We start from the raw sequence: 109,894 nt of genomic DNA, 5'->3' as shown, positions 1-109,894 counted from the left end.
ACCCTAAAGGGCGCCAGCTACCGGCTACGCAACCGAGGAATCGACACCCTGCCCAGCATCAGAACCCAAGACCCGGCAGACTAGAACCGACAAACCGGTGGCCTCGTTTTCGACCGTCGGAACGGCCTCGTTTTCGAGCGGCGTCGACATCTGGCGCGCCGGCGATTCCTTTTTCTCACCGATCAGAGGTACGCCATGAACAAGAACCGATGGCTAGCGACAGTTGGTGCCGTGGCCGTGGCAGCAGGTTCGCTGCTGACCTTGGGGCCGACCGTCAGCTCCGCCCAACCCTTTGGATTCCAGAGTCTCAACTCCGTCCAGAAGAGGCATGTGTCTGGCCTGCTGTCCTCGGAGCTCGATGTCAGCACTGCGGCGCGCTCGCGCGGCGCCGCGCCCGTGCGCGCCACCCCCAGAGTGCCCCAGCAGTCGGGACCGAACGGCTGCAAGGCCACGCGCGGCTCGAACATCAAGGTCAACGCCAACTGCCTGAACCTCACCGACGCCGATCTGTCCGGGCGCGGCCAGGCCCAGAATGAGACCTGGATCGCCGTCGACCCCAACGACTCGTCCCGGATCGTGGCCAGCTACAACGACTACCGCCGGGGGGACGGAACCTGCGGAGTCTCCTACTCCAACAACGCCGGACGCACCTGGGCTGACAGCACGACACCCAACGGCTTCGTCCGCGGAGACTTCGTCGGCAGTGCCAGGGAGTACTGGCAGGCAGGCGGAGACACCAGTGTCGCGTGGGATACCAAGGGCAACGTGTACTTGTCCTGCCAGGCGTTCAACCGGGGCATCCCGGTGTCGCCCAACCCGGACCAGTCGAGTGCCTTCTACGTCTTCCGCTCCACGGGCACCGGAGGCGCATCGTTCAACTTCACCGGCCGATCCGTGGCGACGCACGACGACACCGCCGGCGCCGGAGACTTCCTCCTCGACAAGCAGCTTCTGACCGTGGACAACCACGCGAGAAGCCGGTTCGCCGACAGGGTGTATGTCACGTGGACCACGTTCGCCGCAGACGGCACCGGCTATATCTACGAGGCCTACTCCAAGGACTACGGCGAGTCGTTCTCGGCTCCGGTGCTCGTCAGCAGCAACAGCAGCCATTGCGGCAACACCTTCGGTATACCCACCCCTCGTGGCAACTGCAACGAGAACCAGGACTCGCAGCCGTTCACTGGACCTGACGGCACCTTGTACGTCGTCTACAACAACTTCAACAACGTCGTGACCGGTGCCGACAACCGCAGCCAGGTGCTGCTGGCCAGGTCGACGGACGGTGGCGCGAGCTTCACGGCGCCCGTGAAGGTGTCCGACTACTACGAGCTGCCCGACTGCGACACCTACCAGGGCGCCGGTTCGGACCCAGGCCGGTCCTGCGTCGTCGAGAAGGGCGCGAGCCACAACTCGATCTTCCGGGCGAGCAACTACCCGATCGGCGGCGTGGACCCGACCGACTCCCACCGGGTCGTCGTGACCTTCGGCTCGTACATCAACCGCAGCTCGAACGAGTCCCGAGGCTGCACCCCTGACGGATTCGCCGCCGACGGCATCAACACCTACATCGGCGTCAAAGCCGGCGGGTGCAACAACGACATCGTCTACAGCACCTCCACGGATCGTGGAGCCCACTTCTCCGGGGGATCCATCGACCCGCGCCTGCTGCCGGTCGTCACCGACGCCAGGCGGCAGAACAGAACCGACCAGTTCTGGCAGGGTGCGGCATTCACCCCTCGTGGGGTTCTCGTCGCGAGCTACTACGACCGCTCGTACGGTTCCGACAACTTCACCGGCTACTCGGACATCACGTTGTCCGCATCCCACGACCGGGTCGGCTTCGCGCACCGACGGGTGACCTCGTCGTCCATGCCCCCACCGACCCAGTTCGGAGGGGTGTTCATCGGCGACTACGCGGGCGTCGCCGTGACCCGCAGCACGGCATACCCGCTCTGGGCTGACACCCGGACCGTCGACGAGTTCCTCTGCCCCGGCACAGGGACCCCGACGACGCCTCCGACCGTCTGCACCGGTTCGGCGCCGAACGCACCGATCGCGAACGACCAGGACATCTACGTGGCACCGATACGCATCCCGTAGACGATCCGGTGGCCGCCCTCGGGTGCCCGCCGTCCGTGACGGGGCGCTCCTGGGAAGACCTACAGGAACGGAGGAACCGCGGGTCAAGGCTCTTGACCCGCGGTTCCGGGCGCTGTCCAAGGGCGGGGTCGACCCGTCAAGCCTCCGACTTCAGCCCTGAGTCGGGGACGCTGCGCACTCCGCCGCGTCCGCTTCGCCGCGCCGCTCCGAGCGAGATCAGCCGCGAAGACGATGAATCGTTCTCCGGTCCGCTCACCAGTCAGACAGTCACCACGGATCCGGTATGCGGTCTCCACAGTTCGCCCATCAGTGACGCGATGTCCGCGCATCCTCTGTGTCGTTTCAACTGTCTCCGCCGTCAGTCCGCTTGCAGCGTCACACCGTCGCCTGCCGGACGACCCGACGGGCACCGGTGTGAGCGCACGTGACCGTACCGATCTACTGTTGCTGGATGCTCACGAACCGGTCGGCGCCGCATGCGCGGGTGACACCCGTTCTGACCGTGGCCGACGTTCGCGCGGCGGTGGGGTGGTACGCCGATGTCTTCGGGTTCGTCGAACACGTCCGCATCGGCCAAGGGCACCGCTCACAGCTCGGGCTGCCGGACGGGCCGCCGGCCGAGCTCGTGGTGGCCGAGGTTCGGCCCGGGCGGCGGACGCCCCAGAGTGGGCGTTCTCACCAGGTCATGCTCAAGGTCGACGACGTCGCGCGCGTGGTCGAGACGGCGACGGCTCGAGGCGCCGTCCTCGTCGACCCACCGCACGACTGGGAGTACGGCGAGCGGCAGGCCACGATCGATGACCCGTTCGGGCACCAGTGGGTCCTCAACCAGACGATCGACGACGTCGTGCCCGAGAAGTGGGGCGGTCAGACCGTATCCCCGCGCCCGGTTTCCCAGTAGCGGCGTGTGGTGATCCTTGCGTATGCCGTGTCGTACCCCCGGCGGCCAGCGGGCTCTTCGCCGCCGGCCATCCCAGCCGCATGCCACCCCCGCAGACCTCGGCCCGTACGCAGCCCTGGTCGACGATCCCGATGGCAACGTCGTCCTTCTGACGTCCGACGCGGCGGCGCGGGTCGACAAGAACGACGCGTAGCGTCCCACTGCGAGCGGGGAGTCTCCGATCGTGTCGAGATACTGCTGGGGTACGCCTCGATCCACTGTCTCGAGCTCTGCGGCTGGCCCGCAGCAGGGCGGGTACCTACTTCCACCTGAAGTGGACGAAGACGCGGCCGAAGTTGTCGGAGTCCTTTTCGACCCGGTGGTAAAGGCCCTTGATGTCCTTGCGGTCCAGGAAGCGCAGCACCCGCTTCTTGAGCTGACCCGAGCCCTTCCCCGGGATGATCTCAACCAGGGGCGCCTTCTTCTCGATCGCCTCGTCGATGACCGATCGGAGCGCTCGCTCGATCTCATCGCCCCTGTTGTAGATGTCGTGCAAGTCGAGCTTGAGCTTCACAACACGATCCTCCAGCCCCCGCACGGACAGCGCCAGGTGCACGGCGCCTCTCTCTTCGTTCCCCAGCCGTGAAGCCCGTATGCAGCACCGGCATCGTTGAGCCCATTCCCCGCCGGGTCTGCGGCCCGGCCGTCGACGTGCGTCACACCACCGCCAGTCGACCGCCGCGGTGGGCCCAAGGGATAGCGCTGGCTGCAGCGAAGTCGGTCAAGGTGGCGGACCGGGTCCGCATCTGGGGTGGTGTGCGCCCCTCGCGCGAAGGCCGGATGAACCCCGAGCCCCGGGAGCTCGGGTTTACGGGCGACTGGGTGGCAGCTCAGGGTTGGTTCGGGATCGACGTCAGGGTCATGCCGGATGTGGAGCGGTGGCGGGGAGGCGCATTCTGCGGAACATGCACGATGTCGACCGAACGTTGAAGCGCATGGCCGTCCCGCCTGACGGTAGGTCCCCGTCAGCAGCGAGGGCCGCGCCACCTCAGTACAGCCTGCGCCAGGTGCTGGGCGTGTGGGCGTTGGCGGCACTGCCGATGGCGGTGCTGGCTTGGCTGGTCACCCCGGCGTTGGCGGATCGGCTGAGTGGTCCTGCCGCTTGGCCGAAAGCACTGCTGGCATGTCTGACGGTGGGCCTGATGTGGCAAGGCGTCGTGGTCCTGGTCCTGCTGCGACGCGAGATCGGTCCCCTTCACTGGGGCGCCGTCAAGGACGCACTGTGGTTGCGTCCGCCACGTAGCCCGGGCACCGGCCGCATTGGTGGACAGCTGTGGTGGGTGCTGGTCCCGGCGATTCTCGTCGTCGGCATCGAGCAGCTCCTCCCCTCGCTGCCGGTCCCGGCCGGTCGAGACCTCGGGGTTCTCCTCCGGTCCTCGGAGGGGCACGACTTCCTGTCGGGGAACTGGCCGTGGTTCGCGGCGATCGTTGTGATGGCCGTCTTCAACACGATCCTCGGAGAGGAGCTGCTCTTCCGCGGGCTCCTGCTGCCCAGGATGCACGGCGTCTTCGGCCGCGCCGACTGGCTGGCCAACGGGGTCCTGTTCGCGGCCTATCACCTGCACATGCCGTGGGCCATCCCCAAGATCCTGCTGGACAGTCTGGCGCTGGCCTATCCGGCCCGCCGGTACACCAGTGCCTGGCTGGCCATCATCGTGCACAGTCTGCAGTCGGTGCTCATCGTGGCGGCGTCACTCGCGCTCGTTCTTCATTGACCGCATGGTTCACCTCATGGCCGACCAAGCGGCTAGACAACCGTGCCCTTCCGCCGCGAAGCGGCCGTGTCCTTCCGCCGCCCGTGCAGCGACGCGCACCTCACCCCGGCAGCGACCACTCTTGCGCCGCACCGTCCGAGGTCCCTTGTCATTGGGGCGACCATCGTGACCCCACACGGCCGTTCGGGCTGCAAGGACCGCAGGAGGACGAGATGACGATTCCTGCGGAGCGGGCCCTCTACGCGATCCGCAGGCCATGGCACTACTCAGCATGAGCCGCTCCGTGATCTACGAGCAGATTCGGGCTGGCCGGCGCGAGGTCGTGCATCAGGGGCGACGCTGCTACGTCACGGCAGGCGCTCGAGCGCTATGTGGCCCTGCTCGAGAGTCAGGCGCTGATCGAGCGGCGGATCATCCCCGGACTGGGGCGCCGCCGCTTGCGGGGGCTAACAGCCGACGATGTCGACGTCTGGCTCGCCCACGAAGCCAAGACCGCGAGCTCCTCGACCCTCAGCAAGCTGATGTCGATCCTGAGACGATCCATCGATCGCCAGATGGCGCGGGACAGGGTCAAGCGCAAGGTCATCCTGCTCTGCTAGGTGCCCTCAGGACGGCCGGGCCGGCCGTCGAAGGCACTCACCCTCGCTCAGGCAGCGGCGCTCTTGGCCGCGCCGAGACGTCCGACTTGAACACGTACGTCTGCGTGTCGCTCCTCACCGGCGCGCACACCGAAGAGCTCCGCGCACTGACATGGAGCCACGTCGACCTCACGGGGGTGCCGGATGCCACTCCCCCAGTCCCACCGACGGTCCAGCTCTGGCGGTCGGTGCGTGCGCACGGCGACACCAAGACGAAGCTGTCTCGGAGGACGCTCCGACTTCCCTCGCGGTGCGTCGTGGCGCTCGAGGCGCATTTGCGCGCACAAGCACATCAGCGAGAGCTCGCCCGCACCAGCTGGATCGACCTGGACCTGGTCTTCTGCACACGCACCGGCGCTCCCCTAACCCCGGCCACGTCCGGCGGGCTTTTCGGACCGTCGCCGAATGTGCCGGTCTGGAGGCTGCCGCTTGGACCCCACGCGAGCTCCGACACAGTTTCGTGAGCCGTCGCGTCAGCCGCGGGTGTCTCCATCGAGGAGATCACCCGCCTCCTCGGCCATCGCGACACAGTGGTCACGGAGGCGGTCTATCGCAAGCAGCTCCGACCGGTCATCACAGAGGGCTCCGAGACCATGGACCGCATCATCGGCCAGGAGCCGTGACCGACGGCTCGCATCGCCGAGGCCACGATCTGGATCGATGGTCACTCACTCAGTCACTCAGTCCGAGATCTGCCCGCCCGAACCCACACAACACGACAGCCCCTGACCGCCGTTTCCGCTGGTCAGGGGCTGCTTCGTGCTGGTGGGCGATACTGGGTTTGAACCAGTGACCTCTTCCGTGTCAAGGAAGCGCGCTACCGCTGCGCCAATCGCCCTTGGGTGTTGCTGGTACTGCGTGGTGTCTCACCGAGGTGGAGACGGGATTTGAACCCGTGTACGCGGCTTTGCAGGCCGCTGCCTCGCCTCTCGGCCACTCCACCGTGGAAGGCAAGTGGATCTTTGCCTCCGAGCGGACGACCGGGCTCGAACCGGCGACCTCAACCTTGGCAAGGTTGCGCTCTACCAACTGAGCTACGTCCGCGGGAACACCAGCGGTGTAACTTCCCCGCTCGGTGCTTGGTAGACATTAGCCGATCGATCCACGAGATACAAAACCGGCCGTCGTCGGCACGATGCCAGCACCTCAGCCTCGTCTCGCGGCCTGATCGGAGGCCTGATCCGGAGCCTCGTCCGAGCCCTGAGCGGCGGCCCCGGTCGCCGTGCCGACGGCGTCCCTCGCCCCCTCCCCCACGCCGCGCTGGATGGCCGTCTTGATGGGTCCGTGGTCGCTGCTCACGTACTGCTGGTCACGTCCTCGGCGCCCGTGCGCTCCGACGTCGTCGGCCGGCACGTCGACGCCGTCGAACGTCGCGGGAGGGTCGGCATCCGCCGTCGGTCCATCGCCACCCGCCTCCGGGTCCGGGCGAGAGATCAGCCCTCCCGCGCCCTCCATCGCCCAGTTGACCAGCCGGACGTCCGCACCCTCATGCAGGTCGACGGGCCACAGGACGCGGACCGCAGCGTTGAGGCCCGCGCCGATGAGGATCGCCACGGCCAGCGCGTACAGCCAGATGAGCAGCACGATGGGCGTGCTCAGCGGCCCGTAGATCGACGATCCGCCCATCGACGCCTCGACCGAGATCCGGACGACGTACGAGGCGCCGACCCAGATCGCCATGGCGAGCAGGGCGCCGGGCACGTTGCGCCGCCACGGGCTCCGTCGAGGCGTCGACACGTGGTACATCGACGCGAGCAGCAGCACGCTGAAGACGATGAGCGTCGGCCAGTAGAGCGCCTTGGTCACGGTCGCCGCCGCGTCCGGCAGCCACGAGGCGAGCAGCCCCGGCCCGAGCAACATGAGGGGCAGCACGAGGATGGCGGCGAGGATGCCGAGCGTGTAGAGCAGCAGGCTGAAGGCGCGCATGTGCACGATGCCGCGAGCGTCCTTCTGCCCGTACATGATCGAGACGGTGTCGACGAAGACGTTGAGGGCCCGCGACCCCGACCACAGCGAGAGGATGAAGCCGACCGAGATGATGTCGACGCGCCCACCCTTGAGCACGTCGTTGATGGTCGGCAGGAGCAGCTCGTTGATGCTCGACTCGGACAGGAAGCGCGAGGCGTAGACCTCGATGGCCGACACGACACTGTTGATCGTGTCGGCACCGATCCAGCCGCCGACGAAGCCGAGGCCACCGAAGAGCCCGAGGACGAGCGGCGGCAGGCTGAGCAGCATGAAGAAGGCGCCCTCCGCCGCGAGCCCGGTGACGCGGTAGCGCAGGCACACCCGGATCGTCTCCAGGGTCAGTCGCGCGAGCGGGACGCCCAACGGCACTCGCTCCAGCACTGCCCGCATCCTCGTCCGCACGCTCATCGTCTCCGAGGCTAACGGCGCAGCGACCACGCGTCGCACGCGTGACCGGCGCGACACGCGCCCGGCGGCTCGCGCCGGCCGGTCGGGCCTAGTCTCGGCGGGGTGAGCACACACGAGGTGACCAACCAGGTGCCCCCCTTCGTCGGCGGTGACTTCCTCTCCGACGACGTCGCGCTGCGGGAGGCGGTGGAGCGCTGGGCCGGCCCCGCGGCCATCTCGGACCTCGTCCCCCTCGGGGCCCTCGCAGGCACCCCGGAGGCACAGGAGCACGGGCGGCTCGCCGACACCAACCCACCGGTCCTGCGCACGCACGACACGCGCGGCAACCGCATCGACGAGGTCGACTTCCACCCGTCGTGGCACTGGCTCATGACCCAGTCCGTCGGCGCCGGCCTCACGGCCGAGCCGTGGACGTCGCCCGCCGGCTCCGGCGCCCACGTGCGTCGCGCGGCCGGTTTCGTCCTCTGGTCACGTGTCGAGGCGGGACACGGCTGCCCCGTCTCGATGACGTATGCCGCCGGGTCGGCCCTGCGGCACGACGCCACCCTGGGTGCCCGCTGGCTCCCGGCCCTCGCGAGCCGCGACTACGACTTCGGGATCCGGCCCGTGTCGCAGAAGGCCGGGGCGATCTCGGGCATGGGCATGACGGAGAAGCAGGGCGGCTCGGACGTGCGCGCCAACACGACCCGAGCGGTCGCCACCCCGGGTGGGGCGCTGCCGGGCGAGACCTACCGGCTCACGGGCCACAAGTGGTTCTGCTCGGCCCCGATGAGCGACGTCTTCCTCGTGCTCGCCCAGGCGCCGGGCGGCCTCACCTGTTTCGTCGTGCCGCGCGCCCTCGACGACGGCACGCGCAACCCCTTCGCCCTCCAACGCCTCAAGGACAAGCTCGGCAACCACTCCAACGCCTCGAGCGAGGTCGAGCTGGAGGGCACGTGGGGCAGCCGACTCGGCGACGAGGGCCGCGGGGTGCGCACCATCATCGACATGGTCGGTGCCACCCGCCTCGACTGCATCCTCGGCTCGACGGCGACGATGCGTGATGCGGTGGCCCGGGCCGTGCACCACGCGCGGCACCGGCGAGCATTCGGCGCGCTGCTCGTCGACCAACCCCTGATGCGCAACGTGCTGACCGATCTTGCCCTCGAGGCGGAGGCCGCGACCGTCCTCGGCCTCCGCCTCGCCCACGCCGTCGACACCGGTGAGACCGAGCTCGCCCGGCTGGGCGTGGCGCTCGGCAAGTTCTGGGTGTGCAAGCGAACGGCGCCCATGGTCGCCGAGGCGCTCGAGTGTCTGGGCGGCAACGGCTACGTCGAGGAGAACGGTCTCGCGCGCCTCTACCGCGAGGCACCCCTCAACTCGATCTGGGAGGGCTCGGGCAACGTCAACGCCCTCGACGTCATGCGTGCCGTGACACGTGAACCGACGACGCTCGAGGCCTTGACGAAGGAGCTGCACGAGGTCCGCGGGCAGAGCGCAGAGCTCGACGCCCACGTGGAGTCGTCTCTCGCGCAAGCTCGCTCACTCGATCCCACGTCGCCGGAGGCGTCGTTCGGTGCACGCGTCGTCGTCGAGCGCCTCGCCCTCGGCCTCCAGGCGAGCCTGCTCGTCCGACACTCCCCCGGCCCCGTCGCCGACGCCTTCATCGCCAGCCGGATCGCGGGTCGACGCGGACACTCGTTCGGATCGCTCGACGTCGACCTCGCCGACGCGGCGACGGCCGTCATCGAACGAGCCGGCTGACGAGGCAGGCGCTCACGCGAAACCCGTTGGGCGGCATACGTCCTCGGGTCCGGCGCTCGTCGCGTGCCGGGTGCGTCAGCTCGCCGACAGGCGCTTCTTCTCCGCCTCGACGTCGAAGTCGGCCTGCGGCCACTGGAGGTTCATCCCGCGCAGGGCCTCGAGGATCAGCTGCTGCACCGCGAGGCGCGCGTACCACTTGCGGTCCGACGGCACGACGTGCCAGGGCGCGCCGACCGTCGAGGTCTTGTCGAGGACGGCTTGGTACGCCTCCATGTAGTCGCCCCAGTGGCCGCGCTCGTCGACGTCGCCCGGGTTGTACTTGTAGTACTTGTCCGGACGGTCGAGGCGCTCCATGAGCCGCGCCTTCTGCTCCTCCTTGGAGATGTGCGTCATCACCTTGATGACGGTCGTGCCCGCGGCAATCACCTTGCGCTCGAAGGCGTTGATCTGCGCGTAGCGTTTGGACCACACGGCCTCGGGCACGATGTCGTGGACTCGCACGATGAGGACGTCCTCGTAGTGTGAGCGGTCGAAGACCCCGAGCTGGCCTGCGCCGGGCAGGGCCTTCTCGATGCGCCAGAGGAAGTCGTGCGCCAGCTCCTCCTTCGTCGGCGCCTTGAAGCCGGTCGCCTTGACGCCCTGCGGGTTGACGGAGATGACGTGGCGCATGATGCCGCCCTTGCCCGAGGTGTCCATGCCCTGCACGACGAGCAGGAGTGACCGCTTCGAGCCCGTCGTGGACTCCGCGAAGAGCCGCTCGAGCAGGTCGGACAGCTCGGCCTCGCAGGCCTTGAGCGCCGCCTTGCCCTCGAGCTTCTTCCCGGTGAAGCCGGGAGTCGCCGACGTGTCGACGTCGGCGAGGACGAAACCCTTGCCGACGCGCAGCGCGTTGGCGACGTCCTGGATCTCCTCGACGGCCGCCTCCTCGTGCGCCGCGATGACCTCGTCCTCGGCGGCCTGGGCCTCGAGCTTGGCCGCCTTCTTGCTCGAGACCTTGCCGCCCCCCTTGCCCGACGACTTCACGGACTTCTTGCTCTTGCCCTTCGCGCCCTTGCCCATGCCGTCATCCTGCCCGACCGGAGACCGGCGCGACGGGATGTGAGGTCACCGATCCGCGCGGCGTGACAGACCGTCGCCGATACTGACCCCATGCGCCTGCTCGTGCCCGGTCACTCCGGACGTCCCGCCCTCTCCGATCTCGATGCGGCGGGGCTCTTCGGCGCCTATGCCGCACCGCAGGACCGCTGGGTGCGCTGCAACATGGTGACGAGCCTCGACGGGGCTGCGACGGGCGCGGACGGACGTTCGGGCTCGATCAACAACGACGCCGACCACGTCGTCTTCGAGGTGCTCCGTGCCCTGAGCCACGTCGTCGTGGTCGGGGCCGGGACGATCCGCGCCGAGGGCTATCCGCCACTGTCCGTGGACGACTCACTCGTCGAGTTGCGCCGTCACCAGGGGCTCCCCGACGCGCTGCCCCTCGTCGCCGTGAGCAACCGCGGGCACGTGCCCCCGACGCTGAACGGCTGTCGGGACGGGCGGGCGCTCATGGCCGTTCCGGCCTCGGCGCCCGGACTCGACTCGGCGCGCCGTGACCTCGGCGAGGACAACGTCCTCGTCTGTGGAGACGAGGCGGTCGACGTCGCTATCCTCGTGGAGGCGTTGCACCGCCGGGGCTGGGACCACGTGCTCACCGAGGGCGGGCCGAGCCTCCTCGGCTCCTTCCTCGCGGCCGGCCGCCTCGACGAGCTGTGCTTCACCATCGCCCCGCACGTCGTCGGCGGCGAGCACCCGCGGCCGGTCGGCCCCGAGGGCATTCCGGCTCACCTCGACCTCGAGGTGCTCGTCGAGCAGGACGCGACGCTGATGGGCCGCTGGTACGTCCGACGCTGACGACGGGGACGACGGTGGCTCAGCGACGCTCGTCGAACCCGTGGACGAAGTCCCGCAGCACGCGCTCCCAGCGGTCCGGGTCGTAGTTCCACTCCCGGCAGTGCCGAGCGGTGTCCCACCGCTCGAGGCGCACGAGGTCGGGCCGGCGACCCGCCAGGGCCACCGCGGGACCGATCGGCACGAAGTCGTCGCCGTCCGAGGCGATGACGAGCATCGGGGAACGGAGCTCGCCCGCGCGTGCGACCCAGTCGGTGCGGGCCACGTCGATCGGCTCGTGGACCCCGACGAGCCGGCGCGTGCGGCGTGAGCCCATGAGGTCGGTCGCGACCCGCACGAGCGGGCTCGGCACCCGGTGCAACCGGCCGTGGTGACGCAGCACGACGCCCCAGTCGATGACCGGGGAGTCGAGCGCCACGCCGACGACGTAGTCGGACAGCGGTGACCGGTCGAGCGCCTGGAGCACGATGGCGCCGCCCATCGACCACCCGAGAAGGAGGATGCGTCGGGCACCGTGCGACACGGCATACCCCATGGCCGCCTCGACGTCGCGCCACTCGGACAGGCCGAGGTTGTAGCGCCCGTCCGGGCCTCGCGGCGCGTCGCGGTCGTTGCGGTACGCCGTGACGAGGCTGGTCCACCCGGCCTCGCGCAGCACCGGCACGGCCCGGAGCGTCTCCTCCTTGCGTGCGCCGCGTCCGTGCACGAGCACGGCCCAGTCGGACCCGGTCGAGCCGTCCTCCCGACGAACCACCCAGCCCGGCAGCGGACCGACGTCGGACAGGATGGCCACGTCCTCGTCAGGCAGACCCAGGCTCACCGACGGCCGGTCCCAGAAGTAGTACTGGTTCCAGCGGGCGGGCCCGGTCTCGATCGCGCCCCGGTCGACGGCCACGAGTCGGCGCGTCACCGACTCCGGGTCCGCGTCGACGATCCCACCGACCCGCGCGTGCCCCGCTCCCCCGTCGAGCCAGACGCCGTAGCGGCCGGGCACGACCGTCTCGGGAGTGACGGCGAAGGTGACGGTCTCGGCGTCGTGCCGCAGGATCTCGACGTCGTCGGGCTGCAGCTCGTCGGGCGTGATGACGCGGCGGGCGAAGTAGGCGGCAGCAGCCACCGAGCCTCCGGCGGCGCCGAGCACCGAACCCGTGCCGGCGGCCGCGGCCACGAGCACCGGACGCGAGACGAGACGGCGCACCTGCACGGGCCCATCGTCGCAAACGACCCGCCCACGTCGTGGGAGGGCGTGCCGCCGCAGGGACGGTATGCGGACCAGACGTATCAAACAGGACGTTCGGGGCACCGTCCTTCGGGAGCCTCGGGGACCACGGGCGGCGAGCCGCACACCCCGATCGTTCCCCGGCCCGCCCGTCGGGCCGGTCGCGGTCGAGAGGTGCCGTTCGGGGTCACGGTCACCACCTGCCCGCCTCGGGGTGCGAGGACCTGCTCCGCGCGCCGCTTCTCACCGTCTCGTCCCACGAAAGGGGACACCCGTGTTCAGCACCATGCGCCGCGGCGCACTCAGCATCGCGGCAGCCGGGGCGCTCGTCGCCACGCCCGCCCTCGCGATGGGGGCCGGCGTCAGCCCGGCCACCTACGACGCGTCCGTCAACCCGGGCGAGACCGTCCACGTCACCAAGACCGTCAGCACGCCGGAGATCCCGCCGAAGCCCGACATCGTCCTCGTCGTCGACGAGACCGGCAGCATGGGTCCGGCGATCGCCAACGTGAAGTCCGAGATGGGCTCGATCGTCTCCACGGTCCAGGGAGCCCAGCCACAGGCCCAGTTCGCCATCGCGTCGTACAAGGACGTGGGCGACGGGGCGGAGTTCTTCCAGGTGGAGACCGGCCTGACGGGCAGCCAGGCCACGGCCCAGACCGCGATCGACAGCCTGTCGGCGTCCGGCGGCGGCGACACGCCCGAGGGCCAGATCAACGCCCTGTGGGAGGTCGGGTCCGGCGGCGACGCCATCGCGTTCCGTCCCGACTCCTCACGCATCGTCGTCTGGTTCGGTGACGCGAGCGGGCACGACCCGAGCGGCGGGCACAGCGAGGCCGACGCCACGGCGTCCCTCACGGGCGTCGGCGCCCAGGTCATCGCCATCAACGTCGAGTCCGGAGGCGCCGACGGCCTCAACGCCACCGGTCAGGCGCAGCGCATCGCCGCCGCCACCTCGGGGACGTTCTTCCCGAGCGTGACCCCGGGCGATGTCGCGAGCACGATCCTCGCCGGGTTGGGCAACCTGCCGGCCGAGGTCACGGCGAACGTCTCGTGCGCCACGGGCCTGTCGATCGCGTTCACGCCGTCGCTGCCCCAGACCGTCACGAGCGGCAGCGACGTCGTCCTCGACGAGGCGATCACCGTCGCCGCGGACGCCCCCCAGGGCTCGACGCTGACCTGCACGACGACCTTCCTCGTCAACGGCGCCGAGGCCGGGCCGGAGTTCGTCCAGACCGTCACGATCAAGGTCAACGACGTCACCCCGCCGACCGTCTCGTGCGGTCCCGGTGTCAACCCGGCGGGCCACACGCCCGGTGGGTGGCGCAACGCCGGCTTCTTCCAGATGGTCGCCGCCGACAACCTCCCGGGCGTCTCCGTCACGATCTCCGACACGGGGACGGGCACGACCTTCGGGCCGTACGCCCCCGGCACCTATTTCAAGCTGACCCAGGCACCTGGCACGTCGGCCTCCACCGTCGTCCCGTTCCAGGGAGCCGTCGACTGGCACTTCACCTTCAAGGGTGATGCCACGCTGACGGCCACGGATGCGGCCGGCAACACGACGACCGCGTCCTGCAGCGTCCCGCCGAAGCAGAAGTGACGTCGCTCCGACGATGAGGAGCCTGCCCGGCCCGGACCACCCCGGCCCGAGCAGCACGAGGGCCCCGGCCACCCGCCGGGGCCCTCGTGGCACGCGCTCGCCCGGTCCGTAAGACCTCGTAAGGACCACGTCGCCGCCGGGCGGGCACAAACCCGGGTGACGTGGCGTTGGTCTGGACATGAGCCACCACAACACCTCCGACAAGCCGTATGCCGTCAAGCGCACCGACGAGGAGTGGCGCGCTGCCCTGACGCCGGCCGAGTACAAGGTCCTGCGACAGGCCGGCACCGAGCCGGCCTTCCGGGGTGAGTACACCGACACCAAGACGCAGGGCGTCTACTCGTGCCGAGCCTGCGGCAGCGAGCTCTTCCGCAGCGACACGAAGTTCGAGTCGCACTGCGGTTGGCCGTCCTTCTACTCCCCGCTCGCCGGGGACACGGTCGAGTACATCGAGGACCGCGCCTTCGGCATGAAGCGCGTCGAGGTCCGGTGTGCCAACTGCGGCTCGCACCTCGGGCACGTCTTCGAGGGCGAGGGCTACGACACCCCGACCGACCAGCGCTACTGCATCAACTCGATCTCCCTGCGCCTCCAGCCGGACGAGGGACCGTCGCAGTCCTGAGCGCCTAGATTTGTCCCATGGTCGACGACGGCGACATCCGCATCGGCAGCGCCGAACGCGACGAGGCGCTGGCGGCGCTCGCCGAGCACCACGCCGCGGGCCGGCTCGACGCGAACGAGTACGAGGACCGGCGAGGCCGGGCCACCGACGCCGTCGTGCGCCGGGACCTGACCTCGCTCTTCGTCGACCTCCCCGAGCCCCGTCCGCGGCTCACGCCGGCGCGTCGGGGTGGCGTGTCCCGCCCGTCGGCGCCCCACCAGGGGCCACGCGGCACGGTGGCACGCGTCCTGCTGAGCCTCGCCCCCTTCATCGCGCTCGCCGCGTTCCTGCGCACCGAGTCGTGGCTGGTGTTCCTGCTCATCCCGGTCATCGCGGCGATCGCCAAGGCGATCGACGACTGAGCCCCCCGTCTGCACGTGCAGGCGGGGGCTCAGTGGTGTGCGCGGGCGTCGCCGGGGTCAGCGCAGGTTGGCGACGAGCTGGGCCGGCTCGACCTTGGGCCCGGTGAAGAACGGGATCTCCTCGCGCACGTGCATCCGGGCGCGCGACGCGCGCAGCTCGCGCATGAGGTCGACGATCCGGTGCAGCTCGTCGGCCTCGAAGGCGAGCAGCCACTCGTAGTCGCCGAGGGCGAACGAGGCGATGGTGTTGGCCCGCACGTCCGGGAAGTCGCGTGCCATCTGACCGTGCTCGCGCAGCAGGTCGCGACGCTCGGCATCCTCCAGGAGGTACCACTCGTAGGAGCGGACGAACGGGTAGACGCAGACGTACTTGCGGGCGACCTCGTCGGCCATGAAAGCGGGGACGTGGCTCTTGTTGAACTCGGCCGGGCGGTGCAGCGCGGCGTTGCTCCAGACCGGCTCGAGGTGCGAGCCGAGCTCGGTGCGCAGCAGGCGGTGGTAGGCCGACTGGAGCTGCTCGATCGTCTCGGCGTGCCACCACACCATGAAGTCGGCGTCGCCACGCAGCCCCGCGACGTCGTAGAGGCCCCGGACCACGACCCCCTCGCCGGCGATCTCGTCGAGGAAGGCCTCGAGGTCCGCCGTGACCGCATCGCGGTCGTCGCCGACCGGAGTGACGGTGCTGAACACCGACCACATGCAGTAGCGGATGGTGTCGTTGATCTCCCGCATCTCGGCCGGGGTCAGGCGCTCGCTCATGGCCCCATCATCCCAAGCGGCTCGGACCCCGACGTCAGCGGGTCAGGACCGACCGGATCGACCGTGCGGCGGCGCGGCCGGACGCGATGCAGGCCGGCATGCCGACGCCGTCGTATGCCGCCCCGCACAGCGCGAGCCCTGGCGGCAGCTCGCGTGTGGGTGCGAGACGCGAACGGTGCCCGACGGCATACTGCGGCAGTCCCCCACCCCAGCGCTGCACGTGCGCGTCGACGGGGTCGGGCACGCCGGGGCCGAGCACCGTCCGGAGGTCGGCGAGGGCCACGGCCACGAGCTCGTCGTCCGAGCGCTGGAGTGCGACCTCCTCGCGGTGACGGCCGACGGACGCGCGCAGGAACGTTCGCTCGGGGTGTGCGGCGGCGAGCCAGGGCCACTTGACCGAGCTGAACGTCGACGCCTTGATCGTCAACGGCTCCGTGGGCGGGACGAGGAAGCCGCTGCCGTCGAGGGCGGCCGGTGCGGCACCCTCGAGGGCGAACGTCACGATGGCCATCGACGCGTACTCGACGGTCGCGAGCGCCGCTGCGGCCTCGGGCGCAACCTCACGCAGGAGGCGCGAGGCGGGCGCTGCGGGGGCGGCGAGCACGACGGCGTCGAAGCGCTCCTCGACGACGTCGGTCGTGGGACCTGTCGACACGACCCACCCGTCGCCGTCGCGGCGCAGCCCGCGGGCCACCGCGCCACGGCGCACGCGGACACCCGCGGCGACGAGCTCGCGCTCGAGCACCTCGGGCAGCGTCCCGAGGCCGCCGACGAGAGAGGCGAAGACGGGGCGACCGGCCATCGGTCCGCTCGCCGCCACCTCGACCGCGGCTCGGGCCACGTCGAGCAGTGGTCGACCCTCGTGCGCGGCGGCCGCGAGGACCGGGACGGCCTGCTCGGCGGAGATCTCGCGGGCGTGCCCGGCGTACACACCGGCCAGGAGGGGCTCGACGAGGCGGTCCGTCACGGCGCGGCCCAGGCGGGCGTCGACGAGGTCGCCCACCGAGACGTCACCGACGACGGGGCCGTCGACCTGCTCGTGCGCCAGGCGCTGCACCTCGTCGTCGCTGAGCAGCCCCCGCACCGACTCCGGGTCGGCCGGCACGCCCATCACCGTGCCGCGGGGCATCGGCCAACGCCGGCCCCTCGACACGATCGACGCGCCCACGGGGCCGGGATGCGTGGTCAGGTCGGCGACGCCGAGCTCCTCGATGAGGGTGAGGGCCTCGGGGCGACGAGCCAGCACCGACTCGGCGCCGACGTCGATGCGCGCCCCGCCGACGTCCTCGAGGCGCAGCTTCCCACCGAGCCGGTCTGAGCCCTCGAGGACCGTGACGGAGACGTCGGTGCCCGGGCGACTGAGCTCCCAGGCGGCCGCCAGCCCGCTGATCCCACCGCCGATGACCGCGACCGTCCTGCCCATGGCGACACTCTCCCATCCCGGCTGCGGCGGTTGGGCCGGGGCCCGACCGATGACGAAATGTTGGGCGCATGAGCACGCCCGCGCTGGCGCCGTGCGCCTGCCGCTCGCGCGGTTCACGGTCTTCACCGCCGCGGGCAGCGCCCTGTGGACGGCCTGCTCATCGGACTCGGCTGGGCGCTCGGGCTCGCGCCACGAGCTCGTCGACCGCCACTCGTCCGTCCTCGACTGGGTCGGGCGGCGCAACGATCGGGTCCGGCCGCGTGTCTCTGGTGACAAGGGACGTCGCCACGCACACCGTGCGCACCACAGCACCACCACCGGCTGCGGCACGGGAGGCGACCCGTCGAAAGGCTCGCCATGACCGCCACCCCACACCTGCCGCGTCTCTCTCAGCTCCCACCTGCCCGTCGGCGCCTCCTCGCCATGGTCCTGGTGGCCGTCGCCGTGCTCGCCCTGGCGATACCTCTGGGCCTCAAGGCTCTTCAGGGCGCCTCGTCCTCATCCTCCTCGTCCGCGGCCTCAGCCGGGGAGGCGAGTCGTGGTGCCGTGACGGGCAGCGGCGTGGTCGGGCCGGAGCTCGCGCCGCAGGCCGACGCCTCGGCCGGAGCCAAGGCGCCCGCCGCCGACACGGGCACGCTCGGGGCCGGCGTCGCCGGCTCGGTCGCGGTCATCGAGCCGAAGATCGCGCGCTCCGCGTGGCTCGGGATCAAGGTGACCGACCTCACCGGGTCGGCGGCTCGGGCCCGCGTCATCGCCACGGACGCCGGAGGCCAGGTGACCTCCGAGAACGTCGTCACCTCGGTCGACCCCACGGGTGGTCCGACCGGCCCGGGTGGGATCGACCCTCGCCTCGAGTCGGGCTCGTCCCTGCCGACCGTCGGCGTCGACGAGGCCCGGATGGTGCTCAGCGTCCCCGCCAAGACCCTCGACGACGTCCTGACGCAGCTGTCGAGGATCGGTTCGGTGTCGTACCGCTCGTCCCAGTCCCAGGACGTCACCGACACCTACGTCGACACCAAGGCGCGCATCGAGCCGATGCAGGACGGGATCACCCGCGTGCGCGCCCTGCTCACCAAGACGACGGACCTCCAGCAGGTCATCCTTCTCGAGAGCGAGCTGACCCGCCGTCAGGCCGAGCTCGACTCGCTGACCCAGCGTCTGGCGCAGCTCGACGCGATGACGACGACGAGCGACGTCACCGTGACGCTCTGGACCGACGCGACGACCCCCGTGCAGACCGAGAGCGGACTCGGCGGTGGGCTGCGCACCGCGTGGGAGAGCTTCCTCGGCTCGCTCACCGTCATCCTCACCGGGCTCGCGGCGCTCCTGCCGTGGCTCGTCCTCCTCGTGCCGCTCACCCTGCTGGCCCTGCGGCTGTGGCGTCGCCGCGTCGCAGGTACGCCGGCAGCGGCCTCCGCCGTGAACGCCGCCCCCGCCGCAGGCCACTCCCCGCAGCCCGCGGGAGCCCCGGCCTCGGCGCCCGCCTCCACGACGGACGACTGACACCCCCGGAGCGGAGAGCAGTGAAGGAGCCGTCGGCGGCTCGGGTCAGCGACCGAGCCGCTGGCGGACCATGTCGCCGACCTGCCGCACCTCACGCACGTGCATGGCGTGGGCGATCCCGAGGTAGATGACGAAGAAGACGAGACCGACGAGACCGATCTCCAGCGCGCTGGCGAACATCCGCTTGAGGGCCGAGGTCGACCCCTCGACCGCGGACCTCGTGATCGGGTCGAGCACCTGGGTGGCGCCCCAGGCGACGACGCCGGCGACGGCGGCCGCGACGCCGACCCGCGAGGCCGTGACGAGACCGGCGCCCAGCCCGAGCGTCCCGATGCGCCGGCGCAGCAGGTAGAGGCCGACCATGGAGCTGACGACGTTGCCGACGGTCTGCCCCATCGCCATGACACCGATGGCCCAGACCGGGTTGATGAAGAGCGTGACGACGCCGGCAAGAGCGCTGATGCCGGTCAGGAGCACCTGCATGATGACGGTGGGCTTGCCGTCCTCGAGGGCGAAGAACATGCGGTAGCAGAGAAGGTCGAGCCCGAAGGGCACGAGCCCGAGGATCATGATGATGAGCACGCTGGCGGAGACCTCGACCGAGCGCGGTTCGATGCCGGGGTTGAGCAGTGCGACGATCGGGTTGGCGAGCACGATGACCGCGACCATGATCGGCACGTTGGCCACGAGTGGCATCGTCAGGCCGGTGCGGAAGTCCCGGCGCAGGCTCGCCTTGTCGTCGGACGCCGCGGCGGCGGAGAAGCGCGGGAAGAGCGCGGTGATGATCGAGACCGTGATGAACGCGTGCGGCAGCATGAAGAGCGTGAACGCGATGGCGTATGCCGCCGGGCCGCGTACCGCGTCCTCGAGACCGAGCGTCGTGGCGGAGGCGGTCGCGTTGTTGAGGACGCCCTGGCTGATGAAGAAGCCGATCTGTGACACCGCCAGGCCTCCGAACGCCCAGAGGGCGAGGCGGCTGACGCCCCCGAGCCCGACGCCGCGCAGGCCCCAGCGGGGGCGGTAGTGGAACCCGGTCCGCCGCAGGGCGGGGACGAGGGAGAGTGCCTGGACGATCACGGACAACGTGGCCGAGCCGGCGAAGAGCCAGATCATCGGCCCGGTCCACTCGGACGGGTCCCGCGGTTGGTCGCGCCCGGGGGCTCCAAGGGGTGCATCCTTCGGGAATACGAAGAGGAAGAGCACCAGCCCGGTGACGGCCACGACGTTGGCGATGAAGGGTGCCCACGCGAAGGCGCCGAACTGCCCGCGCGCGTTGAGGATCTGCCCGAGCAGGGCGAAGAGCCCGTAGAAGAAGATCTGCGGCAGGCAGATGAGCGAGAAGGCGAGCGCGAGGTCCTTGAAGTCCGGCGACGAGTTGCGGGCGAGGAGCCAGACGAACCCTCCGGCGGCTGCCATGACGACGACCGTGATGACCGCCATCGCCGTGAGGGCCACCGTGATGACGCGGTCGGTGAACTCCTGCCCGCCGTCCTCGAGCTTCATCGCCCGCGCGAGCGACGGGATGAGCACCGCGTTGAGGATGCCCCCCGCGGCAAGGACGTAGAGCACGTTGGGCAGCGTGTTGGCCAGGGAGAAGGCGTCACCGGCGAGCTTGGCGCCGATGATCGCGGTGATGAGGCCGTTGCGCACGACCCCGAGCACGCGCGATGCGACCGACCCACCGAGCATCGTGAGGCTGGATCGAGCGACTGACGGTGCCGCCGTCGTCATCGGCGGCTCGAGCACTCGTGGACGAGCTCGGTCACCCGGGTCAGCACGTCGGGGTCCACGGTGGGCAGCACGCCGTGGCCGAGGTTGAAGATGTGGCCCGGCGCACGGCGCCCCTCCTCGACGATCTCCCGCACGCGGCGCTCGAGGGCGTCCCACGGCGCGAAGAGCAGGGCGGGGTCGAGGTTGCCCTGGACGGCATACGTCGGCCCGAGGCGGTCCACGGCGTCGGTGAGCGACACGCGGTAGTCGACGCCGACCACCTCGGCACCCGCGTCCCCCATGAGAGCGAGCAGCTCGCCCGTGCCGACGCCGAAGTGGATGCGAGGCACGTCGAGGTCCGCGACCGCTGCGAGAGCGACCGACGAGTGCGGCATGGCGCGCGCGGCGTAGTCGGCCTTCGACAGCGCACCGGCCCACGAGTCGAACAGCTGCACGGCGCTGGCGCCGGCCTGAGCCTGCACGCGGAGGAACTCGCCGGAGATCTGGGCGAGCCTGGCGCAGAGGGCGTCCCACAGCTCGGGGTCGCCGTGCATGAGCGCCTTGGTCTTCTCGTGGTTCTTGGAGGGCCCACCCTCGACGAGGTAGGACGCGAGGGTGAAGGGGGCTCCGGCGAAGCCGATGAGCGGGATGTCACCGAGCTCGCGGACGAGCTGGCCCACGGCCTCGGTGATGAAGGGGACGTGCTCGGGGCTCAGGGGCACGAGCTGGTCGAGGTCAGCGGCCGTGCGGATCGGGTGGGCCACGACGGGCCCCACACCCGGGACGATGTCGAGGTCGACGCCGATGGCCTTGAGCGGGACGACGATGTCGCTGAAGAAGATGGCCGCGTCGACGCCGTGGCGGCGCACGGGCTGGAGCGTGATCTCGGTGACGAGGTCGGGCCGCATGCACGACTCGAGCATCGGGATGCCCTCGCGGACGGCGCGGTACTCCGGCAGCGAACGACCGGCCTGACGCATGAACCACACCGGCGTCCGGGTCACCGACTCGCGGCGCGCAGCGCGGACGAGATCGCTCTGGCGGGTGTCTGGCGGGGCTGTGGTCGGCACCGGTCAATCCTGCCACGGCAAGCGTGTGCCCCCGCGCCACGCGCGTCCGGCGCGCCCTGAGGACAGATCGCCCGACTCCGGCATACCCTCGTCTGGTGCACACGCGAACGTTGCCGGGCAACCACGGCGCGGTCTTCGCCAGGACGCTCAGCGCCCTGCGAGACGTCCGTCTGCGCTCCGAGGTGCGGTTGACCGAGGTGCCGGCGCCGACGCGCATCGCCCCGTATGCCGCAGCCCTGACCGCCGACGTCATCGACGTCGCCGACCCCGACGACGACCTCGCGACCGGACGCTTCGTGCTGCTGCACGACCCGGCAGCCCCTGAGACGTGGGACGGCCAGTGGCGCATCGTGACCTTCGCGCGGGCCGAGCTCGAGCCCGAGCTCGCCGGCGACCCCATGCTCGGGGCGGTCGGGTGGTCGTGGCTGACCGACTCGCTGACCAACCGCAACCTCGGGTGGACCGCCGAGGCCGGCACGGTGACCCGCGTGGTCAGCGAGAGCTTCGCGGGGCTCGCCGACCGCGAGGCGAGCGTCGAGATGGAGATCCGCGCCTCGTGGACCCCGGTCGGCGGCGACGCCACGGACCACCTGCGCGCCTGGGCCGACATGCTCTGCACCATCGCCGGCATCCCGCCCCTGCCCGACGGCGTCGTCCCCCTCCCGGGGCAGCGACGGTGACGGCAGAGCCGAACGAGCCCGCCGACGACCTCGACGACGACCAGGCCGCCGACCTCGCACCCGACGTCGTCCCCGAGCTCGTCCCACTGACCCACCCACGCGACGGGGTGCCCGACGTCGTCGTCGACGAGCGCACCCTGATGCGCGCCGCCGAGGCCATCCGCAGCGGCACCGGGCCCGTCGGCATCGACGCCGAGCGGGCGTCGGGCTACCGCTACGGACAGCGCGCCTATCTCGTCCAGATCCGGCGCGAGGGGTCCGGGTCCTGGCTCATCGACCCCATCGCCTGCCCTGACCTCTCCCCCGTCGGCGAGGCCATCGGCGACGCCGAGTGGATCCTGCACGCGGCCACCCAGGACCTCCCGTGCCTCGCCGAGGTCGGGCTGCACCCGCAGTCGCTCTTCGACACCGAGCTCGGCGGCCGACTGGCCGGACTGCCCCGGGTCGGGCTCGGCGCCATGGTCGAGCACTACCTCGGACTCCAGCTCGCCAAGGAGCACTCGGCCGTCGACTGGTCGGTGCGCCCCCTTCCCGAGCCGTGGCTGCGGTATGCCGCCCTCGACGTCGAGGTGCTCGTCGACCTCCGTGACGCGGTGGCCGCCGAGCTCGCGTCGCAGGGCAAGGCGGCCTGGGCCGCCGAGGAGTTCGATCACCTGCTCGACTTCACCGGCCCCGAGCCGCGCGTCGACCCGTGGCGGCGCACGTCGGGCATGCACAAGGTGCGCGGCCGTCGTGGCCTGGCCATCGTGCGCGAGCTCTGGCTCTGGCGCGACGCCGCGGCCCAGCAGCGCGACACCTCCCCCGGACGGGTCCTCCCCGATGCGGCGATCAGCGAGATCGCCATCGCCAACCAGCGGGCGACGAAGCCGCCACGCACCGTGGGCTCCGCCGAGCCCCGGCTGGCACGCTCGGTGCGCCGGCACCAGGAGGCGATCATCGAGGTCGTCGCGCGCGCTCTCGCGCTGCCCGACGAGGACCTGCCCGTCCTGGCCCTCCCGCCGAGCGGCCCGCCGCCGCCCAAGGCGTGGGTCGACCGCGACCCCGTCGCCGCGGCCCGCCTGTCCCGCGCCCGGGAGCTCCTCGGAGCGATCTCCGAGGAGCTCGCCGTGCCGGTCGAGAACCTCCTGACCCCTGACCTGCTGCGCCGCTTCCTGTGGGAGGGTCCCGCTTCGCCGTCGACCGCCGAGGTCGCCGATGCGCTCACGACCATGGGGGCACGTCGCTGGCAGACGACGATCACCGCGCCGCTCATCTCCCTCGCCTGCACCGAGAACCCTCCCGCCTGAGGCGTGCGCCCTCGCTCGCCGGGCCGTCGTGAGGATGGTCACCCGGAGGCCCGTTGGCCGAGAAGTTACCGAGAAGTAGTATCGAGGAGGTCGCGCGCTGTCGCGGCCCGACGCCGGTGTCCGAGCCGGCCCGTCGACCCCTGATCCATCGCGATCACCCTCGATCCACTGGGAGGCACCGTGCCCCGCGCACTCAATGAGGTCGTCTTCGTCGACGGCGTCCGGACGCCGTTCGGCAAGGCCGGAGACAAGGGCATGTACGCCCAGACCCGCGCCGACGACCTCGTCATCCGGTGCATCCGCGAGCTGCTGCACCGCAACCCCAACCTGCCCAAGGACAAGGTCGAGGAGGTCGCCATCGCCGCGACCACGCAGATCGGCGACCAGGGCCTCACCCTCGGCCGCACGGCGGCGCTGCTCTCGGGCCTGCCGAACACGACGCCCGGCTACTCCGTCGACCGGATGTGCGCCGGCGCGATGACGGCCGTGACGAACACCGCGAGCTCGATCGCCTTCGGTGCCTACGACATCGCCATCGCCGGCGGCGTCGAGCACATGGGCCGCCACCCCATGGGCGAGGGCGTCGACCCCAACCCGCGCATCGTGTCCGAGAAGATCGTCGACCCCGACGCCCTTGTCATGGGCAAGACCGCCGAGAACCTCCACGACCGCTTCCCGCAGCTGACGAAGCAGCGCTCCGACGCCTTCGCCGTGGGCAGCCAGGACAAGCTCGCCCGGGCGTACGCCGACGGCAAGATCCAGCGCGACCTCGTCACCGTCGCGACGCGACACGCCGAGCAGGGCTGGGGCCTGGCCACCGCCGACGAGCCGCCGCGTCCCGGCACGACCGTCGAGGACCTCGGCCAGCTCAAGACGCCGTTCCGTGCGCACGGCAACGTCACCGCGGGCAACGCGGCCGGGCTCAACGACGGTGCGACCGCGTGCCTCCTCGCCTCCGAGGCGGCCGCCGCCGAGCTCGGTCTGCCGGTCCGGATGCGCCTCGTGTCCTTCTCGTTCGTCGGCGTCGAGCCCGAGGTCATGGGCGTCGGTCCGGTCCCGGCGACCGAGAAGGCCCTCGCCAAGGCGGGCCTGACGATCGGCGACATCGGCCTCTTCGAGCTCAACGAGGCGTTCGCCGTCCAGGTGCTCGCCTTCCTCGACCACTTCGGCATCGCCGACGACGACCCGCGCGTCAACGAGTACGGCGGCGCCATCGCCACGGGTCATCCGCTGGCCAGCTCCGGCGTGCGCCTCATGACCCAGCTCGCGCGGCAGTTCGAGGAGCACCCCGAGGTCCGCTACGGCCTGACCGCGATGTGCATCGGCATCGGCATGGGCGGCGCCGTCATCTGGGAGAACCCGCACCACGAGGACTACGAGTCCTCGACGACGAGCATGACCGACGAGGAGATCGCCCAGTGAGCGCCACCACGACCGACCAGCCCACGGCCGCAGCCGACTTCGCGTCCGAGGTCGTGACCCGCACCCCGGTGCACGACGTCGCCCTCCCGGGGGGCGCCGGGACCCTGGCGCTCGTCACCCTCGACAACGGCTTCGACCACACCAAGCCCAACACCTTCGGCCCGCAGTCGATCGTTGGCCTCGCCGCCACCGTCGAGCGCCTGCGCGAGCGCGCCGAGGCGGGCGAGATCGTCGCCGTGGCCGTCACCGGCAAGCCGTTCATCTTCGCCGTCGGCGCCGACCTCACCGGCGTGCCGTTCATCGGGTCGCGCGACCAGGCGCTCGAGATCGCCCGGGCCGGCCACGCGGCATACGCCGCCTTCTCCGACCTGCCGGTCCCGACGTTCGCGTTCGTCAACGGCGCGGCCATGGGCGGTGGCGTCGAGCTGGCGCTGTCGGCGACCTACCGGACGATGAGCGCAGGAGTGCCCGCCGTCGCCCTCCCGGAGGTCTTCCTCGGCCTCGTCCCCGGCTGGGGCGGCTGCTGGATGCTGCCCAACCTCATCGGTGTCGAGAAGGCCATCACCGTCGTCATCGACAACCCGCTGAGCCAGAACCGCATGCTCAAGGGAGTCGACGCGTACCGGCTCGGCATGGCCGACGCGCTCTTCGAGCCGGCCGACTTCCTCGAGGAGTCGATCGCCTGGGCCGCCCGCGTCCTCGCCGGTGAGGTCACCGTCGAGCGCCCCGAGGTCGACCGCGACGAGACGGTGTGGAACGCCGCCATCGCCAAGGCCAAGGGTCTCGCCGACGTCAAGACCGGCCGACAGGCCAGGAGCCCGTATGCCGCCCTCGACCTGCTCGCGGCGGCTCGCACCGCGACCCGCGAGGAGGGCTTCGCCGCCGAGGACGAGGTGCTCGCCGACCTGCTCATGAGCGACGAGCTCCGTGCCGGCCTCTACGCCTTCGAGCTCGTGCAGAAGCGCGCCAAGCGGCCTGCTGGGGCTCCCGACAAGCAGCTCGCCCGGAAGGTCACGAAGGTGGGCATCGTCGGCGCCGGGCTCATGGCGAGCCAGCTCGCGCTGCTCTTCATCCAGCGCCTCCAGGTGCCCGTCGTTCTCACCGACATCGACGACGACCGCGTCGCCAAGGGGGTCGGCTACGTCCACGCCGAGCTGGACAAGCTCGCGGGCAAGGGACGCCTCAACGCCGACAAGCTGAACCGTTACAAGGCCCTCGTGACCGGGTCGACGAGCAAGGACGGCTTCGCCGATGCCGACTTCGTCATCGAGGCCGTCTTCGAGGAGATGTCGGTCAAGCAGCAGGTCTTCGCCGAGGTGGAGGCCGTCGTGTCGACCGAGTGCGTGCTCGCGACCAACACGTCGAGCCTGTCGATCGCCGAGATGGCATCGACGCTCGAGCACCCGGAGCGCGTCGTCGGCTTCCACTTCTTCAACCCGGTGGCCGTCATGCCGCTGCTCGAGATCATCCCGGGCGAGCACACCGACGACCCCACTCTCGCAACGGCTTTCGCCGTCGGGAAGGCGCTGAAGAAGACGTGCATCCGCGCCGCGGACCAGCCGTCGTTCATCGTCAACCGACTCCTCGGCCGCTTCATGGGCGAGGCCGCGAAGATCCTCGACGAGGGCACGCCGATCGAGGTCGTCGACCGCGCCTTCGCCGGTCTGGCGCCGATGCCGCCCTTCGTCCTCATCGGGCTCGTCGGGCCGGCCATCGCGCTGCACAACGGCGAGACGCTCGTCCGGGCCTTCCCCGACCGCTTCTACGCCTCGCCGACGCTCCAGCGGATCGTCGCGGCCGGCAAGCGCGGCTTCTACGACCTCAGCTCCGGCCGTCCGGTGCTCGACCCCGAGGTCGCCGAGCTCGTCGAGAAGCCGGCCGAGCCGATCGTGCTCGACCTCGGCCAGGTGCGCCAGCGTGTCCTCACGGTCCTGGCCGACGAGGCACGGCGGATGCTCGACGAGGGTGTCGCCCAGGCGCCGATGGACATCGACCTCGCGATGATCACCGGCGCCGGCTTCCAGTTCTGGAACGGCGGCATCACTCCGCTCCTGGACCGGACCGGCGTGGCCGAGGCCGTCACGGGCTCGCGGTTCCTCCCCGTCGGGGTCGCCAACGCCCGGACCTCTGCCTGACCGATCCACCCCACCGTCGAACGGCCACGAACCGGGCTCAGGCGGGCGCTGCCGTCGGGCGGCGCTCCCGGTTCGTGGCCGTTCGGCGTGGCGAGATTTGCCGTAACTCATATATGAGTTAGCCTCTTCGACGTGCCTCAGACCTACCTGACCCGGATCGGCGGACTCATCCGCGACGCGCGACGCCACAAGGGGATGACGCAGTCGGACCTCGCGGAGCTCCTCGCGACCTCCCAGGGCGCCGTCACCCGCATCGAGCAGGGCAAGCAGAACCTCAGCCTCGACATGCTCGCCAAGATCGGAGACGCGCTCGACTCCGAGTTCGTCTCGCTCGGCCACTCCGGCCCCCAGCACCTGCGCATCGTCGGCGGCCAGAAGCTCACCGGCTCCATCGACGTCAAGACCTCGAAGAACGCCGCGGTGGCACTGCTCTGCGCAGCTCTGCTCAACCGAGGTCGCACCACGCTGCGCAACCTGGCCCGCATCGAGGAGGTCAACCGCATCCTCGAGGTGCTGGCCTCGATCGGCGTCAAGACGCGCTGGCTGCCCGACAGCAGCGACCTCGAGATCATCCCGCCGGCCGTGCTCAACCTCGACGACATCGACGTCGCGGCCGCCCGTCGCACGCGCACCGTGATCATGTTCCTCGGGCCCCTGCTCCACGAGCACGAGGCCTTCCAGCTGCCGTACGCCGGTGGCTGCGACCTCGGTACCCGCACCGTCGAGCCCCACATGGCGGCGTTGCGGTCCTTCGGTCTCGAGGTCACCGCCACCCACGGCTTCTACGAGGCGCGTTCCGACCGGTCCGTCGGCCCGGATCGAGCCATCGTGCTCACCGAGCGCGGCGACACCGTCACCGAGAACGTCCTCATGGCCGCGGCCCGCCACGCCGGCACCACCATCATCCGCAACGCGAGCCCCAACTACATGGTCCAGGACCTGTGCTTCTTCCTCGAGAAGCTCGGGGTCCGGATCGACGGGATCGGGACCACGACGCTGACAGTGCACGGTGTGGCCCAGATCGACGTGGACGTCGAGTACGCCCCCAGCGAGGACCCGATCGAGGCCATGAGCCTCATCGCCGCCGCTGTCGTCACCGACAGCGCCATCACGATCCGACGCGTGCCGATCGAGTTCATCGAGATCGAGCTCGCGACGCTCGACGGCATGGGGATGAAGTACGACCTCACGCCGGAGTACACGTCGGCCAACGGGAAGACGCGCCTCGTCGACCTCACGACCATCCCGGGTCCGCTCCACGCCCCGATCGACAAGATCCACCCGATGCCGTTCCCGGGCCTCAACATCGACAACCTGCCGTTCTTCGCCCTCATCGGCGCCGTCGCCGAGGGCAGCACGATGATCCACGACTGGGTCTACGAGAACCGCGCGATCTACCTCACCGAGCTGACGAAGGTCGGGGCCAAGGTGCAGCTGCTCGACCCGCACCGGGTCATCGTCGAGGGGCCGACCCGCTGGCGTGCGGCCGAGGTCGTGTGCCCGCCGGCGCTGCGTCCCGGGGTCGTCGTGCTGCTCGCCATGCTTGCCGCGCCCGGCACGTCGGTGCTGCGCAACGTCTACGTCATCAACCGCGGCTACGAGGACCTCGCCGAGCGCCTCAACGCCCTCGGCGCGACGATCGAGGTCTTCCGCGACATCTGAGTGGGACCTCGCGGGATCGTCGGCGTCCGGCCGTGTCGCGCGCTGGCCGTGGAGCGGCCGCGGTTCGGCCAGCGCCGTCATCGAGGGCGGCTGCCGTCTCGACGAGCTCGCGGAGCGTGTCGACGAAGCGGGCCGCCGGCGCTCCGTCGACGACCGCGTGGTCGAAGGTCAGCGTGAGGGGCAGTCGCGGCCGCGCGACGACGGCCCCCGACTCCACCATGGGTCGTTCGGTGACGCTGCCCACGGTGACGATCACGGTCAGCGGGGCCAGCGGGATCGCCCAGCCCCAGGTGTGTGCGAACATGCCCAGGGACGTCACGCCGATCGCAGGACCGAAGCGCGCCGAGGCTCCTGGTCGAGCCCCTGCGGCGCGGATGGCCGCCCGTCGCAGTGGTCCCGGCAGTCGCAGCATCGCGGCCATCGGGCGGGTGACCTCGTGCGGCGGAGCCTGCCCGACCTTGGCCTCGTGGAGCAGCGCCGTGATCTCGGCGCACGTGAGCCGGTCTGCTGCCGGGACGACGACGACATCGAGGGCAGGGCGGTCAGGCGTGCCGCGCTCGACCGTGGCACCGATGTCGACGCGGTCGAAGCAGACCAGCCGACCACCGGCCCGGCGGGCGTTCAGCTCAGGGTGCAACGACACGGCCCGCGCGACCGAGGCGATGACGAACGCGGTCCACGAGACGCCTTCCTCCGGGTCCGCCCGCATCCGCTCCGCGGCCCTCGTGACGTCGAGCTCGACGAGCGCGTGCACCTGGAACCGACGGCTCGCCCCGGCAAGCCGGTCGAGGACGGGCTGGCGTCCCGTCGGCATCCGACGGACGACGTAGCCCACTGGAAGGGTGTGGTCCCCGCTCACCGCAGGCCCTCCCAGAACGCCCGCTCCCAGACACGAGGGTCGTCGACCACGGCGCTGGTGGTGTCGAAGCGCATCGTCCTGCGGTGGTCCGTGTCGTATGCCGCCCAACCCGGGTCTCCGCACGACGCGAAGGCCACCCAGGCGGCGTGCATCGTCCGTGCGAGCTCCTGGGGCGGGTCCGTTCCGAGCAGCGGCCCGAAGAGTGGCGTGTCGCTCCTCGCCGTGTCGAAGACGAAGGGGACCTCGAGGGCGTGCACCGCGCCGAGTCCCGGCGCACCCCAGGCGAACTCGTACATGTAGGTCCCGGTCTGAGCTCCCGGGGAAGGCGCGGGTGAGCGGGCGTACGCGTGTGCCTCGGCGAGTCGGATGGCGGGGATCCGCATCCACCAGTCCGTCTGCACCGCAGCCAACAGGTCACCGGGCACCGCTTGCGGGTAGTGCGCCCGGTAGGCGTGCAGCGCGACCTGCGGGTCGAGGCCGTAGGCCTCGAGACACTGGTGGCCATGGGTGCTGACCGGCCCGCACAGGATGTCGTCGGTGATCCCGGCGAACGCTCCACTCACCATGAGCCACAGCCGCCAGTCCTCGGTGTTGGTACCGATGAGCACGTCGACGTCGGCGGCCGAGCCCGCGGCGATCCGGTCGATCGGTCGCCCCGGAAGCACCGTCCCGTCGACGACGGGCTGCCAGGGCATCGTGCTCGTCACCACCGCTGGGCCCCAGCGCTCCGGGTCCGGGTCGGCGAGCAGGTCACGCTTCAGGTCGGCCTGGGCCGTCAGCAGCCGCGCGACCCCGGTGCCTGCGATGGCCTCGCGCGTCGGCGGGACGCCGAGGCGGTGGGCGAGGTCGTGGGCGATGCTCAGGGCGTGCTCGGGCTCGCTCACGTGGTGCGCCGCACCGCTCTGCAGCACGGCTCGGCGGAAGAGTCCCGCAGCCTCTGGCATCGCCAGCAGGCAGCCGATGCTCATCGCCCCGGCCGACTCCCCGAAGACGGTCACGCGGCCCGGGTCGCCGCCGAACTCCGCGATGTTGTCGCGCACCCAGGCCAGGGCTGCGACCTGGTCGAGCAGACCGAGGTCGGCGACGCCGTCGTCGAGGTACAGGAAGCCCTGTGCGCCGGGGCGCCAGTTGATGACGACGCACACGACCCCGTCACGTGCGAACCGTCGTCCGTCGTACGCCGCCGTCGAGCTGAGCTCGAACATGCCGCCCTGGATCCAGACCATCACCGGCAGACCGCTCGGACCGGGCTCGGGCGTCCAGATGTTGAGGTTGAGGAAGTCCGAGGACGGGGCAGCGCGTCGCACCTGCTCGAAGGCGCTGGTGACGTCGTCCCAGCTCTCCCCCGATCCGGCCGGCGGCCCACCGGACGACGGTGGCGCCACCTGGGGTGGCTCCGCACCCGGCCTCGTCGCGTCGCGGACGCCCTGCCACGGGTTTGGGGGCCGGGGTGGCCGGAGCCGAGCGGCTCCGACGGGCGGTGCGGCATAGGGGATGCCGAGGAACGTGTGCACCCCGTCGTCCACGAAGCCCTGCACCGTCCCACACCTCGTCCTCACGACGGTCTCCACCCCTTCATCGTCGAGCGGACGGCGCGGCACGGGCCAGAGGCGAAGGTCCCGGTGCGGCGGCAGGTCCGCGACGGCCGCCGGGGCCCCTTGGCACGCGGTGAGCGGAGGTGAGCGGGACCCACATGGGTTGCCCGGTTTTGTGTCAGGTCACCACACAGGTGGCTCCGGATCGCCTACCTAGTCTTCCCGCATGGCCGACGCCCGCAACGACGCACGCGACGACGCCACGGACCGCCAGCAGCGCGGCTCCCTGGCGGTCAACGACCCCATCGACCTCACCGGGCGCACGGCGCTCGTCACCGGCGCTGCGAGCGGCATCGGGGCAAGTGTCGCGCGGGCCCTCGCGACCGCCGGCGCCAAGGTGCACGCCGTCGATCGGGACGAGGAGGGCCTCGCACTCCTTGCCGAGGGGTCGGGCGTCGCCACGATCACGGCGGACCTCGCCGACCTCGATGCCTTGGCCGACCTGCCCACCGAGGTCGACATCCTCGTCAACAACGCCGGCATCCAGCACGTGAGCCCCATCGAGGACTTCCCGCTCGACCGCTTCGACTTCATCCTCGACCTCATGCTCACCTCGCCGTTCCGGCTGATCCGGCAGAGCCTCCCGCACATGTACGACCGCGGGTGGGGTCGCGTCGTCAACATCTCCAGCGTCCACGGCCTGCGAGCCAGCGCCTTCAAGTCGGCCTACGTCACCGCCAAGCACGGGCTCGAAGGACTCTCGAAGGTCGTCGCGCTCGAGGGGGCCCCGCACGGCGTCACCTCGACCTGCATCAACCCCGCCTACGTGCGGACGCCCTTGGTGGAGAGGCAGATCGCCGACCAGGCGCGCACCCACGGCATCCCCGAGTCCGAGGTCGTCGAGAAGGTCATGCTGGCGCCCGTCGCGGTCAAGCGCCTCGTCGAGCCCGACGAGGTCGCGGCGCTCACGCTCTTCCTGTGCGGACCGGCATCGGGCTCGATGAGCGGCACGTCGTTCTCGATGGACGGCGGCTGGACGGCCCACTGAAGGGGGCCCAGCCCGCCGTCGCCCCGTTCCCCCCGACCCACCCGAGACCCGACCCGCCTAGGATCTGCCCGTGGCCACCCGCAGCGAGACGCAGCCGCCCGCCGAGCACGTGGGCACCGAGCAGGCCGACGAGGTCATCGCCCTGCTCGAGCTGCTCGCCACCGACGCCACGGTCGCCGAGATCGCCGCCGCTGACGCCCCGGCGGAGGCCCGGGACCTGGCCCTGCGCATCACGAGCGCCCGCGAGGTCCACCAGCACCGCGAGGCCGGCCTCGCGGCCCTGCTCGACACGGCCCGTGAGCTCGCGACCGAGAGCGACCCGGGCTCCGTGCTCGATGCGATCGTCCGTCGGGCCCGCCGCCTCGTCGGCACCGACCTCGCCTACCTCACGCTCTACGACCCCGAGGCCGGCGACACCTTCATGCGGGCCACCGACGGCTCCGTCTCGGCAGCGTTCCAGTCCGTGCGTCTGGCGCTCGGGGCCGGTCTCGGCGGTCTCGTCGCCTCGACGCACAAGCCCTACTGGACCGCTGACTACTGGGCCGACGAGCGGTTCCGCCACACCAATGCCATCGACGGAGCCGTGGGCGAGGAGGGCATCATCGCGATCTGCGGCACGCCCCTCATCGTCGAGAAGCATTTCGTCGGTGTGCTCTTCGCAGCCAACCGGTCCTCGCGCCCGTTCACGCGGGAGGAGGTCGGGCTCCTCGGCAACCTCGCCACCCTGGCCGCGGTGACCCTCGTGCAGACACGCGCCCTCGCCGACGCCGAGAACGCGCTGGCCGCCCTCTCGGACGCCCACGAGACCGTGCGGCAGTATGCCGAGGGCGTCGAGAAGGCTGCTGCCGCCCACGACCGCTTCGCGTCCCTCGTGCTCGGCGGCGGCGGCGTCGACGACATCACGCATGCCCTCGCCGAGCTGCTCGGCGGGTGGGCCGTCCTCGTCGACGAGAACGGTCATCGCCACAGCTCGTCCGGTCCGGCGCCCGAGCACGACCCTGCCGGTGGCGACCCGTTCGCGGCACTCAACGCGCTCCCCGGCCTGGCCGCCGGTCGCCTCGTCGAACGGGATGGCGTCTATGCCGTCGCCGTCACCGCAGCCCGCGAACGGCTCGGCACGATCTACGTCGGCGGCCCGACCCTCAGCGACTCGGACCAGCGCACCGTCGAGCGCGCCGGGGTCGTCACCGCCCTCGTCCTGCTCTTCGAGCGTCAGGCGGCCGACGCCAGGCAGTCCGCTCGCAACCGACTCGTCAGCGACCTCGTCAGCGCGCGCGGATCGCGCGAGGAGCGCCTCGCGCTCTCCCGGGCCGTCGGCTTCGACCCCCAGCGACCCTTCTGCCTGCTCGTGCTCCGCGGCGACGAGCCGACCGGACACCGGGCCCTGCTCATCTCCGCCAGCGCCGCCACCGGCGAGGCCTCGCTCGTCGGCTCCCACGACGGCGACGTCATCGCCCTCGTGCCCGGCACCGAGCCCGACGGCCTGGCCCGCTCGGTGGCCGCCCGGATCGGCAAGCGCACGTGCGTCACGGTGGCCGGCGTCGGTCCGGTCACCGACGTCGACGGGATCACCGAGGCCCACGAGGAGGGCCACCGCACCGTCGGAGCCCTCATCGCCCTCGGCCACCGGGGCAAGGGCGCCGCGGCGACCCAGCTCGGATTCGCCGGGCTCATCGTGGGCTCCGCCCCCGACGTCGACGAGTACGTCCGCAAGCTGCTCGGTCCCGTCCTCGACTACGACGAGCGGCGCGGCACCGACCTCGTGGGCACGCTCGCGGCCTACTTCGCCGCGGGCGGCAGCCCACGCCACGCCGCGGGCACCCTCCACGTCCACGTCAACACCGTCTCGCAGCGGCTCGAGCGCATCACGGCCCTGCTCGGGGAGTCCTGGCAGCACCCCGACCACGCGCTGGAGCTCCAGATCGCGCTGCGCCTGCGCGCGCTCCAGGCCCCGGCCTGACCGTCCGCGACAGCACGGTCAGCCGAGGCGCGAGACCTCCGGGAACATCCACGTGCCGTCGAGGACCTCGGGCCGCGGGCGGTAGAGGCGCACGAGGTAGTTCCACCCCTCCGTGATGCCGAGGCAGTTGGGTCGGCCGTCTGCGCACCCGCCGAAGTGCACGGTCACGGAGCCGTCCGGGTCCCGGTCGGCCGTGAGGTTGTTGAGGCTGACGCGGCTTCCGTCGTCGGCGAAGTACCCGTCGCCGTCGTAGACGCTGACCGACCAGAAGCCGTCGACAGGGACGTCACGCACCGTGAGCCGGTACTCCCCCACGGGCAGGTCGGGACTGACGTTGACGTACGTCGCCTCGTCGGACGGGAGCCCACCCCAGCCGGCCGCGGTGCCCAGGAGATGGCGCACCGGGTCGACGTCCTGTCGTGCGCCGAAGGCCCGGTCGAAACCCGGGTAGTCCTTGGCCAGCTCCAGGAGCGCGCCCCGTGTCCGGTCGAGGGATCCGTCGTCGTAGTCCGGCGCCGTGAAGGGGCTCGCTGAGCCGGCCGAGAGGGTGATGGCGTCCTGGACGGCGTTGACGGCCGCGACGTCGTCGGGGTCGGCCGGGTCGACGAGCGTCCTGATCGCGACGCACACGAAGTCGGTGTCGAAGCGGTCTGTCGTGAGCTCGTACGTGCCGGCCTCGTGGAACACGGCGTTCACGTAGTGGTCGCGGTTGACGACCATGGCGGAGAGGTACCGGTCTCCCGTGTCGGGGAGGCTGAGGGCTGCGCCGCTCGTGATGTCGACGATCGCCGCGCTGTAGAGCGTGTCGCGGTTCATCCGGATCACCGGCTGGTGGTCGAGCGGTGTGGGCACCCGGGAGTGGTTGAGCTGGTTGACGCCGCCGGCATCCCGGGCGATCGCGGTGAACATCCGGTCGGTCTCGGCGCGGGCGAACGTGTCTGCGTTGACGTGGATGCCGGTCATGACGGCAGGATCGGCCGACGTGCGCCAGGCGGGCATCACCCACAGACGGTGAACGCCGTCCCGGTCGTCGTCAGCCCGGGAGGAGGAGGCGGTCGACGGCGTCGACGACTGATGCGACGCCCGGGTCCCCGAGGATGACGTCGTAGTGGTTCGCGTCGACCCGGGTCGTCCGCACGCCCTCCGGCAGGTGCAGGGCCGCGAGTCGTGACTCGTCGTAGAGCCCCTGCGGCTCGTCGAGCAGGCCGCGCTCGGCCCACACGAGCTCGGCCCGCACGCCCTGGTCGACCGCGGTCGCGAGGCCGGCGTGGGTCTCGCGGTCGGCCATGACGTCGGCGCCGTCGGCGCGGACGGCCTCGAGCACGCACGTGCTGCGCCACTGACCGTCGGAGGGATCCTGCAGGATGTCGTGCTCGATGTAGGCCCGGGCGGCGTCGCCACCGGGCCCGTGCAGCACTGGTCCGAGGGCCGGGTGCCCCGACCAGAAGCCGAGGTATGCCGCCGGGCCGGCGAAGCGCATCGACAGCCGGTCCATGGCCGGCCCGATCACCGACTGGAGGGCGGCGTCGATGTCGAGGTCGTCGGGCACGGGGAAGGCCATGCCCCCGTCGACGAGCACGGCTGCCGGGAACCGCTCGGGATGCCGGGCCGCGGCGAGGGCCGCGATGAACGCGCCCATGGAGTGGCCGACGAGCACCGGCGCGGAGCCGAACACGGTGGCGATCGAGGTCAGGTCGTCCACGTGTGCACCGAGACCGTAGGGTCCCGGCGCCGAGCGGCTGTCGCCGCGTCCACGCAGGTCGGGCGCCAGGAAGCGCACCCCGCCGGGCCCGTGGCGACGACCCACCTCGTCGGCGACCCGGCGCCACGACAGGCCGTTGGCCGTGATGCCGTGGACGGCGAGCACGACGGGCGCGTCGGGTGCCGGCGTGCCCAGGCTCAGGTCGTGGATGGCGAGGCTTCCCTCGGGCAGCTCGATGACGAACGCGGACGGTGTGGTGCTCATCTGGACCCTGACCTCCTGATCAGTCTGCCGCCGAGCCCGGTGAGGCCCGACGGAGCGAAGTAGACCACGACGACGAAGAAGACGCCCAGGATGAACAACGGCTGCGACAGGACCTGGCGCACGACGACGGGCAGGTCCTGCATGAACGCGGCGTTGCTGACCTCGACGAGCCGGGCATCGGCATACGTGTAGAGCACGCCGCCGACGAGGGCCCCCCATCGGCTGCCCGCACCTCCGAGCACGACCATGACGAGGAGCGACAGGGTGAACTCCGACGTCGTCAGGTGGGGGTTCGAGCCGCCGAGCACGAGGGCGTGGACGACCCCGCCGAGGGCTCCGAGGGACGACCCGACGACGATGGCGAGCAGCTTGACGCGGTAGGTCCCGAAGCCGAGGACCGCGGCGCGCTGCTCGTTCTCGCGGACGGCCGCCATCGCGTGCCCGGCCCGCGACCGCACGAGGGCCGTGACGACGACCCAGGCCACGACGACGAAGGACAGCGCCAGCCAGTAGCGGTAGGGCGCGTGGGCGACGCCGACGAGCAGGTCCGGCACCGCGTCGCGGTCGAGGGGGCGTCCCTCCTCACCGCCGGTCACGCCTCCCGGGTTGCGCATGACGATGATCGAGGCGGCCTGGGCGAACGCCAGGGTCACCATCGCGAAGGCGATGCCGCCGACGCGCAGCGCGATCGCGCCGACGACGAGTGCGAGCCCCGTGGAGAGGGCCAGAGCGACGAGCACCGCGAGCGGAAGGGGCAGCGCCCACGTCGAGAGGGAGATCGTCAGCAGATAGCTGCCGGCCGCGACGAAGAGGGCGTGCCCGAAGCTGAGCAGGCCGGTCCGCCCGAAGAGCACGTCGTAGCTCAGGGCGATGCCACCGATGACGAGACACGTCGCGAGGAGCTGCATCGAGCCCGGCCCGTTGACCCGGCCCGGGAGGACACCCGGCAGCTCGACCGGAAGGTAGGGCAGGTAGGCGAGCACGGCCAGCACGACGACGGCGAGCAGCGCCCGGACGACCCGGCGCGCGCCGTGGCCCTCCCCCGACGCCACGGGCGTCACCGTCCCGGCCACCACTTCCGGCGTCGTGGATGGCGTGTCCGCGTGCGTCAGGTGGTCCGTGGGCGACGTCATGCCGTCGCTCCCTTCAGCGAGGTCGGTCGGAGCAGGAGCACCAGCGCGAGGAGCAGCACGACCGACAGGTCCCCGACCCCGCTCGCCGCGTAGTAGTTCGCGAGCTGCTGGACGAGCCCGACGACGACGGCGGCGACCGCGGTGCCCGTGAGGGAGCCCATGCCGCCGATGACGACGACGATGAAGGCGAAGATGAGCAGCGAGCCGCCCTGCGCGGGTGACACGGCCCCGGCGTACTGCGAGTAGAGCACCCCGGCGAGACCCGCCGCGGCACCGCCGAGGGCGAAGACGATAGTGAAGGTCCGGTGCACGTTGATGCCGAGGGCCTCGACCATCGTCCGGTTCTCGACGCCCGCGCGGATCACGAGGCCGAGGCGGGTCAGGTGAAGGAGCGCGAGAAGCCCGGCGAAGAGCGCGCCCGCGACGAGCAGGTAGACGAAGCGGTCGTTGGGCAGCCGTGCGCCGAGGACGTCGGTCGTCCCGCTCATCCACCCAGGCGACTCGACCGGACGCGGGTCCGCGCCCCAGATCCCCTGTGCGGCAGCCACGCCCGCGAGGGCAAGGCCCACCGTGACGAGGACCTGCTGGATGTGATGGCGGTAGAGCGGCCGGATGAGGACGACCTCGACCACGAGACCGACCACAGCCCCGACCGTGACGGCCACGAGCACGCCGACCACGAGGCGGCCGGCCACCGGCCAACCGACGGGCAGGGCACCCATCGTCAGCCACGCGGCATACGCCCCGGCCGTCATGAAGACGCCGTGGGCGAAGTTGAGCACGCCCATGAGCCCGTAGATCAGGCTGAGCCCGCTCGCCGCGATGAAGTAGAGGGCGCCCAGGCCGAGGCCCGTGACGAGCAGCAGGACGAGGTCGCTCATGCCACGCCCTCCCGACGCATCGAGACCCCGAGCAGCTCGCGGGTCAGGTCCGCGTCCGCGACGAGGTCGGCGGCGGCACCGCGGTGCACGACGGCTCCGGCGTCCAGCACGACGACCCGGTCCGCGATGCGACGCACGAGCGGGAGGTTCTGCTCGACGAGGAGGATGGGGGTCGTGCGGGCCACCTCGGCGAGCACGTCGGCGACCTCGGTCACGAGCTTCGGGGCGAGGCCCTTGGTGGGCTCGTCGATGAGCAGGAGGACGTTCTGCCGAAGCAGGACCCGGGCCAGCGAGACCATCTGCTGCTGTCCCCCCGAGAGGGTGCCGGCCCGCTGGCCGCGCCGGGCCACGAGGTCCGGGAAGAGCCTGGCCACCACGGGTGCGTCGACCCCACGGTCCGGGTCGACGAGGCGCAGGTTCTCCTCGACGGTGAGACCCCCGAAGACCTCTCGGTCCTCGGGGACGTAGCCGATGCCTCCACGGACGATGCGTGCGGTCGTCCGGCCCTGGATCTCGTTGCCCTCGAGCAGGATCCGTCCGGTGCGCGGGGCCAGCCCGATGATCGACCTGAGCGTCGTCGTCTTGCCGACGCCGTTGCGCCCGAGCAGCGCCGTCACACCGGTGGCGGGGACGTCGAAGGACACGCCTTGGAGGATGTGGGACCCGCCGTAGCGGACGTGGACGTCCTCGAGGGCCAGGACGGGAGCTGCCTCCGACGACTCGGGTGCGGATGGGTTGCGTTCGGTCACAGGGCTTCTCCCAGGTAGGCCTGCTGGACCCGCTCGTCGGCCGTCACCTCGGTCGGGGCACCGACGGCGAGCAGCTGCCCGTGGTGCAGGACGGCGACCCGGTCGGCGAGGCCCAGCACGACGTGCATGTGGTGCTCGACCATCGCGACGGCGACCCCCGAGTCCCGGACCTCGCCGATGATCTCGCTCAGGCCGTCGACGTCCTCCGCGGACACGCCCGCCATCGGCTCGTCGAGGAGCAGCACGGCGGGCTCGGAGGCGAGGGCCATGGCGAGCTCGAGCTTGCGACGGTCCCCGTGCGAGAGGTCACGAGCGAGCGTCAGCGCGCGACCCGGCATACGCACTCGGGTCAGGAGGGCCCCGATCTCGCCCGACGATGCCGGGCCCGCGCCGCGGAAGGGCGAGAACGCCGCCGGCCCGGCAGCCTGGATGGCGAGACGGACGTTCTCTCCCGCGGTCAGACCGTCGAAGAGCGCCGACGTCTGGAAGGAGCGCGCCAGTCCCAGACGCGCGCGCCGGGTGGCGCTCGCTCCGGTGACGTCCTTGTCCTGCACGGTGATCCGGCCGGAGGACGGCCTGGTCACCCCGCTGAGGATGTTGACGAGCGACGACTTGCCCGCCCCGTTGGGGCCGATGATGCCGAGCAGCTCACCGGCCCCGACGGTCAGGGAGACGTCGTCGAGGATCTGGGCGCCGCCGACCTTCCAGCCGACCGCCTCTGCGCTGATCACGTCGGAAGGTGTCCGATCACTTGAAGGGTGTGACGGGCGGCGCGACGGTCGCTGCGTCGAGCGTGTCGACGAGTTCCGGCACGACGTTGCTACCGTCCTTCTTCAGGTTCGCCGTGAACATCGGCTGCAGGAGGGCGTGGTCCTCGGCCCGGATCTCGAGGGAGCCCTTGGGGCCGTCGAACGTCCACCCCTCCAGCGCGGTGACCATCGTGTCGACGTCACCGCCGCCCGCCTCGAGCGCGTGGACGATCATCTGGCCCGCGACGAAGCCGTCGTTGGTGAAGAGGTCGACGGTGGCGCCCTGCTTCTTCAGCCCGGCGTCGAGCGCCTGGTAGGCGGCGTTGTCCGCGGCACCCTCGAAGAAGTGGGAGAGGAAGTTGATCTTCGTCGCGACCTCGCCGAAGAGGGCGTGCGTCGCCTTGATGTCCAGGCCGGTGACGACTTTCGTGGAGTCGAAGACGCCCTGCTGGCCGAGGGTGGTCCACATCGCCGTCGCGTTGGCACCGGCCCAGGCGACGAAGAGCAGGTCAGGGGCTGCGCCCTTGACCTTGGTCGCGAAGGGAGTCAGGTCGGTCGCGGCCGAGGGCACCTCGACGGCGCTCACCGTTGCTCCCTTGGCTCCGAGGATGGCCGTCACGGCGGCGACGTTGGCCTTGCCGAAGGCGCTGTCCTGCGCGAGCACCGTGACCTTCTTGCCCCTGACGTCACCGAGGATGCTGCCCGCGGTCGCGACGTCCTGGTAGGTCTGGCGACCCGAGCGGAAGGTGTAGCGGTTGGCACCGGTCACGGCGTCGGCGGCAGCCGGGCCCGAGATGAAGAGCACCTTGTTGTCCTTGGCCAGCGGCGCGACCTGCAGGGCCACGCCGCTCGACGTCGAGCCCGCGATGATCGTGTTGCCCTGCCCGATGAGATCGGTCGCCGAGGCCACGGCCTTGGCCGGGTCGCCCGCGTCGTCCTGCTCGGTGATCTGGATCGTGTGACCGGCGACCGCGCCGGTGCCCTTGGTGGCGAAGTCGATGCCGGCCGTGAGGCCCTGCCGGTACTGTTCGCCGTAGCTGGCCAGCGGCCCCGACTTCGAGTAGACGAGGCCGACCTTGTACGGGGCGCCGGCACCGCCGGAAGCCGCTCCCGTGCCGTTGTCGGCAGCCGGTGCGCCCGGCTGGCCGGGAGAGCCGCAGGCCGCGACCGACAGCGTGATCATGGCGCTCGCGAGCGCGAGACTCCACCGCTTGGACACCGATGTCCTCCACCTCTGGTGGGCGCTCGCGCCTTTGCTGCAACGAGATCCGTTGACGCCCAACCGTTTCGGCGAAAGTAGTTCAGCCCCGAACGGCCCGCGGTGGGACCGGAGACCACAAAGCAGGTGTCGGCATGTGTCTCGCCGCTACTCAGCGAGGGCGGTCGGCGACGACCCAGGAGGCGGCAGCGCTGGCCGCGGCCACGGTGAGGACCGCCGGCCACGCACCGATCTTCTTCGCCAGCACGTGCGAGGCGCCGAAGCCACCGAGGTAGACGGCCGCGAGTCCCGCGGCGCCGGCACCGCCGGCCTTGGCGACCCAGCTGCGTCCGGCATAGAGGCCGGCCGCACCGAGCACGACGCCTCCGAGGGGTCGGATGCCGCTCTCGCGGGCGACGACGTAGCCGCCGATGAGCCCGAGGGCAGCGATGGGGGCGGTCGTCACGTCGGCTGCGTCCCGTGGCTTCATGTCAGAGCCTCGGCTCGAGGTCCGCGACGACCTGGTCGCCGGTCAGGCCGAGCTCCTCGAGGATCTGGCCGCGAGAGGCGTGGTCGAGGAAGCGCTTCGGGATGCCGTAGGTGTGGACGGGCACGTCGACGGTCGCCTCGCGCAGCGCGAGGGTCACGGCCGCGCCGACCCCGCCGCTGACGAGGTTGTCCTCGACGACGGCGACCGCCTTCGCCCGGCGGGCGAGGGCGACGACGTCGTCGCTGACGGGCAGCACCCACCGCGGGTCGACGACGCGGACGGTGCGTCCGTGGGCGGCGATCTTCTCGCCGGCCTCGATGGCGAGCCCGGCGAAGGCACCGACGCCCACGACGAGCAGGTCGACGTCGTCACCGGCGTTCTCGAAGAGCACGTCGACGTCGCCGATCGAGCGGACCGCGGTCAGCGGGTCGGCGACGTCGCCCTTGGGGAACCGGATCACCGTCGGGCCGTCGGAGACGTCGACGGCCTCACGCAGCTGGAGTCGGACCTGCTCGCCGTCGCGGGGCGCGGCGAGGCGCAGCCCGGGCACGATCGAGGTGAGCGTCATGTCCCACATCCCGTTGTGCGATGCGCCGTCGCTACCGGTGACACCGGCCCGGTCGAGGATGAGGGTGATGCCGGCCCGGTGGAGCGCGCAGTCCATGAGGAGCTGGTCGAAGGCCCGGTTGAGGAAGGTCGCGTAGACGGCGACGACCGGGTGCAGGCCGGCATAGGCGAGCCCGGACGCCATCGTGACGGCGTGCTGCTCGGCGATGCCGACGTCGAAGACGCGGTCGGGATAGGCGGCGGCGAAGCCGTCGAGGCCGACCGGGATGAGCATGGCGGCGGTGAGGGCGACGACGTCGGGGCGCTCGGCCCCGATGGCCACCATCTCCTCGTTGAACTCGTCGGTCCAGATGCGGCCGGACACCTCGAACGGGAGGCCTGTCTCGGGGTTGAACTTGCCGACGCCGTGGAACTGGTCGGCCTCGTCATCGATGGCCGGCTGGTAGCCGCGGCCCTTCTGGGTGATGACGTGCACGATGACGGGGCCGCCGAAGTCCTTGGCCTTGGCCAGTGCCCGCTCGAGCGCCTGCTCGTCGTGACCGTCGACGGGACCGATGTACTTCAGGCCGAGGTCCTCGAACATGCCCTGCGGGGCGACGATGTCCTTGATGCCCTTCTTGACGCCGTGGAGCGTCTCGAACATCGCGCCGCCGACGACCGGCGTCTTGGCGAGCGACCGCTTGCCCCAGTCGAGGAACCGCTCGTAGCCACGGGTCGTGCGCAGCGTGGCGAGATGGTCGGCGAGCCCGCCGATCGTCGGGGCGTAGGAGCGCTCGTTGTCGTTGACGACGATGACGAGCGGCAGGGTCTTGTCGACGGCGATGTTGTTGATCGCCTCCCACGCCATGCCGCCGGTCAGTGCGCCGTCACCGATGACCGCGACGGTGTGCCGGTCGCTCTCCCCCGACAGCCGGCGGCCCTTGGCGATGCCATCGGCCCACGAGAGCGCGGTCGAGGCGTGCGAGTTCTCGACGACGTCGTGCTCGGACTCGGCGCGGCTCGGGTAGCCGGAGAGCCCGCCCTGCTTCTTGAGCTTGCTGAAGTCGTGCCGTCCGGTGAGCAGCTTGTGCACGTAGGCCTGGTGGCCCGTGTCGAAGACGAGGGTGTCGCGAGGCGACTCGAAGACCCGGTGCAGCGCGATCGTCAGCTCGACGACGCCGAGGTTCGGGCCGAGGTGTCCACCGGTCTTGGAGACCTCGGTGACGAGAAAGGTGCGGATCTCTTCGGCCAGCGCCGGCAGCTGGGTCGCCGGTAGCGCCTTGAGTGCCGCCGGGCTCGTGATCGTCTCCAGCAGGGGCACGCTGCCTCGTCCTCTCGGTGGTGTCTCGACCCACTCGGGTGGGTCGATCGAGTCTACGGGTCAACGTCCAGCGGCTCCCAACCGTGCGCACGAGGCCCTGTCGGTCTCGTCACACGACCTCCACACGGCAACCCGACGCCCGACGTCCCCGGCTGACGCGCTCAGAGGCGGGGCGCGAAGACCTTGCCCTGGAGCGCCTCGTGGAGCAGCCGCGCCGAGCGCGAGGCCGCCAGCAGCCGGATCCCCTCGGCCTCGATCTGCCCGAGGATCTCGGTCAGGGCGTCGGCCGGCACGTGCGGCCCGATGGCGACGCGTGCCTCACGCCACGCGTCCCGCATCGCCACGACCTGCCCGTCGAGGTGCCGACCGGCCAGCCACGCGAGCGCGATCGGGTGACGCCGCCACCCGGCATACGCGCGATAGTCGGGCGGGCACTGGTCGAGCAGCCACAGCACGGCGCGGTCCTCCCAGCCGGGCGTGTGGGCCGGCGGGACGCCCGGCGGCCACCCCGGTGGGGTGTGTCCGCGAGACGCAGAGGAGGTCGGAGTCGGCATGCTCCCAGTCTGCCTCGCCTACTCTCGGAGCATGACGACGGTCAGCTGGGTCACGGCCTTCCTCGACCTCCCGCCCGACGTCCACGCGGCGGGCACCCACTTCTGGTCGGCAGTGACGGGGTATGCCGTGTCGCCGGCTCGCGGGGACGTCGCGGAGTTCACGACGTTGCTCCCACCGGTCGGTGATCCCTACCTCAAGATCCAGCGGACCGCCGCCGGTGACGGCGAGTCCACCACTCCGGGCGTGCACCTCGACCTGCACGTCAGGTCGGCGGCCGAGTCGACGGCTCGGGCCGAGGGCCTCGGCGCCGAGGTGGCGCACCGGTCGGAGCACGGCCACGTCGTGCTCCGCTCCCCCGGCGGCTTCGTCTTCTGCTTCGTCCACGAGCCGCTCGCCCAACGTCCCTGGCCGACCCGGTGGCCCCAGGAGCACGAGAGTGTCGTCGACCAGGTGTGCCTCGACATCCCGGCCGCCGCCTACGAGGCGGAGTGCACCTTCTGGTCCGAGCTGACCGGCTGGCCGCTGCGCGGGTCGGTGAGCCGCCCGGAGTTCCGGCACCTCGTGCGTCCGGACGGCATCCCGCTGCGGCTGCTCCTCCAGCGGCTCGTCGAGCCCGCGACCGGGCCGGTCACCGGCCATCTGGACCTGGCGTGCGACAACCGGCCGACCGAGGTCTCCCGACACGTGGGCCTCGGCGCGACGGTCGCGGCCGACCACGGGGGCGGGTGGACCACGCTCCGCGACCCGGCCGGCGCCCTCTACTGCATCACCGACCGCGACCCGAGGTCGGGCCTCGGTCGGTGACCGTCCAGGCCACGCCGGCCCGCGCTTCAGGTCACCAGTTGGGCTCGTGTGCCGGCGCCGGCGGCAGCGGACGGTCGGCGGGACGGATGACGTAGACGATGCCCCCGCTGTGCGGCACCCAGACGTTCTCGAACTGCTCTCGGTCGTAGACGACGCGCACCTGGTCGTCGCTCGCGACGAGGTGCGAGGCCGGGTCGTTGCACACGACGTCGCCGGACGGGGTGAAGCCGACGACGACCATGAGGTGGCCGTTCGTGCCGTAGCCCGCGCCCGTGAGCTCGCCCTTCTTGAACGACACCGACACGACGAGGGGGATGCCTGCGGCGATGAACGCCTCGGCCTCGGTGAGGCTGCGCAGTCGCGTCACGAAACCACGGAGGTCGGCGCGCGTGGCGGCATACGCGGTGTTGAAGGGCCAGTTGCCGGCGCCGTCGTAGGTGTAGTCGAAGACGTGGCGTGCGGTGAAGTCGACCTGGGCGTCGACCGGCGGGTCGACCCACGCGGTCTCGGACGCCGTCGGCCCGGCGCCCCAGTAGGCGACGACCATCGATGTCGAGGTGGGTGAGCACCAGGCCTCGCCGCCGTTGTCCCACTGCGGGTAGTGCCCGACGTGGACCTCCTGCGAGTAGGTGGGACGTCGAGGGTCGTGCCGCAGGCGGGTCCGTTCGGGCTGCGCGGCACCTTCTTGGCATCGGGCAGGGCCGAGGCCATCGCCCCGACGACGGACACGGACGGCGTGTCGGAGGTGCCGCGGGGACGCAGGAGCCTCAACTCGAGCTGCCAGTCCGTCAGGGCGTAGCCGGTGCGGGTCGCGAGGGTGTCGGTGAAGACGGTCGCCACGGTGTCGCCCTGGCCGGCGACGGAGGTGCGGTGGATGCCACCTCCGTCCGCGGGGTCCTCGGACGCCCAGCGGCCCAGGACGTAGTCCTTCGTCGTCATGCCGGCGCTGGTGCCCCGGACGCGCACCTCGACCCACGAACCGCCGGGCGTCGCGGCGTTCCACGAGGCGACGAGCTCGGTCAGGCCGAAGCCCGGGGTGACGACGGGCGAGGTCCAGGTCGCGACCTCGTACGTGACGGGAGTGGCCACCGTGTCGTGCGGGTCGGTGTAGTCGACGGTCCGGTCGAACGGTCCGAAGACGAGGTCGGCGCCGGACCACGAGGTGTAGTGGACGTGTCGGTCGGCCCCGCCCTTCTTGCTCTCGGCCGCGCGGGCCCGCGGCGCGTCGGAGACGCCGACGAAGGCGGCGCCTACGGCGGCGCCCGCCGCCGCACCGGCGAGCAGCGAGCGACGGCTGGGCTGGAACGGGGCGGCTGAGACGGTGGAGCGACTGGGCATGGGCACACCTTCCGGAGGGGGATCGCGCGGCCAGTCAACACCCGGTCATTGCTCCCGTGGGGCGTTGGCGTCGCAAATTCTCGCGATGAGGACGCGATGCGGAGGAAAGTGACGCGTCAGCGCCAGTTCGGCTCGGAGGGCGAGGACGGCAGCGCGACGTCGCGCGGGTGCATGACGTAGGCCAGCCCTCCGTTGGCGCCGAGCCAGACCCGTTCGAACTGGTCTCGGCGGTAGACGCTGCGCACCTGCTCGTTGCTCGCGATGCGTTGGGAGTTGGGGTCGTTGGACACGACGTCACCCTCGTCCGTGAAGCCGACGACCGTCAGCAGGTGACCGTTGGTCTCGTAGCCGGCCCCGTCGAGCTCGTCCTCGCGGAAGCCCACCGACACGACGAGCGGGATGCCCGCCGCGACGAACGCCTCGACCTCGGTGAGGTCGCGCAGGCGGGTCACGTAGGCACGCAGCCCTCGCGCGCCGGCATACGCGGTGTTGAAGGCCCAGTTGCCCGCCCCGCCGTAGGCCAGGTCGAAGACGCGGCGCACGCCGTGCACGACCTCCGGGTCGGTGTCGTGCCCGACCCACGAGGCCTCGTCCCGTGAGGGCGCTCTCCCCCAGTGCTCGAGGAGCATCGTCGTCGACGTCGGTGAGCACCACGACTGCCCGCCGTTGTCCCACTGGGGGAACGACCCGACGTGCAGCCGCTGCGAGTGCGGCGGGACCGCGACCTCGTGACCCCGCCCCACACCCGGTCGGCTCGTCGACTCGTCAGGCGTGAGGGTGAAGCGTGAGGCGGCGCCGGCGACGAGCGTCACCGTGGGCCAGGCGATCCCGTCATCCGGGAGTGCGAGGGCCGTGACGCGCAGCTGCCACCGGTCGACGCCTCGTCCCGGCGAGGACAGCCAGGTGTCCGTCGAGACGCTCCCCGGCTCGAAGGTCTGCCCGGGCACCGTGGTCCGGGTGATCGGCGACTCCCCCGCCGGGTCGTCCTCGGCCCACCGCGCGAAGGTGAACCACGGCGTCCAGCCGGCGTCGTCGGCCACCCGCCCCTCGACCCGCAGCCACGTGCCGGCCGGCGTCCGGGCGTTCCACGACGGGATGAGCTCCGTTGCGGCGAAAGGGGACTCGACGACCGGTGACTCCCAGGTCCGCGCGCGGTAGGTCACCGCCTCGGCTCCGTCGACGTGGACGTCGGCATAGTCGACGTCGGGTGCCGGGGACCAGTCGAAACCGGTCTCCCACACGGTCAGGATGGCGTGTCGCTCGGTCACGCGACGAGCATGCCATCCGAGTGCGTATGCCGTCCGGCCGGGTCCCCGAGCGACCGCACACGGCGACGGGCCCGCATGCCGTGGCGTACGGCATACGGGCCCGTCGGGCTGGGCTGGCCTGCGGGTCAGCTGTTGACGAGCGACCGCAGGACGTACTGGAGGATGCCGCCGTTGCGGTAGTAGTCGGCCTCACCGGGGGTGTCGATGCGTACGACGGCGTCGAACTCGACCGTCTCACCCGACTCCTTGGTGGCGACGACCTTGACGGTCTTGGGCGTCGTGCCCTCGTTGAGGGCCGTGATGCCGGTGACCGAGAAGGTCTCGGTGCCGTCGAGGCCGAGCGAGTCGGCGTTCTGGCCGGCCGGGTACTGCAGCGGGATGACGCCCATGCCGATGAGGTTGGAGCGGTGGATGCGCTCGTAGCTCTCGGCGATGACGGCCTTGACGCCGAGCAGGCTCGTGCCCTTGGCGGCCCAGTCGCGCGAGGAGCCGGAGCCGTACTCCTTGCCCGACAGGATGACGAGCGGCGTGCCGGCAGCGGCGTAGCTCTGGGCGGCGTCGTAGATCGTCGACTGCTCGCCGCCGTTGGTGAAGTCGCGCGTGAAGCCGCCCTCGACGCCGTCGAGGAGGAGGTTCTTCAAGCGGATGTTGGCGAACGTGCCTCGGATCATGACCTCGTGGTTGCCGCGGCGCGAGCCGTAGGAGTTGAAGTCCCTGCGCTCGATGCCGTGGTCAGCGAGGTACTTCCCGGCGGGGCTGTCGTTCTTGATGGCGCCGGCCGGGCTGATGTGGTCGGTCGTGACCGAGTCGCCGAGCTTGGCGAGCACTCGGGCGCCCTCGATGTCGGCGACCGGGGTCGTGTCCATCGACATGCCGTCGAAGTACGGGGGCTTGCGGACGTAGGTCGACTCGCCGTCCCAGGCGAACGTGTCACCCTCCGGGGTCGGCAGCGACTTCCAGCGCTCGTCGCCCGCGAAGACGTCGGCGTAGTCCTCGGTGAACATCTCCTGGCTGATCGAGCTCGCGATGGTGCGCTCGACGTCGGCGGGTGCCGGCCAGATCTCCTCGAGGAAGACGTCCTTGCCGTCCGTGTCCTGGCCGAGCGGCTGCGACGCGAAGTCGAAGTCCATCGTGCCGGCGAGGGCGTACGCGATGACGAGCGGCGGGCTCGCGAGGTAGTTCATCTTCACGTCGGGGTTGATGCGCCCCTCGAAGTTGCGGTTGCCCGAGAGGACCGACGTGACGGCGAGGTCGTTGTCGTTGATCGCCTTGGAGATCTCCTCGTTGAGCGGACCCGAGTTGCCGATGCACGTCGTGCAGCCGTAGCCGACGAGGTGGAAGCCGAGCTTCTCGAGGTAGGGCCACATGCCCGCCTTGTCGTAGTAGCCCGTGACGACCTTGGAGCCTGGCGCCATCGACGTCTTGACCCAGGGGGCGACCGAGAGGCCCTTCTCGACGGCGTTCTTGGCGAGCATCGCGGCTGCCATCATCACCGACGGGTTGGACGTGTTGGTGCAGCTCGTGATCGAGGCGATCGAGACGATGCCGTGGTCGATCTCGAACTCGCGGCCCTCGGCGTCGGTGACCGACACCTTCTTCGACGGGCGGCCGGTGACGCCACCGGAGTCGGCCGGACGGTCGCCACCGTTCGTGCCCTCGACGGTCCCCTGCGGGGTGGGGTCGCTGGCCGGGAAGGACGAGGCGGCACCCGCGTCACCCTCCTCGTGGGCGACGTACGTCGGGAGCACCTTGCGGAAGGCGTCCTTGGCGTCGGTGAGGGCGATGCGGTCCTGCGGACGCTTCGGGCCGGCGATCGACGGGACGACGGTCGAGAGGTCGAGCTCGAGGTACTCGCTGTAGCGGGCCTCCGGCTGGTCGGGGCCGGCCTTGAGCCACATGCCCTGCTCCTTGGCGTACGCCTCGACGAGGGCGACGCTCTCGTCGGAGCGACCGGTGAGGCGCAGGTAGTCGAGGGTGACCTCGTCGATCGGGAAGATCGCGCACGTCGAGCCGAACTCGGGGCTCATGTTGCCGATGGTGGCGCGGTTGGCGAGCGGCACCTGCGAGACGCCCTCGCCGTAGAACTCGACGAACTTGCCGACGACACCGTGCTTGCGCAGCATCTCGGTGATCGTGAGGACGACGTCGGTAGCCGTGGCGGCGACGGGGATCGAGCCGCTCAGCTTGAAGCCGACGACGCGCGGGATGAGCATCGAGACGGGCTGGCCGAGCATGGCCGCCTCGGCCTCGATGCCGCCGACGCCCCAGCCGAGCACGCCGAGGCCGTTGACCATCGTCGTGTGCGAGTCGGTGCCGACGCAGGTGTCGGGATAGGCGACGCGCTCGCCGTCGATCTCGCGGACCATGACGGTGCGGGCGAGGTGCTCGATGTTGACCTGGTGGACGATGCCGGTGCCCGGCGGGACGACCTTGAAGTCGTCGAACGCGGTCTGGCCCCAGCGCAGGAACTGGTAGCGCTCGCGGTTGCGCTGGTACTCGATCTCGACGTTGCGCTCGAAGGCGTCGGCGCGGCCGAAGACGTCGATGATGACGGAGTGGTCGATGACGAGCTCGGCCGGGGCGAGCGGGTTGATCTTGGCCGGGTCGCCGCCGAGGTCGGCGACGGCCTCTCGCATCGTGGCGAGGTCGACGACACAGGGCACACCGGTGAAGTCCTGCATGATCACGCGCGCCGGCGTGAACTGGATCTCGGTGTCGGGCTCGGCGTTCTCGTCCCACGAGCCGACCGCGTTGATGTGGTCGGCGGTGATGTTCGCGCCGTCCTCGGTGCGCAGGAGGTTCTCGAGGAGGACCTTGAGGCTGTACGGCAGGGTCTCCTGCCCTTTCACCCCTGCGAGGCGGTAGATCTCGTAGGACTGACCATCGACCTCGAGGGTCCCCTTGGCCTTGAAGCTGTCAACACTGCCCACGACGGGCTCCTTCCAGCAACTCTGATGTCACGGTGCTCGATTTATCTTGACGTCAAGATATATCTAACCACACGCGTTCGTCCTTGTCAGTCCACCCCTACCCGCCCATCCTTCCCTCCGCTCGCGCCGTTGTCGCCCCCTGTGCCGGCCCCTCCCGCACCGGTCGGACCGCTCCCCGTGATGGGTCGACGCGCCGACCACAGCAGTCCCTCGACCGGGACACCCGCTTCGAGGCGGAGGTGGACAGGGGTCACCTCGACGTCCACCAGACCGGCGACGGCACTGACCGACCGCAGGTACTCCTCGCCGTGGGCGTAGCGCCCCGACGACGTGAGCCGCCAGTCCCCCACCCCGTCGACCAGCCGCTCGACGGTCGCCACGAGGACGCCGCCGGGCCGCAACGCGCAGGCTGCCGCCGTGGTCGTCGGGCCGAGGTCCCCGAGATAGCAGAGCGTGTCCGCGCCGACGACGAGGTCGTATGCCGTGGGCTCGGCCCGGAGGAACGCGCCCAGCTCGGCGCGCTGCAGGACGTCGTAGCAGCCGCGCACCTGCGCCAGCCGGAGCATGTTGACCGAGAGGTCGCAGCCGGCCAGGGTGCGCGCCCACGGTCGGACGAGGGCCCCGACGAGGCCCGTGCCGCAGCCGAGGTCGGCCACGTCGAGCTCACCCGCCGGCCGGCCCAGGACCGCGGCGACCCGGTCCGCGACGAGCTCCGGCGCGCGGTAGCCGAGACCGGCGAGGTGCGGGTCGAAGGCCTCGGCGGTGGCGTCGAAGAGCGTCTCGACGTAGTCGTCGGGCGCCCGGTCGGGCGGGGGCAGCCCGCCGAGTGCTGCGAGGCGGTGTCGGGCGCCAGGATGGTCGGGGTCGATGCGGACCCACCGACGCACGAGCTCGAGGGCGTGGGCCTCCGCGCCGTCGGCGGTCAGTGCCAGCACGGCCGCTGTCACGGCAGCCCGCCCGGGCGGACTCCGTGGCTCGAGCTCGAGGGCCCTGAGCCCCGCCTCCCCGGCACGGGCCGGGTCCCGGGCCAGCCGAAGCGCGGTGGCGAGGTTGGCCCACGTCGGGGCGTCGGTCGGGTGGACCGCGAGGCTGGACTCGTAGGCCGCGATGGCGGCCGCCGGGTCCCCGGCCTCCAGCCGCATGTTGCCGAGGTCGTTGTGCAGGCTCGCGAGCACCACTGGGTCCGTGGCCACCGAGATCGCCTCAGCGACGAGCCGCTCTGCGGCGGCGTCGTCACGACGCAGGTGCGCTGCGACCGCTCGAAGGTGCAACACGCGTACGTCCTCTGGTGTCCGTGTCGCCGCGGCGAGCGCCGCCTCGGCGCCCGGCCCGTCGCCTGCGCGCAAGCGCGTCAGCGCCTGCTCGAGCACCTCGTCCAGCGGGACGTGGTGAGGGTTCGCGCCGTCGGGGCCGGAGGTCAGCCCATCTTGTTGGATCGGATGTCCCACGTGACGCTGGACGTTCGCCCGGTCGCACCCCCGCCGGGTCCGGGCTCCGCGTAGTCGAAGCGGATCCACGCGGGCTGGAGGGCGACCTCCTCGTCGACGTCGCCCTCGTGACCGGAGACCAGGACCTCGGTGACGACGAGGTCCTTCATCGTCACCGTGAGGAAGTCCTTGCGGGCGCCGGGGTGGGCGACGTTGAGGGTCGCGTCCTTGACGTGCTTGCCGGTCGCGGCGAACGACGCGAGGTGGGGCGAGGCGAGGTCGTAGTGGTGCACGATCCGGAACTCGTGGGCCCGCGGGCGTCCGGACGGGCCTCCGCTGCCGGAGCCGTTCGTCTGGGTCGTCACACCCCAGTTCCACGAGACCACGTCGATCGCGCCCTTGTGGTCCTTGCTCTGGCTGCTGCCGTCGATGCCGTCGAACTTCATGAACGCATCCATGTCGCCTCCACCCGATGCCGAGCACGTCCGTCGACGCTAGCACCGCGGGAGTCCTCGCCAGAAGGCCTTCAGGCGAGCCCGTCGCCGGGGCCCTCACCCGCCAGGGCGTCCCGGAAATGGGGATCGAGCTCGGCCTTCGCGCCGGCCTCGGTGTCGAACCAGACGTAGGTGATGACGCACGTGGCCGTGAGGAGAGGGTGCTCGCCCCGGCGCCAGATCTCGTGTCGAAGGGTGAACGACGACGTGCCGATCCGGTCGACGACCACGCGGATGTCGGCATGGTCGAGCGGCTTGAGGCTCGCGGTCCAGTCGATCTCGGCGTGCCGGACGAGGGCGAGCCGGTGCTCGTCGGCGAAGCGGTAGGGCCCGTAGCCGAGGTGGTCGAGGAAGGCCATCTTCGCGTCCTCGCACCACGTCAGGTAGTGGGAGTTGAAGACGACGCCGGCGAGATCGATCTCGGAGAACTTCACGGCCACGGGATAGCTGAACGACATGACCCCATCGTCTCCTGACGTGCGCACCCCTTCGTCGCCAGGTCGGCAGACGGCCAGCTGGGAGACACGAAGTGGACGCTGCGAGCCTTCGCGACCGTCGAGGTCCCACGGCCCCGAGTCCACCTCAGGCAGCGTCGAGCCTGACGTCTGCTGGGTGCGTCACGTAGGAGCGTCCGGTCGGCGAGCTCCACGTGCATGTGCCGTCGGCTTCCGACGTCAGCGTCCAGCCGGCGTGGTGCTTGAAACCGTGGTGGGTCCGGCACAGGCAGACGAGGTTGTCCTCGGTTGTCGGGCCGTCGGGGAAGCGCACGACATGATCGAGGTCGCACCGGCGCGCGGCGACACCGCACCCCGGGAACCGACACGTGCGGTCGCGGTCCCGAACTCGTTGTGCCAGAGCAGCGTTGGGCCGGTAGATCGCGGGGTCGCGGGCGACCGTGACGCCGGTCAACGCGTCGGCTCGGGTCACGCGCAGCGCGACATCGGGGTCGGTCAGCAGCTCGGCCAGTGCCTCCGAGAGCATCCACCCGAACCGAGGATGTCGGACGCCGAGCTCCGGTGGCCGCCAGGGTGGACGTCCGACCAGACCGGTCCCGTTCACATCGGCTGCCGAGGCCGCTTCGGGTCCAGGCCTCGACACCGAGTGGCCGGCTGCCCGCCCGTACGCATCCGCACCCTCGTCGTGTCCGGCGGGCGACCGCGTCAGGAGACCGAAGAGCTCGGACCCGATCGCGTGCTCCGGTGCGAGGCGAGGACCTGTGATGTGTGCGAGGTCGAAGGACCCTGCAGCGACCGGTGCCACTGGGCTCGGGACGTGCCGCGGATCCTCCCGACCGGATGGGGCATCCGCACCCCTGTCGGCAGCCGACACGTCTGCCAGGTCGTCTGCGTGGGTCTCGTGACGGCCTGGGAGCGCTGCGCCCTTCAGTCCCGCGAGCGCGCCCCCGCCCTGGCCATCGGTCGCGCGATCGGTGAAGGTCGGCACGACCAGCTCGACGGTGGTGGACACCTGGGCGCTCCCGAGCAGCAGGTCGAGGAAGGCGTCCGCCCGCGCCTGGTCGATCGACCGCGCCGGGTCGGCACGCACGTACTCGTGGGCCAGCTCATCGACGGCGCCCCAGGCCTGCATCGAGTCCCGCGCCGGCAGCGACGCCTTCCACCACGTCGTGCCCGGGTCGAGTCCCGGCTCCACCTGCACGAAGCGGTCACGCAGACCGCGCTCCGCCCGACGATGAACGGCGTCCGGGTCGACCGCCATGGCGGCACGCTCGCACTGGCGTCGCAGCCGGGCGGGGGTCAGCGACTCCACCCCGGTCTCCATCACGACGGCATCGAAGGCCGGGCGAGCATCAACCGCGACAAGTCCGGCTCGGTCCGCCACGACGCCCGTCTGCCGCTGGGTGAGCCGCCCGCCGAGTGCGGCTGCCAGGGTGCGTGGGAGGTCCTCGACGAGGCAGAGCGCGTCGGCGACCCGCGACTCGGCGCCGCGCGGCGTCGAGCACAGGACGGGCGCGACGCTGGAGGCCACGATCTTCACCGACGAGGGCCGCCACTCCGAGCCGTCACCCCATTCACCGTCCAGATCGGCAAAGTCGAGCTCCTCGCGGCGAACGCAGGCCGCGAGCGCGAGGTCCTGCACGGCGCCGAGGACGTTCATCGCGCGCTGCGCGACAGCAAGGACCGCCTCGGCGCTCGACGTGTCAAGACTGCGCAGGCGCTCTGGCACCACACGTGCCACGACTGCCGCCTGGGCCACCGGTGGCAGCGCGTCGAAGACGTCAGCGGGGATCTGTGTCAAGAACGACAGCACGGAACCGGCAGCGGCCTCGCTGCTCTCGCCGACGCTCCCCATCTCCATGTTCGAACACTAGTACGACCCACCGACAATGCTCGTCGATTCGGTTCAGTCGACGAAGCACGCTCTCCCGCCGCTGGCTCAGGCGCTCGTCGTCCCGTCTCGCGGCTCGAGCACGGCGATGCACTCGACGTGGTGGGTCATCGGGAAGGCGTCCCATGCCTCGAGCGAGACGAGGCCGTAGCCGTGGGTCCCGGCGGCCTTGACGTCGCGGGCCAGGGCGGCGGGGTCGCACGCGACGTAGACGACGCGTCGGGGCCCCATCCCGGCCACCAGGGCCATGACGTCCTTGCCGGCACCCGTCCGGGGCGGGTCGAGCACCACCAGGTCCGCCATGACGCCCTGCCCGACGAGCGACCGCAGCTCACGGTCGACACGGTTGGCGCGCCACTCGACGTTCTCGAGGTGCTCGGTGTTGGACTCGCCGTTCTCGACCGCTCGGCGATCACCCTCGACGCCGAGGACGAAACCGTCCGGCGCGACGAGCTCGCCGAGCCGCATCGTGAAGAGACCCGAGCCCGCGAAGAGGTCGAGGACGCGGTCTCCCGGCTCCGCCCCGAGCAGCGTCGACACGCGTGACAGGAACGTCGTGGCCGCGCCCGGGTGCACCTGCCAGAAGCCCCGGGCCGAGACGACGTACTCGCCCTCCCAGTCCCCGTCGCGGGCCAGCTCACCGACGAGGCCGCCGCCGCCACCACTCCCACCCTCAGGCGGAGGCAGGGGCACGAGCACCGGCTCGTCGGGGTGCACGGCATCGACGACGTCGACCGACTCGACGTCCGGCCACTCGGTGTCCAGCACGCCGGAGTCGATGACCGCCCGCGTGGCGATGAGGCAGTCCTCGACGGGAACGATGTCGCTCGACCGGTGTCCGCGCAGACCCGCTCGGCCGGCACCGTCCACGGCGAACTCGACCCGGGTGCGCCAGCGCAGCCCTTCCTCGTCGCCCGGCACCGGCTGGACGACGACATCGACGTCGAGGCCGCCAACCCGCGCGAACTGCTCCCGCACGACGGCACCCTTGAGCGCCCGCTGGGTGTCGAGGGACGCGTGCTGGAAGTCGCAGCCACCACAGAGGCCCGGGGCGGCATACGGGCACGGAGCGGTCACCCGACCAGGCGCCGCCTCGAGCACCTCGACGGCGTCGGCGCGCACGAAGCTGTCACCGACGCGGCCCTCGGTGACGCGTGCGACGACGCGCTCACCGGGCAGCGTGTGGCGCACGAAGACGACCTGACCCTCGTGACGGGCCACGCAGTGGCCGCCGTGGGCGACGGGTCCGACCTCGAGGGTCCACTCCCTCCCGACGAGAGACTCGCCGCCGGCGGCCCGCTCGCGGTTCTGGCGACCGCTCACAGCGCTCCACCGCGCACGGAGCCGCTGATCGGGGGCTCGTCGATCCAGTCGCGCTCGGCGCCCTCGGAGGACTGCAGCTGCCACGGGACGCTGACGACCATGACCCCGGGTGTGAAGAGCAGCCGGGCCTTGAGGCGCAACGCGCTCTGGTTGTGCAGCACCTGCTCCCACCACTTCCCGAGGACGTACTCCGGCAGGTAGACCGTGACGATGTCGCGCGGGTTGCCGCTGCGGATCGACCGCACGTAGTCGAGGATCGGCTTGGTGATCTGGCGGTACGGCGAGGACAGCACCTTGAGCGGCACCGGGATCTCGCGCTTGTCCCACTCGTCGAGCAGCGCCTGCGTCTCGTCGGGGTCGACGTCGACCGTCACGGCCTCGAGGTAGGACGGCCGGCTCGCCCGGGCGTAGGCCAGCGCGCGCATCGTCGGCTTGTGCACCTTGGAGATGCAGACGATGGCGTGCACGTGGCTCGGTAGCATCGGCCGCTCGACGTCCCAGTCGATGGCCAGCTCGTCGCGCACCCGGTTGTAGTGCTTCTTGATCCCCAGCATGAGGACGAAGAGGACGACCATCGCGAGGATGGCGTACTTCGCCCCGGCCTGGAACTTCGTCAGGAGCACGACGACGAGCACCGTCGCCGACATCGCCGCGCCGACGGCGTTGATGACGCGCGAGCGCTGCATCCGGGCCCGCTCCTTCGGGTTGCGCTCGAGCCTGAGGTGGCGCGTCCAGTGCCGGACCATGCCCACCTGCGAGGTGGTGAACGAGACGAACACCCCGACGATGTAGAGCTGGATGAGAGCCGTGACCTCGGCCTTGAAGACGATGACGAGGACGATGGCCGCGCCGGCGAGGATGAGGATGCCGTTGCTGAAGGCCAGCCGGTCGCCGCGGGTGTGCATCTGCCGGGGCAGATAGCCGTCGCGGGCGAGGATCGAGCCGAGCACCGGGAAGCCGTTGAACGCCGTGTTCGCCGCGAGGACGAGGATCAGGCCGGTCACGATCGAGACGAAGACGACACCGATCGGGAAGTTCGCGAACACCGACTCGGCGAGCTGGCCGATCGCGGTGTGCTGGACGTACGAGTCGCCGACAGGCTGCCCGTCGCGCAGCAGCTGGGCGCCCGGGTTGTCGGCGATCTTGACGCCGGTCCACTGGCTCAGCGCGATGATCGAGCCGAGCATGACGACCGACAGCGTGCCCATGAGCAGCAGGGTGGTCGCTGCGTTGGCGCTCTTGGGCTTCTTGAAGGCGGGCACACCGTTGCTGATCGCCTCGACGCCGGTCAGGGCGGCACACCCGGACGAGAAGGCGCGGAGCAGGAGGAACGCCGCGGCCAGACCGGTGAGACCCTGCCCCTCCTCGGGTTTCAGGGTCAGGCCGGCGCTCTCCGCCGGGGTCAGGGAGCCCGTGAAGTGCTGGATGAAGCCGTAGATGCCCATGCCGATGATGGCGAGCATGAAGGCGTAGACCGGCACGGCGAAGGCCTTGCCCGACTCGCGCACCCCACGCAGGTTCATCGCCGTGAGGAAGGCGATGAGGGCCACTGCGACGATGACCTCGTGCCCGCGCACGAACCCGAGCACCGTCGCGGCGTTCTGCACACCGGACGAGATCGACACGGCGACGGTGAGGACGTAGTCGACGAGGAGGGCGCTGGCGACGGTGAGGCCGGCCCGTGGGCCGAGGTTGACGGTCGCGACCTCGTAGTCGCCGCCACCCGAGGGGTAGGCGTGCACGTTCTGGCGGTACGACGCCACCACGACGACCATGACGAGGACGACCGCGACGGTGACCTGCCAGCTGTGCGTCGCGACGAAGGCGCCGCCCGCCAGACCGAGCATGAGCAGGATCTCGTCGGGCGCGTAGGCCACGGACGAGAGGGCGTCGCTCGCGAAGATGGGCAGCGCGAGGCGCTTGGGCAGCAAGGTCTCCCCGAGCTTGTCGCTGCGCATCGCGCGACCGAGGAGGAGGCGCTTGAACAGCGAACCGGTACCGGGCACGACGCAACTGTATGACGGATCAGCTCCCCGCACTGACCCACTCGGGACGCCGTGGACACGACCCCGAGAACGTATGCCGTCCCGACCGTTTCGCTCCCCCGTCCGGCCCGCGCGGCCTGCAGAGTGGGCGACGGCCTCACGGTGTAGCGTCGCGTCCGTGCACTTCGTCATCATGGGATGCGGCCGCGTCGGGTCGACCCTCGCCCGCACCCTGGGCCGCAACGGCCACGACGTCGCCATCATCGACGCGGACGCCTCCGCGTTCCGCCGGCTGGGCACCTCCTTCGAGGGCCAGACGGTCACGGGCATCGGTTTCGACCGCGACACCCTCATCGCCGCCGGCATCCGCGAGGCCTACGCGTTCGCGGCCGTCAGCAGCGGTGACAACTCCAACATCCTCGCCGCCCGCGTGGCGCGCGAGACGTTCGGCGTCGAGCACGTCGCCGCCCGCATCTACGACCCGCAGCGCGCCATGGTCTACCAGCGCCTCGGCATCCCGACCGTCGCGACGGTGCGCTGGACCGCCGACCAGATGATCCAGCGGCTGCTGCCGCAGGGCGCCGTGCCCGAGCTGACCGACCCGAGCGGCAAGATCGTCATCGCCGAGGTCCCCCTCGCCGAGGGCTGGGTCGGCCGGCACCTCACCGACCTCGAGGAGCAGACCGGCGCCCGCGTCGCCTACGTCACCCGGCTCGGCGAGGGCACGCTCCCCCGGCCCGACATGGTCGTCCAGCAGGGCGACCTCGTGCACCTCACCGTCCCGCGCGACGACCTCGCTCGCGTCGAGCGGCTCTGCGACCAGGCCCCGGCCGCCCACTGACCGGCACAGGAGAAAACAACCCCATGCGCGTCGTCATCGCCGGAGCCGGAAGCGTCGGCCGCTCCATCGCCCGTGAGCTGCTCGGCAACGGGCACCAGGTGCTGCTCATCGACAAGGACGCCGACGACGTCCAGGCCTCGCGCGTGCCCGAGGCGTCGTGGCTGCTGGCCGACGCCTGCGAGCTCGCCGCCCTCGAGGAGGCCCGGCTCGAGGAGTCCGACGTCTGTGTCGCCGCCACCGGTGACGACAAGGCCAACCTCGTGCTCTCGCTGCTCGCCAAGACCGAGTTCGGCGTTCCGCGCACCGTCGCGCGCGTCAACAACCCCAAGAACGAGTGGATGTTCGACGAGTCGTGGGGCGTCGACGTCGCGGTGTCGACCCCACGCCTGATGACGGCACTCATCGAGGAGGCCGTGAGCATCGGCGACCTCGTGCGCATCTTCGAGTTCCAGCAGGGCCGGGCCTCGATGGTCGAGATCACCCTGCCCGAGGGCAGCCCCTTCGCGGGGCGCCGCGTCGGTGACGTCGACTGGCCCACCGACACCGTGCTCGTCGCGATCATCCGCGAGGAGCGCCCGCTCGCTCCCACGCCCGACGACGCGATCGAGGCCGGCGACGAGCTGCTCTTCATCACGACGACGGAGCAGGAGGACCGCCTCCAGGACCTCGTCGCCCCGGGCGAGCGGCACCACACGAGCCTCGAGGACTGACTTCGAGGTCGCCGGCGCCGAGCGTCAGGCGAGCCGCGAGGGGTCGATCGGGGTGCGCCCGCGGAGCAGGATGGCACCCATCGCCGTGATGGCGAACAGGTAGGCCGGCCAGCCGAGGACCACCTTGGCCACCCCGAGCGCGGCCACCTGCTCGGCGAGGTAGAGCGGCACCATGATCGAGAGCCGCACGACGTTGAGGGCGATGAGCACCCAGGCGAGTCGTGCCGCGACCGTGACGATGCCGGAGTGGCGACGCCACCACGTCGGGTCCTCGGCGAACGCCTCGGGCTCGGCGACGCCGACGACGAAGCCGAAGAGCGGCCACCGCGTCAGGTTCGTCACGAGCAGCAGGACGAGCAGCGCGGCGTTCTGGAGCATGCCGGGCAGGAAGGCGTCCTCCGCCCGACCCGACCGCAGCGCGAAGAAGGCGGAGATCCCGACGCCCGCGGCGGCATACGCGATGAAGCGGGGGTCCTGTCGCTGCACGAGACGCACGAGCAGGAGGACGGCCACGAGGACGCCGGCGACCACGAGGGAGGTGCGGAGGTTCTCGGTGCGCGCCCACACGAGGGCGAACGCCAGGGTCGGGACGGCCGACTCGACGGCGCCGCGCCACCCTCCGATGGCGTCGGACAGCTTGTCGCGGAGCAGCTCCTCGACCGTGTCGTAGCGGCGCAGGTCGGCCTCGGAGCGGACGACCGCGTCGCCCTCCCCGGCGCGTTCTCCGCCCGGGCCCACGGCCCGGCCGTCGGCGTCAGCCATGCGCCTGCCCCGCCCGGCCGATGAGCTCGTACGCCGGGTTGAACATCGTCTTGACCTTCCGGCGGGTGGTGATGCGGCCCGTGGCCTGGATCTTGACGCCGGGGACGATGCCGGCGATGCGTCGACGGCCGAGCCACACGAGGTGCAACGACTCGGTGCCGTCCCAGACCTCGACGTCGAGCGCGGGCGTCTCCTCGCGCGGGCGCAGCGTCACGGAACGCACCTCGCCGCACACGGTGACCGTGATCCGCTGGGGTGCGTCGCCGATGTGCACGACGCCGTCGAGGTCCGAGGACTCACGGCGCAGCTCGGCCGCCTCGATCTCGTGCGACGAGCGCGTGAGGCGGTCCGTGAGCCGACGCAGGGCGCCGGGCTGGCCCGTGGTCACGGGTGCGTCCGGCTGGGACGCGGTGCGGGACACGGGCCGGCCATCAACGGACCTCGGTGATCTCGGGTCCGCGCTCGAACGGGTTGAGGTCGGGGCCGCCCTCGACAGCGCCCTCCTCGGCCTGGACGGCGCCGTCGGCGTCGGGCAGGCGCAGGGGCAGCAGCTCGCGGGGAGGCATGGCCTCCTCGCCGCGGTCGATGACCGTCGTCCGGATGACGTCGTGCACGGCCTCGGCGGCGGCCGGCTCGATCGCGGCGCGGCCGGAGACCACGGCGCGGAGGAACCAGCGGGGGCCGTCGACGCCGACGAAACGGGCCGGCATGAAGACGGTGCGGCCGTCGGGCCCGGCCTGCGGCATCCGGGTCAGGAGCTCCTCGCCGAACTCGCCGGTGAGCACCTCGGCGGTGCCGCCGGCATCGACGATGCTCGCGGCGATCTCGTTGCGGATGTCGATCCAGACACCCTCGGTGCGCGGCGCCGCGAAGGCCTGCAGCTGCACCGCCGACTCGCCGATGACAGCCGTCACGCCCGTGATCTGCTGCTCCTGCTCGTTGACCTCGAGGCGCAGCTCCATGCCCTGCTGTCCACGCAGCCAGATGGCACCGAGGTTGAGGTAGTCGGAGTCGTCCTCGACCTCACTGCGGTCGAGCGGTCGGGACGTGGCCGAGGCGGCGGTGTCACCGTCCGCGTCGCCGTCGAGCGCGCCGTCCTCGGCGAGCTCGTCCTGCTCGAGGTCGTCGGCACGGTCCACGGCATCGGTGTCCGGGCGGTCCTTCGACTTGCCCCGGCTGAAGAGTCCCACGTCATTCCGTCCTTTGAGTCCTGCTGCACGGTGGGCACGATGCCCGCCCGCGGTCGTCGGCGCTGACGCAGCGCCCGGCGAACCGTATCCGATGATCACGCCCGGGTGGGCGTCTCCCCCGGTGTCGGCGAGGCGGCGCCGCCGGTGGCGAACCCACCGGTGGATCCGTGTCCAGTGTCCCCCCGACTGGTCTCGTCGAGCGAATCCACCTCGACGAAGTGCACGCGCTCGACCCGCTGGACGACCAGCTGGGCGATGCGGTCACCGCGCCGCACCGTGAACGTCTCGCGCGGGTCGAGGTTGACGAGGTTGACGAGGATCTCGCCCCGGTATCCCTCGTCGACCGTTCCGGGGGCGTTGACGATGGAGATGCCGTGGCGTGCGGCGAGGCCGGAGCGCGGGTGCACGAAGCCCGCGTGGCCGGCCGGCAGGGCGAGGGCCACGCCGGTCGGGACGAGGACGCGCTCCCCCGGCTCGATGGTCACGTCGACGCGCGAGCAGAGGTCGGCACCGGCGTCACCGGGGTGCGCATAGCGGGGCAGCGCCAGGTCGGGGTCGAGCCTCCGGACCGGGACAGCACAAGGGTCGGTCACGAGGACCGACCCTACTTGCTCCTGGCCGTGCTGCTGCCCGGTGTGGAATGCGCTCAGGCGGCGCACTCCGTGCAGATCATCATGCCGTTGCTCTCCTTGGCGAGCTGGCTGCGGTGGTGGACGAGGAAACAACGCCCACAGGTGAACTCGTCGGCCTGCTTGGGCAGGACGCGCACCGACAGCTCCTCACCGGAGAGGTCGGCGCCCGGGAGCTCGAAGCCCTCGGCCTGCTCGGTCTCGTCGACGTCCACGCTGGACGACGTCTTGTCGACCCGACGGGACTTCAGCTCCTCGATGGAGTCTTCGCTCAGATCGTCGTCAGTCTTGCGTGGCGCGTCGTAATCGGTTGCCATCTCGTTGTCTCACTTCTACTCGTCTGCGCCTTGCGGTCTGTGACGCGGAGAACGCTCGTGGGCCCGTGCTTGTTCCCGGAGAACCCGCGCGGTCAACGACGTTGTCAACAGCGACGAAACATGTCCGCGTGCGCGTATGGTGCCCGATCCCCACCGCGTTGTCACGTTGTCCGAGCCAAGGCCTGAGACGCAGACCCTCCCGCACCACTCACGCCTACCCTTTTCGGACGAACAGTTCACCTGGGCTTTGCCATTCGCCGACCATCGCGGGTGCACATTGGTGGTCCTACGGCGCGGTAGGGTCTCCGGACTCGACCGATCGACAACCCAGGCCCGGAGGTGGCACCCATGACCGAGTTCGTCGACCAGATCAGGCAACGTGTCAACGACGCGCTGGGCGACCTCGCCGAGGCGCGACAGGCGGGTGACGACTACCGCGTGCAGGTGCACACCGGCGAGCTGGAGTCGTTCGCCCGTCTCGCCACCGAGAACGGCATCCGCGTCCCCGAGCTCGAGCCGTTCCAGGCGGCCTGAGCGGCGTCCCAGCGACACACCACGACACGAGCGGGCGTATGCCGTCCGCTCCCCCCCAGGACGACAGACGCCCCACCCGGCACGGCCGGGTGGGGCGTCGTCGTATGTCCTGTGCGCACGCGCGTGACGGTCAGCCTGCGTCCACCGGCGCGACGAAGAGGGCGCGGACCTGCTCGGCGAGAGCGGGCCCCGCGGCGACGGTGAGGGCGGTGCCGGGCGCCGACCCGGGCTCCTCTCCCGCGCCGACGACGACGCCCCCGGCCTCCTCGACGACGAGCCAGCCCGCCGCGAGGTCCCAGGCGTTGAGCCCGGTCTCGGCGTAGGCGTCCACGGACCCCTCGGCCACCCGCACGAGGTCGAGAGCAGCGCTGCCGATGCGTCGGATGTCGCGGACGAGGGGCAGGACCCGCCGGAGCACCTCGGCCTGTCGGGCGCGCACCTCAGGGGCGTAGCCGAAGCCGGTCGCGAGCAGGGTGCGGGCGAGGCGGTCCTCGGCCGAGACGGACAGACGCTCCGGAGCCACGGACTCGGTCGGGTCCTCGGGGCTCGTCCAGGCGCCGGTGCCCCGGCCGGCGTGGTGCACGAGGCGGCGGCAGGGGTCGGCGACGGCGCCCGCGACAGGGGTCCACCCACCCTGGGAGTGGGCGTCCCCGACGACGACAGCCACGGACACGGCATACGCAGGGATCTCGTAGAGGTAGTTGACGGTGCCGTCGATGGGATCGAGGACCCACGTCAGACCGGACGTCCCGGTGACGTCGGCACCCTCCTCGCCGAGGATGCCGTCGTCGGGGCGCGCGGCCTGGATGAGCCGGTGGAGCAGCTCCTCGGAGCGTCGGTCCATGACGGTCACGACGTCGGTCTCGGTCGACTTCGTCGCGGCGACACCCATCCGGGGCGGGCGCTCGTCTCGGATGAAGCGCGAGGCCTCGACGGCGACCTCGACGCAGAGCCGCTCGAGCTCCTCGACCGTGACTCCGTCGGGCAGCGCGGGAACGGGGCGTGCGGTGGTCATCGCGGCGCCCTCAGTCGCTGCCGCACAGGGCCGGACGGGCCTGGCGCAGGTTGGGGCAGCACCCGGGCGCGCACACCGACGGCATCCGACCCTCGAACGGTGGGACGTCCTCACCGCGGGCCTCCGCCGCGCGTTCGAGCAGGGCGTCGACGAGATCGCGCACGAAGACGGAGTCAGTGCCGACGGTCGGGACCCGCACGTGGGTGAGGCCGAGCTCGTCCGCCGTCTGCTGCGCCTCGGTGTCGAGGTCGTAGACGACCTCCATGTGGTCGCTGACGAAGCCGATCGGGGCCGTGACGACCGTGCGGACGCCGGCGGCCGCGAGCTCGCGCATCCGGTCGTTGACGTCGGGCTCGAGCCACGGCTGGGTCGGCGGACCCGAGCGCGAGCAGAAGACGAGCTCGCCCGTCAGGTCGCGGCCGAGGACGCGGTTGGCCTCCTCGGTCAGCTGCGACGCGAGCGCCAGGTGCTGGCGCTGGTAGAGATTGCCCTCGCCGTCGCCCGGTCCGGACGTGTCGTCCATGGCATCGGGGATCGAGTGCGTGACGAAGAGCAGCGCGATCTCCGCGTCCGGCACACCGTCGAGCGCCCGCAGTGACCGGACGAGCTCGCCTGCGTTGGCGGCCGCGAAACCGGGACGCCGGGCGTACTGGGACACCTTGTCGATCTGCAGCTCGACACCGTCCTCGGCCACCGTGGCCGCGGCGTCCGCGAGGTTCTCGCGGTACTGCCGACAGGAGGAGTAGCACGAGTAGGCACTCGTCGTCAGGGCGACGACACGGCGGTGGCCGGCCGCGTGGCTCTCGCGCAGGGCGTCGTCGATGAAGGGCTCGCTGTTCCGGTTGCCCCAGACGATCGGCGTGCTGATGTCGCGCGCGTCGAGCTCGGCGCGCAGGGCCGCGATGAGCGCCCGGTTCTGGTCGTTGATCGGGCTGCGGCCACCGAAGTGGTGGTAGTGCTCACCGACGGCCTCGAGACGCTCGTCGGGGATGCCGCGTCCGGCCGTGACTCGCCGCAGGAAGGGCATGACCTCGTCGGGCGCCTCGGGACCACCGAAGCCGAGGAGGATCACGGCGTCGTACGGTTCGAGCGGCGAGGGCTGGGGCTCGTCGGACTTCGGTGCTGCGTCAGGTGTCATGTCTCCGCCATCGATGGGTGAAAGGGTTCGTGGGACGGGTCGGCGGTGGTGCGCCGTCGTCAGGTCGGGTTGGAGCGCAACGGGGTCGGGGCGTTGAGGTCGAGGCGGACGGCGAGGATCCGGAGGGCGAAGACCAGACCCGCGGCGGTCCAGAGCACCCAGTCCTGGAGCGAGCCGAGCTGGGCGGCGACGACGACGACGATGGACCCGAGCGTGGCCGGGACGGCATACAGCTCGCGGCGCAGCACCTCGGGCACCTGGCCCGCCAGCAGGTCGCGCACGACCCCGCCCCCGACCGCCGTGATGACGCCGACGAGGACGGCCGCGATCGGCGACACCCCGAGCGTCGTCACGGCCTTGAGACTGCCCGCGACCGCGAAGGCCCCGAGGCCGGCGGCGTCGAGGACCCGGACGAACCGGGTGATGCGCTCGACGCCCGGGTGGAAGAGGAACGTGACGAGACCGCCGAGCGCCGCGGCGGTCAGCAGCCGCCAGTCGCTGATGCCGACCGGCGGGATGTCGCCGATGAGCAGGTCGCGCAGGATGCCGCCGCCGAGGGCCGCGGCACAGGCCAGCACGAGCACCCCGAAGAGGTCGAAACGCTTCTTGACGGCCACGAGGCCGCCGGAGAGCGCGAAGACGAACACGCCGACGAGGTCGAGGGCGAGCTGCGCGGACGCGAATGAGGTAGGCATGCCAGAGCAAACGGTACCCGTGCGGCGTGGTCGCTTTGGTGGGCACCCGGCCCGGTGGCATGCTCGACAGCACGGCGCACGGCCGGCCCCTCGGGACGCGACATCACGTCGCGCGACGCGAGCCACCGGGCACCATCACGGCAGGACCACGCAGACTCGGTACCGGGAGACCCACCCATGCAGCACCTCAGGCTCGTCGGCGTCCACGAGGACGGATTGCACCTGCTGCTGGCCGACGACGAGGGCCACCGCTTCTCCGTCCCCCTCGACGACTCGCTCCGTGCCGCGGTGCGGCGCGACCGACCACGGCTCGGCCAGCTCCAGATCGAGATCTCGGGAGGCCTGCGGCCCAAGGACGTCCAGGCGATGATCCGGGCCGGACTCACCGCCGAGGAGGTCGCCGAGCGCGCCGGCTGGCCCGTCGAGAAGGTGCACCGCTACGAGGGCCCGATCCTCGCCGAGCGCGAGCACGTGGCCGGCCTCGCCCGCCAGGTCCGGCTGCGCCCGCGCGGCGGCTCCCACGGTGCAGCACCCACCCTCGACGCGCGCGTCACCGAGCGTCTGCGCACCCGCGAGATCGACTCCGTCACGGCACGCTGGGACTCCCGTCGCACCGACAAGGGCGCCTGGACCGTCCTGCTGCTCTTCACCGCCGGTGGTCGCGAGCGCGAGGCCGCCTGGCAGTACGACCCACTCGCCCGCACCGTCTCGGCCGTCGACGACGAGGCCCGCTGGCTGAGCGAGGACGAGGACCAGCAGGTTCCCGGCCCGATCCCGGCCCCGCACCTCAGCGCCTCGAACCGTCCGAGCCGCGTCTACGACGTCGAGGCCGAGGGTGGGGTCGGCGCCTCCACGATGCGCCGCCGCGAGGGCGAGACCGTCGACCTCATGGCGGCCATGCGCGAGCGCAGCGCCCAGCGCGGCCGGCGTCGCCGTCCCAAGTCCACCGAGGTCCCCGGTCTCGACGAGGCGCCCGAGGAGGCACTGCCGCTGGAAGAGCTCGCCGGCGACCCCCGCGACGAGCTGCCCCCGCCGGCGCACACGCACCCGGAGGACGACCCCGAGGTCGTCAAGACCGGATCCGTCGAGCAGCGCGTCGGGGTCGACGCCGCCCGCCGCAAGGCACGCCGTACCGAGCCGACCCAGCCGGTGCGGCAGGCGCCCGAGCCGACGACGGACCAGGACGCGGACCCGGCGCCGGCCGAGCCCGGATCCGTCGGCACCCACGAGCCCGAGCGCGCGCCCGCCTCCGAGCCCGAGTCGGATGCCGAGCAGCACGGCACCCACGAGATCGACCTCGGCGACGTCGAGGCGGACGCCGCGGACGACGTCGTGGACGAGACGCCGTCCGAGCCCGTCCCCGTCGAGCAGCCGCTGCGTCCGGCCATGCGCCGACGCGAGGACGCCCGACGGTTGTCACGTGTCCCCGCCGCGCAGTCCGCGCAGTCCGCGCAGTCCGAGCGGTCCCCCGACGCCGACGACGGCGACGAGTCCGCCGAGCCCGACGACGACGGCTACGACGTCGTCGAGCAGAGGGCCGCGGCTCCGGCGGCCAAGCCCGTCCCCCGACCCGCTCCTCCGGCGCGCAAGTCGGGACGGCCCAGCGTGCCGAGCTGGGACGACATCATGTTCGGCCGCAAGAACGACTGACGGCGCGGCGCCTCACACGCCAGCCGCGCCCGATGGGCTCGGGGCCGCTGCACCCGGGTGAGCGGCCCTCGGGAGCCCGCGGGACGGCATACGCCATCGGTGAGCGACGGACGCTGCTAGTCGGCCTGGGTGATCGGCAGCGGCGGCAGCGGGCACACGTCGAGGTCGAAGGGCAGCACCTCGGGCGAGATCGCGGCGGCCCGTGCGGCGTGCGAGGTCATCCGTCGCATGTAGTGCCGCCGGCAGAGCACCTCGTACTCGACGAGACCGGTCGTGCCCGGCTTCGTGTCGCCGACGACGACCTGCTCCCCCTCGACGACCATGACGCCGTCCATGACTCGGGCGTTCGTCGTCGCCCGACGGCCGCACCAGCACAGCGCCTCCACCTGGAGCACCTGCACCTTGTCGGCGAGCTCGATGAGCCGCTTGCTGCCCGGGAAGAGCTCGGTGCGGAAGTCGGCGGTGATGCCGAAGGCGAAGACGTCGACGTCCATCTCGTCGACGATCCGCGCCAGCTGCTCCACCTGGTCGCTGGTGTAGAACTGGGCCTCGTCGCAGATGAGGTAGTCGATGCGGGTGCCCGCCGTGGCCCGGTCGACGATCGCCTCCCAGAAGTCGAGGTCGTCGCGGACCTCGAGCGCCCCGGTGGACAGACCGAGCCGCGAGCTGAGGACGTTGGTGCCGGCGCGGTCCATCTTGGTGAAGATGAGACCGACGCGACCCCGTGCGCCGTGGTTGTGGTCCATCTGGAGGGCGAGGGTCGACTTGCCGCAGTCCATGGTCCCGGAGAAGAAGACGAGCTCAGCCACGAGGCACCACCCTAGGCGCCGCGGCGGGGTGGCACCACGACCACCGGCACGGCGAGTTCCGCGTCGCTCGTCGAGCCGTGCAGCCCGAGCAGCGCGACCACCTCGCGGCGCATGAGCCCCGAGTGGACGACGGCGAAGGACCCCTCGGTGACGACGAGCAGGTCGCCGATGCGGCCCTCGACCCCCGCTCGCACCGGGCCGAACCACCCCTCGTCGACGGCGCGCTCACGGGTGAGGATCCGGGCACGGTCACCGAGAAGGGCTGCCCACGCCTCCTCGACGTCGGCGGCGGCGCCGGGCTCCGCGTAGAGCTGGAGGTTGCGCGGCTCGCCGCCGAGATGGCGCACGCCTGCCATGAGACCGGGCTCGTGCACGAGGTCGATCCGGTCGTGGAAGGGCACGTCGACCATGCCGTGGTCGGCCGTGACGACGATCGAGGTGTCGTCCGGCACGCGAGCAGCGAGCTGTCGCAGCGCGGCGTCGACCGACTCGACCTCGTCGCCCCACTGCCACGACTGGCAGCCGTGGACGTGGCCGATCTTGTCGACGTCGCCCCAGTAGAGGTAGACGAGGGCTCGTGGCGTGGCTCGCACGGCTGACGCGGCGGCCGACACGCGGTCGTCGAGTGTGCGTCCGGCCCGGAAGCGCCCGCCGCGCAGCGCGGCGGTGGTCAGGCCCGACCCGTCGAAGTAGTGCGGACCCACCATCGTCACCGACACGCCGGCGTTCTCGGCGGCCTCGAAGACGGTCTCGTTCGGCTGCCAGGCGCGCGGGTCGGGACCGTCCTCCCAGGACAGCTCGTTGAGCAGCCGGTCGGTGGCCGGATCGAGCACCTGCATGCCGACGAGCCCGTGCGAGCCAGGAGGAAGGCCGGTGCCGAAGGTCCCCATCGAGGTCGCGGTCGTCGTCGGGAAGCCGCACGGCACCCGGTGGGCGGTGCCCAGGTGGCTGCGCAGGAAGGGTGCGTGGCCGCTGCGCTGGCGCAGCAGGTCGTGACCGAGCCCGTCGACGAGCACGACGACGGTGCGCGGGACGGTGGGTAGCTCGAAGACGTCGCGGCCGGCATACGCGGGCACCCCGAGTCGGTCGGCGACCGACGGGAGCACGGAGGCCAGGGTGCCCGCCGACCAGTCGGTCGGCGTCGGCGCGTGGGCGGTCACGTCGTCGGCCACGGTGCGCTGGTCAGCGGGCCGTGCCGCCGCCGATGCTCGCGGAGAGCACCCGGGCGAAGCTCATGGCCCGACCCACGGCGTCCTCACCGTCGGCGGCCGAGCTGATACGCAGCGAGATGTCGTCGGAGGCGATGGTGCCCTCGAAGCCGTGGTCGGCCGTGCAGTCGGGGTCGCCGCAGGCGGCAGGGATCATGTCGAGCCGGCTCACCGCGCCCCACCCGAGTGTCAGCGTGAGGTCACGGCCGTGCGTGCCCGGCGCGAAGGTGTCGGGCTGCGCCACGACGTGGGTCAGCATGACCCCCCGGACGGCGGCGAGGGGCACCGTCTCGGTCGTGGCCGTCGCCATGAGCTTGTCCTCGGACTCGGCGTGGTCGTCGGCATGGGCGATGACGAGCCGCTGCGGAGTGACGACGAGCACGGTCACGTGACGGCGCACCGTCTCGTGGTCGAAGGTCGTCTCCTGGTGCACGAGGTGCGAGACGACCTCGTCGTCGGCGATCGCCGACTCGACGACGTCGCAGACGAGCGAGGGGTAGTAGCCGGCACGGGTGATCGCCTCGGTGAGGTCTTCGGGAAGGGCTCGGCCGGTGCCCGGGGTGACGCGTCGCATGCCCCCATCCTTGCACCAGCGCGGGCGTGACCTCTCCGAGCGGTCCACACCGTGCTGCGTCAGGTCATCCGGCGCCGGCCCGGGTCCTTGCGCACGAGGGCCGGCCGCACGACGACCTCGGCACCGAGCACGTCGACCCCGCCGGTCCAGGCGTTGACGGGGTTGAGCTCGACCGAGGACAGCTCCGGGTGGTCGTCGGCGAGGACCGACAGCCGCGCGATGAGGTCGGCGAGCGCCGCCCGGTGCACCGGCGCGGCGCCGCGGTGGCCGCTGAGGAGCGGCGCCGCCTTGACGCTGTCGATGAGGTCGGTGACGTCGACGTCGGTGAGCGGCGGGATGCGGTGCGCGACGTCACCGAGCAGCTCGGTGGGCGGCCCGGCGACGGAGAAGCTGACGACCGGACCGAAGAGCGGGTCCTCGCTGGCGCGGATGACGCAGGACACGCCGGGCACGGCCATCCGCTGCACGACGAACCGGTCGGCCCCGAGCGGGCCGAGACGCTGGGTCAGCGACGTGTGCGCGTCACGGACGGCCTCGGCGTCGACGAGGTCGCCGCGCACCCCGACGAGGCCGGGCTGGTGACGCACGACGGGCGAGGTCGACTTGAGGATGACGGGGTAGGTCAGCTCGGCGGCGGCGGCCACCGCCGCGTCGACGCCCGCGACCTCCACGGCCGGCCAGACTCGTATGCCGTAGGCGCCCAGCAGGTCTCGCGCCTCCTCGCGCGTCAGCGCGCGTCCGTCGGGACTGCCCGCGAGATAGCCCTCGAGGAGCGACTCCGCACGGAGCCGGTCGATGCCCACCGGGGCGACCTGGGTGCCGCGGTCGCGCTGGCGCCAGAGGGCATACCGCGTGACGGCGTTGAGTGCCCGGATGCCGTCCTCGGGCATCGAGTACGCCGGCACCGACCGCCGAATGCCGTGCTGCTCGTAGGAGAGACCGTCACCGACACCCCGCATGCCCAGGAACGTCGCGACACACGGCTTCTCGTGGTCGGCGACGATGGTGCGGACCGCCATGTGCACCTCCTCGTCCTGGGTCACGAGGGGCGGGATGAAGGCGGCGACGACGCTGTCGACCTCGGGGTCGGCGAAGGCCGCGTCGAGCGCGGCGGCGAACTCCTCGGCCGAGGCCTGCGGCGGCAGCGAGACGGGGCCGTGCGTCACCCGCAGTCCCCAGCTGACGCACGCGCTCGCACTCAGCGCCCCGAGGGCGTCGGAGTTGCCGACGATGGCGACGCGGTCGCCCTTCGGGAGCGGCTGGTGGAGCGTCAGCTGGGCGACGTCGAAGAGCTGGTGGACGTTCTCGACCCGGATGACGCCGGCCTGGCGCAGCAGCGCGTCGAACGCCTGCGGGGGCACGTTGGTGACGCGGGTGCGGTGTCCGGGTGGGGCCGCGAAGCTCGACACCCCCGAGCTCACGACGACGACGGGCTTGACGGCCGCGAGCGCCCGGGCGATGCGCGAGAACTTGCGTGGGTTGCCCATCGACTCGAGGTAGAGGCCGACGGTGTCGGTCTCCTGGTCGTCGATCCAGTACTGCATGAGGTCGTTGCCCGAGACGTCGACGCGGTTGCCGGCCGACGCGAACACCGAGATGCCGAGGCCGCGGCGGGCCGCCGAGGCGAGCACCGCGACCCCGAGCGCACCGCTCTGGGCGAAGAGGCCGAGCCGACCCGAGTCGGGGATGACCGAGGCGAGAGTGGCGTTGAGGCGCACGGACGGGTCGTTGTTGATGAGCCCGAAGCTGTTGGGTCCGACGATGCGCATGCCGGCGCGGCGCACTCGACGACGGAGCTTCTCCTGCAGGCGGACCCCCTCCTCGCCCGCCTCGGCGAATCCGGCCGACAGGACGAGGAGCGCCTTGACCCCAGCCTTGCCGCAGTCCTTGACGACCTCGATGGCCTGCGCCGCCGGCACGACGACGATCGCGAGGTCGACCGGCTCGGGGACGTCGTGGATGCTCGGGTAGGCCGAGAGGCCCTGGATCCGGTCGGCCACCCGGTGGATCGGGTAGAGCTCGCCCCGGTAGCCCGCGGCGAGGATGTTGCGCATGACGAGGGCACCGATCGACTCCTCGCGCCGGCTCGCGCCGATGATCGCGACCCGCTCCGGGAAGAGGATCGTGTGCATGCTGCGGGACTCGGCTCGGTGCTCGCGCGAGAGCTGGACGGCCTTGCTCTGCTCGGTCGGCGAGATGTCGAAGGACACCTCGACGACGCCGTCCTCGATGTGGTGCGTGACCTCGTAGCCCGCCTCCTTGAAGACGGTGAGCATCTTGCGGTTCTGCGGCAGCACCTCGGCGACGAACCGGTTGATGCCCATCTCCTGCGCGATGGCAGCGAGGTGCTCGAGCATGACCGAGCCGATGCCCTTGCCCTGGTAGTGGTCCGAGATGTTGAAGGCGACCTCGGCCGACGTCGGGTCGATGCGGTCGTAGCGGCCGATGCCGATGATCTCGCCGTCGAGCGTCGCGACGAGGGCGACCCGGTCGTGGTGGTCGACGTGCGTGAAGCGGTGGAGGTCGCGGGCGCTCAGCTCGCGCAGCGGGGCGAAGAAGCGCAGGTAGATCGACTCCTCCGACTGGAGGCTGTGGAAGTGGCGGATGCCGTCGGCGTCGTCGGGCGCGATCGGCCGGACGTGCGCCACGGTGCCGTCCCGGAGCACGACGTCCGCCTCCCACTCGACGGGGGCACCCGTGGCCTGCGCCGAGACCCGCTCGATCGCACCGGTGTCGTCGCTGAGCTCGCCACCCTCCATGCCCTCATCGTGTCACGTCGGGCTGCGCGGCCCCGGGAGATGGGAGTGTGGTCGCATGGAGTTCACCGACGTCGTCCGCTCCCGACGCATGGTCCGTCGCTACGACCCCGACCGGGAGGTCCCGCGCGAGGTCGTGGAGCGCTGCCTCGCCAACGCGGTGCGCTCCCCCAGTGCCGGGTTCAGCCAGGGCTGGGACTTCGTCGTGCTGACGACACCGCCCGAGCGGGACGCCTTCTGGGCGGCCACGACGGAGCCCGGCGCGGCGAGCGACCCCTGGCTCGACGGCATACGCGCCGCTCCGGTGCTCGTGCTGTGCCTCTCGCACAAGGACGCCTACCTCGACCGCTACGCGGCGCCCGACAAGGGCTGGACCGACCGGGACGAGGCGCGCTGGCCCGTGCCCTACTGGGACGTCGACACGGGCATGGCCTCGCTCCTCATCCTGCTCACCGCCACCGACGAGGGCCTCGGCAGCCTCTTCTTCGGGGTGCCGCCGGAACGCCACGCCGCCGTCCACGAGGCGTTCGGCATCCCCTGGACGCGCAGCATCGTGGGCGTCGTGTCGATCGGGTATGCCGTCCCGGGACCCAGGAGCCCGAGCCTCCGACGGCACCGGCGCACCGATCGCGACGTGGCCCACTGGGGCCGTTTCGGCGTGGCAGGTGAGAACCCGTGATCACCCTGCGCGAAGATGGGGTGTTCACCCGCTAGCGGCAAGGAGCACCACCCGGCATGGCCCGTGGAAAGACCCCCCCGCCTCCACCGGAGGACTTCGAGGAGAAGATCGTCGGCATCGACGTCGAGGAGGAGATGCAGAACGCCTTCCTCGAGTACTCCTACAGCGTCATCTACAGCCGGGCGCTGCCCGACGCCCGGGATGGGCTCAAGCCCGTCCAGCGACGCATCCTCTACGGGGCCAACGAGCTCGGGCTGCGTCCCGACCGCGGCCACGTCAAGAGCCAGCGCGTCGTCGGCGAGGTGATGGGCAAGTACCACCCGCACGGCGACCAGGCGATCTACGACGCCCTCGTGCGCATGGCGCAGCCGTTCACCCTGCGCCTGCCCCTGATCGACGGTCACGGCAACTTCGGCTCGCTCGACGACGGTCCGGCCGCGGCCCGCTACACCGAGGCGCGCATGGCCAACGCCGCGCTGCTCATGGTCGCGGGCCTCGACGAGGACACCGTCGACTTCGTCCCGAACTACGACGACACCCAGCTCCAGCCCGGGGTGATGCCCGCGGCCTACCCCAACCTCCTCGTCAACGGCGCGGCCGGCATCGCGGTGGGCATGGCCACGAACATGCCCCCGCACAACCTCGTCGAGGTCATCGGCGCCGCGCGGCACCTCATCGCCAACCCGACGTGCTCGCTCGAGGACCTCATGAAGTTCGTCCCGGGGCCCGACCTGCCCTGCGGCGGCAAGATCGTCGGCCTCGAGGGCATCCGCGACGCCTACCTCACCGGACGTGGCAGCTTCCGCACCCGGGCGACGGCACGCATCGAGTCGATCACGCCGCGGCGCAAGGGCATCGTCGTCACCGAGCTGCCCTACCTCGTCGGACCAGAGAAGGTCATCGACAAGGTCAAGGACCTCGTCCAGGGCAAGAAGCTGCAGGGCATCGCCGACCTCAAGGACCTCTCGGACCGACAGCACGGCCTGCGCCTCGTCATCGAGATCAAGAACGGCTTCAACCCCGACGCCGTCCTCGAGCAGCTCTACAAGCTGACGCCGATGGAGGAGAACTTCGGCATCAACAACGTCGCGCTCGTCGAGGGCCAACCGCGCACCATGGGCCTCAAGGACCTCCTCAAGGTCTACGTCGACTTCCGCACCGACGTCGTGCGCCGACGCACCGCCCACCGCCTGGCCAAGCGCGAGGAGCGGCTGCACCTCGTCGAGGGACTGCTCATCGCCATCGTCGACATCGACGAGGTCATCCAGGTCATCCGCGGCTCCGACGACGCCGGCACCGCCCGCGCGCGGCTCATGGACGTCTTCGACCTCTCCGAGGCCCAGGCGACGTACATCCTCGACCTCCAGCTGCGCCGGCTCACGAAGTTCTCGCGCATCGAGCTCGAGAACGAGAAGACCGAGCTCGAGCGCGCCATCGAGGAGCTGCGCGCCCTGCTCGACAACGAGAAGCTGCTGCTCAAGCTCGTGTCGACCGAGCTCGCCGACGTCGCCAAGGCGCACGGCACCCCGCGTCGCACGGTGCTCCTCGAGAGCTCGGGTGCCAGCGCGACCGCGACGGCCGCCTCGCCGCTCGAGATCGCCGACGACCCGTGCTGGGTCCTGCTGAGCTCGACCGGCCTGCTGGCCCGCACCGGCACGGCCGAGCCGGTCACCGCCGAGGGCTCACGCTCGAAGCACGACGTCGTCATCGGCGCCGTCCGCACGACCGCACGCGGCGAGTTCGGGCTCGTGACGAGCGCCGGCCGGATGGTGCGCCTCTCGGCGCTCGACCTGCCGACCCTGCCGCCGACCAACGGCTCCCCCACCCTGTCGGGCGGCGCGCCTCTCGCGGCGTATGTCGACCTCGGCAAGGGCGAGGAGCCGGTGACGATCGTGCCGATCGGTGCCGACGCACCGGTCTTCGCCGTCGGCACGGCGGCCGGTGTCGTCAAGCGGGTCACGTCCGAGGCACCCAAGAGCAACGACTGGGACGTCATCAGCCTCAAGGACGGCGACCGCGTCGTCGGAGCCGCGGTCGCCGACCGTGAGGACCTCGACCTCGTCTTCGTCACGACCGACGCACAGCTGCTGCGTTTTGCGGCGAAGTCCGTTCGCCCACAAGGCCGCTCGGCCGGCGGCATGGCAGGCATCAAGCTCGCCGCCGGCGCCCGAGTCGCCTTCTTCGGCGTCGCCGACCCCGCCCGCGAGGGTGTCGTCGTCACGTCGTCCGGCTCGTCGGGTGCGCTGCCCGGCACCGAGGGCGGGTCGCTCAAGGTGACGCCGTATGCCGAGTACCCCCCGAAGGGACGCGCGACCGGTGGCGTTCGCTGCCACCGCTTCCTCAAGGGTGAGGACACGCTCGTGCTCGCCTTCGCCGGCAACACCCCGGCCCGGGCCGCCGCCGCCAACGGCGTCGCCATCGAGCTGCCGCCCGCCGACGGTCGCCGCGACGGCTCGGGGGTCCCGACGGCCGCGGTCATCGCGCACGTCGCGGCCCCACCCGCCACCTCCCAGTCCACCGACGTGGAGTCGGGGTTCGCGGTCACCGAGGATGCCCTCGGCGATGGCGACGCCCCGTCCGACGGCGGCGACGCGTGACCCCGCCTCCCGGCGGCAAGGCCGCCCGCCGCGCTGCGGCGGCCGCGGCTGCAGCCACGGCCGCCGCGTCCGCAAAGGTGACGTCGGTCGTCGACGCGATCTCCGGAGCGCCCGCGCCCGACGCGGACCCCCCGACGTCGGCCGAGTCGGCCGGCTCGGCCGGCTCGGCTGAGGCGCCGAAGACAACGCTGTCGACCGAGCACGCCGAACCCGAGCACGCCGAACCCGAGCACGCCGAGCACCCCGCGACGACCGGATACGGCACCCCGGCCTCCGACGCGTGCTCGGTCCTCTGGGACCACGACGGCACGAGCGCCTACGGCACGGCGGCCACGGCGCGCTTCTTCGTCATCGTCGAGCAGCCCGGCCCGTGGGGCCGCGACGCGGCACGCGAGTCGCATCTCGACCGAGAGCTCGGCGCCGAGCTCGAGGGCCGCACGAGCCGGGCAGGTGGGCGCTTCATGCTCATCCGACGCCCGGGCGGCCATCCGGCCAACGACGGCCCCCGCCACGTGTTCGTCGCGCACGCCGGTGCGCGTCCCGAGGACGCCTGGCTGCTCGTCGCCGAGGTCGACCACGTCGGCGACCTGCTGGGACTCGACTGGGGCGCCCTCGCCCGCGGCAGCCGCGCCCTCGTGCAGGCCTCGCTCCTCGGCTCACGCCCCGCTGAGCCCACGCTGCTCGTGTGCACCAACGGTCGTCGCGACGTCTGCTGCGCCGTCCGAGGACGCCCGCTCGCCGCCCACGCCGCGCGGGTCGCCCCCGGCCGGGCGTGGGAGGTGTCGCACACCGGTGGTCACCGCTTCGCGCCGACTGCCGTCCTACTGCCGTGGGGACAGACCTTCGCGCGCCTCGACGAGCGGGCGTCGGAGTGGCTCCTCGGAGCGAGCGAGTCCGGGCACCTGCCTGCCGAGCTGCTCGGCCCGCTTCACGACCGAGGCCGCTCTGGCCTCGCCGGTCCGTCGCAGTGCGCCGAGTCCCACGTCCGCGCCGAGACGGGCGAGACCCGCCTCGCCGCGCTGTGGGCCGACGCCCCCGAGGCGGTCGACGACGGCTGGGACGTCACCGTCACCCACGCCGACGGGCGCCGCTGGCACGTTCGCGTGACGCGCGAGCCCGCCGGTCGCACGCGCCCCGAGTCCTGCGGCAAGAAGGCGGTCGAGGTGCACGAGCACCGAGCGACGATCGTCGAGGCGTGGTTCTAACCACGCATCGGGACGGGATCGCTCACCAGGGCTTGGGGACGGTCTGCGACCCGTCGCCGGGCACGGTGTCGTCGTTGCCCTGCTGCTGTTGCTGGTTGCGCTCGATGGTGTTCTGCCGCTGCTGCTCCTGGAGGTAGTCCTGCTCCTCCTGGCTCGGGGTGTTCCCGGGGTCGGGCGTGGGTGCGGGCTGCTGACCCGGCCCCGGCTGCTGCTGCGGGTTGTCGGGGGGCTGCTGGTCAGGGGGTGCGTCGGAGTTCTTCTGCTCCATCCGCTGCTGCGCCTGCTGGAGCTGCTCGCCGGTCTGGCCGCCTTCGGGCGCATCGCAGAGCCGGGGCCTCTCCTTCGTGATCGTGATGCCCTTGTCGTAGTACTGCTTCCACTCGTCGGTGCGCTCGCGCGCCTTCGCGGCGTCGCCCAGGGCCTCGTAGGTCAGGCCGAGGTTGACGCGCACCTTGCAGTCGTCGATCCCGCCCTTGGGGACCTGCTCGAAGGCCTGCTCGAACCACGGACGCGCCAGCTCGAAGTGCCCCGAGAGGACGTGGGCGTCCCCGATCGCGAAGGGCGACCGGAACTGCTCGACGACGTTCACCCACCCCTGCCGCTCGCCCCAGGTCAGGGTGCGCGGCTTGTCGCCGGCCTCGTAGGCGTCGAGCGTCTGTGCATGCACGAGGTTGAGCGAGATGAGCCTGAGCGCCACGAGGACGAGCAGGACGACGACGGGAGCGGACGCGAGCAGCAGCCGCCGGCGTCGCCGACGCAGGTGCGGCGGGAGTGGGCGACGGTCACGTCGGCGCAGGCGGAACCGGCGGCGTACGCCCTCCGCGGGGACCTTGTCCGCGCGTGCCGGTCGCTCGTCGAGGATCGTCATGGGCGCGTCTCCCTCCGGCGGCGGGTCTGGGCGAGCGCCGTGATGCCGGCGCCGACCTCCCACGCGGCGATCCCGGCCACACCGAGCAGCAGCGGCCAGTAGAGCTCGCGGCGGGCGATGACCTTCTGCTTCTCGATCTGCTCGCTCGTGCCGAAGCGCTCGAGGTCGATGCCGGCCACGGCGGGGCCGATCGCGTCGCCCGCCTCGCGGTGCACGTAGCTCAGGCCGAGCTGGTCGCCGATCGTGCGCAGCGTGTCCTCGCTGACGACGGAGCGGGCGTCCTCACCGGTCGCGGGGTCCTTGATGTAGTCGCGTGTCGTGTCGAAACGCGACCGCGTGGCCTTCATCCGGCCGCCCTCGGTGGTGCCGTAGCCGAGGACGGCTCCACCGTTGATGAGCCGCTTGTCGATGTCGAAGGGCGCCGGAGGGTCCTGCGCCGTCTGCTCGCCGTCGCCGAAGTAGAAGACGACCCGCCCGCGCTCGGGAGTGCGCGCGTCGGCCTGCTGGAGCAGCGTCTTGAGGCGGTCGTTCGCCTCGCTGACGGACGTGCCTCTGGAGACCTCGTAGGACTCCGGGAGCAACGTCTCGACCGCCGCGTCGAGGGCCGTCGTGTCGGTCGTCAGCGGCAGCCGCACCCGAGCGTCCTGGTCGAACGTCACGACCGAGTAGCGGGCACCCGGAAGAGCCTTCGCGATGGCGGAGATGTCCGAGGAGACGCCGTCGATGCGCGGGCGACCGTCGCCGTAGTCCTCGGCGATGATGCTGCTCGTCGTGTCGACGACGAAGTAGACGTTGAGGTTGGCGGCGGTGGTGTCGACCTGTTCACCCGCAACGGCCGGACGCAGCGCGGCGACCCCGAGGAGCACGACGGCACCCGTGAGGCGCCAGTGCGTCGCCCGCGACTCCCCCGGCACCGAGCGCGACGACGGGTTCCACCACACGGCGGCGAGCGCCCCGACCGCGAGGACGAGCAGCACGGGCCACGGGGCGACGGGCAGGAGAGTCACGACGCCCACCTCCGACTCGCACCGATGACGCCGATGAGCCCGATCCCGGCGAGCGTGATCGGCAGCGTCGGGTTGTCGGAGTAGAGGGCGCGGGAGGCGGCGTCGATGAGCGTCGCCTCCTGGGCCTGGACCGCGTCGACGATGCCCTTGATGGCCGCCTGGTCGCTCATCGCGAAGTAGCGTCCGCCGGTGCCGGTGACGATGTCGCGCATCTCCACCGCCTCCTGGTCGGCCCCGTCCTCCTCCGGGTTGAGCCCGTAGACGCGGACGCCCTTGGCCTTGGCCAGCGCACCGGCCTCGTCGACGTCGATGATCGGCCGCCCGGCGAGGTGGTTGTCGGTGGCGAAGACGACCGAGCGGGCGCGCTGGACGTCGACCTTGTCGAAGCTGGAGACGCAGGTCGCGAGCCCATCGCCGATCAACGAGGTGCCGCGGCCGTTGAAGGTGCCGGCGAAGAAGGAGTCGTACTCCGGGTCGCCCGTCAGCGCACGTCCCGCGGAGTCGAGCTCCCCGTTGATGAAGTCGTAGTCGTCGGTGAGCGGGAAGACCGTGGCGGCCGACGAGTTGAAGATGACGAGCCCGATCCGCTCGCCCTCGAAGCTCGAGACGAGCGTCTTGAACGTCGACACGAGGGTCGCGTCGTAGGCGGCCATCGAGCCGGAGATGTCGAGGCACAGCATGATGTCGCGGCTGCGGGTCTGGGGCTTGTCGATGGTGGTGTCGAGCGGTCGGGCTGCGCCCACGAGGGCCGCCCCGCCGAGGAGCACGGCGCTGGACACGAGCACGGCCATCCGGATCCGGTGCAGGCGCAGCGCCCGGCGGTACTCCGGCAGCTCGGTCAGCGCGCTCGAGTTGGCGACCGCCGCCGACGCACGTGCCTGCCGGCGGGACATGAGCCGGTAGACGGCATACGCGAGCAGGGCCGCGAGGAGCGTCCCCAGGCTGAGCACGCCCGGCCACTTGAGGTCGAGGCCGTTCAGCTCCATCGCGCCACCACCTGCTTGGCGACGGTGCCCGCCCCGACGAGGGTCGCCGTCTCACGCGGGCCGAACTCACCGGGATAGAGCGATCCGACGACCTCCGAGACCGGGGTCAGCCGGGATCCCGTCGCGTTGAGCTCGGTGAGCGTCATCGTCGGGGCGTGGATCCCCGACACCTCCTGGACGAAGTGGCGCACGAGGACGCTGAGCTGCTGGTGCGCCCGGCGCTGGCTGATCTCGCCGGCCGCGGCCCGGTCGAGCACGAGGTCGATCTGCCGGGTGTAGTCGGCGCGCAGGCGTGAGAGCCGGTCCGACGTGATGCGTGGCGGGACGACGACCTTCTTCTCGCGCGTCGACCACCACACCCAGACGTACCAGGCGGCGACGAGCACGAGCGCGCCGACCCCGATCCAGAGCCACGTCGCGGCATACGGGTCGGGAGCGTAGAAGCCCGGCGGTGGGGCGTCAGCGGCGCGCACGACGCTGCCTCTCGAGCAGGGCGAAGACCGTCGCGACGACCTCGTCGGACGACCCGAGACGGGCATGGTTGATCCCGCGGCGGTCGAGCAGCTCGGTCGTGCGCTGCACGCGCTCGGCGACCGAGGCGGCATACGCTGCGCGCACCCGCGGGTCGAGCCGCACCAGCGTCGGCAGCGTGTACGTGTCGGCGACGTCGTATGCCGTCCGGTCCCCCTCGATGGCCGTGGGGTCGGCGTCCTCGACGGTGATCCAGAGGATCTCGTGCTGGACGTGGAGACGGCGCAGCAGCTCGTCGAGCGCCGGGTCGAGCTCCTTGTCGTCGGCGACGACGAGCAGCACGAGGCGGCGGCGGACGTTGCGGACGATCCAGCGCAGCTGCGTCGCGAGGTTGCTCTGGTCGCCGTCGAGGACGGTCGCCGCGTCGACGGCGCGCAGCAACAGCTCGAGGTGCGCCTCGGAGCCGCGCAGGTCGTGCGCGACCGTCGAGCCGGCGGTGCCGCGGACGAGCCCGACGAGGTCTCCGTGGCGCTGCGCGAGGTAGCCGACGAGGCCGGCCGCCGCGATGGCCACCGACTTCTTCGGCTCACCGCTGCGGGTCGTGGCCGCCATCCCACGGCCGGTGTCGATGACGAGCATGAGGTTCTGCTTGCGCGTCGCGACGTAGCGCTTGACGAGCGGCGACTGGCTGCGGGCGGTGGCCCGCCAGTCGATGTCGCGCACCTCGTCGCCCGGGACGTAGTCGCGCAGGTCGTCGTAGTCCAGGCTGCGACCGTGGAAGACGGAGGCGTACTCCCCCTCGAGGAGGCTGCGTGACTTGCGGCGCGCGTGGACGAAGAGCTTGCTCTTCACCCTCGTCAGCAGCGTCGTCGTCATGTCGCGTCCGTCGTCCGGCTCCCCGGTCAGGGGGTGCGGATCCCGTTGACCATCGCGTCGATGATGCTCTCGACGGCGACCTCGTCGGCAGCCGCCTCGAAGCCGAGGGTGACGCGGTGCCGCAGCACCCGGTGCGTCAGCGCCTTGACGTCGTCGGGGACGACGTGGTTGCGGCCGTCGACGAGGGCGCGGGCCCGTGCCGCACTCGTGAAGGCGATGCTCGCCCGCGGGCTCGCCCCGAAGTCGACGTAGCCGGCGAGGCGCGGCTCGATGTAGTCGCGCGGGTGCCGCGTGACGTAGCCGATGCCGACGACGTAGTTGACGATCGCCGGGTCGATGTAGACCCGGCCGACGAGCCCCTGCAGCCGCTTGACGTCGGCGACGGACACGACCGGCTCGGACGCCGTGAGGAAGATGCCGGAGTCGATGCGCCGCAGCACCTCGGCCTCCTCCGCCGGCGACGGGTAGTCGAGGACGTCCTTGAGCATGAAGCGGTCCATCTGCGCCTCGGGCAGCGGGTAGGTGCCCTCCTGCTCGATGGGGTTCTGGGTGGCGAGGACGAGGAACGGGTCGGGCAGCGCGTAGCTGCGGTCACCGATGGAGGTCTGGCGCTCCTGCATCGCCTCGAGCATCGCCGACTGCGTCTTGGCGCTGCTGCGGTTGATCTCGTCGAGGAGGACGAAGTTGGCGTGGACGGGACCGAGCTGGGTCTCGAACGTGCCGGAGTGCTGGTTGTAGACCTGCGTGCCGACGATGTCGCTCGGCAGCAGGTCCGGGGTGCACTGGATGCGGTGGAACGACCCGCCCACCGCCTGCGCGATCGTCTGCGCCGCGGTCGTCTTGGCCAGCCCGGGCACGCTCTCGAGGAGGACGTGGCCGCCAGTCATCAGGGCGATGAGCAGGGTCTCCTGCAGACGTGCCTGGCCGACCACCTTCGAGGCGAAGGCCGTCGAGATGGCCTCGATGGTCTCGGCGGCCCAGTGCAGCTCGTCGGGCGTGAGGTAGCGCGTCGGTGCCGGTGCGGTGCGGTCGGGGGCGATGTCGATGCCGGCCACGGCGACGTCCTCGTCGGGGGCGTCGGGCGAGCCCGAGAGCTGGTCCGGCTCGTCGGGGACGGCGGCGTCGTCCGGTGCGGCCGGGCTCGGGAGCGCGACGGTGAAGCTCGTGCCGTCGAACTCGTCCGACGGGGCGCCCTGACCGGTGTCGGGCTGCGCGCCCGGCTCGTCGAGCGCGTCGAGCGCGCCGGACCGTTCGTCGGCGACCGACTCCTCGGCGTTGACGTTGCCCACCATCGATTCCCCTTCTCGACGCGTACCGGCGGAGGGAGTCGCGCCGGCAGGGACACATCGTAAGCACGGCATGCTGTGCCGCGCCGGTGGTCCCGTCACCCCACGGACACGTCGGGGGCCTGGATCGCTGCGCTCAGGCGTCGATCCGCTCGCGGTCGACCTCGGCCGCGGACTCGATGATGAAGTCCTTGCGCGGTGCGACCTCGTTGCCCATGAGCAGCTCGAAGACGCGCTCGGCGGCCTCGAGGTCACGCATCGTCACCTTGCGCAGCGTGCGGTGACGCGGGTCCATCGTCGTGTCGGCGAGCTGGTCGGCGTCCATCTCGCCGAGACCCTTGTAGCGCTGCATCGGCTGCTTGATCTTCTTGCCCGACTTCTCGAGGCGGGCCAGCGTGCGGCGCATCTCCGGCTCGTTGAAGGTGTAGATGAGCTCGTTCTTCTTGGCGCCGGCGTTGATGACCTCGAGCCGATGCAGCGGCGGCATGGCGGCGTAGACGCGACCGGCGTCGACGAGCGGACGCATGTAGCGGAAGAAGAGCGTCAGCAGCAACGTGCGGATGTGGGCGCCGTCGACGTCGGCGTCGGTCATGATGATGACCTTGCCGTAGCGCGCCGCGCCGAGGTCGAAGCTGCGACCCGAGCCGGCGCCGATCACCTGGATGATCGAGGCGCACTCGGCGTTCTTGAGCATGTCGGAGACCGACGCCTTCTGCACGTTGAGGATCTTGCCCCGGATCGGCAGCAGCGCCTGGAACTCGGAGTTGCGGGCCTCCTTGGCGGTGCCCATGGCCGAGTCGCCCTCGACGATGAACAGCTCGGACCGCTCGACGTCGGTGGTGCGGCAGTCGCGCAGCTTCGACGGCAGCGTCGAGCTCTCGAGGGCGTTCTTGCGCCGCTGGGTCTCCTTGTGCAGCCGGGCGCTGATGCGCGACTTCATCTCGGAGACGACCTTCTCGAGGAGCAGGGCCGCCTGCGCCTTGTCGCCGCGCTTGGTCGACGTGAGGCGGTCGGTCAGCTCCGTCTCGACGACCTTGGCCACGATGGCGCGCACGGCGTTGGTGCCGAGGACCTCCTTGGTCTGGCCCTCGAACTGCGGCTCGGCGAGGCGCACCGTGACGACGGCGGTCATGCCCGCGAGGATGTCGTCCTTCTCGGGCTTGTCGTTGCCGACCTTGAGTCGACGGGCGTTGACCTCGAGCTGCTTGCGGAACACCTTGACGATGGACTGCTCGAAGCCGGTGACGTGGGTGCCGCCCTTGGGCGTGGTGATGATGTTGACGAAGGACTGGACCCTCGTGTCGTAGCCCTGGCCCCAGCGCAGGGCGACCTCGACACCGCACTCGCGCTCGAGCTCGGTCGGGGTCATGTGGCCGTTGACGTCGAGGACCGGGACGGTCTCGGTGAACGTGCCGGAGCCCTCGAGGCGCCACACGTCGGTGATGGGGGTGTCGGGTGCGAGGAACTCGACGAAGTCGGTGATGCCGCCGTCGTGCTGGAAGACCTCCTCGACGGTGCCCTCCTCGCCGGGCGTGCCCTTGAGGCGTCGCTCGTCGCGGATGACCAGGCGCAGGCCGGGGACGAGGAAGGAGGTCTGGCGGGCGCGTCCGAGGATGGCGTCGTAGTCGAGCTCGGCGTCCTTGAGGAAGATCTGCCGGTCGGGCCAGAAGCGCACGCGCGAGCCGGTGACGCCCCGCTTGGCCTTGCCGACGACGGGCAGCGCGCTCTTCTTCTCGTAGGGCGTGAACTCCGAGTCGGGCGAGTGGACCGCCGTGCGGTCGGCGAACGTGCCGGGCTCGCCGCGCCGGAAGCTCATGCCGTACGTCTTGCTGCCGCGGTCGACCGCGACGTCGAGCCGCGCGGACAGGGCGTTGACGACGGAGGCGCCGACCCCGTGGAGACCACCGGTGGCGGCATACGACGCGCCACCGAACTTGCCACCCGCGTGCAGCTTGGTGAAGACGACCTCGACACCGGACAGTCCGGTGCGGGGCTCGATGTCGACGGGGATGCCGCGACCGTTGTCACGGACCTCGATGGACCCGTCGCCGCTGAGGATGACCTCGATGTCGGTGCACACGCCGGCCAGGGCCTCGTCGACCGCGTTGTCGATGATCTCCCAGAGGCAGTGCATGAGGCCGCGCTGGTCGGTCGAGCCGATGTACATGCCGGGGCGTTTGCGCACGGCCTCGAGGCCCTCGAGGACCTGGAGGTGGCGGGCGGTGTAGTCGCCGTTGCCGGAGGGAGCGGGTCGTGAGGCGGAGGCCACGGTGTGTCGTTCTCTTTCCGTCGGTGTGCGGCCAGCGGTCGGGCTGTGGAGGGCTGGCAGGGGAAGCCTAGCCACCGCCACCGACCGCCCTCGGGAGGCTCGCGGCTCCCCCGGGTGACGGACCTCACGGACGAGTCGGGCACCAGCCCCGCGAGCCCTGTCGGGAGACGCGTGCCAATCCGTATCTGGGCGGCGCGGCGAATCACTGACACGTAACGATGTTGCTCCGGCGGGCGTCTCACTGACCGAGCCTCACCATCGGGAAGGTTTCGACGTGATTCACTGTTGGAACGTCCACGAGGCGCGAGAGGTCCACCGGATGGACCGATCGGGCGTCGTAGGTACATGGCAGGGTTTCCCTCCGGGGGACCCCCGAGGGAGGAAAGAGGCGAAATACGATGACGACAGCACTGGCACCCGAACTGACTGCTGCTGACCGCTGCGACCGATGTGGGGCTCAGGCCTACATCCGCGCCCGCCTCGTTTCCGGCGGAGAGCTGCTCTTCTGCGCGCACCACGGACGGGAGCACCTCCCGGCGCTGAAGGACAAGGCTCTCGACATCCGCGACGAGACGGAACGACTCACCGAGGTCCCGGGATCTGCTCCCGTGGACGAACACTGAGTCCAGAGGCGATCTCCGACCCGGCCCCTCCTGACCCCATCCTGATCCGCACGCCGCCGACGGCTGCCCCGTGATCACTGCGACGAACGTCCTCGTTCTGCTCGCGATGATCGTGGGCACCGTCGGCATCGTCGTCCCGGTGCTGCCGGGGCTGCTGCTGGTCTGGGGTGCGACGCTCGTGTGGGCGTTCGAACGTCAGGACGGGCCGGGTTGGCTCGTCTTCGGCATCGCGACCCTGTTGTATGCCGTGGGCCTCGTCGCGCAGTACCTCGTCCCCGGGCGGCGGATGAAGACCGCGGGCGTCGACGGGGTCATCGTCGCGGTGGCGCTGGTCGTCGCCGTGGTGGGCTTCTTCGTCGTGCCCGTCGTGGGCGGGCCCCTCGGGTTCGTCCTGACGATCTACGTCCTCGAGCTGGCCAAGCACCGGGGGCATGCACCGGCCTGGCACGCGACGACCCAGGCCATTCGCGCGGTGGCCCTCAACATCGGCATCGAGCTCGTCACGGCGTTCGCGATGATCGCGACGTGGGCTCTCGGCGTCTACGCCACGCGCCCCTGACCCGCGAGGCTCTCGTCAGACACGGTCTGGACAGGTGAAGGACCCCGACGGTCTCCGTCGGGTTTGCGTTCGTGGGTGTGGGGCCGGTCAGCGGCGCGTCACCACTGGTCGCGGCGGCGCTTCTCCCACCGCTCCTCGAGGCGCTCCATGAAGGTGCCCTGCTTGGCTGAGGCGGCCTTGGCCTTGCCGCCGGCCCGCGGCTTGGTGGTGCCGTCGCTGGCGACGGCTGCGAGCTTCGTCTTCGACGGGGTGATCGCGTAGACGATGCCCGCGACCATGATGGCGAAGCCGACCGCACCGAGCCAGATGCTGCTGCTCATCGCCGAGAAGACGACCAGGGCGAGGCCGACGACCGCGGCCACCACGCCGGCGACGAGGCGTCCACGGCCGAGACCGCGCGACTTCGTCTTCTCGATCCGCGAGGCGAATCGAGGGTCTTCGGCGTAGAGGGCTTCCTCCATCTGCTGGAGAAGTGCTTCCTCGTGTTCCGAGAGCGCCACCGGGCACCTCCCTGGTGCGAAATCGACTGTGCCCGAATCGTATGTCGGAAACGGCCGACGCGGACTTCTTTCCCTCAGGATAGGTCTCGCCGAGCGCGTTGGGAACCCGAGGGTCGCTCGGGCATGAGTGACGCCGGACGCACCGACCCGGCTCCGAATCTGGCGCTCGCGCGGTCGACCGCGCGGTCGGCCTCGCGCCACCCGTGCTCGGGCTCGTCGAGGGTGGCCTGGATGGGGGCGACGGCCGACGGGACGAGCCCCTCGAGGCGGACCCCGACGAGCCGGATGCGGGCGCGTTGGAGGCCGAGGCGGTCGTAGAGCTCGCGGGCCGTCGCGAAGATGTCGCGGGACACGTCGGTGTGGTGGCGCAGCGTCTTGGCGCGGGTGATCGTCGTGAAGTCGGCGAAGCGGACCTTGATCGACACGGTGCGCCCCGTCATGCCGGCGGACCGGGCCCGGGCCGCGGTGCGGTCGGCGAGTCGCAGCAGCTCGCGGTGGATGCGGACGGGGTCGTCGATGTCGTGCGCGAAGGTCTCGTCGGCACCGATCGACTTCTCGCGTCGCTCCGGCACGACGGACCGGGGGTCACGACCCCACGCGAGGTCGTGCAGGCTCCGGCCGGAGACGTCGCCCAGGGCACGCTGGAGGGTCTCGACGGGCGTGTGCGCGAGGTCGGCGACGGTGCGCAGGCCGAGGCGGTGCAGGTGCTCCTCGGTCTTGTCGCCGACGCCCCAGATCGCGCCGACGGGCAGCTGGTGCAGGAACGAGACGACCTCATCGCGCGGCACGACGATGAGCCCGTCGGGCTTGGCGAGGTTGGAGGCGAGCTTGGCGACGAACTTCGTCGAGGCCACCCCCACGGAGCACGTGATGCCCTGCTCGTCGGCGATCGTGTCGCGCAGCTGCTCGGCGATCTGGGTCGGACGGCCCAGACGGCGCACGGCCCCGGAGACGTCGAGGAAGGCCTCGTCGAGCGAGAGGGGCTCGACGCTGTCGGTGATCGTCGCGAAGGTCGCCATGACGGCCTCGGAGATGGCGGCGTAGCGGCGGTGGTCGGGCTCGATGATGACTGCCTGCGGGCACAGCCGCTGGGCCCGGGCCATCGGCATCGCCGAGGTGACCCCGAAGGCCCGCGCCTCGTAGGTGGCCGAGAGCACCACGGACCGCCCGCTCGCGCCGCCGATGATGACGGGTCTCCCCCGCAGCTCAGGCCGCGAGATGAGCGAGGCGGACGCGTAGAAGGCGTCCATGTCGACGTGCAGGACGGTGCAGCCGGTGTCGTCGGGTGGCTCGGAGCCGGCCCGGGTCGGCGCGGTGAACTGGCGGCGGCTCATCGTCGGCCCGTCGGACGGGTCGACGCGCTCACGAGGGCGCGGTCAGTCGCGGCGCGCGACGACGTGGAGGGCATTGCCGAGGGTCCGGAGGAACTCGCGCCCCGGACCGGTGACGAGCAGCTCGTCGAGCTCGGCCAGGGCGACGCGGTCGGCCTCGGAGTCGATGAGCGAGGCCGGGACGAGGTGGCCGAGGATGTTGGTGCCACGCACCCGGACGTCGGTGAAGCCGGCGTCGGCGAGGAGCGTCTCGAGCTGCTCGACGTCGAAGCGGCGCGGCAGCGGGTCGGTGCTCCCCCAGCGACCGGAGGGGTCGACGAGGGCCGCACGGGCCTGGCCGAACTCACCGGCGATGGCCTTGGCGAAGACGACGGACAGCCGGCCGGAGACGAGCAGGGACAGGACGCCGCCGGCACCCAGCGCCTGCGCGATGGCGTGGAGCGTCGCCGCGGGGTCGTCGACGAACTCGAGCGTGCCGTGGCAGCAGGCGAGGTCGACGTGGCGCCCGGCCAGGACGGAGCCGAGGGAGTCGCCGTCGCCCTGGACCGCCGTGATGCGGTCGACGATGCCGGCCTCGCGGGCCCGGCGACCGAGCGAGGCGAGGGCGTCGGGGCTGGGGTCGACGACGGTGACGTGGTGACCGGCCTCGGCGAGCGGGACGGCGACACCACCGGTGCCGCCACCGAGGTCGAGCACCTCGAGCGGCCGGCCGAGGCGCTGCGAGCACTCGTCGGCGAGGTGTCCCACGGCCGAGACGACGGCCGACGGCCGGACCCCTCCACGTCGCTGGGGGCGCTGCTCGTCGGGCACGGGATCCTCCGTCTGGGAACGTGGTACGCGTGGTGCCGCGTGTGGTTCGTGTGCGTCATCACCCTAGTGCCCCGAGCTTCCCGGACTCGCGTGCCACAGCTTGCGTGGCGGGCCGCCCACCGTCTCGGTGGGCACGAGCCCGCTCGTGCCGCGCGGTCCCCGGACGTCGTCGCCCGCCGGCTTGATGTCGGCGTACGGCGACTGCTTGAACCCCGAGGCGTGGACGAGCACCCGCCGGCCGTCCGGCCCCTCGCCGACGCCGGACCGTGCCCCATCGGGTCCGGCGAGCGCGGTGGCGCGCTCCCACGCCGACCGGTCGGCGGCCTCGAGCGCGTCGCGGACGGCGGTGATGCCCCCGGACGTCCACGCGTCCTGCAGGCCCGAGAGCTCCCACGCGCCGGTCGCCCGGATCGAGACGCCGCGTGGACCGGTGCGCCGCACGACCCCTCGGCAGAGCAGCAGCCACGAGTGGAAGACGGTGGCGGCATACGGGCCCTGGACGTCCTCGAAGAAGGTGAGGTCGGCCGGGCCGGTGGCGTCGTCGAGCGTGAGGAAGACGACGCGGCGCCCGGTGCGGATCGGCGGGGTCTGGGTGGCGACCTTGACCCCGGCGACGAGGACCTCGCGGCCGCTGCGCCCGGAGAGCAGGTCGCGCGCCCGGGTCACGCCGAGCGCGTCGAGCAGCGGGCCGTAGAAGTCGACGACGTGACCGCTCGCGTCGAGGCCGAGCACCTCGAGCTCGGCCCGGACCCGCTCCGGGCCGGTCATCTCCGGCAGGCCGCTCGTCGCGGAGAGCCGCGGCGTGTCGCCGAGGTCGAGCGTCAGCTGGGTCGCGATCTGCTCGGGCGCCCCGGCGGAGCCCTGCGACTGGGCTGCGGCGAGGGCTCGGATGTCTCCCGTGGCGGAGACGGACGTGACGCGACCCCGTGAGGAGCCCGGTCCCGACGACCGGCTCGCGGCCGAGACCCGATGGGAGGAGCGGCGTGACGACCGCTGCGAGGAGGACCAGCGGTCGAGCTCGGCGACGTGGAGCAGCAGGTCGCGCCGGGTGACCCGGCCACGACGGCCGAGGCCGCCCCGCGCCCGGCCCACGACCCCGGCCCCGCTCTCGTCGAGACGGGACGGACCACCGAGGTCGATGTCGTGCAACGAGTCGAATCCCCCTGCGAGCACGAGCTTCTCGGCGACGGGCCGCGACACGTGGGCGCGCTGCCAGAAGTCGGAGAGGCTGGAGTAGGGCTGTCCGGCGACGATCTGCGCGACCTCGGCCTCGCTGATGCCGTGGACGTCGGCGAGCGACAGCCGGATGGCCTCGCCGCCGTCGTCGGTGCGTTCGAAGCGGTAGGCGCCGGTCGAGACGTTGACGTCGAGCCCGAGGATCGCGATGCCGAAGGTGCGGGCGTCGTCGAGGATGAGGCGCTTGGGGTACATCCCGGGGTCGTGGGTGAGCACCCCGGCGAGGAAGGCTGCCGGGTGGTGCGTCTTGAGCCAGGCCGACTGGTAGGTGGGCAGCGCGAAGGCCGCGGCGTGCGCCTTGCAGAACCCGAACGAGGCGAACGCCTTGAGGACCTCCCAGATCTTGTCGGCGACCTCGGGCGCGTAGCCGCGGTCCCGGGCCGCCGGTCGCCACCACGCCTCGATCCGCTTCTGCCCGTCGGGCGTGCCGAGCGTACGGCGCACCTCGTCGGCCTGGGCGAGGGTCACCCCGGTGGTCTCGGCGACGATCATGAGCACCTGCTCGTGGAAGACGACGACGCCCTCGGTCTCCTCGAGCGCGGGGACGAGCGACGGGTGGAGGTAGGACGGGTCCTTCCACCCCTGCCTCGCGTTGAGGAACGGGATGATCATGTCGCTCTTGACCGGGCCGGGCCGGAAGAGCGAGATGTCGATGATGAGGTCGTCGAAGGTGCGCGGCCCGAACTTGCCGATGAGCTCGCGTTGTCCGGGGCTCTCGATCTGGAAGCAGCCGAGGGTCTTTGTCGAGCGGACGAGCTCGAAGGTCGGCTCGTCGTCGAAGGGCACCTGCGACTCGTCGTCGAGGTCGACGTGGTCGCCGTCGACGCGCTCGACCTCCTCGATCGCGTGCGCCATCGCGGACTGCATCCGGATGCCGAGGACGTCGAGCTTGAGCAGCCCCATCTCCTCGACGTCGTCCTTGTCGAACTGGCTCATCGGGAAGCCGAGCCAGCTCGCCTCGACGGGGGTGCGGTCGAGCAGGACGGAGTCGGACAGCACGACCCCGCACGGGTGCAGCGCGATGTGCCGGGGCAGGCCGTCGAGGCGCTCGACGATGTCGAACATCAGCTGCAGGCGCGGCACGTCGAGGCCGCTCGCCCGGAGCTCGGGCAGCTCGGCCAGGGCGTTGCGGACGTTGCGGGCGGCGATGTGCGGGAAGGCCTTGGCCATGGCGTCGACCTCGGGCGGCGGGAGCCCGAGCGCGGCCCCGGCGTCGCGGATCGCGTGGCGCACCCGGTAGGTGTCCATCATCGAGACGCACGTGACCCGGTCGCCGCCGAAGTGGTCGAGGATGCGCTCGTAGATCTCGGTGCGCCGGGCCGACTCGACGTCGATGTCGATGTCGGGCAGCTCGGCCCGCAGCGGCGAGCAGAAGCGCTCCATGAGCAGCCCGTGCCGCATCGGGTCGACGCCCGAGATGCCGAGGAGGTAGTTGACGAGCGACCCGGCCCCGGACCCGCGGGCGGCGACCCGCACGCTCATCTCGCGGATGAGGTCGCAGACCTGGGCGACGGTGAGGAAGTACGTCGCGTAGCCGAGCGTCTCGATGACGCCGAGCTCGTCCTCGAGACGGTCGCTGACGGCGACGAGCTCGCTCTCGGTGCGGCCGGGGTAGCGGGTCGGGATGGACTCGCGGCACCGTCGCGCGAGGACGCGGTGCGGGTTGGTGCCGGGCCGGATGCCGAGGACACCCGGCTCGGGCAGGTGGACCGAGCCGATGCCGAGGTCGGCCCGTGGGTCCTGGACGCACTCGGCGGCGAGCGCCGTCGTGCGGGCGAGCAGCTCGCGGGCCTGCTCGCGGGCCAGCGACCCGCCGCCGACGAGCCCCGGGCCGGAGACCTGGACGACGTCGAGGGCGAGCGCGTGCATGAGGGGCGTCGGCGAGAGGTGCCCGGCCGTCGTGACGCGGTCGAGGTGGCGCGCGTCGAGCGCGACGAGCCGCCGGGCGGCGTCGAGGACGTCGACGATGGCGGCGTCCTGCGGGTCGGCGTGGCGCACCGCAGCCGTGATGATGCTCGGCACGCCGACCTCGCGGGCGAGTGCGAGCATGCGTCCGGCCTGGCCGAGGCTGCCGGGCTGGTGCTCGGGCCCGCCGTGGCACACGACCTCGACGACGACGGCGCCCCGCGGCAGCAGCGCGACCCAGCGCTCGAGCGCCGCCCGGGCGTGGTCGCGTCGCTTGGCGAGCACCGCACGACCGACGTCGGAGTCGGGCCCGAGGAGCACGACGAGCGGGGACGGCCCACCGTCCGCCCCCGATGGCGTATGCCGTCCGCCTCGTCCATCGGGTCGACCCCGGCCCTCGGACCGGCCGGGCCGATCGTCCTCCGCTGCGGACGGGACGGGCGGGGTGGGCAGCAGGCGCGCGTGCTCGGCGACGAGGGCCGCGGACGTGACCGGGTTGCCGCGCTCGCCGTGCAGGTGGGTCGCGGTGACGAGGCGACAGAGCGCCGCCCACCCGGCACCCGGGGCGAGGCCGGTGCTGCTGCCCCGGGCCAGCACCGTGACCCGCGGGAGCCGCGGGTCGACGAGGGCGCCGCCACGGACCGGGGTGCGCACGGGACGGCTGCGCTGGCGCTCGGGGTGCTCGGGGCCGAGGGCGAGATCGACGCCGAGGACCGGCGCGACGTCGTGCTCCATGCAGGAGCGGACGAACTTCACGGCGCCGTAGAGCCCGTCGCGGTCGGTCAGGGCGAGCGCCGGCTGCCCGAACGCCGCGGCACGCTCGACGAGCTGGTGCGGCTTGGCCGTGCCGTAGCGCATGGAGTAGCCGGACGCGACGTGCAGGTGCACGAAGCTCTCGGTGCTGCCGGCCGCGCTGCTCGTGCGGCCGCTGGTGATGGTAGTGGTCATGCCGGTCGTCACCCGCTCGCCCGGCTCCTCGAGACCGGGGTGATCGACTGCGGCAGCGGGATCGTCGCAGGGACACCGAGGAGGTCCTGGACGATCTCGAGGAACATCTCGGCCTGGCGCAGCAGGTCGTCGGACTCGCGTGCGCTGATGTGACCGCCGCGGTCGATGACCGACCGGTGCGCCGAACAGGCGGCGAAGAAGGCGGCCCACTCCCCCAGCTCCGGGGCCACCCCGGGCAGCACCTGCCACACGCTGCGCGGTCGCGAACGTGGCGACGGCACGGTGCGGGCGGCGACGAGGGCCGCGGCGGCGCGCAGGGCTCCGAGGTGGGCGTCGCGATAGCGCTCGGACGCGTCGCTCGTGCGGCACGCGGTCTCGAGGGTGGTCCGGCCCCGCTCGAGCAGGTCGAGCACGGCGACCGAGATGGGTGGGCGGCGCAGGTCGTGGGCGGTGGTCATGGTGGTTCCTCTCCTCTCTCGTATCATGGGCTCAGTCGGCGACCCGGACGAGCGACCAGTGGTCGCCGCGCGGGGACTCGTCGTGGGCGAGGTCGTAGACCCCGGGCGTGAACGACCATCCCGGGCTCGCCTCGACGCGCCAGACGTGCTGCTCGCTCGCCGCGGCGACGAGCGTCTCGCCGGGACGGACCTGCGCCTCGTCGGCCTCGAGCGCGTCGTGCCACCAGGCCCGCCGCTCGCGCCACTGGGCGAGGACGCCTCGGACGACGTAGAGGCGCCCGCGCCAGATGAACGCCTCGGGCGGCGCCTCGAGGGACCCGGCCTCGGAACCCGAGGGTCCCGACGACCCGGAGTCCCGTGAGGACCTCGAGGACCCGGGCGGACAGGTCGACCTTCCGACCGGACCACCGGAGCCCACGACGGACTGCTCCTGCTGCTCCCGCTCGCGCACTCTCACCTGCACGGCGTCACTGAACCTGCGCACCACGACACGTCTCCCTCGGACACGTCGAGGCCGGACATCACGACCCAGACCACCCGCGCCCCACACGAGCGGTCCGACACCAACCGACGACTTGAACTGACAACTGACTGACAACTGACTGGCTCGGACACCGGCTCGGACCTCACCTCCCGGGCACCTCACCCGAAGAGACGACGTTCGAACACCTGTTCGATACTCGAAGCCTAACCCCTGGCGCCGACAGCCTGTCAAGACGGTCCGCGGGTCACGTCCACGCGATCCCGAGCCGCCGCAGCCGACCTCTCCGCACGCGTCCGTTTCGCCCCGCTCCGGACCGATCTGAGTACCCGTGCTCAGGTCCGTGCGGCGTCCCCGGCGACAGAGTGATGGCGCGGGTTCGGTCCGCGAACGGAGGGGCGCAGGGGTCCTGTCCGCTCACGGATCGGGCCCGTTCCGCTGCCCCCTTCCGCCGCCTGCAGCGCGCCCCGTTGCGCCACCCCCGGGAATACGGGAGCGTCAGGGACGTTGGACCTGGGCTCGGCCGACCGGTCGGGCCACAGCCGCACCGGCGCACCGGCGACCGGCGCACGACCGAAGGGGTGTCGTGGGCGCCGAGCTCATCCCCATGGCCTTCACCACCGGGTGGGGCAGCGGCATCAACGCGTACGCCGTCGTGCTCGTCCTCGGGCTGGCCGACAAGGTCTTCAACCTGAGCCAGATCCCGAACGCCTTGGCTCGCACCGACGTGCTCATCGGGGCGGGCGTCCTCTTCGTCGTCGAGATGTTCGCCGACAAGATCCCCTACGTCGACTCGGCCTGGGACTCCGTGCACACCGTCGTCAGACCGGCCGTCGGGGCGACGATCGGCTACCTCATCGGCCACGACACGGCGAGCCTCGACGCCGCCGTGGGCGCGGCGACCGGTGGTGTCACGGCCCTCATCTCGCACGGGATCAAGGCCGGGCTGCGCGCTGCCGTCAACACCTCCCCCGAACCGGCGAGCAACGTCCTCGTCAGCACCACCGAGGACGTGACCGTCACGGGCGTCACCGCCCTCGCCATCGCGCACCCGTGGTGGGCCGCTGCCATCGCCCTGCTCTTCCTCGTGCTCGGCGCGTTCCTCGTCTACAAGCTGGCCGCACGCATCCGCCGCTACAAGCGCCGCTACGACGCCTGGGGCGAACGCGTCGGCATCGCCGTGCCCTCCGAGCGCCGGGAGCGCCGGGAGCGCCGGGAGCGCCGGGAGCGCCGGGAGCGCCGGGAGCGCCGCGGGACCGCTGCGCCACCGCCGCCGTCGGCCCGGGCCGACGAGCGTCTCGAGCGACCCTTCGACCAGGAGACCTGACCGGCCCGCCCGGTGAGCGCCGCCACCCCCGGACCTGGGTCCCCACAGGTCCGCAGTCCTCTCACAGGACCTCCCCACCCTGACGAGGGTGGGGACACAGGGCTGTTGCCGACGGTGGACACAGCTGGCACGAGGCCAGCCCATCGAAGGAGTGGGAACGCATGAAGAACAAGACCATCGCGCTGGCAGGCGCCGGCATCGTGGCCGCGTCGGCGCTCGCGCTCGGTGGGGCCGCCCTCGCGAGCGCGGACGAGACGGGTGCCACCCGCACCACCACCAGCTACGGCCAGCTCGGCGAGGGCCCCCGGGCCAACGGCAACACCAACGGCAACACCAACGGCAAGACCGACGGCAACACCGACCCGAGCAAACCGATGCGCTCCGACGAGACGCTGCTCACGGGCGACGTCGCCGCCACGGTGACGGCGGCCGCCAAGGCCAAGGAGCCGACCGCGACGATCGAGCGCGTCGAGACCGACTCGGACGGCGTCTACGAGGCGCACATGGTGCGCACCGACGGCACCCACATCACGGTGCAGGTCGACGCGTCCTTCGCCGTGACGGCCGTCCAGGAGGGCGGACCTGGCGGGACGGGCGGACCCGGTGGCCGTGGCGGTGACCACGACGGCGACGGCCCCCAGGGCCAGTCGGGCCAATCGGGCGAGGCCCCGGCCTCCCCCAACGGCACGGCCACCCCGCCGAGCACCACCTGACCGACCCGGCCCACGCACCGGACGGCCGGCCCTTCCCTGGGGGCCGGTCGTCCTCGTGTCGTCGGGCTGGCCGCACCTCCAGCCGGGGGGGCCCCTCGTCCTCCGAGTCTCCGCGCCGGTCAGAGGTTGCCGAAGACCTCGAGCGTCGCCGACGACCGGTTCATCGTGATGAAGTGGATGCCGGGAGCACCCTCGTCGAGCAGGCGGCGCGACGACTCCGTGGCGATCGCCATGCCCTCGGCGCGGACCCCGGCGGCGTCGTCGCCGTGTCGCTCGAGACGGTCGGTGACCGCGGTCGGCATCGGCTGCCCTGCCAGCTGCGCCATGCGCACCACCTGACGGGCGTTGGTGATCGGCATGATCGCCGGGACGACCGGCAGCCGCGACCCGCGCCGGGCGAGCTCGTCGCGCAGCCGGAGGTAGTGGTCGACGTCGAAGACCATCTGGGTGATGGCGAACTCGGCGCCGGCGCGCTCCTTGCGGATCAGGGTCTCTGCGTCCTCGCTGATGTCGCCCGACTCGGGGTGGCCGTCGGGGAAGGCCGCGACACCGACGGTGAAGTCGCCGAGCCCCCGGACCAGTGCGACGAGCTCGTCGGCGTGGTCGAGGCCCTCGGGGTGCGCCACCCACGGCTGGCCGAGGCCGCCCTGGGGGTCACCGCGCAGGGCCAGGATGTTGCGGACCCCAGCGGCGGCATACGACCCGACGATGCTGCGCAGCTCGGCGACGGAGTGCCCGACGCACGTCAGGTGCGCCATGGGCGTCAGCGAGGTCGCCTCGAGGACGCGCTGGGTGAGCCGGACGGTGCGGTCGCGGGTGCCGCCGCCGGCGCCGTAGGTGATCGAGACGAAGCTCGGCGACACCTTCTCGAGGCGTCGGATGGCGTCCCAGAGCTGCGCCTCGGACGCGTCGTCCTTGGGCGGGAAGAACTCGAAGCTGTACGTCGGGGTGTCGGCCTCGATCATCGCCGGGATGGACCGCGTGAACCGCTCCGCCCGCGCCATCGAGGATGCCGTGCCGTGTGCCATGCCGCACACCATAAGCCGCGCGCGTCCGCGGTGTCCGGGCTGTTCACGGGCGCACCCGCGCGCCGCGTAGGCTGACCCCGATTCCCGCGACTCGATGGAGGACCCCGTGCAGACCCCCACCGACCTCGATGTGCTGCGCCGTCGGGTGCAGCAGGCGATCGACGGGCAGATCGCCGGGGCCACGCAGTCGCTGGCCGCGATCGGAGAGGAGACAGCCCCGCTCGTCGCGGCCGTGTCCGGCCTGCTGACCGGCGGCAAGGGTCTGCGCGCCGGCTTCCTCTACTGGGGCTACCGCGCCGCCGGTGGCGCCGACTCCGACGCCCTCGTGCGCCTGGCCGCGAGCATGGAGTTCTTCCAGGGCGCCGCCCTGCTCCACGACGACGTCATGGACCGCAGCGACACGAGACGGGGTATGCCGTCCGCGCACCGTGCCGTCGCCTCGCTGCACCAGGCGCGTGGCTGGGCGGGTGACGCCGACCGCTTCGGCGAGGGCACCGCGATCCTGGCCGGCGACCTGTGCCTCACGTGGTGCGACGAGCTGTACGCGACGTGCGGCCTGCCCGCCGACGAGCTGGCCCGCGGCCGTCAGCTCTTCGACTCGATGCGCACGCAGCTCATGGGCGGCCAGTTCCTCGACCTGCTCGAGTCCGCCCGCGGCTGGGACGGGCTCGACCTCGACGCCCGGGTCGCCTCGGCGCGCAAGGTGATCCGCTTCAAGAGCGCGAAGTACACCATCGAGCACCCGCTGCTCATCGGGGCGCTCGTCGGCGGCGCGCCGGACGGGTCGCTCGCTCCCCTGTCGGACTACGGCCTCGCCCTCGGGGAGGCGTTCCAGCTGCGCGACGACCTGCTCGGCGTCTTCGGCGACCCCGAGGCCACCGGCAAGCCCGCGGGTGACGACCTGCGCGAGGGCAAGCGCACCGTGCTCGTGGCCCACGCCCTCGACGCGGCGTCCGACACCGACCGCGACACGGTCGAGAGCCTCCTCGGGCGCGACGACCTCGAGCTCGCGGGCGTCGAGGCGATCCGCAGGGTGCTGCTCGACACCGGAGCGGTCGACCGGGTCGAGAGCCTCATCGCGACCCTGGCCGACGAGTCCTGCCGCGCCGTCGACCGGGCCCGGGCGACAGGCTCCTACGACACGTCGGCGCTCGACGTCCTCGAGGCGCTCGTCGCGGTCTCGACGGCCCGCCGGTCCTGACGACCCGCCGGTCCTGACGAATCGGCCGGACGGCATACGCCCTCGGTCCGTCGGACGCGTCAGAAAGCGAGCTCCTGCGCCCGGCGCCGGATCTCGGTCTTGTGGCCGGCCAGCATGGCGTCGATGGGAGCGCCCTCGACGGGCAGCGTCTCGTCGGGGGTGTGCAGCCACTCGATGATCGCGTCGTCGTCCATGCCGCCGTCGGCGAGCACGGTGAAGGTCCCGCGCAGCTCGGGCCGCGGTCCGGTCTCGTCGAAGAACTTCGCCGGGATCGCGACGACGCGCCGCTCACCGATGCGGGCCGCGAGCACCTCGCGGTCGGCGATGAGCTGGCGCACCTGCGACAGCTGCAGACCGAACCGCTCGGCAGCGTCGGGAACGGTCAGCCACTCCCCGACGAGCGACTCGAGGTCACGGGTGGTGGGCACGTCGGGCTGCAGCTCAGGGGTCTCGCTCACAGGACGAGAGTCTGCCACCGTCCCGACCGGTCCGCGCACCCCGCCGACCGAGGCGGGCTGGAGCAGAACGGGGCGAATTACACGGGTGTATTTATGTTTTAGTGCTCAATTATGCGCTATCGTCACAGGCGCCACTCCGCTCACAAGCGTCACATAGCACCTCACAACACTGCAGCAGCACCACAGCACCCTCCAGCACCTCACCGAACCCCTTCCGAACGCCCCTCCACGCTTCTCGAACTCAGCTCGGGCTCCAGGAAAGGACTCCACCCCATGCCCTTCGCCGACGTCGCCGCGCTCGCGCTACCCGCACACGCCGCCGTGGCCCCCGTGGCCGCCACCCCGTGGAAGACCGTCACGGTCCGCCCGGGTGACACGATCTGGCACCTCGCCCTCGCCAACCACACGACCGTCCAGGCGATCGTCGAGAAGAACCGGCTGACCGCACGCGGTTCGGTGATCCACCCGGGGCAGAAGCTGCTCGTGCCCGGTCGCCCCTCGGCGACCCCGGCCCGGTCCGCCGCGTCGACGGCGTCAAGCGTCCGCCCGGCGAGCACGACCGCCACCGTCATCCACGTCGTGCGTGCGGGCGAGACGATGAGCGGGATCGCCAAGCGCTACGGGGTCTCGCTGACCAAGCTCCTCGCCGCGAACCGGCTCGCCAACGCGGGACTCATCTTCGTCGGGCAGCGGATCAGCGTGCCCGGAGCGAAGGCACCGGCCACCCCGACGCCGTCGGCGCCGAAGCCCTCCACCCCGACGCCCTCGAAGCCGGCGACGGGACCGACGACCCCGAGCGGTGCCGGCACGATCTACGTCGTCAAGGCCGGCGACAGCATGAGCGTCATCGCACAGCGCTACGGCGTCTCGCTGACCAAGCTGCTCGCGGCCAACAAGCTGGCCGACGCGAGCCGCATCTACGTGGGCCAGAAGATCGTCATCCCCGCCACCGTCTCGGCCCCCGCGCCCACGACACCGACACCCGCCCCGGCCCCCGCGCCCGGCTACCAGTACCCCAGCAAGACCGCGCAGGCCGTCGCCGAGAGCAAGGCCAAGCTCGCGGCCATGGACGTGCCGAGCCGCACCGACACCGCCGCGATGATCCGGGCGACCGCGACCCGCCAGGGCGTCGACCCGAAGCTCGCTCTCGCCATCGGCTACCTCGAGTCCGGGTGGTACCAGCGCGCCGTCTCGTACACCAACGCCGTCGGCGTCATGCAGCTCATGCCGGTGGCCCAGACATGGGCCTCGCAGCTCGCGGGCCGGACGCTCGACCGTTACGACACGCAGGACAACATCACCGGAGGCGTCCTCATCATCCGCGCCCTGCAGGCCAGCGCGGACTCGCGCGAGCAGGCCATCGCCGGCTACTACCAGGGCCTCTACTCGGTCCGCACCAAGGGCATGTACGAGGACACGAAGCGCTACGTGGCCAACGTCATGGCCGTCTACGACCGGCTCTGACGGGGTGCCGCTCCGCGTCCCGGGCCGCCCGACGGGGAGGTCGCCGGACGGCCCCTCGGGCGCGGAGCGCAGGCGGAGGTCTCGCGGTGGGCCTGACCGGCGCGCCCATCGGGGCGGGCAGCGCGCCCGCACCGCGAGACCCCGCCGCGGCTGGCCTGCACGGGATGCGCAGACCCAGCCCGTAAACTGCGGGGCGTGACGTCCAGCGTGGCGGACGCCCTCGTCGGTCGGGTGATCGACGGCCGGTACCGCATCCTCTCCCACCTCGCAGACGGAGGCATGGCCTCTGTCTACGTGGCGCTGGACGGACGGCTCGACCGGGAGGTGGCGCTCAAGATCATGCGCCCCGGCCTCGCCACCGACGACGTCTTCGTCGAGCGCTTCCGCGCCGAGGCCCGGTCCGCGGCCCGCCTGAGCCACCCCAACGTCGTGGCCGTCTTCGACCAGGGCGAGGACGACGGCGAGGTCTTCCTCGCCATGGAGCTCGTCGAGGGCAAGACCCTGCGTGACGTCATCCACGAGGAGGCGCCCCTCACGGCACGTGAGGCGCTCGCCATCCTCGAGCCCATTCTCCTGGCGCTCAGGGCGGCCCACGTGGCCGGCATGATCCACCGCGACGTCAAGCCCGAGAACGTCATCGTGCGACGCGACGGTGAGGTGAAGGTCGCCGACTTCGGCCTCGCCCGCGCCATCACCAACCAGGCCGCGACGAGCCAGACGGGCGTCCTGCTGGGCACCGTCTCCTACCTCTCCCCCGAGCAGGTGGAGCGCGGCGTCGCCGACACCCGCAGCGACGTGTATGCCGCCGGCCTGCTCCTCTTCGAGATGCTCACCGGTCGCAAGGCCGTGACCGGTGGCACCCCGATCCAGATCGCGTACAATCACGTCCACGGCTCGATCGTCACGCCGAGCTCGGTCGTCCCCGGTGTCCCCACCGAGCTCGACGAGCTCGTCGCCCGCGCGACGGCACTCGAGCCCGAGGACCGCTTCGAGTCGGCCGCCGCGTTCGTCGCTGCGCTGCGGGGGGTGCGCCGCGGCCTCACGGCCGACGAGCTCGACCGACGTGGCAGCGCGGTCGCCACCGACCCCGGCACCACCTCGGTGCTGCCGTCCGTCTCGTCGACGACGCACCTGCCCGCCCCGGCTCGGCCGGAGCGGGCCGACCTGCCGAGCTCCCCCGAGCGCCACCGCACCCGACCCAACGAGGTCGGACGCGCGGCCCTCGCCAGGATGCCCGTCCACGACGACGGTCCCGCACTCGAGCACACCGCAGCCATGCCGATCGACCGACGGGCCGGCCGCCGACGACGGTGGCCGCTCTGGCTCGCGGCCGTCCTCGTCGTCGTCGGTGTCGCGTTCGGAGGCTGGTGGTTCACGGCCGGACCGGGAGGCTCGACCGTCGTGCCGGCCGTCGTCGGTCAGCCGGTCGCTCAGGCCGAGGGCGCGATCGAACAGGCCGCCCTGACGGTCGAGACCGTCGAGGAGTTCTCCGAGGGCAGGGCCAAGGGCGTCGTGCTCCGCGTCGAGCCCGGCGCGGGGAGCGAGCTCGGCAAGGAGTCGACCGTCCGTCTCGTCGTCTCCAAGGGCAAGGAGCGGTATGCCGTCCCGAAGGTCATCGGCGCCCGGCTCGGCGACGTCGGGGCGACCCTGTCACCCCTGACGCTCCGGCTCGGCGGCCGCTCCGAGGAGTGGAGCGAGACGGTGGCCAAGGGAGTCGTCATCTCCCAGGACCCCGCACCCGGCGAGTCCGTCAAGCGCAGCACCTCGGTGTCCGTCGTCGTCTCGAAGGGGCGCGAGCCGATCGAGGTGCCCACGGTCACCGGCGCACCGTTCGACGCGGCCTCGGCGGCCATCACGAGGGCCGGGCTCACGGTGCAGCGCGGCGAGGACGTCAACAGCGACGCCGTGCCCGCCGGCCAGGTCGTCTCGCAGTCACCCGACAAGGGCACGCTGCACCGGGGCGACGCCGTCACGGTCGTCGTGTCGAAGGGGCCGGTGCTGGTGCCCGTGCCCAACGTCGTCGACCAGCAGGACACCGCCGCCGAGAAGACGTTGACCGACCTCGGCTTCACGGTCGACAAGCAGTACCCCTTCGGTGAGCTCTTCGAGAAGAAGGTCCGGGCCCAGGACCCCGCAGCGGGCACGCCCGTGCCCAAGGGCACGACGATCCACCTGACGATCGTCTGAGGCCGTCCGTGACACCTGCGGCGCGCACGCGCCTGGGCACCCTGCTCCTCGTCGCCCTCACCGCCGTGTGGGGCTCGACGTTCTTCCTGATCCGCGATCTCGTCGAGACCGTCCCGCCCGTCGACTTCCTCGCGGTACGTTTCAGCCTGTCCGCGGTCATCATGCTCCTCGTGTTCTGGCGACCGGTGCGGGCCCTGAGCCGTCGTCAGGTCCTCGTCGGAGTCGGTCTCGGCGCCCTCTACGGTCTGGCCCAGATCTTCCAGACGCAGGGCCTCGCGACGACACCGGCCTCCGTGTCGGGCTTCATCACCGGCACCTACGTCGTGCTCACCCCGGTCTTCACCGCCGTCCTGCTGCGCGAGCGCGTGGCCGGATCCACCTGGGCGGCAGTCGGGCTCGCGACCGTGGGCCTGGCCCTGCTCTCGCTCAACGGGTTCTCCGTCGGGTTCGGCGAGGCCATCACCCTGCTCGCCGCCGCTCTCTACGCCCTGCACATCGTCGGCCTCGGCCGCTACAGCGCCTCGGAGATCGCGACCGGTCTGTCCGTCGTGCAGATGGTCGTCATCGCCGTGCTCTGCGTCGTCGGCGCCCTGCCCGGTGGCGTCGTCCTGCCGAGCGGGCCGGGCCAGTGGGCGTCGGTGCTCTACATGGTCGTCTTCGCCAGCATCCTGGCCCTGTGGGTCCAGACGTGGGCGCAGGCGCACATGCCGGCCACGCGGGCGGCCATCGTCATGACGCTCGAGCCGGTCTTCGCGGCGTTCTTCGCCGTGACCCTGGGCGACGAGACCGCGACGCTGCGGATGGTCATCGGCGGCGCGCTCGTGCTCACCGCGATGTACGCCGTAGAGCTCCTCGCGCGGCGGCGCCCGGGCGAGCTGCCCGCCGAGGCCCTCCACCACGAGGTCTGACCCCGACCACGGACGTCCGTTCGAGGTCATCGCGGCACGCCCGCGGGCGTCGACATCACCTCGAACGGGACAGGGCGGCGTGCGTCCGGGTCAGGCGGCCTCGGGCGCCGCGCGCAGCAGGCCGGTGAGGACGTCGATCGCGACGTCGGTGCCGGCGTCGTCGACGTCGAGGTGCCAGACGAGACGCACGGCACCCGGCCCCACGGCGTACGTCCTCACCCCGGCGGCGAGGGCTGCGTCGACGAAGGCGGCGGAGGTCCAGCCGACCGCGGCCACGTCGACGATGACGATGTTGGTCTCGACGGTGGCCAGGTCGACGGCGCCGGGTGCGGCCTCCGCCATCGCCTCGGCGGCTCGTCGCGCCCGGGCGTGGTCGTCGGCCAAGCGCTCGACGTTGTGGTCGAGCGCGAAAAGGCCTGCGGCAGCGAGGATCCCGGCCTGCCTCATGCCTCCGCCGAAGCGCTTGCGCCAGATGCGCGACTCGGCCATGGCATCGGCCGAGCCCACGAGCACGCTGCCGACCGGGGCGCCGAGGCCCTTGCTCAGACAGATCGAGACGGTGTCGAACTCACGGCCGTAGTCACCGACCGGCACTCCGGAGGCGACGTGCGCGTTGAAGAGCCGCGCCCCGTCGAGGTGCATGGCGACCCCGCGCTGACGGGTGACCTCCCGCGCCCGGCGGATCTCGTCGAGCGACTGCACGGTGCCGCCGCCGAAGTTGTGGGTGTTCTCGACGATCACGAGCGACGTGCAGACCTGGTACGGCCCGACACCGGTGACCATGAGGGACGCGGCGTCGTCGGCGCGGAAGCGACCGCGCTCGGAGACCCAGGTGCGCGACGAGATGCCCGAGAGCACCGCGGCGGCACCGAGCTCGGCCCGCACGACGTGGGCGAGCGAGTCACCGATGAGCTCCTCGCCCGGCTTGACGTGCAGCCGCACGCCGAGCTGGTTGGCCATCGAGCCCGAGGGCGTGAAGAGCGCGGCCTCGTGCCCGAGCATCCCGGCGACGCGTTCCTCGAGGGCGCGCAGCGTCGGGTCCTCACCGAAGACGTCGTCGCCGACCTCCGCTCGCGCCATGGCATCGCGCATGGCCTCGGAGGGCTGGGTCAGGGTGTCGCTGAGCAGGTCTGCCCGGAAGGGACTCGTCGCCGCCACCGCTCAGGCCTGGCCGAGCATCTCGGCGACGAGGAACGCGAGCTCCAGTGACTGCTGGTGGTTCAGGCGGGGGTCGCACACGGACTCGTAGCGCTTCTCGAGGTCGGAGTCGATGATCTTCTCCGCGCCGCCGAGGCACTCGGTGACGTCGTTGCCGGTGAGCTCGACGTGGATGCCGCCGGGGATCGTGCCGAGCGACTGGTGCACCTCGAAGAAGCCGCGCACCTCCTCGACGATGTCCTCGAAGTCACGTGTCTTGTAGCCGGACGGGCTCTCGAAGGTGTTGCCGTGCATCGGGTCGCAGATCCACGTCACGGTGGCACCGGACGCCGTCACCTTGTCGACGAGAGCCGGCAGGGCGTCGCGGATCGTGCCCGCGCCCATGCGGGTGATGAAGGTCAGGCGGCCCGGCGTGCGGTTCGGGTCGACCGTGTCGATGAGGCGCAGCACCTCGTCGATGTCGGCCTTGGGCCCGAGCTTGACGCCGATGGGGTTGCTGATGCGCGAGACGAAGTCGACGTGGGCGCCGTCGAGCTGACGGGTGCGCTCGCCGACCCAGACGAAGTGGCCGGACGTGTCGTAGAGACGCCCCGAGCGCGAGTCGATGCGCGTCAGGGGCCGCTCGTAGTCGAGCAGCAGCGCCTCGTGGGCGGCGTAGAACTCGACGGTGCGCATGGCGTCGAAGTCGGCACCACAGGCCCACATGAAGCGCATCGCCTTGTCGATGTCCTTGGCGATCTTCTCGTAGCGCTGGTTGGCCGAGTTGGCGACGAAGCCACGGTTCCAGTCGTGGACGTGCCGCAGGTCGGCGAATCCACCGGTCGTGAAGGCGCGCACGAGGTTGAGGGTCGCCGAGCTCGCGTGGTAGGCCCGGACGAGGCGCTGCGGGTCGGGGATGCGGGCGGTCTCGTGGAACGCGAAGTCGTTGACCATGTCGCCGCGGAAGGCGGGCAGGGTGACGCCCTCGCGGGTCTCGACGGTCGAGCTGCGCGGCTTGGCGTACTGCCCGGCCATGCGCCCGATCTTGATGACGGGCACCGATGCGCCGTAGGTCAGCACCGCGGCCATCTGGAGGATCGTCTTGATGCGGTCGCGGATGTTGTCGGCGGTCGCGGAGGCGAAGGTCTCGGCGCAGTCGCCACCCTGGAGCACGAAGGCCTCACCCACTGCGGCCTTGGCCATCCGGTCGGTGAGGATGTCGCACTCGCCTGCGAAGACGAGCGGAGGATACGAGGCGAGGGTCTCGATCACCTCGGCCAGCGCCGCTGTATCGGGCCAGGCAGGCTGCTGCTGGGCCTCGAGCTCGGTGGCCGCGGCCGTGAGGGCGGCGAGGGCCTCGGACCCGTCAACGGGTTCGAGGCCGGCATCGGCGGTGGCGGTCCTCGTGTTCACCCCGCCAGAGTAGACGTCGCACGGGGGTGCCCCCGCCCGGGTCCGCATCCCGAAACCTTCGAGCGCCGCGGTCGCGTCACCGACGACGTATGCCGTCCGGCCGGCGGAGCGCGGTCAGCTCGGGTCGATGCGGGTCACGTCGGGTCGGCGAGGTCGAGGCCGCGCTCCATCGCGAAGCGGACGAGCTCGACGCGGTTGTGCATCTGGAGCTTGCCGAAGATGTTCTGCACGTGGTTCTGCACGGTGCGGTGCGAGAGGAACAGTGTCGACGCGATCTCCTTGTAGCCCATGCCCGTCGCGACGTACTTGAGGATCTCGGTCTCGCGGTCGGTCAGCTCGGGGATGGGTCGCTCCGGGGTGCCTCCACCCGCGGCCTTGACCCGCCGGAACTCGCCGAGGACGAGGCCGGCGAGGCCGGCGGTGAAGACGGGCTCCCCCGCGGCCGTGGCCCGCACGGCAGCGAGGAACTCCTCACGTCCGGCCGACTTCACGAGGTAGCCGAGCGCGCCCGCCTTGACCGCGTCGAGGACGTCCTGGTGGTCACCGCTCGCCGAGAGGATGAGGATGCGGGTCGGCACCTGGGCCGCGGTGAGGGCGGCGCAGACCTGGGCGCCGGACAGGCCCGGGAGGTTGAGGTCGAGGACGAGGACGTCCGGCACCGTGGCCCGGGTCCTCGCAACCGCCGATCGGCCGTCGTCCGCGGTCGCGAGGACCTCGAAGCCGGCGTCGGCGAGGTCACGGGCGACGGCGTCGCGCCACATCGGGTGGTCGTCGGCGACGACGACCCTGATGTGCTCGGGCGGCGTGCTGCTCCCCTGCTGCGGCATGGCGTCCTCCTGCTCCGTCACGGTGCTCCTCGTCCCTGGGTGCCGACCTGCGGCCCGCGTTCGGTCGTCGCGGGCGTCCGCCGACCATGGTGCCGGTTGGTCAGACGTGTCGTACGGCGATTGGGGATCCGCAGCTCGACCGTCGTGCCGCCGGCGGGCCCGGAGGTGATGGTGGCCGTGCCTCCCAGGTCGGCGAGGCGTCCGAGGATGGACGCCGAGACGCCGAGACGACCCTGGCCGACGGCCTCCTCGAGCCGACCCTCCGGTAGGCCACGACCGGAGTCGCGGATCGTGACGGCGATCTCGTCGCCGTCGTCGTCGAGCAGCACCCACGCCCGTGCGTCGTCACCGGCATGCTTGCGGACGTTGTCGAGGGCTGCCTCGACGGCGGCGACGACCTCGTCGGCGACCCTTCGTGGCAGGAGCACGGCGTCGGCGGGCGAGACGAGCTGGACGCCGTCGCCCTCGACATGGCGCAGCAGGCCCCGCAGGTCGGCGTCACCGCTCACGGCTCGGCCCACCTCGGCGAGGTCCGTCTGGCTCACGAGCGTCCGCAGGATCCGCTCCTGCTCGCCGGCCATCGCACCGAGCCGCGCCGCCTCCCCGCCGATCTCGCTCGCGCGCCGGTTGATGAAGGCGAGCGTCTGGAGGACGCCGTCGTGCACGGTGCGGGCGAGCCGGTCGCGCTCGGCGCGGGCCGCGTCGAGCCGCATGGCCTCGGCGAGCGCCGCGTGGCTCGAGCGGGCGAGGTCGACGCAGTAGCCGATGCAGCCGCCGAGCAGGAGCCCGAAGATCGAGTTGCTGATCGTGTTGGGAGTCGGCTCGACCACCTCGACGAAGGAGCACGCCGCGACGAGCGAGGCGGCTGCGAGACCACCGCGCCAGCCGCGCAGCACCGCGAACCCGATGACGGCCGCGGTGGGCCAGATCGAGGGGATGGTCTTGGCCCCGGCAGTGATGACGTCGGGGTCGTCGACGAGCCGGGTCGCGAGGATCGCGGAGCAACCGATGGCGAGCTCGATGGTGTAGGCGCGGACCGTGCGCACCGGTCGCAACGTGACCGCGAGCGTCCAGCCGGCGAGGACTCCGAGGATGGCGACCGCCCCGACGAGGTGCGCGATCTGCTCGTGCCGCTCCCAGACCGACCACACGGCATACGCGAGGGCGAGGCAGCGGAAGACGTCGATGCCGCGCCACAGCCCGCGCACGATGGCGTGCTCGTCGTCGAGCACGGCCACCGTGGGCGCCGAGACGGCGGCGGGGAGCTCGTCGTCGGACAGCGGCGCCGGAGCCGGGATCAGTTCGGTGTCAGGGCCGCCCGGCACATCGCCCGGCTCACCGTCGGGAACACCGTCGTGCTCCGGGCCCGCGCCGTGCCGCGTGCGAGCCATGACGTCAGGACGCCGCCACGACGGGAGCGTCGCCGTCGCTGTCGTCCTCGGAGGTCGAGGCCGAGGTCGTTCCGGACGACTCGGAGGCCGGGGCGGGGCGGGCCTTGCCCTCGGCGGCGTCGAGAGCCTCCTCCAGCTCGGGCGCGGCACTGCCGGGCTTGGCAGCCTCCTGCAGCTCACGGGCCTTGGCCCGAGCCGCGGAGACGAGCCGGTCCTTCATCGACGTGGCGTACATGTCGACGTATTCCTGGCCCGAGAGGAGCATCAGCTCGTACATGATCTCGTCGGTGATCGAGCGCAGGACGAAGCGGTCGTCCTCCATGCCCTCGTAGCGCGAGAAGTCGAGCGGCTTGCCGACCCGAACCCCGACCCGCATGATCCGTGGGATGACCTTGCCGGTGGGCTGGGCCTTGTCGGTACCGATCATGGCCACGGGGATGACGGTGACCTTGCCCTCGAGCGCCATCCGGGCCACGCCGGTGCGGCCGCGGTAGAGGCGGCCGTCGGGTGACCGGGTGCCTTCGGGGTAGATGCCGAGCAGCTCACCGCGACGCAGCACCTTGAGGCCCGAGGTCAGGGCGGCATTGCTCGCCTTGCCACCCGACCGGTCGACGGGCAGCTGCCCGACGCCCTTGAAGAAGGCAGCCGTGAGCCGGCCCTTGATGCCTCGGCCGGTGAAGTAGTCGCTCTTGGCGAGGAACGTGACGCGGCGGGACACGACGAGCGGGAGGAAGATCGAGTCGGAGAAGGACAGGTGGTTGCTCGCGAAGATCGCGGCACCCTCCTCGGGGATGTTCTCCTCCCCCTCCACCCACGGACGGAAGAGGAGCTTGATGATCGGCCCGATGACGATCGTCTTGAGGAACCAGTAGAACAACCGTGTCCGCCTTCCGTCTGTGACGGCTCGAACTCTACGACACTCGCGCACTGACAGCGGCGCATGCGAGGATCAGCAGGTCCAGCCGCTTCGCCCGAGGAGCCCCACCGTGACGGTCCGTCCCGACGCCGCAACGGGCTTCGGCATGTTTCCCCGCCCCTCCGCACGACCCTCGCCGGGGGCGGACGATGAGTGACCGCGACCTCGACGCGGAGTTCGCGCGGATCATCGCGGGATGGGACGACGAGGCACCCGAGCCACAGCGTCCGGACGCCACGGCGTCGACCGACCAGGCGGCCGAGCAGGTCGCCGACCCTGCGCCACCGTCGGTCTCGCCGACCGAGGCCGACACGGCCGACACGGCCGACACGGCTGACCAGCCCGGTCCGACGTCGGCCCCGGACGCCTCACCCTCGACGGTGGAACGCCCGCAGGCCGGCCGGGGCACCGACCCCACGGCACCGCCCCAGCAGCCCGGAGCCGGCGCGTCGACCCCGTCGGGGTCGTCCGGTCTGCTCGAGCTGCCGATCGCCCCGACGACGTCCCACGAGTGGCGCGGCCCGACGTCCCGCCGCGACGACGCCGACGCTGCATCGGACGGCGACGACCACTTCGTCCCCCCTTCCGAGATCGACCTCCCGTCGGCCGAGACCGACCCGATGTTCTGGGCGATCGTCGGCGGCCTCGCCGGTGGCCCCCTGCTGCTGCTCTACGTCCTCTTCTTCGACCGTGACGGCAGCGGCTGGTGGGTCGTGACGGCCCTGACCATGGTCGTCGTCGGCTTCGTGCTGCTCGTCCTGCGCGGCGGCACCGAGCGGGACCCGTTCGACGACGGCACCCGCCTCTAGCCGGTCGCGAGGCGGTCCGACGCGTCAGTCGGACCCGAGGTCGATGTCGACCCAGACCGGCCGGTGGTCCGACCCCGCTACGAGGTCACCCTCGTCCACGACGGTCTCGGCCGATTCGACGACCCGCAGTCCCGGCCCGGCAAAGACGACGTCGAGGGCGGTCCTCGGGTCGAGCGCGGGAAATGTGGGCGCGTTGCCGGACACCGGCGGGTGGTGCTCGGCGAACATCGCGTATGCCGTCCCGCCGGGTCCCTCGTTGAGGTCCCCTGCGATGACGGCCCGGTCGTCGAGCCCACCGAGCCGGGTGAGGACGGCGAGGACGGTGGCCGCGTGCCTCGCCCGCTCGGAGGCGCGCAGCCCGAGGTGCACGCTGACGACGGTGACGGC

96 protein-coding genes and 3 tRNA genes (1 of these 99 only partly in view) are annotated in these 109,894 nt (G+C 71.6%); 34 read left to right on the top strand and 65 right to left on the bottom strand.

The genetic code is table 11. The annotated features are described in order from the left end of the window. Window positions 1-330 precede the first annotated feature (330 nt). Together AB4Z14_RS15720 and AB4Z14_RS15715 are read left to right on the top strand one after the other, a co-directional pair. Window positions 331-2,103 carry a hypothetical protein gene (locus AB4Z14_RS15720; protein WP_442275997.1) on the top strand — a complete coding sequence of 591 codons (1,773 nt, stop codon included), beginning with the start codon at window positions 331-333 and terminating at the stop codon, window positions 2,101-2,103. Between the two features lie 451 nt (window positions 2,104-2,554). Continuing rightward, a complete protein-coding gene (locus AB4Z14_RS15715) occupies window positions 2,555-3,004 on the top strand; it encodes a VOC family protein (RefSeq protein ID WP_442275996.1) in 450 nt (149 codons plus the stop codon). A 298-nt stretch (window positions 3,005-3,302) separates the two neighbouring features. Here AB4Z14_RS15715 and AB4Z14_RS15710 read toward each other — a convergent pair whose 3' ends face one another. Beyond that, window positions 3,303-3,557: a Smr/MutS family protein gene (locus AB4Z14_RS15710; protein ID WP_442275995.1), complete on the bottom strand. Its 255-nt coding sequence runs from the start codon at window positions 3,555-3,557 to the stop codon at window positions 3,303-3,305. Between the two features lie 493 nt (window positions 3,558-4,050). Between AB4Z14_RS15710 and AB4Z14_RS15705 the strand changes: the two genes are divergently transcribed. Both AB4Z14_RS15705 and AB4Z14_RS15700 read left to right on the top strand, forming a co-directional pair. Then, window positions 4,051-4,758 (top strand): CPBP family intramembrane glutamic endopeptidase, encoded by a 708-nt coding sequence (locus AB4Z14_RS15705; protein WP_442275994.1) that lies wholly within the window; start codon window positions 4,051-4,053, stop codon window positions 4,756-4,758. Between the two features lie 371 nt (window positions 4,759-5,129). After that, on the top strand, window positions 5,130-5,357 hold the full coding sequence (locus AB4Z14_RS15700; RefSeq protein WP_442275993.1) for a hypothetical protein: 228 nt from the start codon (window positions 5,130-5,132) through the stop codon (window positions 5,355-5,357). Window positions 5,358-6,159: 802 nt separating this feature from the next. On the opposite strand, the gene AB4Z14_RS15695 is transcribed toward AB4Z14_RS15700, so the two are convergent. The 4 genes from AB4Z14_RS15695 to AB4Z14_RS15680 form a co-directional block, all read right to left on the bottom strand. After that, a tRNA-Val gene (locus tag AB4Z14_RS15695) sits at window positions 6,160-6,234 on the bottom strand. Between the two features lie 34 nt (window positions 6,235-6,268). Beyond that, window positions 6,269-6,339, bottom strand: a tRNA-Cys gene (locus AB4Z14_RS15690). 28 nt (window positions 6,340-6,367) lie between these two features. Next, window positions 6,368-6,440 (bottom strand) — tRNA-Gly (locus AB4Z14_RS15685). Window positions 6,441-6,542: 102 nt separating this feature from the next. Next, window positions 6,543-7,754 carry a YihY/virulence factor BrkB family protein gene (locus AB4Z14_RS15680; protein WP_442276003.1) on the bottom strand — a complete coding sequence of 404 codons (1,212 nt, stop codon included), beginning with the start codon at window positions 7,752-7,754 and terminating at the stop codon, window positions 6,543-6,545. A gap of 120 nt (window positions 7,755-7,874) precedes the next feature. Between AB4Z14_RS15680 and AB4Z14_RS15675 the strand changes: the two genes are divergently transcribed. Further along, complete coding sequence (locus tag AB4Z14_RS15675; protein ID WP_442275992.1) at window positions 7,875-9,515, top strand: acyl-CoA dehydrogenase family protein; 1,641 nt, start codon at window positions 7,875-7,877, stop codon at window positions 9,513-9,515. A gap of 75 nt (window positions 9,516-9,590) precedes the next feature. On the opposite strand, the gene AB4Z14_RS15670 is transcribed toward AB4Z14_RS15675, so the two are convergent. Beyond that, window positions 9,591-10,574 (bottom strand): polyphosphate kinase 2 family protein, encoded by a 984-nt coding sequence (locus AB4Z14_RS15670; RefSeq protein ID WP_442275991.1) that lies wholly within the window; start codon window positions 10,572-10,574, stop codon window positions 9,591-9,593. 90 nt (window positions 10,575-10,664) lie between these two features. Here AB4Z14_RS15670 and AB4Z14_RS15665 point away from each other — a divergent pair, with 90 nt between their 5' ends. Next, on the top strand, window positions 10,665-11,408 hold the full coding sequence (locus tag AB4Z14_RS15665) for a dihydrofolate reductase family protein (RefSeq protein ID WP_442275990.1): 744 nt from the start codon (window positions 10,665-10,667) through the stop codon (window positions 11,406-11,408). A 19-nt stretch (window positions 11,409-11,427) separates the two neighbouring features. On the opposite strand, the gene AB4Z14_RS15660 is transcribed toward AB4Z14_RS15665, so the two are convergent. Then, window positions 11,428-12,609 carry an alpha/beta hydrolase family protein gene (locus tag AB4Z14_RS15660; protein WP_442275989.1) on the bottom strand — a complete coding sequence of 394 codons (1,182 nt, stop codon included), beginning with the start codon at window positions 12,607-12,609 and terminating at the stop codon, window positions 11,428-11,430. Window positions 12,610-12,898: 289 nt separating this feature from the next. Between AB4Z14_RS15660 and AB4Z14_RS15655 the strand changes: the two genes are divergently transcribed. From AB4Z14_RS15655 to AB4Z14_RS15645, 3 genes are all read left to right on the top strand, one after another. Further along, window positions 12,899-14,227, top strand: coding sequence for a vWA domain-containing protein (locus AB4Z14_RS15655; RefSeq protein ID WP_442275988.1), 1,329 nt, complete (start codon window positions 12,899-12,901; stop codon window positions 14,225-14,227). A gap of 178 nt (window positions 14,228-14,405) precedes the next feature. Then, window positions 14,406-14,849: a peptide-methionine (R)-S-oxide reductase MsrB gene (msrB, locus tag AB4Z14_RS15650; protein WP_442275987.1), complete on the top strand. Its 444-nt coding sequence runs from the start codon at window positions 14,406-14,408 to the stop codon at window positions 14,847-14,849. A 17-nt stretch (window positions 14,850-14,866) separates the two neighbouring features. Beyond that, on the top strand, window positions 14,867-15,250 hold the full coding sequence (locus tag AB4Z14_RS15645) for a DUF1707 SHOCT-like domain-containing protein (protein ID WP_442275986.1): 384 nt from the start codon (window positions 14,867-14,869) through the stop codon (window positions 15,248-15,250). Between the two features lie 57 nt (window positions 15,251-15,307). On the opposite strand, the gene hemQ is transcribed toward AB4Z14_RS15645, so the two are convergent. Both hemQ and hemG read right to left on the bottom strand, forming a co-directional pair. Next, window positions 15,308-16,009, bottom strand: coding sequence for a hydrogen peroxide-dependent heme synthase (hemQ, locus tag AB4Z14_RS15640; protein ID WP_020145576.1), 702 nt, complete (start codon window positions 16,007-16,009; stop codon window positions 15,308-15,310). Between the two features lie 34 nt (window positions 16,010-16,043). Further along, window positions 16,044-17,432: a protoporphyrinogen oxidase gene (gene hemG / locus AB4Z14_RS15635; RefSeq protein ID WP_442275985.1), complete on the bottom strand. Its 1,389-nt coding sequence runs from the start codon at window positions 17,430-17,432 to the stop codon at window positions 16,044-16,046. A gap of 357 nt (window positions 17,433-17,789) precedes the next feature. Between hemG and AB4Z14_RS15630 the strand changes: the two genes are divergently transcribed. Further along, a complete protein-coding gene (locus AB4Z14_RS15630; protein ID WP_442275984.1) occupies window positions 17,790-18,935 on the top strand; it encodes a DUF4349 domain-containing protein in 1,146 nt (381 codons plus the stop codon). A gap of 45 nt (window positions 18,936-18,980) precedes the next feature. Here AB4Z14_RS15630 and murJ read toward each other — a convergent pair whose 3' ends face one another. Then, window positions 18,981-20,666, bottom strand: coding sequence for a murein biosynthesis integral membrane protein MurJ (gene murJ / locus AB4Z14_RS15625; protein ID WP_442275983.1), 1,686 nt, complete (start codon window positions 20,664-20,666; stop codon window positions 18,981-18,983). Then, complete coding sequence (hemE, locus tag AB4Z14_RS15620) at window positions 20,663-21,715, bottom strand: uroporphyrinogen decarboxylase (protein ID WP_442275982.1); 1,053 nt, start codon at window positions 21,713-21,715, stop codon at window positions 20,663-20,665. The genes murJ and hemE overlap by 4 nt, the downstream gene beginning before the upstream one ends. Window positions 21,716-21,810: 95 nt before the next feature. On the opposite strand from hemE, the gene AB4Z14_RS15615 reads away from it, so the two are divergent. The 5 genes from AB4Z14_RS15615 (at window position 21,811) to AB4Z14_RS15595 (ending at window position 28,900) form a co-directional block, all read left to right on the top strand. Further along, window positions 21,811-22,395 (top strand): DUF3000 domain-containing protein, encoded by a 585-nt coding sequence (locus AB4Z14_RS15615; protein ID WP_442275981.1) that lies wholly within the window; start codon window positions 21,811-21,813, stop codon window positions 22,393-22,395. Beyond that, window positions 22,392-23,681, top strand: a complete 1,290-nt coding sequence (locus tag AB4Z14_RS15610) for an HRDC domain-containing protein (RefSeq protein WP_442275980.1) — start codon at window positions 22,392-22,394, stop codon at window positions 23,679-23,681. The genes AB4Z14_RS15615 and AB4Z14_RS15610 overlap by 4 nt, the downstream gene beginning before the upstream one ends. 180 nt (window positions 23,682-23,861) lie before the next feature. After that, complete coding sequence (locus tag AB4Z14_RS15605) at window positions 23,862-25,103, top strand: thiolase family protein (protein ID WP_442275979.1); 1,242 nt, start codon at window positions 23,862-23,864, stop codon at window positions 25,101-25,103. Then, entirely contained in the window at window positions 25,100-27,238 is a 2,139-nt protein-coding gene (locus AB4Z14_RS15600; RefSeq protein WP_442275978.1) for a 3-hydroxyacyl-CoA dehydrogenase NAD-binding domain-containing protein, read from the top strand. The genes AB4Z14_RS15605 and AB4Z14_RS15600 overlap by 4 nt, the downstream gene beginning before the upstream one ends. 132 nt (window positions 27,239-27,370) lie before the next feature. Next, a complete protein-coding gene (locus tag AB4Z14_RS15595) occupies window positions 27,371-28,900 on the top strand; it encodes a helix-turn-helix domain-containing protein (RefSeq protein ID WP_442275977.1) in 1,530 nt (509 codons plus the stop codon). Here the strand turns inward: AB4Z14_RS15595 and AB4Z14_RS15590 are convergent. Next, window positions 28,857-29,759 (bottom strand): 2-oxo acid dehydrogenase subunit E2, encoded by a 903-nt coding sequence (locus tag AB4Z14_RS15590; protein WP_442275976.1) that lies wholly within the window; start codon window positions 29,757-29,759, stop codon window positions 28,857-28,859. The two genes, AB4Z14_RS15595 and AB4Z14_RS15590, sit on opposite strands and share 44 nt — an antisense overlap. Next, complete coding sequence (locus AB4Z14_RS15585) at window positions 29,756-31,297, bottom strand: carboxylesterase/lipase family protein (RefSeq protein ID WP_442275975.1); 1,542 nt, start codon at window positions 31,295-31,297, stop codon at window positions 29,756-29,758. The genes AB4Z14_RS15590 and AB4Z14_RS15585 overlap by 4 nt, the downstream gene beginning before the upstream one ends. Before the next feature lie 223 nt (window positions 31,298-31,520). Here AB4Z14_RS15585 and AB4Z14_RS15580 point away from each other — a divergent pair, with 223 nt between their 5' ends. Then, window positions 31,521-32,342 carry a 3-hydroxybutyrate dehydrogenase gene (locus AB4Z14_RS15580; RefSeq protein ID WP_442275974.1) on the top strand — a complete coding sequence of 274 codons (822 nt, stop codon included), beginning with the start codon at window positions 31,521-31,523 and terminating at the stop codon, window positions 32,340-32,342. A 70-nt stretch (window positions 32,343-32,412) separates the two neighbouring features. Further along, on the top strand, window positions 32,413-34,302 hold the full coding sequence (locus AB4Z14_RS15575) for a helix-turn-helix domain-containing protein (RefSeq protein WP_442275973.1): 1,890 nt from the start codon (window positions 32,413-32,415) through the stop codon (window positions 34,300-34,302). Window positions 34,303-34,320: 18 nt separating this feature from the next. Here the strand turns inward: AB4Z14_RS15575 and AB4Z14_RS15570 are convergent, their stop codons facing one another. From AB4Z14_RS15570 to AB4Z14_RS15525, 10 genes are all read right to left on the bottom strand, one after another. After that, on the bottom strand, window positions 34,321-35,265 hold the full coding sequence (locus AB4Z14_RS15570; RefSeq protein ID WP_442275972.1) for a DUF1254 domain-containing protein: 945 nt from the start codon (window positions 35,263-35,265) through the stop codon (window positions 34,321-34,323). A 70-nt stretch (window positions 35,266-35,335) separates the two neighbouring features. After that, complete coding sequence (locus AB4Z14_RS15565) at window positions 35,336-36,268, bottom strand: alpha/beta fold hydrolase (protein ID WP_442275971.1); 933 nt, start codon at window positions 36,266-36,268, stop codon at window positions 35,336-35,338. Beyond that, the gene (locus tag AB4Z14_RS15560) at window positions 36,265-37,401 is read right to left on the bottom strand and encodes a branched-chain amino acid ABC transporter permease (RefSeq protein WP_442275970.1); all 1,137 of its coding nucleotides are present in this window, start codon (window positions 37,399-37,401) and stop codon (window positions 36,265-36,267) included. The genes AB4Z14_RS15565 and AB4Z14_RS15560 overlap by 4 nt, the downstream gene beginning before the upstream one ends. Further along, window positions 37,398-38,282 carry a branched-chain amino acid ABC transporter permease gene (locus AB4Z14_RS15555; RefSeq protein ID WP_442275969.1) on the bottom strand — a complete coding sequence of 295 codons (885 nt, stop codon included), beginning with the start codon at window positions 38,280-38,282 and terminating at the stop codon, window positions 37,398-37,400. The genes AB4Z14_RS15560 and AB4Z14_RS15555 overlap by 4 nt, the downstream gene beginning before the upstream one ends. Further along, window positions 38,279-39,031: an ABC transporter ATP-binding protein gene (locus tag AB4Z14_RS15550; protein WP_442275968.1), complete on the bottom strand. Its 753-nt coding sequence runs from the start codon at window positions 39,029-39,031 to the stop codon at window positions 38,279-38,281. Before AB4Z14_RS15550 ends, AB4Z14_RS15555 begins: the two co-directional genes overlap by 4 nt. Beyond that, entirely contained in the window at window positions 39,028-39,762 is a 735-nt protein-coding gene (locus AB4Z14_RS15545) for an ABC transporter ATP-binding protein (protein WP_442275967.1), read from the bottom strand. The genes AB4Z14_RS15550 and AB4Z14_RS15545 overlap by 4 nt, the downstream gene beginning before the upstream one ends. A 16-nt stretch (window positions 39,763-39,778) precedes the next feature. After that, a complete protein-coding gene (locus tag AB4Z14_RS15540; RefSeq protein WP_442275966.1) occupies window positions 39,779-40,999 on the bottom strand; it encodes a substrate-binding domain-containing protein in 1,221 nt (406 codons plus the stop codon). Window positions 41,000-41,150: 151 nt separating this feature from the next. After that, window positions 41,151-41,468: a hypothetical protein gene (locus AB4Z14_RS15535; protein ID WP_442275965.1), complete on the bottom strand. Its 318-nt coding sequence runs from the start codon at window positions 41,466-41,468 to the stop codon at window positions 41,151-41,153. A gap of 1 nt (window position 41,469) precedes the next feature. Beyond that, window positions 41,470-43,335: a 1-deoxy-D-xylulose-5-phosphate synthase gene (gene dxs / locus AB4Z14_RS15530; protein ID WP_442275964.1), complete on the bottom strand. Its 1,866-nt coding sequence runs from the start codon at window positions 43,333-43,335 to the stop codon at window positions 41,470-41,472. A 161-nt stretch (window positions 43,336-43,496) separates the two neighbouring features. After that, window positions 43,497-43,889 (bottom strand): hypothetical protein, encoded by a 393-nt coding sequence (locus tag AB4Z14_RS15525; protein WP_156023365.1) that lies wholly within the window; start codon window positions 43,887-43,889, stop codon window positions 43,497-43,499. A gap of 31 nt (window positions 43,890-43,920) precedes the next feature. Here AB4Z14_RS15525 and AB4Z14_RS15520 point away from each other — a divergent pair, with 31 nt between their 5' ends. Then, a complete protein-coding gene (locus tag AB4Z14_RS15520; RefSeq protein WP_442275963.1) occupies window positions 43,921-44,694 on the top strand; it encodes a VOC family protein in 774 nt (257 codons plus the stop codon). 31 nt (window positions 44,695-44,725) lie between these two features. On the opposite strand, the gene AB4Z14_RS15515 is transcribed toward AB4Z14_RS15520, so the two are convergent. From AB4Z14_RS15515 to AB4Z14_RS15475, 9 genes are all read right to left on the bottom strand, one after another. Further along, window positions 44,726-45,670 (bottom strand): peptidase C39 family protein, encoded by a 945-nt coding sequence (locus tag AB4Z14_RS15515; RefSeq protein WP_442276002.1) that lies wholly within the window; start codon window positions 45,668-45,670, stop codon window positions 44,726-44,728. Between the two features lie 478 nt (window positions 45,671-46,148). Then, window positions 46,149-47,300, bottom strand: a complete 1,152-nt coding sequence (locus AB4Z14_RS15510) for a C39 family peptidase (protein ID WP_442275962.1) — start codon at window positions 47,298-47,300, stop codon at window positions 46,149-46,151. Between the two features lie 125 nt (window positions 47,301-47,425). Beyond that, a complete protein-coding gene (gene acnA, locus AB4Z14_RS15505) occupies window positions 47,426-50,230 on the bottom strand; it encodes an aconitate hydratase AcnA (protein WP_442275961.1) in 2,805 nt (934 codons plus the stop codon). Window positions 50,231-50,316: 86 nt separating this feature from the next. Further along, a complete protein-coding gene (locus tag AB4Z14_RS15500) occupies window positions 50,317-51,504 on the bottom strand; it encodes a methyltransferase (RefSeq protein ID WP_442275960.1) in 1,188 nt (395 codons plus the stop codon). 143 nt (window positions 51,505-51,647) lie between these two features. Beyond that, window positions 51,648-52,115: an Hcp family type VI secretion system effector gene (locus tag AB4Z14_RS15495; protein WP_442275959.1), complete on the bottom strand. Its 468-nt coding sequence runs from the start codon at window positions 52,113-52,115 to the stop codon at window positions 51,648-51,650. A gap of 68 nt (window positions 52,116-52,183) precedes the next feature. Then, window positions 52,184-52,609, bottom strand: a complete 426-nt coding sequence (locus tag AB4Z14_RS15490; RefSeq protein ID WP_442275958.1) for an acyl-CoA thioesterase — start codon at window positions 52,607-52,609, stop codon at window positions 52,184-52,186. A gap of 124 nt (window positions 52,610-52,733) precedes the next feature. Continuing rightward, a complete protein-coding gene (locus tag AB4Z14_RS15485) occupies window positions 52,734-54,467 on the bottom strand; it encodes a DUF222 domain-containing protein (RefSeq protein WP_442275957.1) in 1,734 nt (577 codons plus the stop codon). Between the two features lie 78 nt (window positions 54,468-54,545). Then, on the bottom strand, window positions 54,546-55,820 hold the full coding sequence (locus AB4Z14_RS15480; RefSeq protein WP_442275956.1) for a class I SAM-dependent RNA methyltransferase: 1,275 nt from the start codon (window positions 55,818-55,820) through the stop codon (window positions 54,546-54,548). After that, window positions 55,817-57,778 carry an APC family permease gene (locus AB4Z14_RS15475; protein ID WP_442276001.1) on the bottom strand — a complete coding sequence of 654 codons (1,962 nt, stop codon included), beginning with the start codon at window positions 57,776-57,778 and terminating at the stop codon, window positions 55,817-55,819. Before AB4Z14_RS15475 ends, AB4Z14_RS15480 begins: the two co-directional genes overlap by 4 nt. A gap of 205 nt (window positions 57,779-57,983) precedes the next feature. Between AB4Z14_RS15475 and AB4Z14_RS15470 the strand changes: the two genes are divergently transcribed. Then, window positions 57,984-58,646 (top strand): potassium channel family protein, encoded by a 663-nt coding sequence (locus tag AB4Z14_RS15470; RefSeq protein ID WP_056781006.1) that lies wholly within the window; start codon window positions 57,984-57,986, stop codon window positions 58,644-58,646. A 23-nt stretch (window positions 58,647-58,669) separates the two neighbouring features. Next, window positions 58,670-59,356 carry a potassium channel family protein gene (locus AB4Z14_RS15465; RefSeq protein ID WP_056781009.1) on the top strand — a complete coding sequence of 229 codons (687 nt, stop codon included), beginning with the start codon at window positions 58,670-58,672 and terminating at the stop codon, window positions 59,354-59,356. Between the two features lie 24 nt (window positions 59,357-59,380). Here the strand turns inward: AB4Z14_RS15465 and AB4Z14_RS15460 are convergent, their stop codons facing one another. The 5 genes from AB4Z14_RS15460 to AB4Z14_RS15440 all read right to left on the bottom strand — a co-directional run bounded on the left by AB4Z14_RS15460 (window position 59,381) and on the right by AB4Z14_RS15440 (window position 62,254). Next, window positions 59,381-60,118 (bottom strand): DUF3159 domain-containing protein, encoded by a 738-nt coding sequence (locus AB4Z14_RS15460; RefSeq protein ID WP_442275955.1) that lies wholly within the window; start codon window positions 60,116-60,118, stop codon window positions 59,381-59,383. Next, window positions 60,111-60,539: an OB-fold nucleic acid binding domain-containing protein gene (locus tag AB4Z14_RS15455; protein WP_442275954.1), complete on the bottom strand. Its 429-nt coding sequence runs from the start codon at window positions 60,537-60,539 to the stop codon at window positions 60,111-60,113. The genes AB4Z14_RS15460 and AB4Z14_RS15455 overlap by 8 nt, the downstream gene beginning before the upstream one ends. Before the next feature lie 10 nt (window positions 60,540-60,549). Continuing rightward, on the bottom strand, window positions 60,550-61,308 hold the full coding sequence (locus AB4Z14_RS15450; RefSeq protein WP_056781011.1) for a DUF3710 domain-containing protein: 759 nt from the start codon (window positions 61,306-61,308) through the stop codon (window positions 60,550-60,552). Between the two features lie 95 nt (window positions 61,309-61,403). Then, window positions 61,404-61,901: a dUTP diphosphatase gene (gene dut / locus AB4Z14_RS15445; RefSeq protein ID WP_056825220.1), complete on the bottom strand. Its 498-nt coding sequence runs from the start codon at window positions 61,899-61,901 to the stop codon at window positions 61,404-61,406. Between the two features lie 53 nt (window positions 61,902-61,954). Further along, a complete protein-coding gene (locus tag AB4Z14_RS15440) occupies window positions 61,955-62,254 on the bottom strand; it encodes a DUF4193 domain-containing protein (RefSeq protein ID WP_020145516.1) in 300 nt (99 codons plus the stop codon). A 348-nt stretch (window positions 62,255-62,602) separates the two neighbouring features. Between AB4Z14_RS15440 and AB4Z14_RS15435 the strand changes: the two genes are divergently transcribed. Continuing rightward, entirely contained in the window at window positions 62,603-62,788 is a 186-nt protein-coding gene (locus AB4Z14_RS15435; RefSeq protein ID WP_020145515.1) for a hypothetical protein, read from the top strand. Between the two features lie 130 nt (window positions 62,789-62,918). Here AB4Z14_RS15435 and AB4Z14_RS15430 read toward each other — a convergent pair whose 3' ends face one another. The 3 genes from AB4Z14_RS15430 to AB4Z14_RS15420 are packed head-to-tail and all read right to left on the bottom strand — an operon-like array spanning window position 62,919 to window position 65,636. Then, on the bottom strand, window positions 62,919-63,803 hold the full coding sequence (locus AB4Z14_RS15430; protein ID WP_442275953.1) for an inositol monophosphatase family protein: 885 nt from the start codon (window positions 63,801-63,803) through the stop codon (window positions 62,919-62,921). A 10-nt stretch (window positions 63,804-63,813) separates the two neighbouring features. Continuing rightward, complete coding sequence (locus AB4Z14_RS15425; protein WP_442275952.1) at window positions 63,814-64,941, bottom strand: ferrochelatase; 1,128 nt, start codon at window positions 64,939-64,941, stop codon at window positions 63,814-63,816. Between the two features lie 59 nt (window positions 64,942-65,000). Then, the gene (locus tag AB4Z14_RS15420) at window positions 65,001-65,636 is read right to left on the bottom strand and encodes a trimeric intracellular cation channel family protein (protein WP_442275951.1); all 636 of its coding nucleotides are present in this window, start codon (window positions 65,634-65,636) and stop codon (window positions 65,001-65,003) included. Between the two features lie 177 nt (window positions 65,637-65,813). Between AB4Z14_RS15420 and sepH the strand changes: the two genes are divergently transcribed. Continuing rightward, window positions 65,814-67,286, top strand: a complete 1,473-nt coding sequence (sepH, locus tag AB4Z14_RS15415; protein WP_442275950.1) for a septation protein SepH — start codon at window positions 65,814-65,816, stop codon at window positions 67,284-67,286. A 116-nt stretch (window positions 67,287-67,402) separates the two neighbouring features. Here sepH and AB4Z14_RS15410 read toward each other — a convergent pair whose 3' ends face one another. Genes AB4Z14_RS15410 through AB4Z14_RS15395 form a run of 4 tightly spaced genes read right to left on the bottom strand, consistent with a single transcriptional unit; the run spans window position 67,403 to window position 72,636 of the window. Beyond that, entirely contained in the window at window positions 67,403-68,095 is a 693-nt protein-coding gene (locus AB4Z14_RS15410) for a thymidine kinase (RefSeq protein WP_020145510.1), read from the bottom strand. A gap of 11 nt (window positions 68,096-68,106) precedes the next feature. Next, entirely contained in the window at window positions 68,107-69,267 is a 1,161-nt protein-coding gene (locus AB4Z14_RS15405) for an alkaline phosphatase family protein (protein ID WP_442275949.1), read from the bottom strand. A gap of 10 nt (window positions 69,268-69,277) precedes the next feature. Next, the gene (locus tag AB4Z14_RS15400) at window positions 69,278-69,877 is read right to left on the bottom strand and encodes a DUF5998 family protein (protein WP_056781029.1); all 600 of its coding nucleotides are present in this window, start codon (window positions 69,875-69,877) and stop codon (window positions 69,278-69,280) included. 59 nt (window positions 69,878-69,936) lie between these two features. Further along, window positions 69,937-72,636, bottom strand: a complete 2,700-nt coding sequence (locus tag AB4Z14_RS15395) for a bifunctional acetate--CoA ligase family protein/GNAT family N-acetyltransferase (protein WP_442275948.1) — start codon at window positions 72,634-72,636, stop codon at window positions 69,937-69,939. Between the two features lie 55 nt (window positions 72,637-72,691). Here AB4Z14_RS15395 and AB4Z14_RS15390 point away from each other — a divergent pair, with 55 nt between their 5' ends. The 3 genes from AB4Z14_RS15390 to AB4Z14_RS15380 are packed head-to-tail and all read left to right on the top strand — an operon-like array spanning window position 72,692 to window position 77,114. Beyond that, window positions 72,692-73,312, top strand: a complete 621-nt coding sequence (locus AB4Z14_RS15390) for a nitroreductase family protein (protein ID WP_442275947.1) — start codon at window positions 72,692-72,694, stop codon at window positions 73,310-73,312. Window positions 73,313-73,368: 56 nt separating this feature from the next. Further along, a complete protein-coding gene (locus AB4Z14_RS15385) occupies window positions 73,369-75,909 on the top strand; it encodes a DNA gyrase/topoisomerase IV subunit A (protein WP_442275946.1) in 2,541 nt (846 codons plus the stop codon). Continuing rightward, window positions 75,906-77,114, top strand: coding sequence for a sucrase ferredoxin (locus tag AB4Z14_RS15380; RefSeq protein WP_442275945.1), 1,209 nt, complete (start codon window positions 75,906-75,908; stop codon window positions 77,112-77,114). The genes AB4Z14_RS15385 and AB4Z14_RS15380 overlap by 4 nt, the downstream gene beginning before the upstream one ends. A gap of 22 nt (window positions 77,115-77,136) precedes the next feature. Here the strand turns inward: AB4Z14_RS15380 and AB4Z14_RS15375 are convergent, their stop codons facing one another. The 7 genes from AB4Z14_RS15375 to AB4Z14_RS15345 form a co-directional block, all read right to left on the bottom strand. Continuing rightward, window positions 77,137-77,982, bottom strand: a complete 846-nt coding sequence (locus AB4Z14_RS15375; RefSeq protein WP_442275944.1) for a tetratricopeptide repeat protein — start codon at window positions 77,980-77,982, stop codon at window positions 77,137-77,139. After that, window positions 77,979-78,989: a vWA domain-containing protein gene (locus AB4Z14_RS15370; protein WP_442275943.1), complete on the bottom strand. Its 1,011-nt coding sequence runs from the start codon at window positions 78,987-78,989 to the stop codon at window positions 77,979-77,981. The genes AB4Z14_RS15375 and AB4Z14_RS15370 overlap by 4 nt, the downstream gene beginning before the upstream one ends. After that, window positions 78,986-79,975: a VWA domain-containing protein gene (locus tag AB4Z14_RS15365; RefSeq protein ID WP_442275942.1), complete on the bottom strand. Its 990-nt coding sequence runs from the start codon at window positions 79,973-79,975 to the stop codon at window positions 78,986-78,988. The genes AB4Z14_RS15370 and AB4Z14_RS15365 overlap by 4 nt, the downstream gene beginning before the upstream one ends. Next, window positions 79,966-80,448 (bottom strand): hypothetical protein, encoded by a 483-nt coding sequence (locus AB4Z14_RS15360; RefSeq protein WP_442275941.1) that lies wholly within the window; start codon window positions 80,446-80,448, stop codon window positions 79,966-79,968. The genes AB4Z14_RS15365 and AB4Z14_RS15360 overlap by 10 nt, the downstream gene beginning before the upstream one ends. Then, on the bottom strand, window positions 80,435-81,322 hold the full coding sequence (locus tag AB4Z14_RS15355; protein ID WP_442275940.1) for a DUF58 domain-containing protein: 888 nt from the start codon (window positions 81,320-81,322) through the stop codon (window positions 80,435-80,437). The genes AB4Z14_RS15360 and AB4Z14_RS15355 overlap by 14 nt, the downstream gene beginning before the upstream one ends. 26 nt (window positions 81,323-81,348) lie before the next feature. Beyond that, window positions 81,349-82,362: an AAA family ATPase gene (locus tag AB4Z14_RS15350; RefSeq protein ID WP_442276000.1), complete on the bottom strand. Its 1,014-nt coding sequence runs from the start codon at window positions 82,360-82,362 to the stop codon at window positions 81,349-81,351. A 382-nt stretch (window positions 82,363-82,744) separates the two neighbouring features. After that, a complete protein-coding gene (locus tag AB4Z14_RS15345; RefSeq protein WP_442275939.1) occupies window positions 82,745-84,877 on the bottom strand; it encodes a DNA gyrase/topoisomerase IV subunit B in 2,133 nt (710 codons plus the stop codon). A gap of 398 nt (window positions 84,878-85,275) precedes the next feature. Here AB4Z14_RS15345 and AB4Z14_RS15340 point away from each other — a divergent pair, with 398 nt between their 5' ends. Further along, complete coding sequence (locus AB4Z14_RS15340) at window positions 85,276-85,500, top strand: DUF7455 domain-containing protein (RefSeq protein ID WP_028785799.1); 225 nt, start codon at window positions 85,276-85,278, stop codon at window positions 85,498-85,500. Between the two features lie 70 nt (window positions 85,501-85,570). Then, window positions 85,571-86,059 (top strand): DUF456 domain-containing protein, encoded by a 489-nt coding sequence (locus AB4Z14_RS15335; RefSeq protein WP_056781053.1) that lies wholly within the window; start codon window positions 85,571-85,573, stop codon window positions 86,057-86,059. A 98-nt stretch (window positions 86,060-86,157) separates the two neighbouring features. Here AB4Z14_RS15335 and AB4Z14_RS15330 read toward each other — a convergent pair whose 3' ends face one another. From AB4Z14_RS15330 to AB4Z14_RS15305, 6 genes are all read right to left on the bottom strand, one after another. After that, on the bottom strand, window positions 86,158-86,559 hold the full coding sequence (locus AB4Z14_RS15330) for a DUF3040 domain-containing protein (RefSeq protein WP_082620078.1): 402 nt from the start codon (window positions 86,557-86,559) through the stop codon (window positions 86,158-86,160). Between the two features lie 74 nt (window positions 86,560-86,633). After that, the gene (gene dinB / locus AB4Z14_RS15325; protein ID WP_442275938.1) at window positions 86,634-87,893 is read right to left on the bottom strand and encodes a DNA polymerase IV; all 1,260 of its coding nucleotides are present in this window, start codon (window positions 87,891-87,893) and stop codon (window positions 86,634-86,636) included. A gap of 42 nt (window positions 87,894-87,935) precedes the next feature. Next, on the bottom strand, window positions 87,936-88,700 hold the full coding sequence (locus AB4Z14_RS15320; RefSeq protein ID WP_442275937.1) for a class I SAM-dependent methyltransferase: 765 nt from the start codon (window positions 88,698-88,700) through the stop codon (window positions 87,936-87,938). A 63-nt stretch (window positions 88,701-88,763) separates the two neighbouring features. After that, the gene (locus AB4Z14_RS15315) at window positions 88,764-92,789 is read right to left on the bottom strand and encodes a DNA polymerase III subunit alpha (RefSeq protein WP_442275936.1); all 4,026 of its coding nucleotides are present in this window, start codon (window positions 92,787-92,789) and stop codon (window positions 88,764-88,766) included. A gap of 8 nt (window positions 92,790-92,797) precedes the next feature. Then, a complete protein-coding gene (locus tag AB4Z14_RS15310) occupies window positions 92,798-93,247 on the bottom strand; it encodes an SAV_6107 family HEPN domain-containing protein (RefSeq protein WP_056781063.1) in 450 nt (149 codons plus the stop codon). A 31-nt stretch (window positions 93,248-93,278) separates the two neighbouring features. Further along, window positions 93,279-93,710, bottom strand: a complete 432-nt coding sequence (locus tag AB4Z14_RS15305; protein WP_442275935.1) for a DUF6504 family protein — start codon at window positions 93,708-93,710, stop codon at window positions 93,279-93,281. Between the two features lie 604 nt (window positions 93,711-94,314). On the opposite strand from AB4Z14_RS15305, the gene AB4Z14_RS15300 reads away from it, so the two are divergent. After that, window positions 94,315-95,055: a DUF4126 domain-containing protein gene (locus tag AB4Z14_RS15300; RefSeq protein WP_442275934.1), complete on the top strand. Its 741-nt coding sequence runs from the start codon at window positions 94,315-94,317 to the stop codon at window positions 95,053-95,055. 161 nt (window positions 95,056-95,216) lie between these two features. Beyond that, entirely contained in the window at window positions 95,217-95,768 is a 552-nt protein-coding gene (locus AB4Z14_RS15295) for a hypothetical protein (RefSeq protein WP_442275933.1), read from the top strand. Between the two features lie 119 nt (window positions 95,769-95,887). Here AB4Z14_RS15295 and AB4Z14_RS15290 read toward each other — a convergent pair whose 3' ends face one another. Next, a complete protein-coding gene (locus tag AB4Z14_RS15290; protein WP_442275932.1) occupies window positions 95,888-96,796 on the bottom strand; it encodes a methylenetetrahydrofolate reductase in 909 nt (302 codons plus the stop codon). 94 nt (window positions 96,797-96,890) lie between these two features. Here AB4Z14_RS15290 and AB4Z14_RS15285 point away from each other — a divergent pair, with 94 nt between their 5' ends. Continuing rightward, entirely contained in the window at window positions 96,891-97,997 is a 1,107-nt protein-coding gene (locus tag AB4Z14_RS15285; protein WP_442275931.1) for a polyprenyl synthetase family protein, read from the top strand. Between the two features lie 59 nt (window positions 97,998-98,056). On the opposite strand, the gene AB4Z14_RS15280 is transcribed toward AB4Z14_RS15285, so the two are convergent. Continuing rightward, entirely contained in the window at window positions 98,057-98,455 is a 399-nt protein-coding gene (locus AB4Z14_RS15280; RefSeq protein ID WP_442275930.1) for an Rv2175c family DNA-binding protein, read from the bottom strand. Between the two features lie 273 nt (window positions 98,456-98,728). Here AB4Z14_RS15280 and AB4Z14_RS15275 point away from each other — a divergent pair, with 273 nt between their 5' ends. From AB4Z14_RS15275 to AB4Z14_RS15265, 3 genes are all read left to right on the top strand, one after another. After that, window positions 98,729-99,919: a LysM peptidoglycan-binding domain-containing protein gene (locus AB4Z14_RS15275; protein ID WP_442275929.1), complete on the top strand. Its 1,191-nt coding sequence runs from the start codon at window positions 98,729-98,731 to the stop codon at window positions 99,917-99,919. 195 nt (window positions 99,920-100,114) lie between these two features. After that, entirely contained in the window at window positions 100,115-102,106 is a 1,992-nt protein-coding gene (pknB, locus tag AB4Z14_RS15270) for a Stk1 family PASTA domain-containing Ser/Thr kinase (RefSeq protein WP_442275928.1), read from the top strand. A gap of 8 nt (window positions 102,107-102,114) precedes the next feature. After that, a complete protein-coding gene (locus AB4Z14_RS15265; RefSeq protein WP_442275927.1) occupies window positions 102,115-103,014 on the top strand; it encodes a DMT family transporter in 900 nt (299 codons plus the stop codon). Between the two features lie 90 nt (window positions 103,015-103,104). On the opposite strand, the gene AB4Z14_RS15260 is transcribed toward AB4Z14_RS15265, so the two are convergent. From AB4Z14_RS15260 to AB4Z14_RS15240, 5 genes are all read right to left on the bottom strand, one after another. Further along, the gene (locus AB4Z14_RS15260; protein WP_442275926.1) at window positions 103,105-104,172 is read right to left on the bottom strand and encodes a threonine aldolase family protein; all 1,068 of its coding nucleotides are present in this window, start codon (window positions 104,170-104,172) and stop codon (window positions 103,105-103,107) included. Between the two features lie 3 nt (window positions 104,173-104,175). Beyond that, complete coding sequence (locus AB4Z14_RS15255; RefSeq protein ID WP_442275925.1) at window positions 104,176-105,612, bottom strand: class II 3-deoxy-7-phosphoheptulonate synthase; 1,437 nt, start codon at window positions 105,610-105,612, stop codon at window positions 104,176-104,178. Between the two features lie 86 nt (window positions 105,613-105,698). After that, window positions 105,699-106,412, bottom strand: coding sequence for a response regulator (locus AB4Z14_RS15250; RefSeq protein ID WP_442275924.1), 714 nt, complete (start codon window positions 106,410-106,412; stop codon window positions 105,699-105,701). Further along, window positions 106,409-107,782 (bottom strand): MacS family sensor histidine kinase, encoded by a 1,374-nt coding sequence (gene macS / locus AB4Z14_RS15245; RefSeq protein WP_442275923.1) that lies wholly within the window; start codon window positions 107,780-107,782, stop codon window positions 106,409-106,411. Before macS ends, AB4Z14_RS15250 begins: the two co-directional genes overlap by 4 nt. 4 nt (window positions 107,783-107,786) lie before the next feature. Further along, window positions 107,787-108,659: a lysophospholipid acyltransferase family protein gene (locus AB4Z14_RS15240; protein ID WP_442275922.1), complete on the bottom strand. Its 873-nt coding sequence runs from the start codon at window positions 108,657-108,659 to the stop codon at window positions 107,787-107,789. A 188-nt stretch (window positions 108,660-108,847) separates the two neighbouring features. Here AB4Z14_RS15240 and AB4Z14_RS15235 point away from each other — a divergent pair, with 188 nt between their 5' ends. Continuing rightward, window positions 108,848-109,507 carry a hypothetical protein gene (locus AB4Z14_RS15235; RefSeq protein ID WP_442275921.1) on the top strand — a complete coding sequence of 220 codons (660 nt, stop codon included), beginning with the start codon at window positions 108,848-108,850 and terminating at the stop codon, window positions 109,505-109,507. Window positions 109,508-109,531: 24 nt separating this feature from the next. Here AB4Z14_RS15235 and AB4Z14_RS15230 read toward each other — a convergent pair whose 3' ends face one another. Continuing rightward, window positions 109,532-109,894: the 3' portion of an endonuclease/exonuclease/phosphatase family protein gene (locus AB4Z14_RS15230; protein ID WP_442275920.1), read on the bottom strand. It continues 366 nt past the right edge of the window; only the last 363 of its 729 coding nucleotides appear in the window; its start codon lies off the right edge, out of view — the gene reads right to left on this strand; the stop codon is at window positions 109,532-109,534.

It is taken from the genome of Terrabacter sp. 2TAF16 (genome assembly GCF_052115065.1).
In the GTDB taxonomy this organism is placed as follows: Bacteria; Actinomycetota; Actinomycetes; order Actinomycetales; family Dermatophilaceae; genus Terrabacter.
The sequence above is the reverse complement of the archived record's forward strand: the minus strand, read 5'-3'. Positions and strand labels throughout refer to the sequence as shown.

Coding starts and splice junctions, on each gene's coding strand:
- AB4Z14_RS15420 (WP_442275951.1), bottom strand. CDS start 65,636: ATGCCTACCTCATTCGCGTCCGCGCAGCTCGCCCTCGACCTCGTCGGC.
- AB4Z14_RS15560 (WP_442275970.1), bottom strand. CDS start 37,401: ATGACGTCGCCCACGGACCACCTGACGCACGCGGACACGCCATCCACG.
- AB4Z14_RS15395 (WP_442275948.1), bottom strand. CDS start 72,636: ATGGAGGGTGGCGAGCTCAGCGACGACACCGGTGCGATCGAGCGGGTC.
- AB4Z14_RS15535 (WP_442275965.1), bottom strand. CDS start 41,468: ATGAAGCCACGGGACGCAGCCGACGTGACGACCGCCCCCATCGCTGCC.
- AB4Z14_RS15255 (WP_442275925.1), bottom strand. CDS start 105,612: ATGCGGACCCGGGCGGGGGCACCCCCGTGCGACGTCTACTCTGGCGGG.
- AB4Z14_RS15340 (WP_028785799.1), top strand. CDS start 85,276: ATGACGACAGCACTGGCACCCGAACTGACTGCTGCTGACCGCTGCGAC.
- AB4Z14_RS15375 (WP_442275944.1), bottom strand. CDS start 77,982: ATGACGATCCTCGACGAGCGACCGGCACGCGCGGACAAGGTCCCCGCG.
- AB4Z14_RS15485 (WP_442275957.1), bottom strand. CDS start 54,467: ATGGAGATGGGGAGCGTCGGCGAGAGCAGCGAGGCCGCTGCCGGTTCC.
- AB4Z14_RS15670 (WP_442275991.1), bottom strand. CDS start 10,574: ATGGGCAAGGGCGCGAAGGGCAAGAGCAAGAAGTCCGTGAAGTCGTCG.
- AB4Z14_RS15355 (WP_442275940.1), bottom strand. CDS start 81,322: ATGACGACGACGCTGCTGACGAGGGTGAAGAGCAAGCTCTTCGTCCAC.
- AB4Z14_RS15580 (WP_442275974.1), top strand. CDS start 31,521: ATGGCCGACGCCCGCAACGACGCACGCGACGACGCCACGGACCGCCAG.
- AB4Z14_RS15525 (WP_156023365.1), bottom strand. CDS start 43,889: ATGCCGACTCCGACCTCCTCTGCGTCTCGCGGACACACCCCACCGGGG.
- AB4Z14_RS15645 (WP_442275986.1), top strand. CDS start 14,867: ATGGTCGACGACGGCGACATCCGCATCGGCAGCGCCGAACGCGACGAG.
- AB4Z14_RS15715 (WP_442275996.1), top strand. CDS start 2,555: ATGCTCACGAACCGGTCGGCGCCGCATGCGCGGGTGACACCCGTTCTG.
- AB4Z14_RS15570 (WP_442275972.1), bottom strand. CDS start 35,265: ATGACCGGCATCCACGTCAACGCAGACACGTTCGCCCGCGCCGAGACC.
- AB4Z14_RS15680 (WP_442276003.1), bottom strand. CDS start 7,754: ATGCGGGCAGTGCTGGAGCGAGTGCCGTTGGGCGTCCCGCTCGCGCGA.
- AB4Z14_RS15385 (WP_442275946.1), top strand. CDS start 73,369: ATGGCCCGTGGAAAGACCCCCCCGCCTCCACCGGAGGACTTCGAGGAG.
- AB4Z14_RS15520 (WP_442275963.1), top strand. CDS start 43,921: ATGACGACGGTCAGCTGGGTCACGGCCTTCCTCGACCTCCCGCCCGAC.
- hemQ (WP_020145576.1), bottom strand. CDS start 16,009: ATGAGCGAGCGCCTGACCCCGGCCGAGATGCGGGAGATCAACGACACC.
- AB4Z14_RS15555 (WP_442275969.1), bottom strand. CDS start 38,282: ATGAGCGACCTCGTCCTGCTGCTCGTCACGGGCCTCGGCCTGGGCGCC.
- AB4Z14_RS15295 (WP_442275933.1), top strand. CDS start 95,217: ATGAAGAACAAGACCATCGCGCTGGCAGGCGCCGGCATCGTGGCCGCG.
- AB4Z14_RS15275 (WP_442275929.1), top strand. CDS start 98,729: ATGCCCTTCGCCGACGTCGCCGCGCTCGCGCTACCCGCACACGCCGCC.
- AB4Z14_RS15425 (WP_442275952.1), bottom strand. CDS start 64,941: ATGACACCTGACGCAGCACCGAAGTCCGACGAGCCCCAGCCCTCGCCG.
- AB4Z14_RS15235 (WP_442275921.1), top strand. CDS start 108,848: ATGAGTGACCGCGACCTCGACGCGGAGTTCGCGCGGATCATCGCGGGA.
- hemG (WP_442275985.1), bottom strand. CDS start 17,432: ATGGGCAGGACGGTCGCGGTCATCGGCGGTGGGATCAGCGGGCTGGCG.
- macS (WP_442275923.1), bottom strand. CDS start 107,782: ATGGCTCGCACGCGGCACGGCGCGGGCCCGGAGCACGACGGTGTTCCC.
- AB4Z14_RS15390 (WP_442275947.1), top strand. CDS start 72,692: ATGGAGTTCACCGACGTCGTCCGCTCCCGACGCATGGTCCGTCGCTAC.
- AB4Z14_RS15435 (WP_020145515.1), top strand. CDS start 62,603: ATGACCGAGTTCGTCGACCAGATCAGGCAACGTGTCAACGACGCGCTG.
- AB4Z14_RS15365 (WP_442275942.1), bottom strand. CDS start 79,975: ATGGAGCTGAACGGCCTCGACCTCAAGTGGCCGGGCGTGCTCAGCCTG.
- AB4Z14_RS15490 (WP_442275958.1), bottom strand. CDS start 52,609: ATGTCGTTCAGCTATCCCGTGGCCGTGAAGTTCTCCGAGATCGATCTC.
- AB4Z14_RS15310 (WP_056781063.1), bottom strand. CDS start 93,247: ATGACCACCGCCCACGACCTGCGCCGCCCACCCATCTCGGTCGCCGTG.
- AB4Z14_RS15465 (WP_056781009.1), top strand. CDS start 58,670: ATGCGCGTCGTCATCGCCGGAGCCGGAAGCGTCGGCCGCTCCATCGCC.
- AB4Z14_RS15440 (WP_020145516.1), bottom strand. CDS start 62,254: ATGGCAACCGATTACGACGCGCCACGCAAGACTGACGACGATCTGAGC.
- AB4Z14_RS15315 (WP_442275936.1), bottom strand. CDS start 92,789: ATGACCACTACCATCACCAGCGGCCGCACGAGCAGCGCGGCCGGCAGC.
- sepH (WP_442275950.1), top strand. CDS start 65,814: ATGCAGCACCTCAGGCTCGTCGGCGTCCACGAGGACGGATTGCACCTG.
- murJ (WP_442275983.1), bottom strand. CDS start 20,666: ATGACGACGGCGGCACCGTCAGTCGCTCGATCCAGCCTCACGATGCTC.
- AB4Z14_RS15460 (WP_442275955.1), bottom strand. CDS start 60,118: ATGGCTGACGCCGACGGCCGGGCCGTGGGCCCGGGCGGAGAACGCGCC.
- AB4Z14_RS15630 (WP_442275984.1), top strand. CDS start 17,790: ATGACCGCCACCCCACACCTGCCGCGTCTCTCTCAGCTCCCACCTGCC.
- AB4Z14_RS15495 (WP_442275959.1), bottom strand. CDS start 52,115: ATGGATGCGTTCATGAAGTTCGACGGCATCGACGGCAGCAGCCAGAGC.
- dinB (WP_442275938.1), bottom strand. CDS start 87,893: ATGAGCCGCCGCCAGTTCACCGCGCCGACCCGGGCCGGCTCCGAGCCA.
- msrB (WP_442275987.1), top strand. CDS start 14,406: ATGAGCCACCACAACACCTCCGACAAGCCGTATGCCGTCAAGCGCACC.
- AB4Z14_RS15400 (WP_056781029.1), bottom strand. CDS start 69,877: ATGCGACGCGTCACCCCGGGCACCGGCCGAGCCCTTCCCGAAGACCTC.
- AB4Z14_RS15430 (WP_442275953.1), bottom strand. CDS start 63,803: ATGACCACCGCACGCCCCGTTCCCGCGCTGCCCGACGGAGTCACGGTC.
- AB4Z14_RS15665 (WP_442275990.1), top strand. CDS start 10,665: ATGCGCCTGCTCGTGCCCGGTCACTCCGGACGTCCCGCCCTCTCCGAT.
- AB4Z14_RS15565 (WP_442275971.1), bottom strand. CDS start 36,268: ATGAGCACCACACCGTCCGCGTTCGTCATCGAGCTGCCCGAGGGAAGC.
- AB4Z14_RS15475 (WP_442276001.1), bottom strand. CDS start 57,778: ATGCGCAGCGACAAGCTCGGGGAGACCTTGCTGCCCAAGCGCCTCGCG.
- AB4Z14_RS15285 (WP_442275931.1), top strand. CDS start 96,891: ATGGAGGACCCCGTGCAGACCCCCACCGACCTCGATGTGCTGCGCCGT.
- AB4Z14_RS15290 (WP_442275932.1), bottom strand. CDS start 96,796: ATGGCACACGGCACGGCATCCTCGATGGCGCGGGCGGAGCGGTTCACG.